Raw genomic sequence first — 115,343 nt, 5'->3', positions numbered from 1 at the left:
GAAGCCGAGCTCCTCACGCACGGCGCGCTCCAGCGCGGCCGGGTCCTTGCGCAGTGCGGCAATCTCATTGCGCAGGGCCTCGTTCTGAGCGGACAGGGTGCGGTTGCGGGCCTGCACCGACTCCACGTCCTGCCGGAGCGAGAGGTAGCGGCGGAAGCCCTTCGCGTCCACGACGGACACGAGGCTCAGGGCCGCAGCCAGCCCTACCGCCACCAACAGGAACTTTCGCCTCGCCGTCATGAACGCGGAGGACCGTACCAGTGGCCCCCTGCCCCGCAAGATTTCCGCTCCAGGCCTGTAGCAATGCCGGGGAACTAACTACTCGGGCTGGGCCAGGAGCTTCTCCACGGCCTTCGCCATATCGGCGTGGGATTCCACGCCATGCCAGCCGGCCACGGCCCGGCCACGGCGGTCCAACAGCACGGTGGTGGGCAGGCCCTGGATGGCCCCGAAGGCGCTGTGGCCTTCAATCATCGCCTGGTTCGCGACCAGCACCGGGTAGCGCAGCGCATAGTGGTCCGCGAAGGGGGCCAGGACCTTCTCCCCTTCCAGGTCCATGCCCACCGCTACCACCTGGAAGCCCCGGGGGCCGTAGTCCTTCTGGAGCGCCTCCAGCGTGGGCATCTCCGCCAGGCACGGGAAGCACCACGTCGCGAAGAACGAGACGAGCACCACCTTCCCGTCCAGCGCGCGCACGTCATGCGGCGTGGGCCCTACCGACGGCAGCGCCAGCGCGTTGAGGAAGGCATACCCCGCGTCCACCGGCCGAGTGCCCCGGCAGCCGGCCAGCGCCACCAGCGCCACGACGGCACCCCGTAGCAGCACGCGGGACATGGCGATCAGGCCTCCGAGGCGGCCGGCCCGGCCCGCTGACAGTCACGACACAGGCCGTACAGCTCCATCTTGTGCGACGTCACCTTGAAGCCGTGCTTGCGGGCCACGGCGTCCTGGAGCGCCTCGATGCGCTCGTTCTCGAACTCGATGATGGTGCCGCAGCGCGTACAGACCAGGTGGTCATGGTGGTCGCGCCCCGCGGCCGCCTCGTAGCGCGTCTGCCCGTCCCCGAAGTTGCGCGCGTGGGCCAGGCCACACTCGCTGAGCAGCTTCATGGTCCGGTACACGGTGGCGACGGACACCTTGGTATCCTGTTCACGCACCTTGTTCCACAGCTCCTCCACCGACAGGTGGCCTCCCACCGCGAAGAACGTGTCGATGATGAGGCTGCGCTGCCGCGTGCTCTTCAGGCCGTGCTGGGCCATGTAGCGGGCAAGCACCTCGTCCTTGTCCGGGTCGTCGTGGTGATGGCTGTGACTGTTGCTCATGTAAAAAATCCTTCAAAGTCGCCGCGGGTCCGCGCCATGCCTCGGGCGCACTTGGGTGGAGGCCCGCGCTGCCTCGCCCTCCGCTCTTGTTGTAACCAATTCGGCCAACTCTCGCGACCCGGCCATTTCCCAACAAAGGCGCCCCGCCGGAGAAGAAAACGTCACCGGCAGGTGTTGGCCTCCGGACGCGGCGGGCCTGATACTCCCGTCCCATCCTCCCCGCAACGCCTGGCGTGCGGCCCTGGGGAGGGCCTCCCCTCCCGTCCGCTCGTCCCCGCGACTTGCACTCGCCGTAGGCTGTTTAGATTGGAATCGGACTGGCTCATTGACACCTGTCTGTGGGCGAAGATAGAGGCATCCGCCCTCGTAAACGAGCATTTTTCCGCGACATTCATGAACAGTCCCTGGCAGAGAAGACGACAGCCCGACGACGTCCCCACCCCCGTGGCGGTTGCCGTCTCGGACTTCTGCCGGCGCGCGAAGGCACCCGCCCCGGCACCCGAGGTCCGCGAGGCGCTGGCCCTCCTGGCCGAGGCTGATGATTTCCGCGTCCGTGCACTGACGGACGGCGAACCCGAGGCGTCCCCTCTGGGGCCCTTCGCCGTCGTCGACATCCTCAACGGCACCCAGGCCTCCGTGGCCGCGCAGCGTCAAGCGTGCGGCTTCTACGAGGTCGCCCGCGAGCTGGCGCACGTGCGCGAGCAGAAGACGCCACCGCCCGCGCCGGCTCCCGCCGAGCCCCCCTCACCTTCGCCCCGCCGCCCGCCGCGGACGCGTCCGCCGGAAAGAAGGGCGGCAAGGCCGCGAAGGAGGACTTGGAGGCCACCGTCAAGGAGCGCATCGCCCCGCGAAAGCGCGCCCCCACGGAGGACACCCTGGGCTCGCCCGCCGACTTCGCCGAGGAGCCCGCCCTCTCGCGCAGGGACCTGCCGCGCCCCCGGGGCCGCTTCACCCGCGTGGAGGCGCCGCGCGCGTCCTTCATGGAGCTGACGCGCCTGACCGGCAAGCCCGTCGTGGAGGCCGCCATGGAGGCCGCCGACCACCGCTTCGCGCTGCTGCGGGCCCTGTCCCAGCGCTTCAATGGCGCGCGGGGCGAGCTGACGCAGGTGGATCTGGAGAACGTGCTCCGGGACCACGGGCTGATGGATGCGATGGTGGAGAAGGAGCGCCGCCGGTGCTGGACGGCTTCACCACCCAGCGGGGCGCCGCCGGCCGCGTGGCCTGGGCCCTGGGCCTGAGCCCGTCGGAGCTGCAGCGGCTGGTCTCCGTGCTGTCGCTGACGGAGGACGTGGAGGCCCTGCGCGAGCGCTTCCGCCGCGAGGCCCTGGCCACGCCCCACCTGACGCACCGGCTGGACCTGCTCGGGCGCGAGAAGTACCTGACCGACCTGGGCATCCAGAAGAAGTTCGCCGACACGCTCCGCAAGGAACTGGAGCGGCTCGTCGGCGACGTCCTGCACGATGCCGGAGACCTGCACGAACTGGCGGATGCCGTTGCCCGCAAGCACGGCGCCCCGTCCGAGCTCGTCTTCCGCGCCTTCGAGCGATTGGGACTGGCGGATGGACTGCGCAAGCAGTTGCTGGCCGGCTCCCGCTGACTCAACACCCTGACGAGGCACTGAGAACCATGCCCATCTACGAGTACTCCTGCCAGAGCTGTGGAAAGATGATCGACGTGCTGCAGAAGATCTCCGACCCCGCCCCTGCCACGTGCAGCGCGTGCGGCGCCGAGGGGTCGATGACCAAGGTCGTCAGCCGCTCGAGCTTCGTCCTCAAGGGCGGGGGCTGGTACTCCGACCTGTACAGCTCCACCAAGAAGGACGGCGGCAGCTCCTCGTCGAGCAGCAGCGCCTCCTCGTCGTCGAGCGCGTCCTCGCCGGCCAGCAGCGCGCCCAGCACGCCCGCTCCGGCCCCCGCGCCGGCGGCCTCGGCCGACAAGAAGTAGCCCCCGGCCCGCGCCCACCCGGGCCGGGCCCGCCGAAAATTCGCTCCGGGCATGGGAGCGGCGCACACTCACGCCCCGTGCCCTTCCCCCCTCCAAGCGTCCTCCCCGTCACTGCGCGCTGTGTGGCCATCCAGAGCTGACGGACACCCGCGGGCTCGGCCGTTTCCTGCTCGTCGCGGATCCTCATGGCCGCGGCCCCATCTGCCCGCCCCAGCGCGGATGCCGCGGCGGCAAGCGCGAGACGATGGAGCCATCCCCGCTGACGCAGCCAGCCCGGTGAGCTAATCAGGACACCTGCCGCGCCCTGTCCCCGCGGAGGTGCCATGCCGCTCGCCTCATTCCGAATCCTGTCCCTGTCCCTGCTGACCGTGCTTGGCGCGGGCTGTGCGTCCCAGACGCGCATGCCGCCCGAGGCGCGGGCCTCCCTCAACCAGACGCTCTCCGGCCCGGAGGCGGAGCAGTACCTCCGCGTCTCCAGCAACGTCACGCCGCTCTTCGGTGACGCCTCCAAGCGCCTGCTGACGCCCTACGCCCCCGAGGACGTCCGGCTCCTCGACGACACGAAGGGCGCCCCCATCAACCCGGGCGCCGTGGAGCGCGTGCTCCCCGCCGGGACGAAGCTGCGCATCACCCGCGTGGAGTTCCCCACCTCCTGGGTCATCACCGAGCGCGTCCTCTACAGCCCGCGCGCCTGGCCCTGGGTGTACCTCACGGAAGCCGGCGCACCCGCCAACGCGCCGCCGCTCATCCTGGTGATGCCGCCCAACCTGGACCGTCCGGAGGACTTCCGCACGGAGCTGGAGAAGTACCTGTCCGCGAGGGACCTGAAGCCCACGCTGGACGCGCTGCCGCCCGCGGTGCAGGAGGCCGTACGTGAGAAGCGACTGGTGGCCAACATGTCCATGGACGCGGCCCGCATGGCCTGGGGCCCGCCGGAGACGGTGCGGCGCTCCCTGGAAGGCACGTCCAGACTCGAGGAGTGGATCTACCCCGGAGGCCGCCGCCGCGCCTTCTTCACGGACGGACGCCTCGCGCGCGCCGAGGAGGGCGGCAACCCGGTCGTCCCCTGAGCGGACTTCGGCGAGCGCCGGCTAACGACGGCGGCGCTTGCCACCACCCCGGCCGCCACCACCGGACTTACGCGCGGCCTGGGCCTCTCCCGGGCGCGTCAGCCGGGGCAGGTCGCCGGCCATCACCGGCCAGAAATCACCCTTCTGCAGCTCGGCCACCAGTTCGGCCTGCGTCTGCACCGGCCGCTTGAAGAGCGTGGCGCCCCGGCCGACCTCGTCGAGCGACCCCCGGGCGTCACTGCCACCCACACAGGGGAGCTTCAGCGCTGCGGCTGCCTCCACGGCCAGGTCGTTGGACGTCTGCTTCACCCGGGCGTTGTAGCCCTCCACGGCGCTCAGCACGCCGAGGGAGCGGATGAAGTCCATGGCCGGATTCTGCGAGTCCCGGTCATAGGGCCGCGCGGCGACGATGGCGGCGCCCAGGGCCTTCACCTTGGGAAGACACTCGGCGGCGCTCCACGGCTTCTCGCGGTTGCTGCCCCACATCTGCACCGGCTCCGGGGCCAGCTCCGGCTTCGGGAAGAAGCACAGGTACTGTCCACGATCCGTCACCAGCTCCAGCCCGACGAAGACCTTGAGCTTCGACTTCGCGCCAATCTCGAAGAGCTCGTCGCAGCCGTCCTGGGTGTTCGTCTCGGTGAAGGCCACACCGTCCAGGCCGAACAAGGCGGCCCGCTCCAGCACGGCGCGAGGGTCCAGCTCGCAACCCTTGGACAGGTGGGAATGGGCGTGCATGTCGATGAGCATGGGCGCTGCTCCCTAACAGGCTCCCCCGAGCCCTGTCGAGCCTGCAACGCCCTGCCCGCGGCTCAGGCGAACGCGTAGGACTGGAAGGTACCCTGGGTGGCCTGGGTGTTCTTCTCCTCATAGGTGCGGATGAGGTACCCCATCAGCATCAGCGAGGACGTGTTCTCCAGCACCCGGGACGGGTCCTTGGAGATGAGGTTCGCACTGTAATTGAGGAAGAACTGGGCCAGCTCTTCACCTGCCTCCTTGACGATGAGCGCATTCAGCGCGGAGGGCTCCATCGTCCGGATGGTGTTGATGAAGTCTACGGCCAGGTCCTTCTTGGTCTTCATGTCCACGGGCCTTCCCCCTTCCCCACTCCGCCACCACTCGCGGCCCTCTGCCACGAGCGCCCCACGCAATCCGGTGCGACTCGAGCAACATAGGCACGGGCGGGAGACTGCAAACCCCCAGGCATGGACGATCAACATCCCCACAACAGGGAAGCCGGGTTTTTGACACCCCGGAACGACGCGTGCGATAACTTCCTATTGTCCTGAATCAGCACCGCACAAGGAGTGGCAGGCGATGTTCACGGGCGTGAAGGTCTTCTCCGCCACCAAGGCGAAGGAGCGCGAGGAGCTGGGTGAGAACGTCACCCGCTGGCTGAAGAGCAACTCCGACCTGGAGATTGTGGACCGGGTCGTGTGTCAGTCGTCCGACAACGAATTCCACTGCTACACGCTCGTGCTTTTCTACAAGCACGGCAAGAGCGAGCAGGCGGCCCCTCAGTCCTGAGTGGGATGCGCCGGCGGAAGGGGGACGGCCCACCCCTCCACCGGAACATCCCCACCCTGTTACTCCTGGTGGGGCACGTAGACAGCGACACCGCGCGGCGGGACGACCAGCACCGTCTCCGTGCCGGCAAGCTGCAGCGTCTGCCCGGAGAAGATGTCCACGTAGGTGCCGCTGCTCGCGGCCAGGCCTCCCATCAACTCCAACACCAGTGAGCGCTCCACGGCGCTCCGGTTGATGGCCACCAGAGCCCCCTTCCCGTCCGGCAGATCACGTTGGAACACGTAGAGGTCGTCCTCCACGCGCAGGGTCCGCCGCGCGCCCGTCTGCAGCGCCTCGTGCGCCCGGCGCGCCTGCCCCAGCTTCCGCACGAAGTCGAGCAAGTCCCGCTCCTGCGGCGCAAGCGCGCTGCCGAAGCGCATGAAGCGGCGGTTGTCCGGATCAGCCGCGCCCGGCAGGCCGACTTCATCGCCGTAATACACCAGCGGCACGCCCGGCTGCGTCAGCACGAAGGCGAAGGCGTACTTCATCTTCTCGAAGGCGGCCGGATCCGTCACCACCGTGGACGGGCGGTTGGGACCGAAGGGATCACTCCCTTCCCCGTGCAGTTGCCCCGCGGCCTGGGAGATGAAGCGCGCCACGTCGTGGTTGCCCAGGAAGGGCGAATTGAGCGTTCCCGGCACATAGGCCTCCTCGTTGGCGCGCACGGCGTCGTCCACACGCTGCAAGCCCTTGCCGTCCGCGAAGGCCTCGCGCACGGGCCAGTACAGGGGGAAGTCGAACTGGCCGTCCAGCTCTTGCGGGCTGATGTAACGGGCAATCTGTGAGCGCCCATCCGTGAAAACGTACGTCTCGCCCACCAGGTAGAACTCGGTGCCCGTCATCGCGGTGATGTCATTCAGCTTCCCGCGGATGGTGCGCCCGGCCACCTGCTCCATGTGCTTCACCGCGTCCATGCGGAAGCCGTCGAAGTCCGCCTGCTCCAGCCACCAGAGCGTGTCCGCGGCAAACTGGTCCACGAAGTCCGACGAGCGCCAGTTGAAATCCGGCAGGTAGTCCGTGAACTTGCAGGTGAGGCGCTTGGCTTCCCAGTCGCAGTCCTGCGTGCCACACACGCAACTGGCGGCGGTGTTGAACCAGCCGTCCCGCGCGTGGTTCGCCCAATATGGGTGCTCCTCGTGGACATGGTTGAGCACCAGGTCGGCGATGACGCGGATGCCCCGCTTGTGCGCGGCCGCCGTGAGCGCGCGCAACTCCTCCAGCGAGCCGAAGCGGTGCTGCGTCTCGCGGGGCTTCGACGGCCAGTAGCCGTGATAGCCGGTGTAGTACTTGCCGCCGGTGCCGACGAAGCGCCCCTCGGGATTCTGATCCACGGGGGAGATCCACAGCGTGCGGATGCCCAGCGCGTCGAAGTACCCCTCCTCCAGCTTCTGGGTGATGCCCGCGAAGTCCCCGCCAAGATAGTTGGCGATAGGGTCCACGTCCGCCACCGGCGCGTCGTTCTCCAGCCGACCATTGTGGAAGCGGTCCGTGAAGGCGAAGTACATCAGCCCCGAGTCCCAGCGGAAGCGCTCCGGCTCCACCCAGAACGGCAGGTAGAGCGACTCCGCCTCGCGGCCCTGGCGGTCCTTGGCCACCACCTTCACGTGGTGCTTGCCCTGCTCCAGGCCCTGCACGTTCAGGCGGAAGCGGCCGGTGGCGGCGTCATAGGCGTCCGGCCGGGGCGTGCCGTCCAGCGACAGCACCATGCCATCGACCGCCGGGCCAGCCTTGTCCGTCCCATCGAGGAAGGAGACGGCCACGTCCAGCGAGCCCTCGGGCGTTACCGTGAAGCGGTTCAGCTCCAGCACGGGCTGGCGGCAGTCCGGGACGATGACGCGCGAATACTCCTCCGCGCGAACCCAGCGCGAGTACGGGTTCTCCGGATCCATCTCCTGCTTGTCGCCCACCACGAAACGGTAGCCGTAGGCGCGCGGCTCCAGCCCTTCCAGGCGGAGCGTGAACACGCCGTCACCCCGGTCGGTCATGGGCTGAGCCGGGGAGGCGAAGTTGTTCCATTCCCCCACGACCTGAACGGTGCCCGCCACGGACCGCTGCGGTGCGTAGGTCAACGTCACGTCGCAGGTCCGGACTGGGATGGAGTCAGACTCACCACATGCGGCTGCCATCAGCAGCGCAGGGAGCGTCAGGCGTCGAGGAAGGCGGAAACGCTTCATGCGAGCCCCCTTGTACGGGAGGCTCGCTCGCTTTTCCAAGCCCCCGGCGGGGAGCCGGGTGATTCAATGCGTCGAATCGTGGACGCCCGACCTAGCGGGCTTCGTATTCCTGCAGAATGCGCAGGACGGTGCTCGCGAGCGGATGGTCCGACGGGGCCAGCTCCAGGAAGCGGTGGTAGTTGCGAGCCCCCTCGTCGATTCGCCCCAGCTTCACCTCCACGGCCCCCAGCAGCAGGTAGCACTCGGCGTTGCCGGGCTCGAGCCGGGCGCACTCGCGGGCGGCGTTCCGCGCGTCGGTGTACTTCCCCTCACGCTGGAGGGCCCGCCCGGCGGTGAGCACCCGGTGCGCGGGCCCCACCGTCACCGGCGACACCGCCAGGGCGTTGCCCGGCTCGCCCAGCAACACCGCATGGGCCTGCCGCGTCTGTCCTCGAGCGCCCGTGCCAGCCGCGTGAACGACCTTGCCGCTCCGCGATCCGGAGACCGGACGCGCCACGCTGGAACGCCCGGCCGCGACCTCGACTGCGTCAACCGGCGTGTCGGCGCTTCCCGACACCTCATCGTCATCCGCGTTCTCGACCATGGCCTCGGAGGCCCGCGAAGGCCCCTCCTCCGCGGCCGGGGGTTTCGAGGGCGCGGCCATGGGTGGGGCGGCAGACAACGCGGGCGGAATGATCCGCTGCGCCTCGGGCGGCCCGAGCGCGCGCGCCTCTTCCTTGGCGGCAGCCAGCACGTCGGAGCCCACCCGCGTCACCGCCACCCCGGCGAGCACCGCGGCCACCACCAGGCCGACACCGGCCACCCACTGGGAGCTGCTGCTGCCTTCGGCGAACAGGCCCACCCGCGTCGCACGCGGCGCGGGAGCCTCCTTCTCCGCGTCGTCCACCTCGACGGGTCCGCTCTCCTCGGTGCGGTCGTCCGGCTCCAGGCCCAGCGCTGGCACACCGTGCTGCGTGGGCGCGGGCAGCGGGGGCGCCTCGCGCCAGATGGACATCTCCTCCGAGAAGGAGGCCGGCACCCGGGCATCCATCCCGAGCGCCTCCAGGTCCGGGCGGTACAGCTCCCGCAGCAGGTACCCCACGGACATGGGCGAAAAGCGCGGGGTGGTCGAGTAGAGGAACCCGGCCAGGGCATCCCCGAGCGCATGGGCGGACTCGAAACGGGAATCCTTCTGGAGCGCGAGCGCCTGCTGGATGATGGCGTCCAGCGCCACCGGGACGTCGGACCGTACCTGTCGCGGCGAGGGCAGCGGCTGGCCGCTGTTCAACCGCCGCAACACCGTGTGGACCTGGCCCTCCAGCGGCAGCCGGCCGCAGAGCATCTGGAACAGCACCACGCCGGTGGCCCAGACGTCCGTGCGGGCATCCACCGCCTCCCCCCGCGCCTGCTCCGGCGAGAAGAACAGGTACTTCCCCTTCACCACGCCGGGCTCGGTGTTGAAGCTGCGCAGGGAGCGCGCCTTCGCGATGCCGAAATCGACGATTTTGACCTGCCCCTCGTAGCCGATGAGGACGTTGTCGGGGGAGATGTCGCGATGGACGATGCCCAGCGGCTCGCCCTTCTCGTCACTGCGAGTATGGGCGTAGTGCAGGCCGCGGCACATCTCCATGGCGATGAAGACGGCAATGGGCACCGGCAGGGCGTGGAAGCCGGAGCGCAGCGCCCGCTTCAGGATGCGGTTCAGCGGATGGCCTTCCACCAGCTCCATGGCCAGGAAGTACTGCCCGTCCACCTTCCCGAAGTCGAAGACCTGGGCAATGGCCCCGTGCGACAGCGTGGCGGAGATGCGCGCCTCGCTGATGAACATGGACACGAACGCTTCGTCGTTGGCGTACTCCGGGAGCACCTTCTTGATGAGCACGGACTTGGTGACGCCCGCCGCGCCCCGGAGCCGGGCGCGCCACGTCTCCGCCATGCCGCCCTGGCCGACCCGCTCTTGAAGTTCATACCGGCCGAATCGTTCTCGTGGCGCACTTGCCATCGCGGGTGACACCCCCTTTCAAACTTTACCGTATTACCCGGGAATGCGGAGGCAAACCCCTGCAAAGCGGCTGTGATATCGTCCGCGCCGTGGCGAGTCTGGGAGATGAGGACGGGGACGACGAGTTGGTCCGCACCGATGCGTTGCCGGCCATTCGTGTCCAACGGGTACGTACCCGGTTGGTGGTGTTGTCGGGTCCGGACGCTGGCCGCGACTGGCCGCTGATGCCGGGACGCTATCGCGTGGGGTCGGGCCGGGATGCGGACATCCTCCTGTCGGACCGGGCGGTGTCGCGCCAGCACCTCATCCTCGAGGTGAACGAGAGTGGCGTGCGCGCGGTGGACCCGGGCTCGCGCAATGGATCCTATTGCGAAGGCATGCGCTTCCAGGAGCTGGAGGTGCGCACGGGCGCGGTCCTCAAGCTGGGCACCACCGAGCTGAAGCTGATGCCGGAGAGCGAGCGGCCCCGGGCGCGCCCCCTGTCCGCGCGCAGCGCCTTCGGCTCACTGGTGGGAAACAGCCGCCGCATGCGGGAGCTCTTCACGCTGCTGGAGCGGCTGTCGGCGGGTGAGTCGGACGTGCTCATCCAGGGTGAGACGGGCACGGGCAAGGAGCTGTGCGCGGAGGCCATCCACACGCACAGCCCGCGGGCCCGGGGGCCTTTCGTCATCGCCGACCTGGCGGGCATCGCCCCCTCGCTGCTGGAGAGCGAGCTCTTCGGACACGTGAAAGGCGCCTTCACGGGCGCGCACTCCGACCGCGCGGGCGCCTTCGAGCGCGCCCACGGCGGCACGCTCTTCCTGGACGAAGTCGGCGAACTGCCGCTGGAAGTCCAACCCCGCCTGCTGCGCGCGCTGGAGCGCCGACAGGTGAAGCGCGTGGGCTCCAACGACTACCGCACCTTCGACGTGCGCGTCGTCGCGGCCACGCACCAGGACCTGGAGGGCTCGGTGCAGGCCGGGCGCTTCCGTGGTGACCTCTTCCACCGGCTCGCGGTGCTCCGCGTCGGCCTTCCGCCGCTGCGGGAGCGACTGGAAGACGTGCCGCTGCTCGTCGATACGGTGCTGCAGCGGATGGGGCGTCCGCCCAGCGCGCTGTCGGACCAGACGCGCGCCCTGCTCGCCCAGTACCCGTGGCCGGGCAACGTGCGCGAGCTGCGCAACGTGGTGGACCGGGTGGTGAACCTGGGCGACGAGGCCCTGCCGGACATCCCGGACCTGCCTTCCCCCCCGAGGACCCCACCACCCTGCCGCCGCCTTCGGACGACCCGGAGAGCACGCGCCCCATCTCCCTGGACCTCCCCTTCAAGGAAGCCAAGGACCGCATCATCGAAGGCTTCGAGCGCGACTACCTGCGCGCCCTCATCGACCGCTGCGAGGGCAACGTGTCCCGCGCGGCCCGTGAGGCGGGCATCGACCGCGTGTACCTGCGCAAGCTGCTGCGCAAGCACGGCCTGGACACGTCACCGGCGTAAGTGGGTGTGGGCCTCCAGGCCCCCTGCTTTCGCGGCGACATCTGCAGGGTCGCGTGGCCGGATGTTTCCGGGCCGGGTCATTACGTGTCGAACGGCCCGGTATTCCAGCGGGCCCTATTCTGGGACGTGCCGACCATGACGATTCGCTCGCGCCTACGCTCGACCCTGTTGGCCCTGCTACCCATCGCCCTGCTCCCGCTGATGGCGTGTGGTGGCAACGAGGGCAAGGTCACCCTGCTTCTGACCGACGCACCAGGAGACGACATCCGCACCGCTGTCGTCACCATCTCCGAAATCTATCTGCAAGGCGGCGACGGCGAAGGTGGCCGCGTGGTGCTGCGTGATACCCCCGCCACCGTGAGCTTGCTGGAGCTCGCCAACTCCACGTCCGAACTGGTGTCTGACGCGGTGGTCCCCAATGGCGACTACTCCGAGCTCCGCTTCGTCATCACCGGTGGCTACATCGAGGTGGCGAATGCGGACGGCGCGTCGACCGTGTTCGCGTCGTCAGCCGACTACGCCGGCCTGCCCGCGGGCACGCAGGTGGACGGCCAGCTTCACATGCCCAGCTTCGGCACGTCCGGGCTGAAGGTGAAGTTCTCTGAGAAGCTGACCATCGAAGGCGAGCAGAAGGTGCTGCTCGTGGACTTCGACGTCGGCCAGAGCTTTGGCAAGGAAGCCGGCAACGCGGGCAAGTGGGTGATGCATCCGGTCATCAAGGCCGCCGAGGTGACGGCCTCCGGCAGCATCCGCGTGACGGCGGACACGGCCCCGACGGTGACGCTGCCCGTGGTGGACGGCCACCAGGTGACGCTGGGCGACTTCAACGCGGTGATGACGAACGAGGCGGGCAGCAGTGAGCGGCTGGCGCTGACCGACGAGGACGGCGACGGCACCTACGAGGCGGTCTTCAAGTTCCTCATCCCGGGCACCTTCACGGTGCACCTCGAGCCGCCCTCCTACGTCAGCGCCTCCACCGCGCCCGACCAGCCGGTGACGGTGGAAGTGGGTTCGGGCCGCGACGTGGCGAATCACTTCACGATTACGGGTGCGACCCAGCAGTAGCGCGGGCGCGACCTGCACACGGTTACGTGGGGACTGGCGCGGGGTCGGTTCCCAGGGCGAGGCGTCGGGGCAAGTATCCCGACGCCTCGTTTTTTTCTGTGTCACCCAGGCACCGAGTGCACGCCCCCCGGCCCCGACGCAGACCACGCCGCGTCGACGGCCGTTCAGTAGACGACGAGCGCCTGCGGCGCGTGGTAGCTGACGATGGTCAGCACCGGGATGCGCGGCGCTTCGTCATCGGTCTCCGCGCCGCCCGACGTGAGGCGGACACCGTCGAAGCGCGCGAGGATGACGTAGTCGCGCCGGGTCTCCAGGAACGGGTCGGCGCTCGCCAGACGACCGAGTGCCTCGCGGCCCGTCTCGTCGGAGATGTTCTCCACGAAGCGCCGCGTGGTGTTGCGGCCGGAGCGCTCGGACGTGCTCACCGTGCCCCCGACCCGCCCTGGCCCCGTGAGCACGGACTGCCCGGCCAGGTCACCCGAGTACGAGGTGACGGAGTCGATGCGCTCGCCATGGCCCACGACCTCGTCCGTCTGGACGGAGCTGAGGGCCTGCTCCACCAGCCACACCGTGGAGCGCTCACCTTCCGAGCGCTGGTCCGCGACCTGCGCGCGCAGCAGCACGTAGCGGCCCTTGTACGTGTCCGGCCGGTCCATGGCGGAGGCCAACGAGAAGATGGGGATCTGCTTCTCCTGAAGGTAGCGCAGCTCGCCCGTCACGCTGCCACCGCGCTGGGCCACGACGCGGGCAATGAGCTTCGCGCCTTCGGGACGCACGCTCAGGTCCTGCGCCCAGGCGCGGCCCAACAGCGCGTTGAGCTGGGTGAAGGGCGTGTGCTCGATGCAGGCCTTCAGGCCATCCCACGCCTCATCCCGCGAAGCGCCCTGGAGGCGCCGAGCGGCGGCTTCACACACGGCCGGGTTGGCGTACCGGGCGGCGAACGCCTTGGGGTCCGAGGTGGGACTGGGCGCGGGCGGCTCCGGCGGAGGCCTGGCGACGAACACCTCCTCCTTCGGATGAGGCGCGTCCTCCGACCACGTCACGTGGGAATGCGAGGCGCCGCAGCCGGCGGCGAACGTGCCCATCAGGGCCCAGGAGGACAGCTTCCAGGAAGGACGGCGCATGGGCGGAACTCCTAGAGGGAAGCGGAGCCAGGGCTGGCGGAGCGGTTACGCTGCTGGACGGTGGGCGCGGGGTGCGCTCCGGGGCGGGGCAGCGGCAGCACGACGGCGCACGCATCCGCGCACCTGTCACTCAGGCACGCCTGCGTCTGGGGCGCGGTGGCCTGCTGGGCGACCTCGGCATAGCAGCGGTCCGCGGTGCCCGGGCAGTTGGCGCGGGCGGCGCACTCGCAGCACGGCGAGGCCACCGTGGCCATGAACTGCACCTCTTGAAGGACGTTGGCCAGCGCGCGGTAGCAGGAGCGAGCGCCGGGAGCAAAGCGGCCCTTGGCGTCCACCACGAACGACGTGCCTTCCAGTCCGCACTGGTCCACGGCGGTGATGTAGCGCCGCTCACAAAGCGCGGTGAGCGTCGCGTCCGGGCGGCCCTCACGGATGTTGCCCACCGCCTCCGTGCACAGCGCGCGGGCCACGTCCTGGAGGATCTTCTTGTTGGACGCGTCCTGCGAGTCGCTGGGCGCGCCCGCGGACAGGTCCGCCTCGAACACGCATTCCTTCCCAGCACGCAGGGTGTCCACGGTGCAGGACCACGCGGTGGGGGACTCATCCGCGACAGGGGGCGCCGCGAGCGCTTCAGGCGGAATCGCTGGCGCGCTGGAGTCCGGCGCCGAGCCCAACAGGAAAAGGGAGACGAGGATCGCCTTCATGGACATGGCAGGTTAGGACGGCGCCTCGCCGGGCACAAACCGTCCCGCCACAACTGTTCCGCGAACCGTGGCGTGCTCCCCTTCCCTACCTCCTCCGCGCCGAACCGACGTCCACCTCCGAACGAAGCGGAGGCCTCGGAGCCCTGGAGCATCCGCCTCGGGGCACGCATGATGGCGCCGGTTTCCTTGCAAGGGGTGGATGGTGGGACGTGCGGACGACGCGGCGTGGCGGCCATATGAAGACGGGGGCTCCATCGGGTGGATGGGGACCCAGGGCGGCACCATCGCGCGGGATGAGGACTTCGGCGGCCTGGCGCGGCTCACCTACGAGTTGGATGACACCCGCTCCTTCCACGCCATCGCCTGCTCCGTCACCGGTTGGCTCCTCTACCACCGCTTCTTCGACAACGCGGCGGCGGCCACCGCCGCCTTCGAGGAGATGAAGCCCGCCTTGGAGGCGCTCCTCACGCAGCTTCCCGAAGGAGGGCCAACGTCTCCCGCGAACACCCGCCTCGCGGGGCCTCTGCTGGCGGCCTTCACCGTCCGTCATGGATAGAGAATCCAGAGCGAAATGACCTGGCCCGCGAGCGCCATCGGGCGTTAGTGACGGGCCCGCCATGGCCTCCCAGCGCATCCACGAAGAAGACAGCTTCGAGAACGAAACCTTCGCCGACCTGAACCTCCAGGAGACGGACCTGGGCGGGAAGGAGTTCTACCGCTGCACGTTCCGCAACTGCACCCTGCAGGAGAGCCGCTGGACGAGGACTCGGATGGAGTCCTGCGTCTTCACCGGTTGCGACCTCACGCGAGCCCGGTTCACGGAGACGTCCCTGCGCGACGTGCGCTTCGAAAGCTCCAAGCTGATGGGCATCGACTGGACGGACGTGGGCACCTTCCCCGAAGTCACCTTCGACGGCTCCAACCTGCGCTACTGCACCTTCGCGGGGCTCAGCCTGCGGAAGACGGCGTTCCTGCGCTGCACGGCGCTGGAGATGAACTTCATCGACACGGACCTGTCCGAGTCGGACTTCAGCGATTCGGATATCACCGGCAGCAACTTCCGCGGCTGCACGCTCACGAAGGCGGACTTCGGAACCGCGCAGGGCGTGTTCATCGACCCCGCGCGCAACCGGGTGAAGGCCACGCGCATCCCCGTGGAGGCCGCTGTGAACTTCGTCCAGACGCTCGGGCTCGTGGTGTCCGGCTACGGTGAGGGCCCGAAGGCGAAGACGGAGCGCAAGAAGGGCCGTTCCTGACCGACCGGCATGGGGGCTAGGCGTGGGGGCGCAGGATCTCCAACAACGCCCCCAGCTTCTCCAACGCGAGCCGCGCACGGGTCTTCACCGTGCCCAAGGGGTCTCCGGTGCGCTCGGCAATCTCCCGCTGGGAGAGGCCCTCGAAGTAGGCAAGCTCCACCACCGCCCGCTGGTCCGGAGGAAGCTGGGCCAGCGCCGCCATCACGCGAGCACGTGCCTCCCCTGGCTGACCGCTTCGTCCGGCGCGGCGGGCGCGGCGCTGACCGGAGGCTCCTGCTGCACGGCCCCCTCCACCACGCGGGCCGCCGTTCCCTGCGCCCGCAGCCGGTCGATGGCGCGCGTGCGCACAATCGTCGTCACCCAGGCCTCCAGGCCGCCGCGTTCTGGATTGAACTCTCGGGCGCGCCGCCAGACCTCCAGGAAGGTCTCCTGCAACACCTCTTCCGCGTCAGCGTGGGTCGGTAGCAACCGCAACGCGATGGCGAAACACCGTCCGCCGCAGCGCGCGTAGACGTCGCGCATGGCCTGCGGGTTTCCCATGGCGATCTGCCGGAGGAGGGCCCGGTCCAGCGCTGGGTCGCTTGCTCGGGGCACAGCGGAGGAAGGAGGCGCCATGTTCGTCCCGGATAGCTCAAACGGCAGGGCAGTTCCCAGCTTCAAGTATCGGCAGGCGGGCACCCGGGCGCGCCGTGCCTTCCAGGGTGGGCAGTGCCCGCCCCCATCCTTAACGTTGACGAGCCAACGCGGCTGGCACGGAAGGCGTCCAGCATCGACAACAGCCGCGATTCGCCGCGAGGCAATCACAACCCAAGACCTATAAGGGCCGCCAGCCACCATGACTGAACGACTCGGAAGCGTATTCATCGAGGGAGTCAGCCCCGAGCTGGACGCGGGACGTCACGCCGTGAAGCGCGTCGTGGGAGAGCGGTGCACCGTCAAGGCCGATGTCTTCAAGGAAGGCCATGACGTCCTCGTCGCCGTCGTCCGCTGGCGCCAGGTGACGCCCAGGGCGCAGCAGACCGACTGGGAGGAAGTGCCCATGCGCTTCCTCGGCAATGACCGGTGGGAAGGCGAATTCCCCCTGACGCGGAACGGCCGCTACGAGTACACGATTGAGGCCTGGCCAGACCTCTTCCGGACCTGGACCTCCGAGCTGAAGCGCAAGGTCGACGCGGGCCGCGACGTGCGCAGCGAGTTGCTGGAAGGCGCCGCCTTGCTGGAAGGCGCCGCCGCCCGTGCCCGTGCGGCGAAGCAGCCGGACGACGCGCGCGTGCTGGACGAAGCGGCCGTCCGGCTGCGACAGCCCCTCCCCGGACCTCCTCGCCGTGGCCCTGGCCCCCGAGCTGGCCGACGTGGCCTCGACCCATCCGGACCGCTCACTGGCTCGCCGCTACGACAAGGTGTTGGAGGTCTTCGCGGACCGGGAGAAGGCCCGCTTCAGCGCGTGGTACGAATTCTTCCCGCGTTCGGCGAAGCGCGACGGCGTCACCCACGCCACGTTCCGCGACGCGGAAGGCTGGCTGCCGTATATCCAGCAGCTCGGCTTCGACACCGTCTACCTCCCGCCCATCCACCCCATTGGCCGCACGGCGCGCAAGGGCAAGAACAACAGCCTCACCGCGGCGCCTGACGACGTGGGCAGCCCCTGGGCCATTGGCGCCTCGGAAGGCGGCCACAAGGCCGTGCACCCGAAGCTGGGGACGCTGGAGGACTTCCGGCACTTCGTGGAGACGGCGCAGGCCCACGGCATCGAGGTGGCGCTGGACCTGGCCTTCCAGTGCTCGCCGGACCATCCGTACGTGAAGGAGCATCCGGAGTGGTTCCAGCACCGGCCGGACGGCACCATCAAGACGGCGGAGAACCCGCCCAAGCGCTACGAGGACATCGTCAACTTCGACTGGATGGGCCCCGCGCGTGAGTCGCTCTGGGCGGAGCTGGAATCCGTCGTCCTCCACTGGGTGAAGCAAGGGGTGAACACGTTCCGCGTGGACAACCCGCACACCAAGCCCACGCAATTCTGGGCCTGGCTCATCCGACGCGTGCAGGAAGCCCATCCCCAGGTCCTCTTCCTGTCCGAGGCCTTCACCCGTCCCAAGGTGATGAAGGCCCTGGGCAAGGTGGGCTTCACCCAGTCGTACACCTACTTCACCTGGCGCAACTTCAAGGGCGAGATCCAGGAGTACCTGGAGGAAATCACCCAGCCGCCGGTGTCCGACTACTTCCGCGGCAACCTCTGGCCCAATACGCCGGACATCCTCCCGGAGTTCCTCCAGAACGCGGGGCCCGGTGCCTTCCGTCTGCGCGCAGCGCTGGCCGGTACGCTCTCCTCCGTGTGGGGCATGTACTGCGGCTACGAGCTGTGCGAAGGCCGCCCCATCCCGGGCAAGGAGGAGTACACCGATTCGGAGAAGTACCAACTGGTCGCGTGGGACCTGGACCGGCCCGGCAACATCCGGGATTGGATTGCGCGCCTCAACGCCGCGCGCCGCACGCACCCGGCGCTGCACCAGTACGGGACGCTGCGCTTCTTCTCGTCGAACAACGACCGAGTCCTCTTCTACGGCAAGCGCACGCCAGACGGCGGCAGCACGGTGCTGATGGCGGTGAGCCTGGACCCGTATGCCGCCCAGGAGGCGCTGCTGCACGTGCCACTGGAGTGGCTGGGCGCGCGCCCTGACGAGACGTATCAGGTGCACGAGTTGATGTCGGACCAGCGCTCGCTGTGGCAGGGTCCGGACGTGCAGGTGCGCCTGACGCCCGAGCAGCCCGCGGCCCTCTGGGCCGTTCACCGGTTCCGCCGCACCGAGAACGCGTTCGACTACTACGAGTGACAACCCGAGAGGCGTAATGGACCTGGATCCCCTCTGGTACAAGAAAGCCCTTATCTACGAGCTGCACCTGCGTGCCTTCCATGACTCCAATGGCGACGGCCACGGGGACATCCCCGGTCTGATTGAGAAGCTTCCGTACCTCCAGGACCTGGGCATCAACTGCCTCTGGTTGCTGCCCCACTACCCTTCGCCGCTGCGCGATGACGGCTACGACATCGCGGACTTCTACGGCGTCCACCCGGACTACGGCACGCTCGCGGACTTCCAGCGGCTGGTGGATGAGGCGCACAAGCGCGACATCCGCGTCATCACCGAGCTGGTGGTGAACCACACCAGTGACCAGCACCCCTGGTTCCAGGAAGCGCGCAGCGACCCCAACAGCCCCAAGCGCAACTGGTACGTCTGGAGCGACACCGACGAGCAGTACAAGGGCGCGCGCATCATCTTCCTGGACACGGAGCGCTCCAACTGGACGTGGGATCCGGTGGCCAAGCAGTACTTCTGGCACCGCTTCTTCAGCCACCAGCCGGACCTCAACTACGACAACCCCGAAGTGCAGGAAGCCATGCTGGACGTCATGCGCTTCTGGCTCAACATGGGCGTGGACGGGTTCCGCTGCGACGCCGTGCCCTACCTCTTCGAGCGCGAAGGCACCAACTGCGAGAACCTCCCGGAGACGCACGCCTTCCTCAAGCGCCTGCGGAAGACCATCGACTCCGAATACAAGGGGAAGATGCTGCTGGCGGAGGCGAACCAGTGGCCCGCCGACGTGCGCGTGTACTTCGGCGACGGCGACGAGTTCCACATGGGCTTCCACTTCCCGGTGATGCCCCGCCTCTACATGGCGGTGCGCCGCGAGGACCGCACGCCCATCGTCGAAATCATGCAGCAGACGCCGGACATTCCGGACAACTGCCAGTGGGCCATCTTCCTGCGCAACCATGACGAGCTGACGCTGGAGATGGTGACGGACGAGGACCGGGACTACATGTACCGGGAATACGCCACCGACCCACGCATGCGCATCAACCTGGGCATTCGCCGCCGGCTGGCGCCGCTGATGGACAACGGCCGCCGGCGCATCGAGCTGATGCACAGCCTGCTCTTCACCCTGCCCGGCACGCCCGTCCTCTATTACGGCGACGAGATTGGCATGGGCGACAACATCTACCTCGGCGACCGCAACGGCGTGCGCACGCCCATGCAATGGACGGGAGACCGCAACGCGGGCTTCAGCCGCGCGGACTACGCACGCCTGTACGCGCCCGTCATCGCCGACCCGGTGTACGGTTATCAGTCCATCAACGTGGAAGCCCAGGAGCGGGTGAAGTCCAGCCTCCTGCACTGGGTGAAGCGGATGATTCGCATCCGCCAGCGCTACCCCGTCTTCTCGCTGGGGAACCTGCGTTTCCTCCAGACGGACAATCGCAAGGTGCTGGCCTTCATCCGTGAATGGGAGGGCCAGACGGTTCTGGTGGTGTGCAACCTATCGCGCTTCGCCCAGCCCGCGGTGCTCGACATGCGTGAGTGGGAGGGCGCCGTGCCGGTGGAGCTGATTGGAGAAACCCCCTTCCCGCGGGTGAGTGAGCTTCCATATCAGCTCTCCATGGGCCCCTTCATGTTCCTGTGGTTCCGGCTGGACAGGTCCCAGCAGGTGAGGAGCCTCGAATGACGACCCTCGACTTGACCAAGCTCCCTGAGTACCTCAAGCACCAGCGCTGGTTCAGCGGCAAGGCCTGGCCCATCAAGCACGTCACGGTGATGGACCACGCCGCCGTCGAATCGGGCGGCTGCTCCTTCAGCCTCGCCGTGGTGGAGGTCATCTACGAACTGGGCAGCCCGGAGCGCTACCTGCTGCCCGTCCATCCCTCCACCGAAGGCGTGCGAGACGCGCTGGAGAGCGACGAATGCCTGCGCGGCCTCTTCGACCTCATCCGAACCGGAGGCCAGGTGGCGTCCGCGTCCGGCCGCGTGCAAGGCGAATGGATTGGCGGGCAGGACGGCTTGCTCGCGCTCCCCGCGTCACCGGAGGTGCGGCGGCTGCAGGTGGAGCAGAGCAACACCTCGGTGGTGCTGGGTGAGCAGGTCATCCTGAAGATCATCCGCAAGCTGGAAGCCGGCGTGAACCCGGAGCATGAGGTGGGCCGCTTCCTCGCGACCAAGACGTCGTTCCGCGCCACGCCTACGCTGTTGGGCGCGCTGCATCTGGAAGGGGCGGCGGGCGCGACGCTCGCGGTGGCCCACCGCTTCGTGCCGGATGCGACGGACGGCTGGAAGTACACGCTGGACCGGCTGCGCCAGGAGCGCGCCGTGGGTCCGCGCTTCCAGTCGGAGATGCGCGACCTGGGCTCGCGTCTGGGCGAGCTCCACCTGGCGTTCGCCTCAGCGACCGACGAAGACCCGGCCTTCACGCCGGAGCCACTGTTGCAAGAGGACCTCCAGCGCTGGAGCGCCTCCATCGTCGGGGAGCTGGGCGTGACGCTGGCGGACGCCAGCCGGCAGAACCCGGAGTTGGAGAACCGGCGCGAGGACCTCATCGAGCACGCGAAGCGCCTGGCGCAGGTGCCGCCCTCCGGCCAGAAGATTCGCATCCACGGCGACCTCCACCTGGGGCAGGTGCTGCGCGCCAACAGCCAATGGCTCATCTTCGACTTCGAAGGCGAGCCCGCGCGCTCCTTCACCGCCCGCCGGGAGAAGTACAGCGCGCTGCGCGACGTGGCGGGGATGATCCGCTCGTTCGACTACGCGGAGGCGACGGTGGCGCTGGAGGGTGGCACACCCCACGAGCGCATCACCACCATCCGCGACGCCTTCGTGGAAGGGTACCGGCAGGTGACGCGCGGCGCGCCCTTCCTGCCCGCGGACGCCGACAGCTTCGACGTGATGCTGCGTGCGTTCGAGCTGGAGAAACTCCTCTACGAAGTGCGATACGAAATGCAGAACCGGCCCGACTGGGTGCGCATCCCCCTCCAGGCCCTCTTGCGTATGGAGGCATCCAAGTGAGGAAGCCAGCCGACAAGGCCCAGGTCGACGCGGAGCTTCAGCGCGTCGTGGAGCTGAGGCATCCGGAGCCGCACTCTGTCCTGGGCATCCACCCGGATGGGGATGGCGTGGTGATTCGCGCCTTCCGCCCGGACGCCGTGGCCATCCACGTGCTGCCAGAATCCGGCGGGCGCGTCGCGATGACGCACCGGCTGGGCGGCGTCTACGAGGCCCGCATCAACGGCAAGGACCAGACGTTCAACTACTTGCTGGAGGTGGAGTACCCCGGCAAGCGCGTCTTCACGCTTCGCGACCCGTACAGCTTCCTCCCCACCCTGGGGGAGATGGACCTGTATTACGCCGGTGAAGGCCGCCACGAGCGCCTCTGGGAGCGCATGGGCGCGCACCTGCTGCACCACCACGGCGTGCGCGGCACCTCGTTCGCGGTGTGGGCCCCCACGGCAGCGGGCGTGTCCGTGGTCGGTGACTTCAACGGCTGGGACGGCCGGTTGCACTCCATGCGCCGCATGGGCTCCTCCGGCATCTGGGAGCTCTTCGTCCCCGAGGTGGGCGAAGGCACCCGGTACAAGTTCGAGATTCGCCCCGGCCAGGGCGGGCCCAACGTCCTCAAGGCGGACCCCTTCGCCTTCCGAACCGAGGTCCCCCCCGCCACGGCCTCCGTGGTGCACGACCTGGCGCGCTACACCTGGGGCGATGCAGCATGGCTGGAGCAACGCGCGCAGCGGCGGGACGTCCATCACCAGCCGTGGAGCGTGTACGAGGTCCACCTGGGCAGTTGGCGCCGGGTGGTGGAGGACGGCGACCGGCCCATGACGTACCGGGAGTTGGCCCCGGCGCTGGCCGAGTACATCAAGTTCACCGGCTTCACCCACGTCGAGCTGCTCCCCGTGGCCGAGCACCCCTACGGCGGCTCCTGGGGCTACCAGGTGGGTGGCTACTACGCTCCCACCGCGCGCTTCGGCCACCCGGATGACCTGCGCTTCTTCATCGACCAGATGCACCAGGAAGGCATCGGGGTGCTCGTGGACTGGGTGCCCGGACACTTCCCGCGCGACCTGCACGCCCTGGGACAGTTCGACGGCACGGCCCTGTATGAGCATGCGGACCCGCGCAAGGGCGCGCAGCCGGACTGGGGCACGCTGGTCTTCAACTTCGGCCGCAATGAGGTGCGCAACTTCCTCATCGCCAACGCGCTGTTCTGGATCGAGGAGTACCACATCGACGGACTGCGCGTGGACGCGGTGGCGTCGATGCTCTACCTCGACTACAGCCGCAAGCAGGGTGAGTGGATTCCCAATCGCTGGGGCGGCCGGGAGAACGAAGAGGCCATCCATTTCCTGCGCGAGCTGAACGAAACGGTCCACCGCAAGCACCCGGGCGTCGTCGTCATCGCCGAGGAGTCCACGGCCTGGCCCAAGGTGTCCGCGCCGGTGTCCGAAGGCGGGCTGGGGTTCGACTACAAGTGGAACATGGGGTGGATGCACGACACGCTGTCGTACTTCTCCAAGGACCCCATCTACCGGCAGTACCACCACAACCAGCTCACCTTCGGCCTGCTGTACGCGTTCAGCGAGCAGTTCATGCTGCCGCTGAGCCATGACGAGGTGGTGCACGGCAAGGGCAGCCTGTACGGGCGCATGCCGGGCGACCCGTGGCAGAAGCGCGCCAACCTGCGCGCCCTGTTCGCGTGGATGTGGGCGCACCCAGGCAAGAAGCTCGTCTTCATGGGCGGCGAGTTCGGCCAGCCCGCCGAGTGGAACCACGACAAGAGCCTGGACTGGCACCTGACGCACGACCCGGGGCACCACGGCATCCTTCAGCTGGTCTCGGACCTGAACCGCATCTACCGGGACATGCCCGCGCTTCACGATGCGGACGGCGAGCCCATGGGCTTCCAGTGGCTCCAGCCGGACTCGGCCGCGTACAACGTGTTCGCGTTCGTGCGGCGCGCGCGTCAGCCAGGACGACACGTGGTGTGTATCGCCAACCTGTCGCCAACGGTGCGGGAGAACTACCGCGTGGGCTTCCCGTTCCAGGGCCGCTACGTGGAGTTGCTCAACACGGACGCCGAGCAGTACGGCGGCTCCAACCTGGGCAACATGGGCCAGATTCACACCGAGCCCACGGGCTGGGATGGCCAGCCGGCTTCGGCCACCCTCACCCTGCCCCCGTTGTCCGTGTTGTGGTTCACGCCGGGCTGAGTCAATGCCTCGACACAGGGGCGTTCGCCGCAGCATCACCGCGGACTCCCCTGCCCGCCCCCAAAGACAAACATCAATCACAGACAAGACAATCGCAAACACAAATAAATACACATTGAATTCACTGGGCATCCAGTCAGCGAACGGGAACCAGCCAGGCGCTGACCGAGCAGGCCCGTCGACTCGACACATGGGGTGCCAAAAATCACTGAACATCCAGTCAGCCAAAGACGGCGATCAGCCATGCGGTGCCACTGAACGCACGGACATGTAGGCATTGCTGTTTCAGGCGGCACCCGAATCACTGAACACCCAGGCAGCTACAAGCCTCAATCCGAGCGATACGCGGCACTGAACGCGCTGCCATGTAGGCATTCACGACCAAGGCGTCAGCCTACTCACTGAACATATCACCAGTGAACAGGTCGCGATCAGAACCCCGCGCAACACTGAACACACGCCCATGTGGGCATTGGTGCAATCGAGGGCACTCGCCCCACTGAACACGTCATCAGTACATGGGGAGCGACGAGGACCCGGCGTGCCACTGAGGCCCACCTACAGCGGCACCGCGATCATGAGTCCCAAAATACCTGATAGCTCGTTCAGGTAGGCATGGCCCAACCGACCACCGCACACCCCACTGAACATCCAGACAGGCAATACATCCCGATCAGCCACGTCAGGCCCCTGCCCTGATGTTCATGTAGGAACGAAGGTCTCAGGCCGCCCTGAAAATACCTGATGGTTCGTGCATGTAGGCACTGCTCCGCCAGACCCCGACACATCGCCCGCACACCAGGCGAGCACGCGACGCCGCTTGCTCCCTCCTCCATCCGACCCCAGCCTACTTCTGGGCGATCGACTCACCAGGAGGACGGGGATGACGAAGAAGAGAATCATTGAAGGGTACGGCGGGACCAGTGAGCAGCGTCAGCGCCACCTTCAAAACGACAACTTCTCGGAGCGGGCGCCTCGAACGCCGGACGAGACGGAGGCGGTGCGCAGCACACCCGACAAGGATGGGCGCGAGATCACCATCCATCCACTGGACTCCGAGGACTCGGACGACCTGTGGCACGGCAAGCCGTGAGCCGAGCCCAGGGGCTGGGTCTCAGCGCATGAACAGGAAGTAGAGCACCGCGCTCAGGGCGATCGACACCAGGATGCTGCCGATACAGCCGAGCCGGTTCGAGAAGAAGAAGAACATACGCGCCGCCCAAGCTGTGCACTCCCAGCGAGGAGGGAAAGCGCCTCGCTGGATTTTGTCCGAGGGCTTACGGAACGCCCTCGTGGGCTACTCGCCGCGCTTCAGCCGCTCCACGTAGGCCGCTGGCAGGCCCGCGGCCTGGGCACCGCGCACCAGCGCGTCCACGAAACGGGTGCTGACCGGACCGTCCGCCGACGCACGCCGCGGATTCGTGACGAACGCCGTGGCCTCCAGCTCCTGCCCATCCACGCGCACACGCACCGGCCGCTCCACGCACATGCTCGTCACGAAGCCTTCCTTGTGCTGGATGATGGGCCAGTCCTGGCCGCGAATCTCGAACAGACGGCCGTACACCTTCTGGCCCGCGGAATCCGTCAGCCCCGCGACGCGCCCACCCCACCAGCGCGACGGGAAGTCATAGACCAGATCCACATCCACGGCCTCGGCCAGCCGCCCCTCGGGCAGTTCGAAGAAGTCGTAGCTGTGCTGGGACCGCCACTCCTCGAACGCGGCGCGGTCCAGGATGGTCGAGTACGCGAAGTACAGGCGCGTGGCCGACGGGTCCGCGCCCGCACGCGCCTTCATCACCTGATCATAGTGCGAATCCATGTCCGCCCCTTTGGCTGAGACTACTTCGAGCCCCGGCGCGCCCCGGTGGCCTCGTCCCGGAAGACGGACAGCACACCGGACACATCCAGCCGGGACGTCTTGATGAACAGCCGCAGCGCGCGCTCCACGTGCTCGGCCAGCGTGGCCATCTTCTCCAGTCGCTGAAGCCGGTCCGGGGGCAGCCCCGACTGGGTCTCCGCCAGCCGCCGGGCCTCCGCCAGGTCGGCGCGGATGCGCGCGACGAAGCCCGCCTCGCGCTCCTCGATGACGTGCGTCACCATCCGGACCAGGTCGTTCTCCGCGCCGTAACGCCAGACGGTGTCCTGGGGCAGGCGCACGCGCTGGATAACGCCCCAGCGCTCCAGGTCGCGCAGCAGCATGGAGACCCCGCCCTTGGACAGGTCCAGCTCGCGCTCGATTTCTCCCGCCGTCAGGGGCTCACCGCGCAGGTACAGCAGGGCCCAGACCCGCCCCTGGTTGCGCTTGAACCCCCAGAACTCAATGACATTGCCCACCGCGTCCACCGCGATGGCTTCCCAGGGCGCCAGCCGGCCATCCGCTGGCGGCGCCTCCGAGGCAGGGCTCCCGGGTCCCCCCGTCCACAGGTAGCCTTTCATGCAGCGCGCCCCTGGACTTGTTCGGCGATGCCGGCCGACAGCTTCCGCGCCCAGCTCACCAGCTCCGCGCCCGCGGGCTCCTTGGCGAAGTGGCCCAGCTTGTCGAGCGCCGCCTCGATTTCGACGTTCATCCGCGCCATGGAGGCATCCACGGCGCCCGTGGCCTCGATGGCCGCGCCAATCTCCTTCGTGCGATCGGGCGTGATCGCCGAGAACGCCCACGCGTCCTTCAGCTTGCGCCGCAGCGACTCATCCTTGGCCACCGCCAGAAGGATGGGCATGGACGGCGTGCGCGAGTGCACGTCCGCGTAACGCGGCTTGCCCACGTCCGTGCCCAGGATGTCGCGAATGTCGTCGGCAATCTGGAACGCCACGCCCAGGTGACGCCCGAAGCCGTCAAAACGTTCCACCGCCTCGGGGTGCTCCGCCAGCGTCGCCGCCGCGTTGCCACACCAGCCGAACAGCGAGCCCGTCTTGCCCTCGGCGATGAAGCGCAGCCGGTTGAGCGGCAGGTCCAGGTCGCCGCGAGCCTCTACCTCCGCGATGGCGGCGCGGGTCATCTCGGAGACGACCGACAGCGCGCTGCGCGTCAGCCGCGCGTCCAGTTGGGACAGCTGGTACAGGCCCGTGGACAGGATGAGGTCACCGCTCATCACCGCGACGATGTTGCCCCAACGCGCGTTCACCGTGGGCCGGCCCCGGCGGAACATGCCCGCGTCCACCACGTCGTCGTGCAGCAGGCTGGCGGAATGGATGAGCTCCGCGGCCACGGCTACGTCCACCAGCCGCTCCGCCGGAACGCCCACCGCGCCGCCGAACAGCCGCGCCAGCATGGGGCGCGCGCGCTTGCTGCCGCTGCCCAGGCACAGGTGGCGGGCCGCCTCCATCAGCGTGTCGCCCTTCACGTCCGGACCGGCATCGCCATCCACCAGGGTGCTGCCAAGCCGCTGCTCCACCGCCCCCAGAAAATCCGTCAGCTCCCGAGCCAGATCCATAGTGCGCCGTCTCCTCGTCCGTTCATATAGTTCAAGACCGCTTGAACTGCACCTGATTCCAGCGCTGCCCAGCAGCCAGGCGCGAACGGGTGCCGGAGCATGTGGGACAGCCGCGCCGCTCCCGCCTGGAGAGCGGCCGAGCACCCTGGGGCCCACCGGGGGTGGATTGAGAGGGCCCAGCGGAGCGTGCGACAGAGAGCGGACCTGTGACCCGCGCAGCCTCCCGTCGCCCGCTCCTCCGCAGCTTCAGCTTCGCCTCCCTTGCTTCCGCGGTTCCGCTGTTCCGCCCCGGCGCGTCCCTGCCCGGCTCGACGGCGCCGCTCCTGGGGGCACCGCCCGCGGATGGGCCCGGACCGATGGTCCGCCCCCATCAGGGACGGTTGCGCCGAACGCTGGGCGTCTCCGTGGTGGAGGGCATGTTCTCGGAGGTCTTCACCGCGTGCGCGGGCGCGACGGTGCTCACCGCCTGGGCCATCGCGCTGAAGCTGGGGCCCTTCCTCGTCGGCGTGATGACGGCCCTGCCCTTCTTCGCGCAGTTCGTGCAGTTCCCCGCGGCCTGGCTGACGGGCCTCTTCGGCCACCGGCGCGTGGCCCTCACCGCGGTGTGCCTGTCCCGCGTGGTGATGTTCCCCCTGGCGGTGCTGCCCTGGCTGGGTCTGCCCTTCGAATCCCAGCAGCGCCTGCTGTTGACGGTGGCCGGCGTCTCCGCCGCGTTGAGCGTGGTGGGCAACAACGCCTGGGTGGCGTGGATGGGGGAACTGGTGCCCCGCGCCGTCCGGGGTCGCTTCTTCGGACGCCGCACCGCGCTCACCACGTTGGCGGGCACGCTGGCCTCCTCGGCGCGGGCCTCCTGATGGACCGGCTGCGCCCCGCGGACGGCGTGGGCGTGGCCCTGCCGCTGCTCGCGTTGGGGGCGTGCGTCATGGGCATCGTCACCACCCTGTTCATGGCCTCGCAGCACGACCCGGCGCCCCCGGGCACCACCCCGCCCCTGGAGCTCAAGGGCGCGCTGGTCCCTTTCAAGGATGGCAACGCGCGCCGGGTGCTCACCTACCAGGTGGCCTGGAACGCGGCGGTGGGGGTGTCCGCGCCCTTCTTCGCGCTGCACAGCCTCCAGAACCTCGAGATGACCTTCGTCATCATGGCGCTGCATGCCGCATCGGTGGCGGGCGTGCGCATGCTGGCGGCGCCACTCTGGGGCCGCGCGATTGACCGCTGCGGCGCCCAGCCCGTTTTGATGGCGTGCTCACTGGGCATCGCCGCCATCCCCGCCCTGTGGCTGCTGCCCTCCGCGGGGACGCTGTGGCCCCTGCTCTTCGACGTGCTCCTCGCCGGGGCGCTGTGGAGCGGCCACGGTCTGGCCATCTTCGAGCTGCCCCTGACGGTCGCCCCCGAAAGAACCGCCCCTTCTACCGGCGGCCTTCGCCACCGCGGGCGGCCTGGCCTATACCGCCGCGGCCGCGCTGGGGGCGCCATCGCCGCCGCCCTGCCCACCCAGTTCACCCTGGGCGGCCACGTCTGGGTGAACCTGCACGTGCTCTTCGTGCTGTCCTCGGTGGCCCGCCTGGGCGCGGCCCTGTTGACGGCGCGCATCCCCGAGCCCGGCGCCCACCCCGTGCGCTCCGTGAGAGCGCTGCTGTCGCGCCTGCTCCCGCGGCCAATTCCTGCTCACCGCGCAGCGTTGGATGATTGACATTCAAAAGACGCAACAGCGTCATTGCTTGTCATACTGCGGGACTGTGCAATTCCATTGCACACAACCGCAGAATTCCAGATTAGCTGGTGATTTGCTATTTTCACTCAAAGTGTGATTTCTGCCGCTCCAGCACCGTAGCTCCCAGAGGAGCGCGGTCAACCCGCAGTGCAGGAGCACGACATGTCCTCAGGTCCTTACCGAAGGCGCCTTTTTCATGCGGTGTTTCTCGTGGGAACCCTCTCGGGTTCCGCTGCAATGGCAGTCCATTCAGAGGAAGGCGTTCGTAATTACGATGCGCGTGATGCCTACAACGCGCAGGCACGGTTTGGCATCTCGTCTGCCCAGACGTCCAGCCAGGCCGCGCTGCGGCAGGCCGTGCCGGAACTGATGGTGGAGTTCGACGAGTCCAACGGCCTGGTGCGCTCGCTCACCAATCCGGTGGGTGCGCTCTCCGGTCCGCGCAGCGGGGACCCGATGGCCATTGGCCTGGACTTCGTGCAGAAGCACCGGGACGCGCTCGGGCTGGGGCTCAACGACCTGGCGAACCTCGAGGTGACGGACCGCGTCTATTCGAAGGTGAGCGGCATCACCAACCTGTACCTGCGCCAGACGTACCGGGGCCTGCCCGTCTACAACGGCCAGCTCCAGATCAACGTGGACCGCGACGGCCGCGTGCTCAGCGTGCACAGCGACTTCCTCCCGGCCCTGGAGTCCTCGCTCGCTGGCACCACGCCGCGCCTGAGCGCCGCGGACGCGGTGGTGGGCGTGGCGAAGCACCTGGGCGTCCGCCTCTCCGCGGCGCCGCAGTCCCTGAAGGCCGAGCCCGGCGCGCGTCAGCGCACGCGCGTGGCGGTGGAGGGCCTGTCCACCGAGCCCATCGACGCGGAGCTGGCGGTGCTGCCGGTCCGCCGTGGCGAGGCCCGGCTGGTGTGGCGCTTCCAGGTCCACACCCTGGACAACGACCACGCCTACGACGTCACGGTGGACGCGTCCACGGGCGAGGTCTGGACCCGCTTCGACTGGGTGGCGGCGGATGATGCCTACCGCGTCTATCCCCTGCCGGTGGAGAGCCCCAACCACACCACGCCGCTGCCGCCATCGGATGGGCGTGTGCTGGTCTCCAACCCCGCCAACACCACGGCGTCGCCCTACGGCTGGCACGATACGAACGGCGCGGCCGGCGCGGAGTACACCACCCTCCGCGGCAACAACGTCCACGCCTACGAGGACACCAACAACGATGGCCTGCCGCCCGCCGTGCAGCCCAACTGCACCGCGCTCATCCACTGCGACTTCCCCATCACCCTCACGAGCGCGCCGTCCACGTACATCCCCGCGGCCGTCACCAACCTGTTCTACTGGAACAACATCATCCACGACGTCCAGTACCAGTACGGCTTCGATGAGGCGTCCGGTAACTTCCAGGTCAACAACTACGGCCGGGGCGGCATCGGCAACGACGACGTCCGCGCGGAGGCGCAGGACGGCGGCGGCATGAACAACGCCAACTTCATGACCCCGCCGGATGGCCAGCGGCCGCGCATGCAGATGTACCGCTGGAACACGGTGACGCCGAACAAGGACGGAGACCTGGACGCCGGCATCATCGTCCACGAGTACGGCCACGGCATCTCCAACCGCCTCGTGGGCGGACCCAGCAACGTGTCCTGCTTGTCGAACCGCCAGCAGCCGGGCGAAGGCATCAGCGACTTCCTGTCGCTCTTCTACACCGCGAAGGCGACGGACACCGGCGCGCAGGGCCGCGGCGTGGGCACCTACGCCCTGAACCAGCCCACCACGGGCGTGGGCATCCGTCCCCAGCGCTACAGCACCAGCAGCGCCGTCAACACCTGGACCTACGCCAGCATCAACGGCATGGCGGTTCCGCACGGCGTGGGTGCCGTGTTCGCCCAGGGCATGTGGGAGGCCTACTGGGCCCTGGTCAACCACCACGGCTTCAGCGCCAACCTGTACGACGCCACGGGCACCGCGGGTAACCAGCGCATGATGCTGTACTTCACCCAGGGCCTGAAGAACACGCCGTGCAGCCCCACCTTCACCCAGGTGCGTGACGGCATCATCACCGCGGCCACCACGCTGCACGGTGGCGAGGACGTCTGCCGCCTGTGGACGGCCTTCGCCGCGTTCGGCCTGGGCACCAACGCCGTGTCCAGCGGCTCCAGCGGCACGACGCCCACCAACGGCTTCGCGGTGCCCGCCGCCTGCGCTGCCTTCAGCGCGACGGCAGCCAAGCTCTAGTCGTACCCCACCGGGCCGGAGCTCCCTCGTGGGCTCCGGCCTGGTCCCAGGCGCGCATGGCAGGCGCCGCGTCTTGAGGTATCACCCTCAGGATGCGCACGCCTACCGCCTTGAGCCTGCTCCTGCTCGGCCTGTCCCCGCTGACCTGGGCATGCAAGAGCGAGCCCCCACCGGCCTATGTCCGGCTCCAGGGGACCGCGCCCACCGTCGCGGACGTGCCGCCCTCCCGCGCCTTGCTCATCGTGTTCTGGGCGTCGTGGTGTCCGCCCTGCAGGCAGGAGACACCCCAGCTCGTCGCCCTGGCCCAAGCGCCCCCCGAGGACCTCCAGGTCGTCGTCTTCAGCCATGACGAGACGCCCCAGGCGGTGGAGTCCTTCTTCAAGGGGCCTCCCCCGCGCCGCTCCACCTGCGCCTCGACGTGGACAAACGCGCCGGTGACGCGTTCGGCGTGGACCAGCTCCCCGTCAGCGTCCTCCTGGTCGACGGCCGCCGGTCGCCCGCTTCTCGGGCCCGCGGGACTGGGATGCCGGCGCGATGCGCCGTCTGCTGGAGCGCCTGATACGCGAACCCCCACCCTCAGCGCCGCGCCCGCTGGATTGACACCGCCAAGCCCCATTTAATAAGCCGGTCCCGGATGCAGTCCCTCCTGCGATTTCTCGCCGTGCTCCTCGTCCTGATGACGGGCGGCGTCTTCCAGACGCTGGCCCTGGCGTCGGACGTGCACGACGAATGCGCGGAAGAGGCATCCGACGAGTGCGAGGACTGCTCGCCCAACTGCGTGCTGTGTGTGTGCTGCCCGCTGAGAGCCGCCCCTGCCCCCACGTCGCCCAACGCGCGTCTCATCCCGCCGCCCCGGCCGCTGCCCATCCCCTCGCGCGTGGATGAGCCCACGCTCTCCGGCGTGGGAACAGACATCTTCCAGCCGCCCAGAGCCTGACACCGCCCTTCACGGGAGACGTGTGTCTTGCGAGCGCCGTGGCCGACGTGCGCGAACGTCCTCCCGCTCCGCCCAAGCCCTGTCCAACCTTCCCGCGCGCCTTCGCGCGGGCCACCACCGCCGTGGGCACGCGCCCCGGCAGGAGCGCCTCACATGCACTCGCTGCGTACGCTGTCCGTCGTCCTGTCCCTGTTCGCCGCCCCCGTCCTGGCCGACGAGAGCAAGCCCGCCCAGCCGCCCCAGACGGCCGGGTCCGAGAAGCCGCGCTGCGAGCACGGCGTCCAGAAGAGCCTCTGTGCCCGCTGCAACCCGAAGCTGGCTCCCGTCTTCAAGGCCAAGGGTGACTGGTGCCCCGAACACGCGCGGCCCGAATCCCAGTGCGTCATCTGCAACCCGGAGCTCTCCAAGAAGGGCGTGAAGTAGATGCGTGCCTCCCGAGTCGGCCCCAGCGTCCTGGCGGTGCTGCTGGCACTGAGCGCCGCCAGTTGCAGCCAACAAGCGAGTCCCCCCACGGCGAAGGCGCCTTCACCGCCGCCAGCCGCCTCGGGAGGCACGTCCACCCCGTCCGAGGTCGCGCTCTGTGAGCACCGCGTCCCCGCGGAGCTGTGCACCCGGTGCAACCCCGACCTCATCGACGTCTTCAAGGACCAGGACGACTGGTGCGGTGAGCACGGCGTCCCCGAATCCCAGTGCTTCCAATGCAACCCGGGCCTCACCTTCACCACGCGCGACACCGCCCCCAAGGATTGGTGCAAGGAGCACGCGGTCCCCGAATCCCGCTGCACCCAATGCAACCCGTCGCTGGTCGCGAAGTTCATCGAGGCCGGTGACTACTGCCGGGAGCACGGCTTCCCGGAGTCCGTCTGCCCGTACTGCCACCCGGAGTTGGTGAAGGCCGCGGGCGCCCAGCCCCCCACCTTCCCCGAGCCGGGCACACGCGTCCGCCTCGCGTCCGGCGAGACGGCCCGCGAGGCTGGCATCCAGACACGTCGCGCGGTGAAGCGGCCCTTTGCCCGGACCCTGGACGTCGTCGGGCAGCTCGACTTCAACCAGAACCGGCTGGCGCAGCTGTCCGCCCGCAGCGAGGCGCTGATAACGGACGTCCGCGTGGACGTCGGCGACGAGGTGAAGGCGGGCCAGCCACTGGTGCTCGTCACCTCGGGGGCCGTGGGCGCGGACCAGGGACGGCTGTCGGCGGCACAGACGCGGCTGACGGTGGCGCGCTCGGCGCTCGAGCGCGAGCAGCAGTTGGCCACGAGCGGAATCCGCGCACGAAAACACGTGGAGACCGCCCAGGCGGAGGTCGCGGCGGCCGAGGCCGAGCGCAATGCCGCCCGCGCGGCGCTCTCCGCCGCGGGCGCCAACGGCCAGGGCCCGCAGGGGACCTATGCGCTGTCGGCCCCCTTCGCGGGGACGGTGGTGGCGCGAGACGCCGTCGCCGGACGCCATGCATCCGCTGGACAGCCGCTCATCCAGGTGGCGGACCTGAGCACCATGTGGGCCCTGTTGGAGATTCCGGAGGCGGACGCGTTCCAGGTTCGCGCGGGACAGCGCGTCACCCTCACCTTCGAAAGCATGCCCGGACAGACGCGTGACGCCACGCTCACCCGCGTGGGCGCGTCGGTGGACCGGACCTCCCGCACGGTGCGCGCCCGGGTCGAACTGCCCAACCCCGACGGCGCCCTCAAGGCCGGACTCTTCCTCAGGGCCCGGGTGCAGGTCGCCCCGGAGCATGAGGCGGTGCTGGTTCCCCACGCGGCCATCCAACGCGCGGAAGGCCAGACGCTGGTCTTCGTGCGCAAGCAACCGGGGCTCTACGAGCCCGTCGCGGTGGAGCTGGGCGCCAGCACGCGCGAGGAGGTGGAAATCGTCAAGGGCCTCTCGGCGGGGGTGGAGGTCGTCACCACCGGCGCCTTCCTGCTCAAGACGGAGATTCTCAAGGACGCCATCGGCGCGGGCTGCTGCGAGACGGCGGGAGGCGAGTAGCCGCCATGCTCACCCGGCTCATCGAATGGTCGTTGTCCCACCGCTGGGCCGTCCTCCTGGGAACGGGGGCCCTCGTCATTTCGGGCCTGCTCGCCTTCCGGGCGCTGCCCATCGACGCCATCCCGGACACGACGCCCACGCAAGTGCAGGTCAACACCGTCGCACCGGCGCTCACGCCCAACGAAGTGGAGCGCCAGCTCACCGTCCCCGTGGAGCAGGCGCTCGCGGGCCTGCCTCGCGTCAGCGAGCTGCGCTCCATCTCCAAGTTCGGCCTCTCCCAGGTCACCCTCCAGTTCGAAGACGGAACCGACCTGTGGTTCGCGCGGCAGCAGGTATCCGAACGGCTGAGCCGGGTGCAGCTACCCGCGGGCATCGCGCCCCCGACGCTCGGGCCCGTCGCCACCGGCCTGGGCGAGGTCTTCCACTATCTCGTCAAGAGCCGGACGAAGAGCCTCGAGGCGCTGCGCACCTTGCACGACTGGGTCATCGCGCCCCAGCTGCGCAGCGTGCCGGGCGTGGCGGAGGTGAATGCCTGGGGCGGCGAGGAGAAGCAGTGGCACGTCATCGTCGAACCCCGCCGCCTGCAGCAGTTCAACCTGTCCCTCGGAGACATCTACCGGGCGCTGGAGGAGAACAACGCCAACGTCGGGGGCGGCGTGCTCGAGCGGGGCGGCACGGCGACGCTCGTGCTCGGGGTGGGAGTGCTCGCGGACGGCAACGCCATCGAGGACGTGGTCATCGCGGCGCACCACGGCGTCCCCGTGCGAATCCGGGACGTGGCGCGCGTCGAGGTGGGCCATGAAATCCGGCGCGGCGCCACCACCGCGGATGGCGAGGGCGAGGCCGTGCTGGGCCTGGGCTTCATGCTGGTAGGCGAGAACTCCCACACGGTGACGAAGGCGCTCGCCCAGCGGCTGGAGGACATCCAGCGGACGCTGCCGGAGGACGTGCGCGTGGAGCCCGTCTATGAGCGCACCGAGCTGGTGGACCACGTGCTGCGCACCGTCCGGACCAACCTGCTGGAAGGCGCGTTGCTCGTCATCGCGGTGCTCTTCATCTTCCTGGGCAACTGGCGCGCCGGCCTCATCGTGGCGGCGGCCATTCCGCTGTCGCTCCTGTTCGCCTTCAACGCGATGCTGCGCTTCGGCATCGCCGGCACGCTCATGTCGCTGGGCGCCATCGACTTCGGGCTCGTCGTCGACTCCTCCGTCATCATGGTGGAGAACGCGGAGCGGCGACTCTCCGAGGCCCGGGACGGACGCTCCCTGCTGGAGGTGGTGCGGGATGCCGCCGTCGAGGTCCGCAAGCCCACGCTCTTCGGCGAGCTCATCATCATGGTGGTCTACCTGCCCATCCTCGCCCTCGAAGGCGTGGAGGGGAAGTTGTTCCGCCCCATGGCCCTCACGGTCATCTTCGCGCTCCTGGGCAGTGCGCTGCTCTCCATGACGCTGATGCCGGTGCTGGCCTCCTTCGCACTGAAGCGAGGCGGCGGCCCTCACCATGAGCCACGGCTCATGCGCTGGCTCCAACGAATCTACCGGCCCGTCCTCGAATGGGCGCTGGCCCACGCGCGGGTCACCCTGACCGCCGCCGCGCTCCTCATCGTGGGAGCCACCCTCGCCGCCACGCGCCTTGGCAGCGAGTTCGTCCCCCGCCTGTCCGAAGGCACGCTCGTCATCAACACCGTGCGGCTGGCGGAGGTCTCCCTCTCCGAATCCATCCGCTATGGCAGCCAGATCGAGCGGGTGCTGCTGTCCCGGTTCCCAGACGAGGTGCGACGCGTCTGGACCCGGACCGGCACCGCGGAGGTGGCCACGGACCCCATGGGCGTCGAGCTGTCCGACGTCTTCATCACCCTCGAGCCCCGGGAGCAGTGGAAGCGGGCCACCACCCAGGAGGAGCTGGTGATCGAGATGAAGGCCGAACTGGCGGACCTCCCAGGCATGCGCATGGCCTTCCTCCAGCCCATTGAAATGCGCGTCAACGAGATGATCGCGGGCGTGCGAAGCGACGTCGGCATCAAGCTCTTCGGGGATGACCTCGACGTGCTCAAGGCCAAGGCCCGTGAGTTGGAGCCCCTGGTGAAGGCGATTCCCGGTGCCGCCGACGTCACCGTGGAGCAGGTGACGGGCCAGCCCGTGCTGGAAGTCACGGTGGACCGGGCGGCGGTGGCCCGTTACGGGATTCCCGCCCGCTCCGTCCTCGACGTCGTGGAAGCAGTGGGCACGCGCATCGTCGGGGAAGTGCGCGAAGGCGAGCGGCGCTTCGACCTGGCCGTGCGCCTCTCCGAGGAGAACCGCGAGGAGCCCACGCGGCTCGCCACCATCCCCGTGGCCGCGCCCGGCGGCGAGCGCGTCCCTCTGGGACGGCTGACGACCATGAAGGAGACGTCCGGCCCCACCACCATCCAGCGCGAGTGGGGCAAGCGGCGGCTGGTGGTCCAGGCCAACGTGCGAGAACGCGACCTCGGCGGCTTCGTCGCGGAGGTCCGCCGCACACTCGATGAGAAGCTGGAGCTACCCGCGGGCTACTACATCCGCTACGGCGGACAGTTCGAACACCTCGAACGCGCACAGACGCGCCTGCTCATCGTGGTGCCGGTCGCGCTGGCACTCATCTTCCTGCTGCTCTACCTCACCTATCAGCGCGTCCTGGACGCCGTGCGCATCTTCGCGGGCGTCCCCTTCGCGCTCGTGGGCGGCGTGCTCGCGCTTCTGCTGCGAGGACTGCCCTTCTCCATCTCCGCCGCCGTGGGCTTCATCGCCCTGTCCGGCGTCTCGGTCCTGGGGGACATGGTGCTCGTCTCACGGGTTCGCGCCTTGCTGGAGCAAGGTCAGGCCCTGGGTGAAGCCATCCGTCATGCGGCCGTGTCCCGGCTGCGGCCCGTGCTGATGACCGCCGCGGTGGCCGCCATCGGCTTCGTGCCCATGGCGCTCAACACCGGCGTCGGCGCGGAGGTCCAGCGGCCCCTGGCCACCGTCGTCATTGGAGGCGTCCTGTCGTCCACCCTGCTCACCCTCGTGGTGCTCCCAGTCCTCTACTCGGTCTTCGGCGCCGGGAAGGACACGCCCATGACGAGGACTCCGTGATGCGCAATGGCCTGTTTTCCGGACTCGCTCTACCCTGAGGGCATGTGCCGGAACATCAAGCCCCTGTTCAACTTCGCGCCTCCCGCCACCGATGCCGACATCCGCGCGGCGGCGCTTCAGTTCGTCCGCAAGATTGCCGGGACACGGACGCCGTCGAAGCAGAACACCGACGCCTTCGAGGTCGCCGTCGAGGAGATCTTCCAGAGCTCGAAGCGCATGCTCGACGAGCTGGTGGCCACCACGCCGCCCAAGGACAGGGCCCGCTTCGAGGCCATGAAGCGCCTGCGCTACAAGAAGGCGGAGTCCCGCTGACGGAGGTGACTCGCCGTCCTCCGGGGCCGTGCTTACCCTTCCGCGCAGCAGCCTCCTGAAGACGGGGTGGATGTGACGCGGAAGGCCAGAACCACGAAGCCACGGCAGCGGATGTCAGCGGGGAGACGCTCCGACACGGCCCTGCTCATCATCGACGTCATCAACGACCTGGACTTCCCCGGCGGGGAGAAGGTCCTCCCGTGGGCCCTGCGCATGGTGGAACGCCTGGGCCCCTTCGCGGCCAGGATGCGGCGGGCCGGCGTCCCCGTCATCTACGTCAACGACAACTTCGGGTACTGGCGCAGCAACTTCCGCGACACCTACGCCCATTGCACCCGCAAAGGGAGCCGGGGCCGGAACGTCGCCCGGGCCCTCAAGCCGGAGCCGGATGACTACTTCATCCTCAAGCCCAAGCACTCGGCCTTCTTCGCCACCTCCCTGGTGCCCTTGCTGGAGCATCTGGGAACGCGGAAGCTCATCCTCGCGGGGTTGGCCACCAACCTGTGCATCTTCTTCAGCGCCCATGACGCACACATGCACGAATACCAGCTCACGGTGCTGAGCGACTGCTGCGCGGCGGAGAGCGACGACGACCATGACCTGGCGCTCTCCCAGCTCCAGCGCTTCCTCCATGTGCGCGTCTGCCGGAGCGACGAGGTGCATCTGAGCGCGAAGCGGCGCCGCGTCTCAGCGAAGCGCCCCCACGCCACGAAACACGCGTCACGGAAGAAGGCCGCTCCGTCCGTGTCGTAACGGTCGAAGAAGCTCACCGCTTCTCCAGCGGCGCCGTCAGACGTCGTAGGCGCGGACGACCTGGGAGACGCGCTCGGAGAGCATCTTCAAGGACATGGCGGAGTCACTGGTCGTGGAGATGCGGGACACGGTGTCCGTCATCAGGGTGTTCAGCTCGTTGACCGCGGTGAAGATCTGCTCGATTCCCGTGGCCTGCTGGCTGACCGTCCGCGCGATCTGCCGCGCCGCCGCGGTGCTGTCCTCGACGATGGCGGTGAGCTCCTTCAGCGTCTCGCCGGACGTGCGGACCTGCGTCAACCCCGCCTCCATGCGCTCGGTGCCTTCGACGGTGATCTCCACCGTGCCGATGATGGCCTGATTGATGTCCTGGAGGATGCGCCGCACCTGGTTGGTGGCGCGGATGGACTGGTCCGCCAGCGCGCGAATCTCCTTCGCCACCACGACGAAGCCCTTGCCGTGCTCCCCGGACCGCGCCGCCTCGATGGCGGCGTTGACGGCCAGCAGGTGGGACTGGTCCGCCAGGTCCTTCACCGTCTCGGTGATGCCGCTGATCTGCCTGGTCCGCTCGCCCAGGGAGGTGATGCGCGCGGCGATCTCCGCCACCTGGTTGCGCACCTCCTCCATGCCGTCGATGCTCGCCGAGACGGCCTCTTCGCCGGTGCGGCTCAGCTGCTCGGCGCGCTCGGCCACCTGAATGACGGACTCCGCGGAGCCCGACGCCAGCATCGCCGTCTGGCGAATCTCCTGCGCCGTCACCTGCGTCTCCTGCAGCGCGGCCGCGTGACGCGTCACCATCTCATTCTGCTGATCCGCCGACTCCGTTAGCCCCGACACCGAGTCACTCAGCAGCTCCGTGGAGGACTGGAGCTGATGCAGCAGCTCCTTCAGCTTGCCCACCAGCATGCCCACGGCCCGCGCGAGCTGCCCCACCTCGTCATCCGAGTCGATGCGAATCGTCTGCCGCAGGTCGCCGCGCTCGGCGATATGGCGGACCGCGGAGGAGAGCTGGTTCAGGGGCGACACGATGGCGCGGCTGACCAGGAAGGCCGCCGCGGTGAAGACGAGCAGCGCGACCAGCACGGTGATGCCCACGTTCGCCAGCGCCCCCTCCACGAGCCCCCGCGCATGGGTGCGGTCGAAGCCCACGTGGACCCAGCCAGCGTCACCGGCACCGGCGCCACCAGGTCCTGCAGCTCCGTGTCCCCATCACGCAGGACGAGCCCTCCTCGGAGGACCTCAACTGCTCGCGGGCATCCCGTAGCATCTGGGCCTTCTCACCGGCCACGCCCACCAGCGTCCCACCCGCGTCGAACGCGGCGACGTAGGCCGCCCCACCATGCCGAGCCACGGCATCCAGCGTCTGCTGGACCTCGTCGTGCGCGCTCCGCTTCATTCCGTCCGCCACCGCGGCGGCGAGCACCGTAGGCAGCGCGCCGCTCAGCTCCCGCCCCTGCGCCTCGAAGGCCTCCTGGAGCCGAGGCACGGTGTAGCCCTGGGTGAGAAGGACGAACAGGAGCGCCACGACGATGGGCGCCAGGGTGATTTTATGGGTGAGTGAGAGTCGCATCCGGCCGTGCCCGATTCGGGCTCAAAACGGGAAATGATGCTCCATCTGACAATCCAGACGCGTCGCATTGTGGGCGCCAGCGTGCGGGGGTGCAATCCCTCGGGAACCCCTTACGCCGCGGACACAGGCCACTGCTTTCCCAGCGCAAATTCACGCCGGGCATGGACTTCACCCACCACAGCTCGGCATTGAAACCCGAGTCAGAACGTGGCCCCGAACCGCAAGAGGTCCAGGTTCAGGTCCACGATGAACTTGTCTTTCCAGCCACGTGCCGGCTCCCGAGCAAAGAGCCACCCCGGGTCGACCCGCCTGCGCTGCTGGTTCCAGCTATAGCCCACGCCAACGCCGATCACCGGAGCCAGGAAAGAACGCGAGCGGCGGGACGTCTTCCGGTACCCTACGTCGAACCCGAGAGAGACCTGTCCGCCCGTCTCCATCCTCGTGCCCTCCGCCGTGACTGGGATCTCCGTCCCACGCACGGTCTGATGCGTCACCATGCCACTCAGCTTGGGCTGGATGAAGAAGCCATCGCCTCGCTCGCCCGGCCAGGGCGTCCACGCCAGGCCCACCGTGGCCCGAAGGGCTTGCAGGGTGCCGCAACGGGGCACGGCGTCTCCGTGGATGTTGGTGCAGTTCGTGCGAGCCAGCATGGGCCGGAGTTCGAAGACGCCATCCGTTGTCTCCGTCAAGGGCACGTTCACGCCCACCGGCAGCGCGACATTGAGGCCCACGCCCAGGATGGGCCCCACCAGAAGCAGGCCCCAATCCATGAAGGAGGCCGTCCAGATGGCCAGCCCGGCGCGCTCCGCGCGAGGGGCCTGCGGCACCGACGCTGCCTCCACGCCTTCAGCCTTCCCCGTGCCTGCGAACAGAAGCACCGCTACGAGGACCGTTCGAATCATGCCCGGCCGCACTGCATGTCTCATACCCAACGACAGACATCTCAATGCATCGTCGGGAGACCTTGAAAACGGGCCGAAGCATGACAAAGCAGTCATACGCGACCGCCGAATGATCGGGACGTGGTTGTCAGGGTCCCGACTGACGCCGGGTGACGTCAGGGCCTCGGCGATACATCAAGGCGCGTCGCCAGCGACAGCAGCGGTCTGCACCGTGCTCCACCACGCCGTATCCACCCGCTCCCGCGTCGGCTCCACGGGGCGACCCAGGACGGGCGTGAGCAGACTCACGCCCCGCTCGCGCGCCCCGGCAGCCAGCTCGTTCGCGGGCGCATCCCAGGCGTGCAGCGCCAGGTTGAACGTCCCCCAGTGGATGGGCAGCAACGTGCGCCCCCGCACCATCTCATGCGCCTTCAGCGCCTGCTGCGGCCCCAGGTGGATGCTTCCCCAAGATGGATGAAAGGCGCCCACCTCGAACATGGTGACGTCGAACGGACCGAAGCGGCGCCCCACCTCCGCGAACTCCTCCGTCAGCCCCGTGTCCCCGCTGAAGAAGACCCGATGCTGCGAGCCCAGCAGCGTCCACGACGTCCAGGACGTGCTGTTGCGGTCCGTCAGGCCCCGGCCGGAGAAGTGCTGCGCCGGCGTGGCCACCATGCGCAGGCGGCCCTCCCCCTCCCCCAGCGACACCTCCTGCCACCAGTCCAGCTCCACCACGCGCTCCGCCGGAACGCCCCACTTCTCCAGGTGCGCCCCCACGCCCAGCGGCGCGTAGAACTTCACCTGGCGCGGCACCAGCGCCCGGATGGTGGGCATGTCCAGGTGGTCGTAGTGGTCATGCGAGAGCAGCACCGCGTCCACATCCGGCAGCGCGTCCAGCGGAAGCGGAGGCGGATGGAACCGCTTGGGCCCAGCAATGGTGGACGGCGACGCGCGCTCGCCCCAGATGGGGTCTGTGAGGATGCGGAAGCCGTCAATCTCCACCAGCAGCGTGGAGTGGCCCAGCCACGTCACGCGCAGGCCGCTCTCCGGCGGCTTCGCCAGCGCCGAGGCCACATCCCGTTCCATGGGCAGCGCGGACGGCGGCGTACGCTGCTGGGTGCCGAAGAGCATCTCCTTCAACGTGCCCCAGTCCGGCCCATTCTGCGGCAGCCTGGCACCAGCGGTGTTGATGAAGATGCCGGCCTGGTAGCGCGACGATGCCTTCATCCGCTCCAGGCGCGCCCCATCTGCCCGCGCCCCGAAAGACTGGAGGCCGTCCGTCGTCGTCCACGTGAGGAGGGCACCCACGCCCACGCCCAGCCCCATCACGCCCAGGGCATACCGCCACAGGCCCCGCCGCTTCGGACGACCTCCACCCAGGAACGCATCGCGCATGACCCCACGTGTAGCGCTGCCTTCAAGGCAGCGCCTGGGAAATCAGCACCGAAGGGCCACCTACCGGCCGCTGGTGACCTTCAAGCCCACGATGGAGGTGAGGAGCAACACCAGGAAGAAGATGCGCGCGGGCGTGGCCGGCTCATTGAAGAGCACGATGCCCATGATGGCCGCGCCCACGGCGCCAATGCCGACCCAAACACCATAGGCCGTGCCAATGGGCAGGTTCTTCGTGGCGATCCCCAGGAGCACCATGCTGGCGACGATGGCACCGCCCGTGAGGACGCTTGGTACCAGCCGGGTGAAGCCCTCGGTGTACTTGAGGCCGATGGCCCAGCCGACCTCGAGCAACCCCGCGATGACGAGTAGAATCCAGGACATGACGTACGACTCCCGTTGTCGCGTCGTCTTGTCCTGACCGGGTACGGCGCGCCTCGTCCGGGCCAGACACCCTCACGATGAGGCCGCTGGCGCCCCCCTCTATAAAGCCACGCGATTCCCGTTTCAACCCGGCCGGACAATGCCACCGCCCCAAGTGGGGTGCCCGGCGGTGGGACACAGGCACGCTTGGGAGGGCTCGCGGAGACGCCTTGCCGTCTCGCCTTGAACCAGTCTGTCCGCGGCCCCAGCTTCCTGGCGGAACAACCCCGTCTGTTGGAGGCGCTCCACATGAAACGAATCCAGGCACTGGTCGTCACGGGCGCGTTGTGCGGAGGCACGGCGCTGGCCAAGGACAAGTCCGACATGCGCGGGCTCACCGTCACCGTGGGCGGCGGCGTGGAGGGCTACAGCGGTGGGCTGGCCCCCGAATCGATCCGGGCGCGGCGTACGGCGCCACGGCCACGCTCAAACCGTCCACCGTGCTGGGCATCGAGCTGGGCTACACCGGCGCCATCAACAAGCTCGACCGGCGCGGCCTGGAGGACCTGGCGCGAAACCCGGACATCGTCCGCAACGGAGGTCAGGCCGTGGCCACCATCGGCCTGACGGCGAGCCCCGTGCAGCCGTACCTCCTCGGCGGCCTCGGCATGAACTGGTACAACGTCCGCCGCGGCGCGGAAGCGCTGGGCTACCGGGACGACACCGCCGGCGCCGTGCCGCTGGGCGCGGGGCTGCGCTTCTACACCGGCTCCTTCACCGCGGACCTGCGGGCCAACTACAACCTCCTCTTCAACCAGGAGCTGGTCCCCACGCTGCCGCCCGCGGAGAACCAGCCCCTGACAGAGGTCACGTTCGCGGGAGGCTCCAGCTACAACGCCACGCTGAACGTCGGCGCCACGTTCTGAGCGCATCGGCATGACCGGGCCCGGAGCCCTCCGGGCCCGCGTCACCTCAAGCCATCGTGGATGAACTTGAGGACGGAGATGAACTGCCGGTCCATCACCAGCAACATGACCAGTGGCGCCAGCGCCGCCCCCACCACGGCCAGCAAGGCCATCTTGTCCCAGAGCAACAGGCGCATCCTCCGCGACAGCGTGAAGGCCGTGCCGATGTCCGCCAGCGAGGACATCTCCGGCGCCCCCAGCAGCTCCGGCTCCGGTCCGCCCCGAAACCACTTGTGTTCGAACTGCCGCGAGTGCCTGGCCGCGACCTTCGAGAAGTCCTCGTCACCGATCCGCTTCGCCCGCACGAGCTGGGGCACGAAGAAGCTCATCGGCGCGAACACCAGCACCACCGCGCCGGCCGCGATGACCACCAGCGGAATCACGTAGGCCGCGGGGTTGGCCGACAGGTCCTTGGGCTCCACCCGGGACGTGTATGCCGCCACCACCACGGCCAGGGAGAACACCACGGGCGAAAAGCTGGCCTGGCAGACAGGCAGGAACCCGAGCCCGCCCATCATGTCCGGATGTGTCGGAACCAGGGTCAACGGCAGACGTGACACCCGCAGCAGGAAGGCGCTCCACATGACGCCACGCCAGATCCACCGGAGCGCCAGGAAACGGAACAGGGGTTGGCTCACGGCGAGGTTCCACCACCCCGCCATGGAGAACCCGTCGCCGCTGAGGGTCCACGACCGGGAGGCGTCGGCCGGGGTGATGAACGTGAGGGCATACGCCAGGATGAGCAGCAGCGCCTCCACGATATAGCTGTCCCGCCAGCGCATGGCGCGCCGGGCATCCGCTTCGAACGTCTGGAGGCCATCCGTCGCCACCAGGTTCGAATTGAGGAACTGGCGGACCGCGAAAGCCAGGCGGCCGTCGATGTAGGGCTCCGCGGCGAGGAGCACGGGCAGCGCCACCAGCAACTGCGCATGGACCTGAAGTTCCCTGAACAGGGAGCCCACGGTCGGCCCACCCGAAGGCAGCGTGAAGAGCAGCAGGGGCAACCAGCCGATCGCCGAGAAGGCCAGCGCCCGTAACACGGGGTCATGACGCTTGCGCGGCCCCCGCCGGAGCCGGCGCTCGGTCTCGAAGAGCGGCCCGCCCTTCACCAGGGAGAATTCGGCAATCGTCGAGTGCGGGTCCATGAGGGCGCCGCCTCCACGGTGGGGCTGCGTCCAGGACCCCACAAGCGCCCCCAGGCCGGGCGACGACCGGCGGGCGCAGGCGCGGACACGAGGCCTACCCTTGAGGGCCGGATTGTTCCGTGCCGCGTGGCCCCCACGTTTGCTGCCGGGGCACGGCGCGCCCCTCCGTTCTCGCAGGGAAGGAGGCACGCACATGAGCATCGACGTCATCGACGAAGTCCCGGCCCAGGGCGGCCGGCCCCTCGAGGACGGCGCGGGGCAGGAAGCCCGCTCGCTGCCGGGCATGGTCTACATCCCCGGTGGGACGTTCTGGATGGGCTCGGACCATCACTATCCGGAGGAGCGGCCGACGCACCAGGTGACGGTGACGGACTTCTGGATGGACAGCCAGCTGGTGACGAACGCGGACTTCGCGCGCTTCGTGGAGGCCACCGGCTACGTCACCGTGGCCGAGCGCCCCTTGAACCCCGACGACTTTCCCGGCGCGAATCCAGCGCTGCTCGTCCCGGGCTCGCTCGTCTTCAAGAAGACGCTCGCTCGCGTGGACCTGCGCGACCTGACGCAGTGGTGGTTCTATACGGCGGGCGCCTGCTGGAAGCACCCCGAAGGCGCGGGCAGCACCTGGCAGGGGCGCGAACAATACCCGGTGGTGCACGTCTGCTTCGAGGACGCGCTCGCCTATGCGCACTGGGCGGGCAAGACGCTGCCCACCGAGGCGGAATGGGAGTACGCCGCGCGCGGAGGCCTGGACCGGAAGGTCTACGTCTGGGGCGACGAGTTCGCGCCGGGTGGCAAGCTGATGGCCAACACCTGGCAGGGGGAGTTCCCCTGGCAGAACCTGAACACGGATGGCTTCGAGGGCACGTCCCCGGTGGGCAGCTTCCCACCGAACGCCTACGGCCTCTTCGACATGGCTGGCAACGTGTGGGAGTGGACCTCGGACTGGTACCAGGAGCGGCACGAGGCGAACGGCGGAAAGCCCTGCTGCATCCCCGTCAATCCTCGGGGCCCTGCCACGTCGGATCGCAGCCTGGACCCGTGCCTGCCGAAGGTGAAGATTCCCCGGCGCGTCCTCAAGGGCGGCAGCCACCTGTGCGCGCCGAACTACTGCCTGCGCTACCGCCCGGCGGCGCGCTCACCGCAGGCCGTGGACAGCGGCACGTCGCACATCGGGTTCCGCTGCGTCGTCCGCCCCTGAGCCGCAAGCTGGCATTTCCAGAGAAGGTCTTGCGACGTTGTCGCGGCGCTTCCACTCACCGCGTCTCCATCCCTATCGTGTCCCCCGCCTCCAACGCCACAGGGACCGATGAAACAGAAAATCACAGGCTTCCACCTCGACCGGGAAGACCACTGGGTGGCTGACCTCGAGTGTGGCCACCGGCAGCACATGCGCCATGACCCGCCCTGGACGGTGCGCCCCTGGGTCCTCACCGAGGACGGGAGGCGCAGCCGCCTCGGTGTCGAGCTCGATTGCAAGCGTTGTGACGAAGCAGGGCACGCGGTCGCCGAGGCGGTTCGCGAAGCGCTGCGGACGGTGGCCCTGCGGGCCTATGACGACGGCGGCCTGAGCGGGCTCTGCGCCGAAGGCCGATGGGAGCTTGCCCTGGACGCGCTCGGCGCGGCCGACCTGCGCCCTGTCATCCGGCGCGCGCTCGCCCCGGAGCGCGGGGAGAAAGCCCTCGTGAGCGCCCGGATGATTCTCCGCCCCCTCCTCCCTGACGACGCCAGCGCCATTCAGCGCCTGGCAGGTGACCGCGAGGTGGCGGCGAACGCGGCGGGAATCCCACATCCATTCGAGGACGGCATGGCGGAAGCCTGGATTGCCTCGCTGGATGCACGTTCCCACGTCTTCGCGCTCAGCCATTCCGAGTCTGGCGAGTTCATGGGCCTGGCCGGGCTGGTGGAGGCCGACGCGGAGCGCCCTCGCACAGCCGAGCTCTCATACTGGCTCGGCCGCGCGTACTGGGGACAGGGCTTTGGCACGGAGGCAGCCCAGACCCTGGTCCGCTACGGCTTCGAAACGCTCGGACTGGAATCCCTCCATGCCAGCTGCTTCTCCCGCAACCCCGGCTCCCGGCGTGTGCTGGAGAAGGCCGGCTTTCGCCACGCTGGCCACCAGGCGCGCGCGCTCCGCCATCTGGGGCAGGACGAGGACCTCGATCGCTTCATCCAGGAGCGGAGCCGCTCGCACCCATGAGCGGATTGCTCCTGGTGGGCAGCATGTGCCCCACCCGCGCTCAATCCGCCGCAGCGTCCAGCTCCGCGACGACACGGCGGACCTGACTCGCGCGCCCCTTCTCGGTACGCGCTGTCATCACCTTGAGGATGAGTCCGTACCGCCGCGTCTTGCCAAGCGCCTCGAACACCCGCGCGGCACGCGGGCTCGCAGCCAGCGCTACAGTCAAGTCCTCCGGCACCGTGGCGTTCTTCTGGGACGCGTAGGCCGCGTCCCAGCGCCCATCGGCCTTGGCGGCCTCGACCTCGGCGAGCCCCGAGGGCCGCATCCTGCCCGCGCGTAGCAGCGCCTCGACCTTCCTCACATTCACACAGGACCAGCGGCTGCGCGGCCGGCGCGGGACGTACTTCTGCAGATAGAAGCGCGCGTCGAGCGACCTCCGTTGCCCCGAAATCCATCCAAAGCAGAGCCCGACGTCGACCGCCTCGTCATCGGTGAGTGACGGGATGTCCGTCCCATTCTTCGCCAGCTTCAACCAGACACCAGCAGGAGCATCGGCATGCGTCTGGAGCCAGGCCTCGAACTCCGCCGCGTTCCGGAACGAAATCACCGGCGCGCCCCCACGCACCTCCCGCCTAACGCTGGCCACAGGCACCTCCCAGGACGTCCAGGTAGTGACGCTTGAACATGATGCCCAGCAGCTCCGCGTACCAGCGCGTTGCCGCTCGAAGGTCATCCGCCCAGAGGTTGAAGGTGCTCAATCCGCGCAAGGTGTTCATGGGGCTCTCTCGTGTCCTGGCCGCGCCCGTTCGCGACCCAGTGACCATGGCCCCAGAACGTGACAGAATGAGTCACGTTTGAAGCGCGAGCCCGTCACCGACCGCCTGGACCGTGTCCTGGGCCTCCTCGCCTCCCGGCCGTCCTGGACGGCCCCGGAGCTGGCGGAGGAGCTCGGCGTCTGCGTGCGTACCGTTCGACGGGATTTGTCCCGGCTTTCCGCCCGCGGGGTCCCCATCGAGTCAGACGCAGGCCGAGGCGGCGGTATTCGGGTACCGCCCCGGACGGGGCTCGGACGCGTGCAGCTCAGCGCCCAGGAGCTGCTCGACCTCCTGCTCGCCCTGGCGCTCGCTGAGCGACTCGAGTCCCCGCTCCTGCTCTCGACACTCAAGAGCCTGCGTCAAAAGCTCGCCGCCTCGTTCCCACCGGAGGAGCGCGCACGCGTCGGCAAGCTGCGCCGTCGCATCCTCGTCGGCCCCACTTCACGGAACGTCACCGCGACCTGGAAGCCTCCCCGAGCGGCGGTGCTACGTCCCCTCCAGGAGTCCTTCTTCGAGCAGCGCGCCCTGGAGTTGACGTACCGCTCGAACGACGTGCGCACGGTGCGCATCGTGGAGCCGCACTACCTGCTGCTGAGCTGGCCCGCGTGGTACCTGCTCGTCTGGGACCACTTGCGCGGAGCGGTGCGCATGCTCCGCGTCGACCGCATCGAATCCGCGAGCGTCCAGGCAGCGACGTTCCAGGTGCGGGACTCGAAGTCGATGCTCGCCACCCTCGGCGACATCTTCGCGGCGCTCTGACGCCAACCGCTTGGAAGCCAAAAATCGCAGCATGCGGCAATGACTCGCGGACCTACGTCTCGCGTCATTGTCCATGTCAGAGACAGACAGCAAAATGCCGCCGCTGCTCTGTCTCGTCGTGCCATCCCCCAAGGAAAAGTCCGAATGACACCCTCGAAGCCACGGCCCAACTGGGTCGCGAGGCCGCCACGCGCCCACGCGCTGGCGCTGCTCGCGGCCGTCTTGCTCACGCTGCCCACCGCCGCGCGCGCCCAGCCGACGTACACGCTGTTCGCCCCCTCCTCTACCCCCGCCGTCCCCTCTGTCACCAATGACTTCGCCCCGGTGGAGTTGGGCGTGAAGTTCCAGTCCGACATCGAGGGAGACATCCTCGGCATCCGCTTCTACAAGGGCCCCGCCAACACCGGCACCCACGTGGGAAGTCTCTGGAGCGCCGCTGGCGCGCGCCTCGCCTTCGCCACCTTCACTTCCGAGACAACCACCGGGTGGCAGGAGGTGATGTTCGCCACGCCCGTGCGCATCAGCGCCAACACCACGTACATCGCCTCGTACCACGCGCCCGGCGGCGCCTACGGCTTCACCAGCGCGGGACTGGCCTCGGCCGTGGACGCCCCTCCCCTCCATGCGCTCGCGGGCGCCACCAGCGGCGGCAACGGCGTCTTCACCTACGGCGCCGCGGGCTCCTTCCCCAACACCAGCTTCGGCGACTCCAACTACTGGGTGGACGTCGTCTTCCGCCCGGCTGAGCCCGTCACCCTGTGGCCTGCCACCGCCACTCCCGCCGTCGCCTCCGTCACCAATGACTCCGCCCCCGTGGAGCTGGGTGTGAAGTTCAAGACGAACGTGAGCGGCAACGTGCTGGGCGTGCGCTTCTACAAGGGCGCCGCCAACACCGGCACCCACGTGGGAAGCCTCTGGAGCGCCAACGGGCAGCGCCTGGCCTTCGCCACCTTCACCTCCGAGACGGCCACCGGCTGGCAGGAGGTGACGTTCTCCACCCCTGTCGCCATCGCCGCCAACACCACCTACGTCGCCTCGTACCACGCCCCCGCCGGCGCCTACGCCTTCGACAACGGTGGCCTCGCCAGCGGTCAGGACACCCCGCCCCTCTTCGCGCTGCCCGGCAGCACCAGCGGCGGCAACGGCGTCTTCACCTACGGCGCCGCGGGCTCCTTCCCCATCAACAGCTTCGGCAACTCCAATTACTGGGTGGACGTCGTCTTCCAGGCCACCGGCGCACCGCCCCCGACACAGCCCCCGGACAACACCTTCCGCATCTTCGCCCCCACCACCACGCCCGGTACCGCCACTACCCCTGACACCGCCGCCATCGAAGTGGGCGTGAAGTTCCGCTCGGACGTGGACGGCCAGGTGACGGGCGTCCGCTTCTACAAGGGCAGCGGCAACAACGGCACCCACGTGGGCAATCTGTGGAGCGCCACGGGCCAGCCGCTCGCCTCCGCCACCTTCACCAACGAGACGGCCGTCGGCTGGCAGGAGGTGACATTCTCCTCTCCCGTCGCCATCACCGCCGGCACCACCTACGTGGCGTCGTACTTCGCGCCGCTCGGCGGCTACTCGTTCGACAGCAACGGCCTGGCCACCGGAGTAGACGCCCCTCCGCTGCACGCCCTGCCCGGCGCCACCACCTCGGGCGGCAACGGCGTCTTCGCCTACGCCTCCGCGTCCACGTTCCCCAACGGCAGCCACCAGAACTCCAACTACTGGGTGGACGTCGTCTTCGAGCCCTACGGACCGCCGCCCCGTCCGGGCGTCCACGGCGCGGGACCCGTGCTGGTGGCCACCGCTCCCGGCAACCCCTTCACCGACTACCTGCGCGAAATCCTGGAGGCCGAGGGCATCGCCGCCTTCGCCACCACCGATGCCGGCAACCTGGGCGTCTCCGTCTCCCTCGATGACTACAAGGTGCTGGTGCTCGGCGAGCAGACGCTGAGCGCGGCCCAGGTGACGCTCATCACCGACTGGGTCACCGCCGGCGGCAGCCTCATCGCCCTGCGGCCCGCGGCGAACCTCCAGTCGCTGCTCGGACTCAATGCCTCTCAGGGCACGCAGGCCAATGGCTACATCCTGGTCAACGACACCCAGGCCCCGGGCACGGGCATCACCGCGGAGACGATGCAGTACCACGGGCTCGCGGACAAGCGCACCGTCGCCACTGGTACGCGCACCGTCGCCACGCTCTACTCGGATGCCACCACCGCGACGACGTTCACCGCCGTCAGCCAGCGCACCGTGGGCAGCGGCACCGCCACCGCCTTCATGTATGACCTGGCGAAGTCCGTCATCTACACACGACAGGGCAACCCGGCCTGGCAGGGGCAGAACCGGGACGGCTCCTCCATTGGCCCGGGCGCGCGCGCCAACGACATGTTCTACGGCAACGCGTCCTTCGACCCGCAGCCGGACTGGGTGAACCTGGCCAAGGTCCAGATTCCCCAGGCGGACGAGCAGCAGCGCCTGCTCGCCAACGTGCTGCACCAGACGAGCACCACGCCGCTGCCGCGCCTCTGGTACTTCCCCAACGCCAAGAAGGCTGTCGTGGTGATGACGGGCGACGGACACCCGGGTGGCGCCACCACCCAGCGCTGGAACCAGTACCTCGCGGACAGCGCCACCGGATGCAGCGTGGACGACTGGGAGTGCATCCGAGGCACCGTCTACGACTACGTGGGCGGACTGAGCGCCACCCAGGCCAACACCTACGTGGCCCAGGGCTTCGAGTACGCCCTGCACATCAACACCGGCTGCGCGGACTACACGGCCAACACGCTGGACCCGAACTTCTTCACCCCGCAGCTCGCCAGCTTCGCGTCCGCCTTCCCCGCCGTCCCCGCGCCCGTCACCAACCGCACGCACTGCATCGCGTTCAGCGATTGGTCCACCCAGCCCAAGGTGTCGCGCCTGCACGGCATCCGCCTGGACACCAACTACTATTACTGGCCCGACTACTGGGTGCAGGACCGCCCGGGCATGTTCACTGGCTCCGGCCTGGCCATGCGCTTCGCGGACCTGGACGGCACTCCGCTGGACGTCTACCAGCTCGCCACGCAGATGACGGACGAGTCCGGCCAGTCCTACCCGCTGCACATCGACACGCTGCTGGGCAACGCGCTGGGCCCCAAGGGCTACTACGGCGCCTTCAACGCCAACATGCACGTCGACTCGCAGCCGTCAGCCGGCTCCTCCGGCTCGGCCGCCATCATCGCGTCCGCCAAGCGTGACGGCGTGCCGGTCATCACCGCGAAGCAACTGCTGGAGTGGCTCGATGCCCGCGAGGCCACCCAGGTGTCCACCGTGGCCTTCACCGGCACGGTGCTCACCTTCAACCTCACGAGCCCCGCGCGCAACCTGTCCCTCATGGTGCCCACCCGCACCTCAACGGGCCGCACGCTGCTGTCCGTCACCCGCGCGGGCTCCGCCGTAACCACGGTGACGCGCACCATCAAGGGCGTGGACTTCGCATTCATCGACGGCGCGCTGGCCGGCACCTACACCGCCACCTACAACTGAGTCACTCGCGCCTCCCAAGGCGCGTCATCCTCCGGGGCCCGACGCGGTGCATTCGCGTCGGGCCCGTTTCATTTCACCACCGATGAAACCTGAGAGGTCCTGCCTGTGACGTGTTGCGACGGCACTTCTAGCCGCTGCCCCTTGTGCGGGAGGAGCTTGTCCACCATGCCCCTGAGGGATCGCTTGATGCCGCCCACCGTGTCCGCGTCCCCTTCCAGGAGCACCGCTGCGAAGTCCCTCCCGGGGGCCCTCGTCCCAGCCGTACCCGACGAGGCGGGAAGACGTGCGCCGCGCCGCCACGGCATGTCCGTGCCGCGCGCGCGGTGCGCAGGTTCTCTGCGTGCCCCTGCCTCGGGCACGCACCTGAACGGGAGAGGAACCACCATGCGCTCGACGGACGCCACCCAACGCACCCTCTCGCGGCTCTCGCGCAAGCGGCCCGCCGCCCATCCGCTCCCAGGTCCGCAGGGCGGTGACGTCGCCGTGGACGTCCAAGGGTTGGAGGCAGCGCTGCGCCGCTCCGTGGAGGGCGAGGTCCGCTTCGACAATGGGAGCCGTGCGCTCTACGCCACGGACGCCTCCAACTACCGGCAGGTCCCCCTAGGGGTCGTCGTCCCCCGCAGCCTCGACGACGTCCTCGCCACCGTGCGTGCCTCCCGCGAATACGACGCCCCCTTGCTGTCACGCGGCGGAGGCACGAGCCTCGCCGGCCAGTGCTGCAACGTGGCCATCGTCATCGACTGGACGAAGTACCTGGGCCGGGTGCTGGAGGTGGATCCCGGCACGAAGACGGCCCGCGTTCAGCCCGGCACCATCCTGGACCACCTGCGCGACACGGCCGAGCAGTACCACCTCACCTTCGGCCCAGATCCCGCCACGCACAACCACTGCACCCTCGGCGGCATGCTGGGCAATAACTCGTGCGGCGCTCATGCCCAGATGGCCGGCCCCGTCTCGCACAACGTGCGGGCGCTGGACGTACTCACTCACGACGGCCTGCGTCTGAAGGTGGGCCCCACCAGCGACGCGGAGCTGGAAGCCCTCATCCGGGCCGGCGGCCGGCGCGGGGACATCTACCGCAAGCTGCGCGAGCTGAGAGACAGGTACGCGGGGGAGATTCGCCGCCGCTACCCGCCGATTCCGAGGCGCATCTCTGGCTACAACCTCGACGCGCTGCTGCCCGAACACGGCTTCGACGTGGCGCGCGCCCTGGTGGGCACCGAGGGCACGTGCGTCACCATCCTGGAGGCGACGTTGAAGCTCGTGCCCAGCCCGCCGCACCGGGTGGTGGTGATGCTCGGCTATCCGGACATTTACATCGCTGGAGACCACGCCCATGAGCTCGCCGAGCGCTTCCACCCGCTCGCGCTGGAGGGGCTGGATGACGAACTCATCCACAACGTCGTCCTGAAGGGCCGCACCAGCCAGATGGAGTCCCTCCATCCCATGAGCTCGCACGCCGAGTTCCTCGACATCCTCCCACAGGGCCAGGGCTACCTCATGCTGGAGCTCGGCGGCGACACGCGGGAGGAGGCACTCGAGCGGGCGCGCGAGATGATGGAGGCGCTGCGCAAGGGCCGCGGCGCTCCCGTGGACATGCGGTTGTATTCGGACAGGGAACACATCGAGCACGCGTGGAAGGTTCGCGAGGCGGGCCTGGGCGCCACCGCGCGTGTGCCCGGCAAGCCAGACACCTGTCCCGGATGGGAGGACTCGGCCGTGCCTCCAGCGAAGCTGGGGGCCTACCTGCGCGCCCTGCGCAAGCTGTACGACAAGTATGGATATGACGCTTCGCTCTATGGCCACTTCGGCCAGGCGTGCGTCCATACGCGCATCGACTTCGACCTCACTTCAGCCAGAGGCATCCAGCAGTACCGCGCCTTCATCGAGGAAGCGGTGGACCTCTGCGTGTCCATGGGGGGCTCGATGTCCGGCGAGCACGGCGATGGCCAGTCACGCGCCGAGTTCCTCCCGCGCATGTTTGGCCCGGAGCTGGTGCAGGCCTTCCGCGAGTTCAAGAGCATCTGGGATCCGCAGGGGAAGATGAACCCGGGCAAGGTGGTGGACCCGAACCCCATCGACCAGGAGTTGCGCCTGGGCCGGGACTTCCGGGCGCGCACCTGGAAGCCGCGGACGCACTTCAAGTACCCGGACGACGACGGCCTTCTGTACCGGGCTACCGAGCGCTGCGTGGGCGTGGGCAAGTGCCGGCGGGACGACGGCGGCACCATGTGCCCCAGCTACATGGTGACGAAGGAGGAGAAGCACACCACGCGCGGCCGCGCTCACCTGCTCTTCGAGATGCTCCAGGGCGAGGTCATCAAGAACGGCTGGCGCGACGACAAGGTGAAGGAGTCACTGGAGCTGTGCCTGGCGTGCAAGGGCTGCAAGGGCGACTGCCCGGTGCAGGTGGATCTGGCGACGTACAAGGCGGAGTTCCTGTCGCACTACTACCAGGGGCACCTGCGCCCGCGGCCCGCCTACGCCATGGGCCTCATCATGCTCTGGGCCCGCGCAGCCATGCGGGCCCCTCGACTGGTGAATGTCCTCACCGGTTTCCCACCGACCCGAATGCTGCTCCAGCGGCTGGCCGGCATGTCGACGCAGCGGAAGATGCCGCGCTTCGCGCCGGAGTCCTTCCAGCGATGGGTGGCGCGCCGGCCGGTGTCGAACCAGCAAGGCCACCAGCGGGTGATGCTGTGGCCGGACACCTTCAACAACCACTTCTTTCCGGAGACGGCGGCCGCGGCGCTGGACGTGCTGGAGGACGCGGGCTTCGAGGTGGTGGTTCCCCAGGGGTTCCTGTGCTGCGGCCGGCCGCTCTACGACTTCGGCATGCTGACGACGGCGAAGGGGATGCTGCGGCGCACGCTGGAGAGCCTCCGCCGGGAGATTGAAGCGGGCGTGCCGCTGGTGGGTCTGGAGCCGAGCTGCGTGTCCGTCTTTCGAGATGAGCTGCGCAACCTCTTCCCGGATTGGGAGCTCGCCACACAGCTCCGCCGTCAGACGTTCCTCTTCAGCGAGTTCCTCGCCCGGTACGCGAAGGACGTGCCCCTGCCCCACATGGCGAAGAAGGCGGTGGTGCACGGCCACTGCCATCACAAGTCGCTCTTCCAGATGACAGACGAGAAGGCCGTGCTCGACAAGCTGGGGCTGGATTACGAAATCCCGGAGACGGGCTGCTGCGGCATGGCGGGCTCGTTCGGCTTTGAGGCCGGAGAGAAGTTCACGGTCTCCCAGCAGGTGGGCGAGCGCGTGCTGCTGCCCAAGGTCCGCGCCACGCCTCGGGACGCGCTCGTCATCGCCGACGGCTTCAGTTGCCGGGAGCAGATTGCGCAGAACACGAACCGCCGGGCGCTGCACATCGCGCAGGTGGTGCAGATGGCCAAGGCGTACGGGAACACGGGCCCCTCGGGCGATTTCCCCGAGCGTGGCTGGGTGACGAAGGGGCTGGGGCGGCCGCCGCTTCGGCGCCCGCGCACCGCGGCGGTGCTGGGGGGCCTGCTGCTCCTGGGCTTGCGGCGGCTGCGTACCTCGCGCGCCCGTCCGGCACCACGGCGCCGTCTGAGCCGTGTCTACAGCGGGTAGAGGGCGTCGAGCAGCACGCCCAGGATGATGTGCCTCAGGACGGGGCACCCACCTCGTAGCGGGCCGCATCCGCCCGCTTCAACTCCAGCCCCAGGCCCGGACGCGACAGGTCCGGCGCGAGCGTCCCATGCCTGACCGAAGCCACGCCGTCGAAGAGCATCCGCTCCAAACGTGCGTGGTCGTGAAAATACTCGATGTGCACCAGCCGCCGCGCCGCGCACGCCACATGGGCATGGAGCGCGGGGGCGCAGTGGGCAGAGAGAGGCACGTCGAACGCGTCGCACAGCGCGTCTGCCTGAAGGAACCCGCTGATGCCCAGGCAGCGCGTGGCGTCCGCCTGGAGAACATCCACCGCGCCCGCCTCCAGCATGCGCCGGAAGTAGAGGCCGCTGTCCCCATACTCGCCCGCCGCCACGGCCATGCCGGCGGGGACGCGAGCACGCAGGCGGTGGAGCCCCTCCAGGTCATCACTGGAGACGGGCTCTTCGAACCAGGAGACACCGTGCGCCGCGAAGCGCTCCGCGAGCGAGAGGGCCTGCGGCACCGTGTATGCACCGTTGGCATCCACGAAGAGCTCCGCGCGTGGCCCAATGGCGCGCCGCGCGGCCTCCACCCGGGCTGGGTCCTCCTCGGGGTGGCTGCCCACCTTCATCTTCACCCGTGGAATCCCCTGCTCCACCCAGCCGGCGAGCTGCGCCTGGAGCCGCTCGATGGAGTACGAGGTAAAGCCCCCGCTGCCGTAGACAGGTGCCGCATCCCTCGCGGCGCCCAGCAACCGCACCAGCGGCAGGTCCAGCAAGCGCGCCTTCGTGTCCCACAACGCCACGTCCACCGCGGAGAGCGCCATGGACACCAGTCCCGGCCTCCCCCTGTTGCGGACCTCTCTCAGCAATGAGCGCATCCGCGCCGGCACGTCCATCACGTCGTGTCCCTCAAGCGCCCGGGTGAGCGAGCGGCGGATGAGGCTCGCCGCCGACGCGTCCGCGTACGTGTAGCCGAGCCCGCGCGTGCCTCCCGCCGTCAGCTCCACCACCACGAGCGTCGTGCTGTCCCACTCGATGGTGCCGTCCGCCTCCTGCGCGTCCGTTGGGACCTCGTAAGCAAGAACCTCGCAGCGCTCGATGGGCACCGCCTCGCTGAGCCTCTGGACCATGGCCTCTCCCCGCGCATCAGCCCCTCCCCCCCCATCACCTCGAGAGAGTTCTTGCCCGCTCCGGCTGCCCTGGGGATGTCTGGGTGAGCGCTCCCACGCCAACCGGAGGGGGCGCGCGTGGGCAGCTTTCCAACATGAAGCCTAGTGACTGGCATGGCCTCTGGGTGCCGGACCTGCGTAAGTTGCTGGTCCTCCGCTTGTCCAGCAGCCAGTGCAATGGCCCTCATCGTGCGCCGTAGGGCGAACACACGCCCCCGAGGTCCCCCCGTGTCCGCCCTTATCGAGGATGTCCGCTTCTCTCTCCGGCTCTTGCTGAAGAACCGTGGGTTCACGCTGGTCTGTCTCCTGACGCTGGCCCTGGCCATCGGGGCGAACACGGCCATCTTCAGCGTGGTGAACGGGGTGCTGCTGCGGCCGCTGCCGTACCCGGAGCCAGACCGGCTGATGCAGGTGGTGCGAGTCACCAAGGACCACGGGCGGTCGGCGTCGCAGTCCATCGCGGGATACGTGTGGATGTCCGCGGAGGGGTCGCCCTTCTCGCGCGTCACGGCATACGAGGTGCTGCCTTCGGGCTTCAGCGCCGTGGGCGACGGCATGCCGGAGCGATTGCCGGGCATGCGCGTGACGGCGGGCTTCTTCGAGACCTTCGGCGTGAGGCCGAGGCTGGGACGCGGCTTCCTGCCGGAGGAGGACGTGGTGGGCGGGCCTCGCGTGGTCGTCCTCAGCGAGAGCCTGTGGCGGCGGCGCTTCGGCGGCGCGCCGGACGTGGTGGGCCGCTCCGTCGTCCTCAATGACGAGTCCTATACGGTGGTGGGCGTGGCGCCCGCGTCGTTCGCGTATCCCACGGGCGTGCACCTGTGGACGCCGCTCCAGCTCGACCTCACGGACCGGACCAACTCCCACTTCCTCTTCGTCACCGGCAGGCTGCGCCCGGGCGTCTCGGCCGACGGCGCGGCGGCGGCGCTGGAGACATTGGGGGGACGCGTGCGCGCGGAGAACCCGGCCCTGCTTGATGAGGGCCAGGAGTTCGCCCCGGTGGACCTGCGGGCGTTCCTCGCGGGCGACACGCGGTTGGCGCTCTGGGTGCTGATGGGCGCGGTGAGCCTGGTGTTGCTCATCGCATGTGTCAACCTGGCCAACCTCCAGCTCGCGCGGGCGGCGGCGCGCAACCGCGAACTGGTGGTGCGGGCGGCGTTGGGCGCGGCGCCGGGGCGGCTCGCGCGGCAGATGCTCACGGAGAGCCTCTTGCTCTCCGTGGCCGGCGGAGGCTCGGGGTGCTGTTGGCGATGGCGGTGTTGCCCGGGTTGTTATCGCTGGCGCCGGACACCTCGGCGCTGCTGCCCGGGGACGGAGGGCTCGCGGGCGCGCAGGTGGGCATTGATGGCACGGTGTTGGGCTTCACGCTGGCCGCGTCGCTCCTCACGGGCCTGTTGTTCGGGCTGTTGCCCGCGTGGCAAGCGTCGCGCACGGACCTCCAGATGGCGCTCCGCGAGGGCAGCCAGCGGGCGACCCTGGGCCCGGGGGCGGGCGCACGCGCGCGTTCCTGGTGGTGGGTCAGGTGGCGTTGGCGGTGATGTTGCTGGTGGGCGCGGCGCTGCTCATCCGCGGGTTCTCCGCGCTGCAGAGCGTGCAGCCGGGCTTCGACCCGCACGGCGTCCACGTGCTGCGGCTGTCGCTCCCGGAGGGACGCTACGGCACGTTGCAGGCACTGGAGCGCTTCGAGACGCAGGTGGTGGAGCGCGTGCGGGCGTTGCCTGGCGTGGAGGCGGTCGGGTTCGCCACGTCGCTGCCCATGGACAGGGGCCCCAGCATGTCGTTCGCCATCGAGGGCAAGTACACGGGGGATGACAACGGCCCCGGCGCGGGCTGGGGGCAGTACCGCCCGGTGACGCCGGACTACTTCGGTGTGATGCGCATTCGCCTCGTCCGCGGGCGGCTGCTGGCGGAGAACGACGTGGCGGGCTCGGAGCCGGTGGTGGTCATCAACGAGACGGCGGCGCGCAGGTTCTGGCCGGGCGAGGACCCCTCGGCCAGCGCATCCGGGTGGCGCATTCGGTGCCGTCCCTCCGGGACGTGGTGCCCCGCGTCGTGGTGGGCGTGGTGCGGGACGTGCGCGAGGACGGCCTGAATGACGATCCTCCCCCGCTGCTGTACCTGCCGCCGGGACAGATGTCGCAGGGCGTCGCGTCGATGGTCGTGCGGATGATTCCGCAGAACCTGCTGGTGCGCGCCAGGGGCGGCCACGCGGACGTCGTAACGGCCGTCCAGCGCGAGGTGTGGGCGGTGGACGCGCAGCAACCGGTGATGGAGACGCTGAAGCTGGAGGACCACGTCGCGCGCTCGCTCGGCTCCGAGCGCTTCAACATGATGTTGCTGGGGATGATGGCGGCGCTGGCGCTCGCGCTGGCCGCAGTGGGCATCTACGGCGTGTTGTCCTATCTGGTGAGCCAGCGGACACGGGAGATGGGCGTGCGACTGGCGCTCGGCGCTACGCAGGGCGATGTGGTGAGGCTGGTGCTCCGACAGGGCCTGGGCTCGGTGGCGGGCGGGGTGGTGCTGGGGTGCGCGGGCGCGCTGGCGCTGACGCGGGTGGTGTCCGGCTTCGTCCACGGCGTCAGCGCCCTGGACCCGCTGTCCTTCGTCGCCGCGCCGCTGGTGCTGCTGGGCGTGGGACTGGTGGCCACCTGGGTGCCCGCGCTGCGTGCCTCGCGCGTGGACCCCATCATCGCGCTCAAGTACGACTGAGGCAGGCGGGCCCGTGCCGCACATCGAACGTCCTGGAGACTTCCTCAGTCGTCCGAGCGCAGCGCCTCGTGCAGCGGCACGCGGGTGACGCGGCGCGCGGGCAGCCAACTGGCCAGCAACGCCACTGCGGCGAGCAGCGCGGGCACGGCCGCGAAGGTGACGACGTCGAACGCGCTCACGCCATACAGGACACTGGACAGGCTGCGCGCGAACACGGCGGCGCCGACGAGCCCCAGGAGGACGCCGGCCACGGCCATCCGAAGCCCCTGCCCCACCACGCGCCACACCAGATAGTGCCCGGTCGCGCCCAACGCCATGCGGATACCCAGCTCGCGCGTCCGCTGACTGACCGAATAGGACAACACGCCGTAGAGCCCCACGCCCGCGAGCACCAGCCCCAGCACCGCCAGGGCCACCAGCAGCGAACCCAGCACCTTCGTGTGACCCAGGCTGGCGTCCACGACCGATTCCAGGGAGCGCACGGGGACTCTCGGGAGCTCGGGGGCCACGGCGCGAAGCTGCTCGCGCAGCACCGGGGCCAGCGCGACAGCGTCCTGCGAGGCACGCACGGTGAGCAGCATGTGCAGTCCCCAGAGCTGTCCCATGGGGACAAAGGCCTCGCTGACCGGGGGCGCATCCAGGCTGTTGTGCTGGACATCCCCCACCACGCCCACGACTTCGCGGAAGGCCTCACCGTCGAGCACCAGTTGCACGCGCTGCCCCACCGCGCTCCGCCCGGGGAAGTAGCGCCGGGCGAACGTCTCGTTCACCACGACCACCGGCGCGGTGCCCGGCCCATCCCAGGCCTCGATAGTGCGCCCTTCCTTCAGCGGGATGCCCAGGGTGTTGAAGTAGCCGTCGCTGGTGGTGCGGAAGTGGACCAACTCCCGGGAGTCCGCCTGTGATGCCACCTCGCCCGGAAGCAGCACCGGCGCCAGGCCATTGCGTCCCCACAGGGGCACCGTGCTGGACATGCCCGCGGACGTCACGCCTGGAAGCGCGCGCACCCGCTCCAACACGCTGGAGAAGAGGGCCCGTTGGACGGCCTCGTCCCGGTACTTCGCCGACGGAAGGGAGAGGTCCACCACGGTGACGCCCTGGGGATTGAAGCCCAGCGGCACCACGCTCAAGGCATGGACGGTGCGAAGCATCAGGCCCGCGCCCACCAGCGGAATCAGTGCCAGGGCCACCTGCGCGACCACCAGCGCCACGCGCCCGCCTTCGCCCCGCGTGGCCCCTGCGCCGCCTCGCAGCCCGCCCAGCGCGCCCCGCGCATCCGCGCGCGACACCCGCAGCGCGGGGACCAGGCCAAAGAGGAGGCTGGTCACCACCGAGAGAACCAGCGCGATGCCCAGGACATGCGGCTGCAGACGGAGCGCCTCGGCATCCACGAACTGAGGCGGCATGAGCGCGCGCAGCAGATCCATGCCCCACATCGCCAGGACCAGTCCGGCGGCGCCACCCACGAGCGCCAACATCCCGCTCTCCACCAGGAACTGCCGCACCAGCCGCCCTCGGCCCGCGCCCAGGGCGGCGCGCACTGACACCTCACGCTCCCGCGCGGAAGCCCGCGCCAGCAACAGGTTGGCCACGTTGGCGCAGGCCACCAGCAGCACCAACGCCACGACGCCGGCCAGGAGCCACAGCCGCTCCTGGGAACCCTCCACCACCTGGGTGTGCAAGGGCACCAGCCGCACCCCAGCGGGCTCCTCCGTGAAGCCCGGCTCGCGCACCAGCGCGGCGCCCAGGGCCGTCATCTCCGTGCGTGCCTGCTCCGCGGACACGCCTTCGCGCAGGCGCCCCACCACCCGCAGCCACACCCCTCCGGCCGACTCATCCGCGGCCAGGACCAACGGCTTCCACGCCTCCACATCCGGTGCGAAGCGGAATCCCGCGGGCAACACCCCCACCACCGTGTGGAGCTGGTCATCCACCATCAACGTCTGTCCCACCACGTCCGGGCGGCCACCGAAGCGCCGCTGCCACAGCGCATGCGACAGGAGAAGGCCATTGGCGTCCCTGTCCGCGCGGAAGTCCTGTCCGAGCAAGGGCCGCACGCCCAGGAGCGAGAACAAGCCCGCTGTTGCCCGCCCCGCGCGCACCCGCTCCAGTTCGCCGTCACCCGCCAAGGTGATGTCGCGGATCGACAGCCCCTCCAGTCCCTGGAACGCAAACGCACGCTCGCGCCAGGCCTGGAGCGACTGCAACGACACGCCCAGCCGCTCGCGCTGGGGCGTCGACTGGTACAGCGTCACCAACTGCTCCGGCGCCCGGTACGGCAACGGCCGGAGCAGCACCTGGTACACCGCGCTGAAGACGGCGGTGGTGGCGCCAATGGCCAGCGCCAGCGTGGTGATGATGACCAGCGTGAATGCGGCCTCGCGCCGCATGCGACGCAGGGACAATCGAACGTCCTGAAGAAGCTGGGACATGAAGACCAGACTCCACTGCAACTCCAACGCCATCAAACGTCGCGCCCGACAGGGCCCTTCGCACACCCGGCCGGGACGGGATTCGCGTTCGCCTGTGGCACGCGAAATCCCATCATCGGACACGAGCCCGGTCCGCTCCCAACGCGGCCAAAAGAAGCGTGGCGCCGCGGTGGAACCCGATGCGTGACAGCCCGACCGGGCGGCCATTGCAATATGCGTTACCCGCAATCCCTTACTTCCCTTCTTGACACCCCTGACGCTGCGTGGCACATATCTGCGCCACTTCAATAATGAAAATCATTATCATTATCCACTTATGAGCCCAACGAGCGGGCGCAGGCATCCAGAAGGAGGAACAGGGACATGGGAACGCCCACCCGGGTGGCACTCGTCACAGGTGCCGCACAAGGTATTGGCGCGGCAGTGGCACGTGCGCTGGCGGGCGAAGCCCTCATCGCCGCGGTCGACACCAACGCGGACGGCCTGAGCGCCCTGGTGGCCGAGCTCCGGCAGAAGCATCAACACGCGGTGGCCTACCCGGCCAGCGTGAGTGATGTCGCCGCCGTCGACGCCGTGGTGGAGCGCATCGAGCGGGAGTTGGGCCCCATCGAAGTGCTGGCCAACGTGGCGGGCGTCCTGCGCACGGGCCCCATCCTGTCCTACAGCGACGAGGACTGGGCGTTCACCTTCTCCGTCAACACGCTGGGCGTGTTCCAGGTGTCCCGCGCCGTGGCCCGGCGCATGGTGCCCCGGCGAAGCGGTGTCATCGTCACCGTGGGCTCCAACGCCGCCGCCGTGCCCCGCACGCAGATGGCCGCGTACGCCGCCTCCAAGGCCGCCTCCAGCATGTTCACCAAGTGCCTGGGCCTGGAGCTGGCCCCACACGGCATCCGCTGCAACGTCGTGTCCCCCGGCTCCACGGACACCGCCATGCAGCGCGCGCTCTGGGCGGATGACTCCGGCGCGCAGGCGGTGATTGCCGGCTCGCCCGAGGCCTATCGCCTGGGCATCCCCCTGCAACGCATCGCCACCCCCGAGGACATCGCCAACGCGGTGCGGTTCCTCGTCTCGGACGCGGCACGCCACATCACCCTGCACGACCTCCGCGTCGACGGGGGCGCGACGCTCGATGCCTGACCCCGCCCTCGCGCGGCCGCCCAGGCCCACGCCCCTCAAGAAGTTGAGAATGATTACTAGGATCCACTTCACAACCTGCCACCAAGGCGCCGCCATGTGGCGCCCTGTGCATGACGCCCGCTGAGCCGAAGGAACAGGAACACCCCATGGGACCGCAGACACTCGCCGCGCAGTTGCTCGAGAGCTACGAGGCTGGCTCTTCGTTCTTCTTCGCCACGCCGCGCCGCACGCTGCTGGCGCGCGGCACCTTCGCCACCGTGCCGCACCAGGGCGGCGCGGATGCCCTGGCGCGGCTCCCCGAGCGCGTGACGGCGGTGCTGAATGACGCGCGCCAGGCCGACCACGACATCCCCGTGGCGGTGGGCGCGGTGCCCTTCGACGGCTCGGTGCCCGCACAGCTCGTGGTGCCGCTGACGCTCCAACGCGCCGGACCGCTGGTGTTCGACAAAGACGTCCCGGTGCAGCGGCCGTTCAGCGCCAGCTACACCGTCCAGCCGGTGCCGGAACCCGCCGCGTACCTGAACGGCGTCGCGCAGGCGCTGAAGCTGATGCAGAGCGGGCCGCTCCAGAAGGTGGTGCTGTCACGTTCGTTGCACCTCAACGCCGCCGCCCCCATCGACCTGCGGCAGCTGCTGCGCAACCTCGCGCAGCGCAACCCTTCGGGCTACACCTTCGCCGCCGACCTCCCCCAGCAGGATGGGACCAGCGGCGCGGAACTGCGCACGCTCATTGGCGCCAGCCCCGAGCTGCTCGTGTCCCGCTCCGGGTTCCAGGTGGTCGCCAATCCCCTGGCCGGCTCCGCGGCCCGCAGCGCGGATCCGCTGGAGGACCAGGAGCGCGCCGCCGCGCTGCTGAAGTCGCCCAAGGACCTGCACGAGCACGCGGTGGTCATCGACGCCGTCGCGGAGGCGCTGCGGCCGTACTGCAAGACGCTGAACGTGCCCGCCGGTCCGTCGCTCGTGAACACCGCCACCATGTGGCACCTGTCCAGCCGCATCACCGGTGAGCTGGCCGACCCCTCCATCTCCTCGCTGACGCTGGCGGCGGCCATGCACCCGACACCCGCGGTGTGCGGCTACCCCACGCGGCTGGCGCACGAGGCGATTGGCTCCATCGAGCCCTTCGAGCGCGGCTACTACACCGGCACGGTGGGCTGGTGCGACGCCACGGGTGACGGGCAGTGGGCGGTGACCATCCGCTGCGCGGAGGCCAGTGAGCGCACCCTGCGCATCTTCGCGGGCGCGGGCATCGTGGTGGGCTCCACGCCCGAGTCCGAGCTGGCGGAGACCGAGGCCAAGTTCCGCACCATGCTCCACGCCATGGGCCTGGGCCACGGTGCCGGGGTGCAGTCATGACGTCCCCCGTCCTCCCTGGCTGCCCCACGGCCGGAGGCCTACGCCGCCCGCTACCGCGAGGCTGGCTACTGGCGCGGCGAGACGTTCGGCCAGCTCCTCCACGAGCGCGCCCAGCGTCACGGCGAGCGGACCGCGCTGGTGGCCGGAGAGCGCCGCCTCACCTACGCCGACCTGGACGCCCGCGTCAGCCAGCTGGCCGCCGGCTTCCATGCCCTGGGCATCCAGGCCCAGGACCGCGTGGTGGTGCAGCTGCCCAACGTGGCCGAGTTCTTCGAGGTCGTCTTCGCCCTCTTCCGCCTGGGCGCGCTGCCGGTGTTCGCGCTTCCCGCGCACCGCGCTTCGGAGATTGGCTACTTCTGCGCCTTCACGGAGGCGGTGGCCTACGTCATCGCGGACAAGCAGGCCGGGTTCGACTACCGCACCCTGGCTGAGCAGGTGCGCGGCACCTGCCCGACGCTGAAGCACGTCATCGTCGCCGGTGACGCAGGCCCCTTCACGGCGCTGAGCAGCCTGTACGCCGCGCCCACGGCGCTGCCGCCGGGGCCCGCGCCCAGCGACGTGGCCTTCTTCCAGCTCTCCGGCGGAAGCACGGGCGTGCCCAAGCTCATCCCGCGCACGCACGACGACTACATCTACAGCCTGCGCGGCAGCGTGGACATCTGCCAGCTCGACGAGACGAGCGTGTACCTGTGCGCGCTGCCCGCGGCGCACAACTTTCCGCTCAGCTCGCCGGGCGTGCTGGGCACCTTCTACGCGAGCGGCACGGCGGTGCTGGCGCCCAACCCCAGCCCGGACACGGTGTTCCCGCTCATCGAGCGCGAGCGCGTCACCATCACCGCGGTGGTGCCACCGCTGGCCATGGTCTGGATGGACGCGGCCAAGACGCGCCGGCATCAGCTCGCCAGCCTGCGGGTGCTTCAGGTCGGTGGCGCGCGCCTCAGCACCGAGGCGGCCATGCGGGTGAAGCCCACGCTGGGCTGCACGCTCCAACAGGTGTTCGGCATGGCCGAGGGCCTGGTCAACTACACGCGCCTGGATGACCCCGAGGACGTCATCGTCAGCACCCAGGGCCGGCCCATCTCCCCGGACGACGAGCTCCGGGTGGTGGACGAGGACGGCGAAGACGTGGCGCCGGGTGAGACGGGCCAGCTGCTGACGCGCGGGCCGTACACCATCCGCGGCTACTACAAGGCGGAGGCCCACAACGCGAAGGCCTTCACCGACGACGGCTTCTATCACACCGGTGACGTGGTCCGCGTGACGCCCCAGGGCTACCTGGTGGTGGAGGGCCGCGCCAAGGATCAGATCAACCGGGGCGGCGACAAGGTCGCGGCCGAGGAGGTGGAGAACCACCTGCTGGCCCACCCCGACGTGCACGACGCCGCGGTGGTCGCCGTTCCGGACGCGTTCCTGGGCGAGCGCACCTGCGCCTTCGTCATCGCGCGCGGCACGCCGCCGGCGCCCCATGTCCTCACGGCCTTCCTGCGCCAGCGTGGTCTGGCCGCCTTCAAGATTCCCGACCGGGTCGAGTTCGTCGAGGCGTTCCCCAAGACGGGCGTCGGCAAGGTCAGCAAGAAGGCGCTGCGCGACGTGCTCGCCGGCGCTCCCTCCCCCACTCCGGTTTCGCGCGCGACGCGCTGAAAGGAACTCCCCATGGCGCTCCCCGCCATCGCTCCCTATCCCATGCCCGGCGCCACCGACCTGCCGAAGAACAAGGTCTCCTGGACGCCGGACCCGAGCCGCGCCGTGCTGCTCATCCACGACATGCAGCGCTACTTCGTGGAGGCCTTCACGCAGGGCCAGTCGCCCGTGACGGAGCTGGTCGCCAACATCCAGCGGCTGCGGCAGCACTGCACGGCGCTGGGCATCCCCGTCGTGTACTCGGCCCAACCGGGTGGTCAGACGCCCGAGCAGCGCGGCCTGCTGCTGGACTTCTGGGGCGGCGGCATCAACGGCGGACCGGATCAGAAGCGCATCATCGACGCACTGACGCCCGCCGAAGGCGACATCCAGCTCACCAAGTGGCGCTACAGCGCGTTCCGCAAGACGGACCTGATGGACCAGATGAAGAAGCTGGGCCGCGATCAAATCCTCATCTCCGGTATCTACGCGCACATCGGCTGCCTGCAGACGGCCAGCGACGCCTTCATGAGCGACGTGCGGCCCTTCCTCATCGCCGACGCGCTGGGTGACTTCTCCCTGGCGCACCACCAGCTCGCGTTGAGCTACGCGGCCCAGCTGTGCGCCGTCACCACCACCACACAGCAGGTGCTCGACGCGCTGGGCCCCGTCTCCACGTCCAGCACACTCACCCGCGAGCAGGTGCGCGCGGAAGTGGCGGAGCTGCTCCAGGAGTCGCCGGAGGCGCTGGGGGACGACGACAACCTGCTCGAGCGCGGAATGGACTCCATCCGGTTGATGACGCTGGTGGAGAAGTGGCGGGCCGCTGGCGCGGAGACCACCTTCGTGGAGCTGGCCGAACGGCCGACGCTCGCCGACTGGTTCACGCTGCTCTCCCTGGGCAACACGCCCGCTTCCCGGAACGCCGCGTAGCTCCGCGGTGCGCGAGTCACCTCGCGCCCCTGACGCATGAACACACGGGAGTCCCTGGCGATGGGCGAAACACACGAAGCAGGTTGGCCGCTGTCCGCGGCCCAACATGGAATCTGGGTCGGCCAGCAGTTCGACCTCACGAGCGCCGTCTACAACGCGGGTGAGTGCATCGAGATCCGCGGGCCGCTCGTCGTGGAGCACTTCGAGTCCGCCTTGCGTCATGCCATTGACGAGGCGGAGGCGCTCCACGCGCGCTTCGCCCCCGGTGCCTCCGGCCCCGTGCAGTTCGTGCAGCCCCCCGCGTCGTGGCAGCTGCACGTCGCCGACATCAGCCACACGCCTGATCCCTGGGCCGCGGCCCAGTCCTGGATGCATGAGGACCTGACGCGCACGGTGGACCTGGGCCAGGGCCCGCTGTTCGCGGAGGCGTTGTTCAAGGCGGCGCCGGACCGTTACTTCTGGTTCCAGCGAGCCCACCACATCGCCCTGGACGGCTTCGGCTTCTCGTTGGTGGCTCGCCGCGTGGCGGACCTCTACACGGCCCGGGTGACGGGCAAGCCCGCCACGAACGGGTTCGGCTCGCTCCGCGCCGTCCTCGATGAGGACGCCGCCTACCAGGGGGCGCGCAGCACGCCGCGGACCGCGCCTTCTGGGTGGAGCGCTTCTCCCATGGCCCTACGCCCGTGGCGCTCGCGGAGCCCGCGCCAATGACGCCGCGATTCGTGCGCCAGACGCGGCACCTGTCGCCCGCGGACCTGGAGCGGATGCAAGCCGCCGCGAAGCAGGCCGGGCTCACGTGGCCGGACCTGGTGCTCGCGGCGACGGCGGCCTGGCTGCACCAGCACACCGGTGCGCCCGAAGTCGTGCTGGGTCTGCCGGTGATGACCCGCCTGGGCTCGGCCGCCATCCGCGTGCCGTGCATGGCCATGAACATCGTGCCGCTGCGCGTCCCGGTACGTCCGGACGCCGGCTTGTTCGCCATGGCCCGAGACGTGGCCGCGGAGCTGCGCGCCATGAGGCCGCACCTGCGCTACCGCTACGAGCAGCTTCGCCGCGACTTGAAGCGCGTGGGCGGCCAGCGGCGGCTCTTCGGCCCCGTGGTCAACATCATGCCGTTCGACTACGCCCTGCGCTTCGCGGGGATGCCGGCCTTCGCCCACAACCTCTCCGCGGGCCCCGTCGAGGACCTGTCCATCGGCATGTACGCTCGCTCCGATGGCAGCGGACTGCGCGTGGACTTCGACGCGAACCCCGCCTGCTACAGCCCCGACGTCCTGGACACCCACCAACGTGGCTTCCTCCAGTTGTTGGAGTCACTGGTGGCCTCGCCCGAGCAGCCCGTGCGCGCGGCGCCTGCCCCCGCGCGGCCCTCCGTCGTGGATGGCGGGCCCCTGCCGATTCCGCAACGGCCCGTGCTGGAGCTCATCAAGGAGCAGGCCCGTGCGCGGCCGGATGCCATCGCCGTGGAGCATGGCGAGCACCGCCTCACCTACGCGGCGCTGCTCCAGTCCGCCCAGGCGCTCGCGGAGCGGCTGCGGGCCGACGGCGCGCGGCCCGACACGCTCGTGGCCGTCTCCCTGCCCCGGAGCATCGACGCCATCGTGGCCACGCTGGGTGTCCTCTTCTCAGGCGCGGGATACCTCCCCGTGGACCCCTTCGGTCCCGAATCCCGGACGAAGGCCATCCTGGATGACGCCGCGCCGCGACTGACGGTGAGCAGCGCCGTGAAGGACCTCACGGCCGGCATGCCTCCGCAGGCGCCCGGGCAGCTCGCGGTGCACCGGCGCGCCGGCTCGGAGCTGCCGGTCACGGCGCCCCAGTCGGGCGGGCCGCTGGCGTACGTCATCTACACCTCCGGCTCCACCGGCCAGCCCAACGGCGTGCAGATTGACCACGACGCCCTGGCCCACTTCGTGGCGGGCGCGACGTTCCGCTACGAGGTGACGCCCGAAGACCGGGTGCTGCAGTTCGCGCCGCTGCACTTCGATGCCAGCGTGGAGGAGATCTTCGTCTCCCTGTGCGCCGGCGCCACGCTGGTGCTGCGCACGGACGAGATGCTCCAGTCGGTGCCCCGGCTGCTCGAGGCCTGCGCCACCCACGGCATCACCCTGCTGGACCTGCCCACGGCCTTCTGGCACGAGCTGGCCTACAGCGTGTCCACGGGCGCGGCCCGGCTGCCGCCCTCGCTGCGCACCGTCATCATCGGCGGTGAGGCCGCCTTGCCCGAGCGCGTCGCCCGCTGGCGCGCCTCCGCTGGTCCCCAGATCCGGCTGCTCAACACCTACGGCCCCACCGAGGCCACCGTGGTGGCCACCGTCGCCACACTCAGCGGCGGTCCCGACGTGACGCCCGCCGGGGAAGACGTGCCCATCGGACGCCCCCTGCCCGGCGTGCGCGCGGTGATTGCCGACGCACAGGGCCGCATCCTCCCCACGGGTGAGGAAGGCGAGCTCCACCTGCTGGGCGGCGCGCTCGCCCGGGGCTACCTGGGCCGCGAGGCGCTGACGGCCACGCGCTTCATCACGCTCGACGCCCTGCCGGGAAGCCCCCGCGCCTACCGCACGGGGGACAAGGTCCGGCTGCGCGAGGACGGCCAGATTGTCTTCGTGGGCCGCGTCGACGACGAGTTCAAGATCAGCGGCCACCGCATCGACCCGTCCGAGGTCGAAACGGCGCTGCTCGGCCACCCGGGCGTGCGCGACGCGGCCGTCGTAGGCCGGTGCTCCCCAGCGGCTCGCGCCGGCTTTGCGCGCACGTCGTCACCACGCAGCCCGCGCCCACCGTGGCGGAGCTGCGGCAGCACCTGCTGGGCGGCCTGCCCGCCCCCATGGTGCCCGGTACCTTCGTGTTCACGGAGCGGCTGCCACGCACCAGCACCGGCAAGCTGGACCGCGCCGAGCTGCGCCGCCTGCTGCCCACCGAAGAGGCCGCGACCACGACAGCGGGAACCACGGCCCTGGAGCGCGTGGTGCTGAAGGTCTGGGAAGAGGTGCTGGGCGTGACGACGACGTCCGCGCAGGATGACTTCTTCGACCTGGGCGGCCAGTCGCTCCAGAGCATCCAGGTCGCCAACCGGCTCGGCATCGAGCTGGGCCGTGAGATTCCCGTCGCCACCGTTTTCCGCTACCCGACGGCGGCCGGACTGGCCCAGGCGCTGGAGCAAGGCACCGACGGCGCCTCCGCCGCCGGGGGCCTCACCGAGAGCATGCTCGCCGACGCCGTGCTGTCCGAGGACGTCGTCCCCAAGCTCACGGTGGATTCCGCCGAGCCCCCGCGGCTGCGTCAGGTCGTCCTCACCGGAGCCACCGGCTTCGTCGGGGCGCACCTGCTCCACCAGCTCCTGCGCCAGACGGACGCGCGCGTGGTGTGCCTGGTCCGCGCTCGCGACGAGGCGCACGCCCTGGAGCGCATCCAGGCCGCGCTGGCGTCCCAGCAGCTCTCCCCCGAACACCTGACGGAACGCGTGGTGGCGCTGCCCTCGGACCTCACCCAGCCCTGGCTGGGCCTGAGCCAGGCGCGCTTCCACGGGCTGGCCTCGGAGTGTGACACCGTCATCCACAACGCCGCCGTGGTCAGCGTGGTGCGTGAATACGGCAGCCTCCAGGCCGTGAATGTGCGCGGCACCCGCGAGCTGCTGCGCCTGGCCGCCGCGGTCCGCGCCAAGCCCTTCCACTACGTCTCCACCCTGGCCGTGGCGCCGCAGACGGACCTCAGCCCCGACGTGCCGGAGTCCTTCGTGCCCGCGCACCCGGGCCTGCGCGACGGCTACCAGCAGAGCAAGTGGATCGCCGAGCGGCTCGTCGAACAGGCCGGAGCGCGTGGCCTCCCCGTGGCCGTGTACCGACTGGGCCGCGTGGTGGGTGCGCCCGACAGCGCCATCGTCAACCCACAGGACCTGGTGTGGCGCATCCTGCTGGCGGGAATCCCCGTGGGCGCGCTGCCCCAGCTCGACGTCGCCGAGGTGTGGACGCCCGTGGACTACGTGGCGGGAGCCATCGTCCGCATGGCGCGCGACGCCCGCCCGCCCACGGTGTTCAACCTGTGTCCCACGCCCGAGGTGAAGCTCCGTGAGCTGTTCGCCTGGGTCCGTGACTACGGCTACCCCGTGGAGCACTGCCCCGTGGGTGAGTGGCGCAACCGCGTGGCCGAGCGCGCCGGGACCGGGGAGAACCAATCCACGCTCGCCTTTTTCGACCTGCGCTCGGGCACGGACGTGCCCGCGTTTGGCCTGGGCCCCATCCGCTGTGAGCGGGTCCATCAAGCGCTCGAGGGAACGGGCATCACCTGTCCGCCCACGGACCGTGCGCTGCTGTACCGATACCTCGACTACTGCATTGCGCGGGGCCTGCTGCCGCCCGTGCCCGCAACCCGCCTTCCAACCGAAACGGCACTCCCGTGACGAACCCCACCTGGACGCCACACTCCTGGCGGCACAAGCCCGTCAAGTACATGCCGGAGGACTATCCGGACGCGCAGGCCCTGGCCCAGACCGAGGCCGAGCTGTCCCGCCTGCCTCCGCTCGTCTTCGCGGACGAGACGCGCCGGCTCACCGCCCGGCTCGCCAAGGTCGCTGAAGGCAAGGCCATCCTGCTGCAAGGGGGCGACTGCGCGGAGAGCTTCAAGGAGTTCACCACCGACAACATCCGGGACACCTACCGGCTGCTGTTGCAGATGGCCATGGTGCTGACCTTCGCCGGCAACCGGCCGGTGGTGAAGGTGGGCCGCATCGCCGGGCAGTTCGCCAAGCCGCGCTCCAGCCCCATGGAGACGCTGGGCGGCGTCACCCTGCCCAGCTACCGCGGGGACATCATCAACGGTATGGAGTTCGACGCCCAGGCGCGAACGCCAGACCCGCGCCGGCTGCTCAAGGCCTATCACCAGTCCTCCGCCACGCTGAACCTGCTGCGAGCCTTCGCCCAACGCGGCTACGAGGAGCTCGCCGAACCCCAGCGCTGGCCCCAGGGCGGCATCAACCGCTTGCTGGCGGACCGCATCCTCGAATCCCTGTCGTTCATGCGGGCGCTGGGGGTCAGCCCGGAGCCTCGCAGCAGCTCCAATGCCATCGACTTCTTCACCAGCCACGAAGCCCTGCTCCTCAACGTGGAGGAGGCCATGACGCGCGCCGAGCCCGACGGCAGCGGCTGGTACGACGCGTCCGCGCACATGCTGTGGATTGGCGAGCGCACCCGCCAGCTCGACGGTGGCCACGTGGAGTTCATGCGCGGCATCCAGAACCCCATTGGCATCAAGTGTGGCCCCACCATGGAGCCCGACGAACTGCTCCGGCTGATGGACCTCCTCAATCCCCAGGGCATCCCGGGCCGCATCACCCTCATCGGGCGGTTTGGCGCGGACCTGGTCGCGGAACGGCTGCCCCGGCTCATGGCCGCCACCCGCCGGGACGGGCGCCCGGTCATCTGGTCCATCGACCCGATGCACGGCAACACCCACAAGGCCGGCAATGGCTACAAGACGCGCTCCTTCGACCGCATCCTCACGGAGGTGTGTGGCTTCATGGACGCCGCCGCCGCGGAAGGCGTCCACCCGGGGGGCCTGCACCTGGAGATGACCGGGCAGAACGTCACCGAATGCCTGGGCGGCCCCCAGCCCGTGACGGAAGACGACCTCTCCAGCCGCTACCACACCCACTGCGATCCGCGCCTCAACGCGGACCAGGCCCTTCAGTTGGCCTTCCTCGTCGCCGAATCCATGCCGTCCCTTCGCACGCACGAAGCCCGTGCGGCCTGAATCGCTGGAGCCTTTCGTGACCGCCTCGTTCACACCGCGACAGGAGCGTCTGCTCATCCTGCTGCTGGCGGGCGTGCAGTTCACCCACTTGCTGGACTTCATGATCGTCCTGCCGCTGGGTCCGGAGTTCATGCGGCTGTTCAGTCTGTCAGCCGCGCAGTTCGGAACGTTGGTGTCCTCCTACACGTTGGCCTCCGCCGCCATGGGCGTGCTGGGGCTCGCGTGGGTCGACAGGTTTGGCCGCAGAAGCACGTTGCTGGTCATCCTGGGGGGGTTCATCACAGCCACGCTGGCCTGCGGCGCGGCGCAGAGCCACGCGTGGCTGCTGGTGGCCCGGAGCATCGCTGGAGGATGCGCGGGCCTCATGGGCGCGGTCATCATGTCCATCATCGCGGACACCATCCCCGGTGAGCGCCGGGGCCAGGCCATTGGCACGGTGATGTCATCGCTCGGGTTGTCCGCGGTGGCGGGCGTTCCCCTGAGCCTGGGCATGGCCAACATGCTCGGCTGGCGCGCACCCTTCTGGGCCATTGGCCTCCTTGGGGCGCTCCTGTGGTTCGGGCTGCTCGCCGTGCTTCCGCGGCTGGATGCACATGTCACCCCGGACTCGGGGCGTCAGGCGCCTTCCGTCACGGCGCTCTTCACGCCGGGCTTCGCGCTGGGCTGGCTGCTGACGTTCAGCGTCGCCTTCTCCAGCTTCTTGCTGATTCCGTACCTGAGCGCGTTCATGGTCGGGAACCTCGGGCTGAAGCAGACCGACCTGCCCTGGGTGTACCTCGCTGGCGGCGCCGCCGCTGCTCGCGGCGCGTCAGGTGGGCCGCTGGGTGGACCGGTTTGGCCCCGCCCGGGTGCTCGGGCTGCTGCTGGTGGGCACCATGGTGCCGCACCTGGGCTTCACGCACCTTCCCGCCACTCCGCTGCCGGTGGTGATGGGCGCCTTCGTCCTCTTCATGTCCCTGACGTCCACGCGGCCCATCCCCACCATCGCGTTGATCTCCGCGAAGGTGCCGCCACCGCTGCGCGGGCGGTACATGGCCATGAACATGACCGCCAGTGACGGCGCCTCCGGGCTCGCGGCGTGGGCCAGCGGCCTGATGCTGGCCACCACGCCTGGCGGTGAGCTGGTGGGCTTCGGGCTGGCCGGATGGCTCGCCGTGGGCGTCACCACCATCTCGCTCTTCATCCTCTGGACCTTTGGCCGTGGCGCCGTCCCGCTCAACGCGGCGCCCACGCCTCGGTGAATCGCAGTCTCCGTCTCGACACACAGAAGGAAACGTCCATGGACACTCCCGTCAAGAAGCACCCTTCCCTGCCGCGTCCCATCCAGGGCGAGCTGAAGCTCGACCGCTCCAACCAGCTCCTCGCCGAGGCGCGGCGGCTGGTCCCCGGCGTCACGCAGTCCATGATGAAGCGCCCGGAGATGTTCGCGCTCGGCGCCTTCCCCGTGTTCCTGGCCAAGGGCAAGGGGGCGCTGGTGGAGGACGTGGACGGCCAGGAGTACATCGACTTCATCGGCGGCCTGGGCGCCAACATGCTGGGCCACAATGACCCGGCCGTCGTGAACGCCATCCGGGAGCACCTGGAGGAAGGTGTCCTCCACTCGCTGCCCACGCCGGTGGAGGTCTCCGCCGCCCAGACGCTGGTGGACCTCATCCCCGGCGCGGAGATGGCGCGCTTCTTCAAGACGGGCGCGGATGCCACGTCCGCCGCCGTGCGCCTGGCGCGCCACATCACCGGCAAGCAGAAGATCATCACCGTCGGCTACAACGGCTGGCACGACCACTTCATGTTCGACACGCCGGGCGTCCCGGCCGCGCTGGCGGCGCTGACCCTCCGGATGCCGCTCTTCACGCCCCCGGACGAGCCGGCCCTGCTGGCCACCATCGAGAAGAACGCCAGCGAGCTCGCCCTGGTGCTGCTGTCGGTGCCCTACAACCGGCCCCTCACCCCGGCCTTCCTGCAGCAGGTGCGCGCCACGTGCACCGCGAACAACGTCCTGTTCGCCCTGGACGAGGTCGTCACCGGCTTCCGGCTCGCCGTGGGCGGCGCCCAGGAGTTCTTCGACGTCCGCGCGGACTTCGTCACGCTGTCCAAGAGCATCGCTGGCGGCATGCCGCTGTCGGCCATCGCCGGTCCGGCGAAGCACCTGAGCCGCCTGAGCGAGCTCCAGGTGTCCACCACCTTCGGCGGTGAGCTGCTGTCGCTGTACGTGTGCGAGGCGGTGCTGAAGGGCTACCGGGATGGCGCCTACATCCAGCACCTGGCCCGCCTGGGCCGCAAGCTGCGCGAGGGCGTCAACGCCCAGGCGGAGGCCGCGGGCTCGTCGTTGCGCGTGATTGGCTACGACGCGATTCCCTTCTTCCTGTTCGCCAAGGACCCGGCGGAGCACGCGAAGCAGATGCAGCCCTTCCAGGCGGGCATGGCCCGCCGGGGCATCCTGCTGCGCCGCGACGTCACCTTCCTCAGCACGGCGCACACGGAGGAGCAGATTGACTACGCCATCGAGATGACGGGCGAAGTCCTCCGCTCCCTCGCGAAGCCGGCGGCGGCCTAGCCCTTCGCGTCGTGGTGGTCCGAGGTGCCGCGCTTCCAATAGCCCGTCACCCGGACCCAGCTCTTGTTGGCGCCACGCTCGTTGATGAGGTGGTCCTTGATGGGGCGCACGGTGTGCGCCTCACCCGCCACCCAGGCGAAGTAGTCTCCCGCGGGGAATTCCAGCCCGCGGATGGCCTGCTGCAGCACGTCCGAGTGCCCCGCCTCCACGCCGTTGCGGTGCAGCCACGTCACCGTCGCGTTGGCGCGGGTGGTGAAGTGCTGCTCTTCGGACGCGTCCGGGACTTCGCAGAACACGATGGCGCGCGTCCCCTCCGGCAGCTCCTCCAGGATGCGGCCAATGGCCGGCAGCGCTGACTGATCGCCCGCGAGCAGGTACCAACTGAAGTCCTGCGCCACGAACGTGGAGCCGCGCGGCCCACCCACGGCCAGCAGGTCACCCACCTGCGCCTTGCTCGCCCACGTCGTCGCGGGCCCCGTGCCGTGCACCACGAAGTCGATGTCCAGCTCGCCTGCCGCGGCGTCATAGCGGCGCGGCGTGTAGTCACGCGCGTCCGGCTTGCGCTCGCCTTCCTTCAGCACCAACCCCGTGGGCGTCACCGTGGGGATGACAGGCATGCGCTTGCCCTCCTCCGGGAACAGCAGCTTCACGTGGTCGTCCGCGCCGGGGCTGTAGAAGCCCTCCAGGTCCTCGCCCGCAAGGGTGATGCGGACCATCTGCGGCGTCACCCGCGTCACCCGCTTCACCTCCAAGAGGCGGAACTTCACGGGGAACGGTCCCCGCCGATAGACACGCTCAGTCGTCGTCGTCACGAATGCTCCAGTTATCGATATTGACTATCATTTTCGATACCATGAAGCCCCCAGGCGGGCAACGAATGAAGGAGCCCCGCGGTGGCCGCCGCTCAGCGAACGGCCAGCCGCGGGGACGTCTGGCATGTGGGTTGACAAAGCTTGCTCACATGCCAGCAAGCAACCTCAGCCGCAGGTCAGGGTCCACCGGCAGTTGTTGGACAGACATTCCCGGGCGCTGCCGCAGATGGCGCCCTTGGCCTTCTTGTTCTGACACTTGCCGGCGTTGAGCCCCCAGCCGCAGTACTGGGTGCTGGCGCAGTCGCTGTCGGTGGAGCAGGTGGAGCTGGTCGGATACTGGGCCGCGCGGGTCTCCTTCGGCACATAGGCCGCCACACCGCTGGTGTCGATGTTCGCCGCGCTGTCCGCCATGCCGGTGCGCGTACCGGTGGCCCGCTCCCACATCCGGATGAACGTCTCGGACGAGCCCTCCAGGCCCGTGGTGTTGACGCCGAGCTGCTTCAGGTCACGCACCACGTCCGGCAGCAGGCCCACGTGAGCCAGGCCGTAGTTGTCGAAGTCCGTGCCCAGCGGCGGCGGGCCAGCGGTGAGCTGCTGCTGGGCCTGGAACGCCGCCTCCGCGGCGAAGCCGGCCGAGCAGGCGCCGTGGGGGCCGAACCGCGGGCGGGTCTGCTGGATGAAGCCGTTGAGGTCCGCGCCGAAGCCCATGTTCACCTTGAGGCCCAGACGGCCGAACTCGTAGGCCTGCGCCAGCGAGCGCGTGGAGCCCTGGCAGTTGTTGGCGACCGGCGTGCGGGTGTAGTCGCGCGTCTCGTCGTGCGCGGTGCGCAGGCCGAACATGCCGCCCGTCTGGCGCAGGTAGCGGATGACGGACGCGGGCGTCGTCTTCTCGTTGGCGGCGAGCCCCGGGTGCATCACCTCACGGAAATGACCGTGGGAGATGTACATGGGGTAGTAGTTGCGGCTCTGGGCGATGGCGAACGTGTCGTCCACGGAGCGCTCGGACATGTGCGCCACGTCGACGAGCATGCCCTTGTTCATCATCTCCGCGACCAGCGCCCGGCCCTCGGACGTCAGGCCCTTGGTGTTCTTGCAGTTGGCGTCCACGTCGAAGCCCAGCGTGAAGCCGTTGCCCGTGAGGCCGCAGTCGGTGTCCACGTGGCAGTTCTCCAGGAACTGCGAGACCTGGAAGATGGCGTTGTGGGGCGCCGCGCCGCCGAAGCGGTTGTCCAGTTGGTGCACCGGCTGGATGGAGCGCACGCCCAGCGAGTAGACGCGATTGAGCTCGGACTGCCAGTTCTTGGTGCCGAACAGCTTGCTCGACTCGATGGAGAGCACCATGGCCAGCTTGCCGGAGGCGATGATCTGCCGCGCGTGCGCCGGCGATAGCGCGATCTCCGCCCACGGCGTGCGAGCGTCGAAGTCACGCGCCATCTGCAACTGCACGTCCACGTCCACCATCTCGTCACAGGGACGCTTGATGTTCTGGTACGGCAGCGCCTTGCAGAGGAACTCGTTGCTCACCAGGGAGATGGTGACCAGGGACATGCCGCCCTGATGCGCCTGCTGCAGCCAGCCCTCCCAGGCCTGCTGATGCGCGATGGTGTCCCAGCGCGGCCACTGCGTGGGCACGCTCATCCGGCCCAGGTGGAGACCGGTGTCGCCCTCCGTCCCTTCGATCTCGCCGATGATCTCCGACGCCACCGCGCCGCCCACCCCGAACATCTGCGACAGCACCGGCACGCCGCTCAGGTTGATTCCGCCCGCGTTGGGGCACACGTTGAGCATGGAGCCCAGGTCCATGCGAACGCGCGCGTGGTCGCTCTCCGGAAAGCCACCGTCACAGCTCACCAGGGAGCCGGTGTGCTTGCCGTGGAACCAACCACCGCCGAACGCCTCCTCGGCGAACATGTGGTGGTGCATCTCCGCGAAGCCAGGAACCGAGACGGGCTGTGCGACTTCGCCCGTCGCGGACTCCTCGACAGGCAAATCTTCATCCGTGGGTTGGCACCCCTGGCTCAGCGCCATGACGGACATGAGGGAGAGGGACAGGAAACGCCGTGGGGCTGCTCCGATACATCGCTGCATACAGTGCACCTTTCCGGTACCGCGGGGAGGTGCACTCGAAGTACCAGGAGCGTGTCCTGTTTTTCAATTATTTCAACTTTTTCTTGGGAAGTGAAACAGACAGGCGTCACACGGTGAGTCGGTGTGAAGCGTCACGTTACAAACGGCGTTCAGGACCCATGGGCAGGTGGGGCAAGCCCCCACCATCCACAGATTGACGCTCCAAGATGGTCTCGACCTCACGGAGCTGCTGATGACGATGTCCTGGCGTGCGACCCCGGTGCTGCTGACCCTTCTGGCTGCCTGTGAGCCGCCACCGGTGGACGACACGCTCCCGTCATCCAATGAAGCGCCCGCGCGGCGGCCCGCGGACCACCGAATGTGGGAGCCCTGTGGGACCAGCGTGCGCAGGCTCGCGGACATCCACCCCGGCCCCCAGGAGGCAGCCATCCATGAACGCCTCCACGGGGATGGCTTGCTCTTCTTCACCGCGAATGACGGTCAACACGGCGCCGAGCTTTGGACGAGCAGCGGCACGCAGGGCGAAGGAACCCGGCTGCTCCGGGACATCGCGCCGGGACCGGAGGGCTCCAACCCCACCGACCTCACACGCGTGGGAGACCGGCTCTTCTTCATCGCGGACGATGGGGTGAATGGCCGCGCCCTGTGGACCAGCGACGGCACGTCCGAAGGTACGTCCCTGGTGAAGCGCGTGCTTCCCATTGGCGCCGGACTGGGAGAGGGGCAGACGCTGGTCGCGTACCAGGGCCGGCTCTACTTCTCCGCCGCCGCGCCGGGTGGCGCGCACGGCAACGAGCTGTGGACCAGCGATGGCACGGACGCGGGCACCCATGAGGTCGCGGACCTCGTCCCTGGCGAGGACAGTTCCTTCCCTCGCCGCTTCGCCGTTCACGACGGCTCTCTCTACTTCGTCATCAGCGTGGGCGAAGAGAACTGGCTCGTGCGAAGTGAAGGCGGCGCGGCCTTCACGCCCCTCCTCAAGGTCTTCGAGGACACGGTCATCTTCCGCATGAAGTCCGTGGGCGGAAGGCTCTTCTTCCTGGTGGACCCCGACGAAGGCGAGGCCACGCTCTACGTCACTGATGGCACGGCGGCGGGCACACGCCGCCTGCGCTTCTTTCCGGGCCGGTATCCGCACGATCTGGTGGCGTTCCAGGGCCGGCTCTATTTCAGCGCGGGCTCGGACGCGCCGGAGGGCGAGGAACTGTGGGTCAGCGACGGCACGGTGTCCGGCACGCGGCGGGTGAAGGACCTCCGGCCCGGAGCAGAGGGCTCGGCGCCGGCGTTCCTGGCCGTGCTTGGAGATCACCTCTACTTCGCGGCGGATGACGGCCGGCACGGCCGCGAGCTGTGGGTGAGCGATGGCACGTCGAAAGGAACGAAGCTCTTCGCGGACCTGGTGCCCGGGACGGAGGGCGCATCTCCTACCGAGGTGACTGCCTTCCAGGGCTGGCTCTTCTTCGGCGCGACGACGGGGCATGGCGCGGAGCCCTGGGTGAGCAACGGCACTGTATCCGGCACCCAGAAGCTCGACGCGGGGACAGCGCGAGACCCACGCGCCTTCATCCGCTCCGGCTGGGACGTGTTCTTCACCGCCGAGGACGAAGCCAGCGGGCGCGAGCTCTACGCCCTGCCCTTCCGCCCCTCCAGCGAGTGCAATCAGATGAAACCCTAAGCCCACACGGAGATGGCGTTCGCCCCCGTCTGGCTTTGGTGAACAGGTCACGGAGCTGTGGGTCAGCGACGGCACCTCCGTGGGAACCCGCCTGGTGAAGGACATCCTCCCGGGCACGGAAGCGGCGTTGCCGCGGCATCTGACTGCCGCGGCGGGCATCCTCATCACCTGCGGCAGGTGGGCGTCTACGGGGACGACTTCAGCGCCATCGTCTCCGCGATCACGTCAACCGCTGGCGCCCTGAGGATGGAGTGGTGGTCACCGGAGAGTTCGTGCACCTCCACCCCTCCTGCCGCCAGCGCGCCCCAGCCGCCATCCGCGCCCGTGGGTACGTGCGTCTCGCTCGCGCGCAGCAGCGTGACGCGGCCACCGTAGCGTCCCGGTTGATAATCCCAGAGGGCGCGGAGGTTGCTCTCGTAGACACGGTACAGCGCGTGGAGTTGTTCGGAGCCAACGCCCTGAGCCAGAACGCCGGTGCGCCGCCCCAGCTCCAACAGGCGGCCCAGCAGTGTAGCCTCGTCCGCGGGATGCGCATCCGCCATCAACTCCGAGACGGGCAGGCCCAGGAGCTGGCCCGTGAACTCCACGAACCGGGCGGCAATCCACTCCGCGCCCACAGGTTCCGCTGTCCGCTGATCGAAGGCATAGGCGTCGATGAGCGTCACCTGCTCCACCTGCTCCCCCTGCTGCTCCAACTGCCGCGCCATTTCGAAGGCCACCACACCTCCCAAGGACCACCCCGCCAGCCGGTATGGCCCGCTGGCCTGGACGCCGCGCATGGCCTCCACATAGGTGGAGGCCATCGCCTCCACGGTCGCCAGCGGCGCCCGCTCGCCTTCGAGGCCCGGGGCCTGGAACGCGTAGAACGGTTGGTCCGGCCCCAGGCGCCGCGACAGTTCCAGGTACGGCAGGACGTTGCCGCTGACTGGGTGGACGCAGAAGACGGGCCGCTGCGAACCGCCATTCTGAATCGGCACCAGCGGGGACACGTGCCCGGGTGTCTGCCGGAGCCGAGAAGCCAGCTCCGCCAGCGTCCCCGCCTGGAACAGTGAAACCACGGGCAGGCTGCGTCCCAGGCGCTCGCGGATGAGCGACACCATCCGCATGGCCAGGAGCGAGTGCCCTCCCAGCTCGAAGAAGTCGGAGTGGATGCCAATGGGGCCGGTGCCCAGCAACTCCTCCCAGATGCGCGTGAGCAGGAGCTCCAGCGCATCCCGAGGCGCCACATAGGCCCGCGTCGACTCCGGACGGAGTGCGTCCGGAGCCGGGAGCGCCTTTCGGTCCACCTTGCCGTTGGGCGTCAGCGGCAGCGAGGCCAGCACCATCACCGCCGAGGGCACCATGAAGTCCGGCAGCCCTTCCTTCACGAAGCGCCGAAGCGCCGTGGCATCGGGCACCCTGTCCGGCTGCGGCACGATGTACGCCACCAGGCGCCGTCCTTCGCTCCCGTCGTCGCGCACGAGCACCACGGCCTCGCGCACGTCTGGATGCCTACGCAACACGGCCTCGATTTCGCCCAGCTCGATTCGGAAGCCACGCACCTTCACCTGCTGGTCGATTCGGCCCAGGTACTGCAGCACGCCGTCCGGCAACCACCGCACGCGATCTCCGGTGCGGTACAGCCGCGCTCCGGGCCGCGGACTGAACGCGTCGGGAACGAAGCGTTCGGCGGTCAACTCGGGCCGGTCGACATACCCTCGGGCAAGCCCAGCCCCGCCCAGGTACAGCTCGCCCGCCACGCCCTGAGGCACGGGTTGACCGAGCGCATCCAGCACGTACGCGCGAGTCCCCTCAATCGGCCGCCCCACGGTGGGCTCCCGCGTGGCGCCGCGAGGGGCCATGGTCCAGGTCGAGTACGTCGTGTCCTCGGTGGGGCCGTAGAGGTTGAGTACGCGCTGCACACCGGGTGCGGACTGGTGGATGGCTTCCACCAGGGATTGGGCCAGCGGTTCTCCCGCCAGGTTCACCGTGCGCACCGAGTCCGGCACGGCATGGGCGCGCACCAACTCCGCCATCGCGGAGGGCACCGTGTTGACGAGCGTCACCCGCCGGGCCCCCGGGAGCGACGGCAACTCCAAGGCATTGCGAGCGATGACCACGGCCCCGCCACGGATGAGCGGCGCGAACATCTCGAACACGGACAGGTCGAAGTTCAGCGACGTGGAGGCGAGGACCCCCACCAGCTCGTCCGATGAGAAGGCCCGCGTCGTCCAGCGCAGGAAGGCCACGGCGCTGCGATGCGCCAGGGCCACGCCCTTCGGCCGGCCCGTGCTGCCCGACGTGAACAGCACGTAGGCCAGATGGTCCGGAGCGGACCTGGGCACCGGCGCAGCCTCGGCTTCCGCCACGAACCCATTCGCATCATCGAGCGCCAACCGGGCCACGTCCCCGTGGGGCAGCGCGTCGAGCAGCGCGCGCTGGCCCACCAGGACGCGAGGCTGGGAGTCCTCGATCATGAAGGCCAGCCGCTGACTCGGGTATGCCGGGTCCAACGGGACGTACGCGCCACCCGCCTTGAGGATGCCGAGCACCGCGATCAGCAGGTCCGCATTGCGCTCCGCACAGAGGCCCACGCGGACCTCCGGCCCGACGCCCAGCGTGCGGAGCTTCCGCGCCAGCCGGTCCGACCGCTGCATGAGCTCGCGGTACGTGAGCACTTCGTCACCAGCCACCACCGCCACGGCGTCGGGAGTGGCAGCCGCCTGCCGTTCGACCAGGGCGTGGATGCTCGCCTCCTCGACGTCGCCGGAGCCGGTGTCATTCCACTCCACCAGCAACCGCCGCTGTTCATCCGCGCCCAACAAGGGCAGCGCGTACACGGACCGGTCCGGCTCCGTCACGGCACCTTCAAGCAGCGTCTTCAGGTGGGCCACAAGTCGCGCTGCAGTCGCGGGCTCGAAGAGGACGGTGCTGTACTCCAGTCCACCGGAGAAGCCGTCCTTGCCTTCCACGAAGCCGAGCGAGAGGTCGAACCGCGACACCCGGTGCTCCACGGCGACGTGCTTCATCCCCGTGCCGGCCTGCGCGTCCCCCCCAGCATCTGGTGTGCTGTCGAAGGTGAGCATGACCTGGAACAGCGGCGAATGACTGAGGCTGCGCTCCGGACGCAGCGCCTCGACGAGCTTCTCGAAAGGCACGTCCTGGTGCGCGTAGGCGCCAAGCGTGACCTCCCGCACCCGAGCCAGCAGCTCACGGAAGGACGGGCTCCCCTCCAGCCGGGTTCTGAGCACCAGCGTGTTCACGAAGAAGCCGATGAGCCCCTCCGTCTCCGCGCGAGTGCGTCCGGCGATGGGCGAACCGACACTCACGTCGTCCTGCCCTGAGTAACGCGCCAGCACGGCCTGGAACGCCGCCAGCAGCACCATGAACGGCGTGACGCCTTCACGGCGGGCGAGTGCATGCACCGCCTCGGACAGCTCACGGCCCAACGCAAAGGGCACGTACGCCCCTTCCAGGGACTGAACTGCCGGACGCGGCCTGTCCGTGGGCAGCTCCAGCAACCGGGGCGCGCCATCCAGGCGCTGCTTCCAGTAGCCGAGCTGCGCGTCCAGGACGTCCCCCTGGAGCCACTCGCGCTGCCAGACCGCGTAGTCCGCGTACTGAAGCGGCAGCTCCGGCAGGTGCGACGGTTGCCCCTGGGAGAAGGACGCATAGAGCTCGGTCAGCTCGCGAACCAGGAGCCCCATGGACCAACCGTCCGAGACGATGTGGTGCATCACCAGCACCAACACATGGTCCTGCTCCGACAGCGCGAGCAAGGCGATCCGCAGCAGCGGACCGCTTTCCAGGTCGAACGGGCGCTGTGACGCCTCTTGCGCGATCCGCTGCGCCTCCTCTTCCCTCCGCGCCGCTGGCAGCGAGCGCAGGTCCACGATGTCGAGCCGCGCGCCGCCCCGTGGGTCGATAACCTGTATTGGCGAACCGCCCTCGGTCCGGAACGTGGTGCGCAGCGCCTCGTGACGATGGACCAGTGCGTCGAAGCTCTGCTTCAGCGCGGGAATGTTCAAGGCGCCCGTCAACCGCACCGACGCCGGGACGTTGTAGACGGTGCTGTCAGGCTCCAGCTGCGCGAGGAACCACAAGCGCTGCTGGGCGAATGACAGGGGAAGCGCCCTGTCGCGAGGAACCCGTACCAACGGTGGTGGCTGCGCGCCACCATCTGTTTTCGAAGTGTGGTCCAGCCGCTGGGCGAGCTTCTCCACTGTGGGACACTCGAAGATGTCTCGAAGGGGGAGCTCTACTTGGAGTTCCTCCCGCACACGCGACACCAACTGCGTTGCCAGCAAAGAGTGTCCGCCCAGTTCGAAGAAGTCTCCGTCGAGCCCGACCCGCTCGACCTTCAGGACATCGACGAAGATTGCGGCCAACGTCTTTTCGGTCGCAGTTCGAGGCGCCACATATTTCTCGCTCGCCGTGCCCTCTGTGTCCGGCGCGGGCAGTGCCTTGCGGTCCACCTTGCCGTTCGGCGTCAGCGGCAGCGACTCCAGCACCACGTACGCTGACGGCACCATGTACTCCGGTAGTCGCTGCTTCACGTGGCTCCGCAGTGCGCTGGACTCCAGTTCCGCGCCCTCTTGCGCCGTCACGTAGGCCACCAACCGCTTGCCTTCGCCTCCATCCTCCCGCGCCACCACCACGGCTTCGTTAACACCGCCGTGCTGGGCCAGCGCGGCTTCCACTTCACCCAGCTCGATGCGGTAACCGCGCACCTTCACCTGCGTGTCCGCTCGGCCCAGGAACTCCAACGTCCCGTTCCCCAGCCACCGCACCACATCCCCCGTGCGGTACAGCCGCTCTCCCTCACCGAATGGGCTTGGTACGAAGCGCTCCGCCGTCAGCTCCGGGCGTCCCACGTACCCCACTGCCAGCCCGTCTCCGCCCACGTACAGCTCACCCGGCACCCCCACCGGCACTGGACGCATCGCCCCGTCCAGCACGTAGGCCACCGTGTTCTTCACCGGGCGGCCGATGGACACCGAGGCACCTACCTCCTCCGGCCTCTCCATTCGGTACGTGCTGGAGAACGTTGTGTTCTCCGTCGGGCCGTACCCGTTGATGAGCAGGCCACCTGCCGCCAGTCGTTCCTTCACGCGCAACGCCGGCAAGGCGTCGCCACCCGCGAGCAACTGGCGGACACTGGCCAGCGCCTTCGGCTGCCGCGCTTGCATTTGCTCGAAGAGCGCCGCTGTCAGCCATAGTGACGTCACGCCTGACGACTCCAGCTTCCGGCCCAATTCTTCCAGCGACGGCGTTCCCGCCGGGTACACCACCAACTTCGCGCCGTGCAGCAGCGCGCCCCACAGCTCCAGCGTCGATGCATCGAAGGAGATGGGCGCCAGTTGCAGCCACACCTCCTCAGGCCCGAAGTGCGCGAAGTCCGTCCCCAGCACCAGGCGTGACACCGCTCGGTGCGGTACGCCCACGCCCTTCGGCTTCCCCGTGCTCCCTGACGTGAACATCACGTACGCCAGGTTTCCACCGCCCACGTTGGCAGTCGGCGCGGTTTGCGGATGCTGGGCAATCAGCGTGTCCCACTCCGTGTCCACGCACACCACCAGCTCGCCACCCGCGGCCACCTCGTCCGCCAGCTTCTCCTGCGCCACCAGCACCGGGACGCCAGCCTCCGCCTTCATCCACGCCAGTCGCTCCAGCGGGTAGCTGGCATCCAGCGGCACGTACACGCCCCCTGCCTTCAGGATGCCCAGCACGCTCACCACCAGCTCCAGTGAGCGCTCCACGCACAACCCCACCCGCACCTCGGGCCCAACGCCCATGCCCTTCAGGTGGTGCGCCAGCTGGTTGGCACGTCGGTTCAACTCCGCGTACGTCAACCGCCGGTCCTCGTACTCCACCGCCACTGCGTCCGGCGTCCGCTGAACCTGCGCCTCGAAGAGGGCACTCAGGCTGGCATCGCGCGGATACGTCGAAGCCGTCCCGCGCCACTCCTTCACCAGCCGCTGCCGCTCCTCACTCCCCATCAGCGGCAGCTCGGCCAGCCGCGTCTCCGGCTCAGCGACGGCGGCCTCCAACAGCACCCTCAGATGCCCTAGCAGCCGCTCCATCGTCTCGGCGTCGAACAGGTCGCTGTTGAACTCCAACGCGCCCGTCAGTCCACCTGCGCTCGACGCTCCCAAGCCGAGCGTCAAGTCGAACTTCGACGTCTTCCCAGTCGACTCCGCTGCCTCCAACTTCAATCCAGGCAGGCTTACCGCGCCTCCCGGAGTGTTCTGCAGCACCAACATCACCTGGAACAGCGGGCTGCGGCTCAGGTCCCGCTCGGGCTGCAGCTCCTCCACCAGCCTCTCGAATGGCACGTCCTGGTGCGCGTACGCACCCAGCGTCACTTCGCGCACCTGCGTCAGCAACTCACGGAAGCTGGGATTGCCATCCAGCCGTGTCCGCAGCACGAGCGTGTTCACGAAGAAGCCAATCAACGCCTCCGTCTCGGCTCGCGTGCGATTGGCGATGGGGGAGCCTACAGAGATGTCGTCCTGGCGCGCATGGCGCGACAGCACCACCTGGAAGGCCGCCAGCAGCACCATGAAGGGCGTCGCGTTCTCCCGCTGCGCCAGCCCCTTCACGCCCTCCCATAGATCCTTCGGCCACTCCAGCCCTCTCGTATCCCCTCGGTACGTCTGGACCGCCGGCCTCACCTTGTCCGTCGGCAACTCCAGCGCCGCTGGCGCACCCGCTAGCTGCTTCCTCCAGTACCCCAGCTGCTCTTCCAGCACCTCGCCCTTCAGCCACCCTCGCTGCCACACCGCGTAGTCCGCGTACTGCACCTCCAGCTCCGCCAGCGGTGACTCGCGCCCCTGCGAGTACGCCTCGTACAGAGCCACCAACTCCCTCACCAGCACGCCCATCGACCAGCCGTCCGACACGATGTGGTGCATCACCAGCACCAGCACGTGCGCTTCTTCCCCCTCCTTCAGCAGCGTCGCCCTCAGCAGCGGGCCCGTCTCCAGGTTGAACGGACGAAGTGTTTGAAGTTCCGTTCGACGCTGGACCTCCAAGGTCTTCTCCGTGCCCTGGAGTGCACTCAGGTCCACGAACTCCAACGCGCCCCTTCCTGCGGGAGAGATGACCTGGGTGGGAACGCCTGCCTCGGAACGGAAGGTCGTGCGCAGCGCCTCATGACGGAGAACCAGTGAATGGAAGCTCCGTTCCAGCGCTGCAACATCAAGGGCCCCCGAGAGCTTTACTGCCACGGGTACGTTGTAGAAGGCACTGTCGGGGTCAAGTTGGTGGAGGAACCACAGCCGTTGCTGCGCGAACGACAGAGGAAGCGCGCCGTCGCGTGAGGCGCGAACCAGCGGAGGGCCTCTCAACCCAGCAGCGACTCCCGAGGCACTCTCCAGCCACCTCGCCAGTGTCTCAACCGACCGGGACTCGAAAACTGTCCTGAGTGGTAGTTCAACCAGGAAGGCCTCGCGCACGCGCGACACCAACTGCGTGGCCAGCAGCGAGTGGCCACCCAGCTCGAAGAAGTCTTCGTCGATGCTGACGCGCTCGACGTTCAGCACCTCGGCGAAGATGGACGCCAGCTTCTCCTCAGTCGCCGTGCGAGGCGCCTCGAAGTGCGCTGCCTTCGAGCCTTGTGCCTCTGGAGCGGGCAGTGCCTTGCGGTCCACCTTTCCGTTCGGCGTCAGCGGCAGTGACTCCAGCACCACGTACGCTGACGGCACCATGTACTCCGGTAGCCGCTGCTTCACGTGGCTCCGCAGTGCGCTGGACTCCAGTTCCACGCCCTCTTGCGCCGTCACGTAGGCCACCAACCGCTTGCCTTCGCCCCCATCCTCCCGCGCCACCACCACGGCTTCGTTGACGCCACTGTGTTGGGCCAGCACCGCTTCCACTTCACCCAACTCGATGCGGTAGCCGCGCACCTTCACCTGCGTGTCCGCTCGGCCCAGGAACTCCAGCGTCCCGTTCCCCAGCCACCGCACCACGTCCCCCGTGCGGTACAGCCGCTCTCCTTCGCCGTACGGATTCGGTACGAAGCGCTCCGCCGTCAACTCTGGGCGTCCCACGTAACCCACTGCCAGCCCGTCTCCGCCCACGTACAGCTCACCCGGCACCCCCACCGGCACTGGACGCATCGCCCCGTCCAGCACGTAGGCCACCGTGTTCTTCACCGGGCGGCCAATGGGCACCGAGGCACCTACTTCCTCTGGCCTCCCCATTCGGTACGTGCTGGAGAATGTCGTGTTCTCCGTCGGACCGTACCCGTTGATGAGCACACCGCCCGCTTCCAGCCGCTCCTTCACGCGGGACACCGGCAGCGCGTCACCACCTGCCAGCAGCTGACGGACGCTGGCCAGCGCCTTCGGCTGCCGTGCCTGCATCTGCTCGAAGAGCGCCGCTGTCAGCCATAGCGACGTCACGCCTGAAGGCTCCAGCTTCCGGCCCAGCTCCTCCAACGTCGGTGTCCCCGCCGGGTACACCACCAGCTTCGCGCCGTGCAGCAGCGCGCCCCACACTTCCAACGTCGATGCGTCGAAGGAGATGGGCGCCAGTTGCAGCCACACCTCCTCAGGCCCGAAGTGCGCGAAGTCCGTCCCCAGCACGAGGCGAGACACCGCTCGATGCGGTACGCCCACTCCCTTTGGCCTCCCCGTACTCCCTGACGTGAACATCACGTACGCCAGGTTGCCTCCACCCACATGGGCGCTCAGCGTGGTAGCCGGCTGCATGGAGATCTGCGTGTCCCACTCCGTGTCCACGCACACCCTGGACTTGGTGTCATCGAGCCCCATGGACTCGAGCAGCTTCTGCTGTCCCACCAGCAGCGTGACGCCTGCTTCTTGCTTCATCCATGTCAGGCGCTCCAGCGGATAGCTGGCATCCAAAGGCACGTAAACGCCTCCCGCCTTCAGGATGCCCAGCACGCTCACCACCAACTCCAGCGAGCGCTCCACGCACAACCCCACCCGCACCTCGGGCCCCACGCCCATGCTTCTCAGGTGGTGTGCCAGCTGGTTGGAGCGTCGGTTCAGCTCCGCGTACGTCAGCCGCCGGTCTTCATACTCGACCGCCACCGCGTCCGGCGTCCGCTGCGCCTGTGCGTCGAACAACTGCGCCAACGATGCTTCTCGTGGGTAATGCGCAGTCGCCCCGCTCCACGCATTCACCAGTCGCTGCTGCTCTTCACGTCCCATCAGCGGCAGCTCGGCCAGCCGCGTCTCAGGCCGAGCGACGGCTGCATCCAACAACACCCGCAGATGCTCCAGCAGCCGCTCCATCGTCTCGGCTTCAAACAGATCGCTGTTGAACTCGAGGCCTCCAGAAAGGCCCTCATCCGTCTCACTCAACCCGAGCGTCAAATCGAACTTCGACGTCTTCGCAGACGACTCGGCTGCCTCCAGCTTCAGCCCTGGCAGGCTCACCGCCCCTCCCGGCGCGTTCTGCAGCACCAACATCACCTGGAACAGCGGGCTGCGGCTCATGTCCCGCTCCGGCTGCAGCTCCTCCACCAACCGCTCGAAGGGCACTTCCTGGTGCGCGTACGCGCCCAACGTCACTTCACGTACCTGCGCCAGCAGCTCCCGGAAACTCAATGCCGCAGACACCTTCGTCCGCAGCACCAGCGTATTGACGAAGAAGCCAATCAGCCCCTCCGTCTCAGCCCTCGTCCGGTTCGCTATCGCCGTCCCGACGCACACGTCTTCCTGCCTCGCGTACCTCGACAGCACCACCTGGAAGGCCGCCAGCAGCACCATGAAGGGCGTCGCGTTCTCCCGCTGCGCCAGCCCCTTCACGCCCTCCCACAGCTCCTTCGGCCACTCCAACCCTCTCGTATCCCCTCGGTACGTCTGGACCGCCGGCCTCACCTTGTCCGTCGGCAACTCCAGCGCCGCTGGCGCACCCGCTAGCTGCTTCCTCCAGTACCCCAGCTGCTCTTCCAGCACCTCACCCTTCAGCCACCCTCGCTGCCACACCGCGTAGTCCGCGTACTGCACCTCCAGCTCCGCCAGCGGTGACTCGCGCCCCTTCGAGTACGCCTCGTACAGGGATACCAGCTCCCTCACCAGCACGCCCATCGACCAGCCGTCCGACACGATGTGGTGCATCACCAGCACCAGCACGTGCGCTTCCTCTCCCTCCTTCAGCAGCGTCGCCCTCAGCAATGGGCCCGTCTCCAGATTGAACGGGCGAAGCGCCTCTCGCTCCACGAGGCGTTTTGTCTCCAACCCTCCTTCACCGTCGTCCGAAGCTCCGCGCGCCAATACTTCCAACCGGGTCGATGCAGTGTCGGAGACAATCTGGACAGGCATCCCGTCCTGAGCACGGAAGGTGGTTCGCAACGATTCATGTCGGCGGACCAACTCATCGAAGCTACGGCGCAACGCTGCAATGTCGAGGACGCCTGTGAGCCTCACTGCGACTGGCACGTTGTAGAAGGCGCTGCCAGGCTCCAGTTGATCGAGGAACCACAGTCGCTGCTGAGCGAACGATAGCGGCAATGCCCCCTGGCGCGGTGCCCGCATCAGTGGTGGCGCCTGGGGCATCAAGCCCCCCACCTGTGCGTGTCCTAGCCGGAGGGCCAGTTTCTCCACCGTCGGAGATTCGAAGACGTCCCTCAGGGGGAGTTCCACCTGAAAGGACTCGCGGACGCGCGAGACCAGCTGCGTGGCCAGCAGCGAGTGGCCACCCAGCTCGAAGAAGTCTTCGTCGACGCTGACTCGCTCGACGTTCAGCACCTCGGCGAAGATGGACGCCAGCTTCTCCTCAGTCACCGTGCGAGGCGCCTCGAAGTGCGCAGCCTTCGAGCCTTGTGCCTCTGGAACAGGCAGCGCCTTGCTGTCCACCTTTCCGTTCGGCGTCAGCGGCAACGACTCCAGCACCACATACGCCGACGGCACCATGTACTCCGGTAGCCTCTGCTTCACGTGACTTCGCAGTGCACCCGTGTCCAGCGAGGCAGCCTCCCGTGCCGTCACGTAGGCCACCAACCGCTTGCCTTCGCCCCCATCCTCCCGCGCCACCACCACGGCTTCGTTGACGCCACCGTACTGGGCCAGCGCTGCTTCCACTTCACCCAGCTCGATGCGGTAACCCCGCACCTTCACCTGCGTGTCCGCTCGGCCCAGGAACTCCAACGTCCCGTTCCCCAGCCACCGCACCACATCCCCCGTGCGGTACAGCCGCTCTCCTTCGCCGAATGGGCTTGGTACGAAGCGCTCCGCCGTCAGCTCCGGGCGTCCCACGTAGCCCACTGCCAACCCGTCTCCGCCCACGTACAGCTCACCCGGCACCCCCACCGGCACCGGGCGCATCCCCACGTCCAGCACGTAGGCCACCGTGTTCTTCACCGGCCGGCCAATGGGCACCGAGGCACCTACTTCCTCCGGCCTCTCCATTCGGTACGTGCTGGAGAACGTCGTGTTCTCCGTCGGGCCGTACCCGTTGATGAGCACACCGCCCGCATCCAACCGCTCCTTCACGCGCAACACCGGCAGCGCGTCGCCGCCCGCCAGCAACTGGCGGACGCGGGCCAGGGCCTTCGGCTGCCTCGCCTGCATCTGCTCGAAGAGCGCCGCTGTCAGCCACAGCGACGTCACGCCTGACGACTCCAGCTTGCCGCCCAGTTCCTCTAGTGACGGCGTCCCAGCTGGGTACAACACCAGCTTCGCGCCGTGCAGCAGTGCGCCCCATACCTCCAGCGTCGATGCATCGAAGGAGATAGGCGCCAGTTGCAACCACACCTCTTCGGGCCCGAAGTGCGCGAAGTCCGTCCCCAGCACCAAGCGAGACACCGCTCGATGCGGTACGCCCACGCCCTTCGGCTTCCCCGTGCTCCCTGACGTGAACATCACGTACGCCAGGTTGCCCCCACCCACATGCGTGCTCGGTGCGACCTCCGGTTGCAGGGCAATTTGCGTGTCCCACTCCGTGTCCACGCACACCACCAGCTCGCCACCCGCGGCCACCTCATCCGCGAGCTTCTCCTGCGCCACCAGCACCGCGACGCCCGCCTCTTGCTTCATCCACGCCAGTCGCTCTAGCGGGTAGCTGGCATCCAAAGGCACGTACACGCCCCCTGCCTTCAGGATGCCCAGCACGCTCACCACCAACTCCAGTGAGCGCTCCACGCACAACCCCACCCGCACCTCGGGCCCCACACCCATGCTTCTCAGGTGGTGTGCCAACTGGTTGGAGCGCCGGTTCAACTCCGCGTACGTCAACCGCCGGTCCTCGTACTCCACCGCCACTGCGTCCGGCGTCCGCTGCGCCTGCTGCTCGAAGAGGACACTCAGGCTGGCATCGCGTGGGTACGTGGAAGCCGTCCCGCGCCACTCCTTCACCAACCGTTGCTGCTCCTCACCGCCCATCAGCGGCAGCTCGGCCAGCCGCGTCTCCGGCTCAGCGACGGCGGCCTCCAACAGCACCCTCAAGTGTCCGAGCATCCGGTCCATCGTCCCGGCCTCGAACAGGTCGCTGTTGTAGTTGACCATGGCCATGACGCCGTCCTTCACCTCCTCCATCACCAGAGACAGGTCGAACTTCGACGTCCGCCCCTCCGACTCCACACCGGAGAGCCTCAAGCCATCTCCGAGCCTCACCTCCGTCACGGGCGTGTTCTGCAGCGTCAGCGTCACCTGGAACAGCGGACTGCGACTCAGGTCACGCTCGGGCTGAAGCTCCTCCACCAGCTTTTCGAACGGCACGTCCTGGTGCGCATACGCACCCAGCGTCACCTCTCGCACCTGAGCGAGCAGCTCACGGAAGCTCGATTCCGGAGACACCTTCGTCCGCAGCACCAGCATGTTCGTGAAGAAGCCGATCAGCCCTTCCGTCTCACCTTGCGTGCGCCCTGCGATGGGCGACCCCACGCACACGTCGTCTTGTCTCGCGTAGCGGGCCAGCACCACCTGGAAGGCCGCCAGCAGCACCATGAACGGCGTTGCTCCTTCGCGCTGTGCCAGGGCCTTCACCCGCTCCCACAAGGCCAGGGGCCAGGACTGGTCGAGATGTGCTCCTCGGAAGCTCTGCGCCGCGGGCCGCGGTTTATCCGTCGGCAGCTCCAGCGATTGGGGTGCCCCCTTCAGCTGCCGCTTCCAGTATGCGAGTTGCGACTCCAGCACCTCGCCCTTCAGCCACTCCCGCTGCCACAGCGCGTAGTCCGGGTACTGCACTGCCAGTTCCGGTAGCGGTGAGGGACGCCCCTGCAAGAACGCCTCGTAGAGTGCAGTTACATCCCGCACGAGGACGCCCATGGACCACCCATCAGACACGATGTGGTGTGTCACGAGGATCAGCACGTGCTCCTGCTCGGACAGCTTCAGGAGCGTCACGCGCAGCAACGGGCCACGTTCGAGATCGAACCGCTGGTGAGCCTCCTGTTCGACCAGACGAGTGACTTCCGCCGTGCGCGCGGCCTCCGCCGATGACTCCAGCCCCATGCTTCGGAAGGCCAGCACCGGCTCGGCTGTGATGATTTGAACGGGTTTTCCATCGCGAGTGCTGAACGTCGTCCGCAGCGACTCGTGGCGCCGCACGAGCTCCACGAAGCTCCGCTCGAGCACCTCGGCATGGAGCAGCCCCTCGACCCGAAGGACGGCCGGCACATTGTAGGAGGCGCTCCCTCGCTCCATCTGGTCCAGGAGCCATAGCCGCTGCTGCGCGAACGACGGAGGCAACACCCAGCTCCCATCCGCTCGTGGCGTCAGGGGCGGAGCGGTGATCGACGCTCCCGTACGAATTGCTTGGTCTACCCGCTCGGACAGGAGCGACAGCGTGGGAGCCTCGAACAATTCACGGAGCGGGAGCTCGATTCGGAACGTGCTCCGAATCCGCGACACCATCTGTGTTGCCAACAATGAGTGGCCCCCCAGCTCGAAGAAATTGTCCTTCGAACCCACCCGCTCCACACCCAGCACCTGCGAGAAGATCCCAGCGAGCAGTTCCTCTGTGGGAGTGCGCGGCGCCACATAATCGGAACCAGGCGTGCCAAGCATCGCCACAGGAGCAGGCAGCGCCTTGCGGTCCACCTTGCCGTTGGGCGTCAGCGGCAGCGACTCCAGCACCACGTACGCCGACGGCACCATGTACTCCGGTAGCCGCTGCTTCATGTGACTTCTTAGCGCGCTTGCCTCCAGGCTCGTGCCCGTGCGCGCTGTCACATACGCCACCAGTCGCTTGCCTTCGTTCCAGTCCTCGCGTGCCACCACCACGGCTTCGTTGACACCACCGTGCTGGGCCAGTACCGCTTCCACTTCGCCCAACTCGATGCGGTACCCACGCACCTTCACCTGAGTGTCAGCGCGGCCCAGGAACTCCAACGTCCCGTTCCCCAGCCACCGCACCACGTCCCCCGTGCGGTACAGCCGATCTCCCTCACCGAATGGGCTTGGTACGAAGCGCTCCGCCGTCAGCTCCGGGCGCCCCACGTACCCCACTGCCAACCCGTCTCCGCCCACGTACAGCTCACCCGGCACGCCCACAGGCACCGGGCTCATCCCCACGTCCAGCACGTAGGCCACCGTGTTCTTCACCGGCTGGCCAATGGACACCGAGGCACCTACCTCCTCCGGCCTCTCCATCCGATACGTGCTGGAGAACGTTGTGTTCTCCGTCGGGCCGTACCCGTTGATGAGCACACCGCCCGCTGCCAGCCGCTCCTTCACACGGGACACCGGCAGCGCGTCGCCACCCGCCAGCAATTGGCGGACGCTGGCCAGCGCCTTCGGCTGCCTCGCCTGCATCTGCTCGAAGAGCGCCGCTGTCAGCCATAGCGACGTCACGCCTGACGACTCCAGCTTGCCGCCCAGTTCCTCCAACGACGGCGTCCCAGCCGGGTACACCACCAGCTTCGCGCCGTGCAGCAGCGCGCCCCATACCTCCAGCGTCGATGCGTCGAAGGAGATGGGCGCTAGTTGCAGCCACACCTCCTCAGGCCCGAAGTGCGCGAAGTCCGTCCCCAGCACCAGGCGTGACACGGCTCTGTGCGGCACGCCTACGCCCTTTGGCTTCCCCGTGCTTCCTGACGTGAACATCACGTACGCCAGATGCCCACCGGCCACACTGGAACGCAGGTTGCTTTCTGGCTGATGAGCAATCTGAGCGCCCCACTCCGTATCCACGCACACACTGGACTCGGTGTCGGAGAGCATCATGGACTCGAGCAACTTCTGCTGCCCCACCAGCAGCGTGACACTCGCCTCCTGCTTCATCCAAGTCAGCCGCTCCAGCGGGTAGCTGGCATCCAGCGGAACGTACACACCTCCCGCCTTCAGGATGCCCAGCACGCTCACCACCAACTCCAGCGAGCGCTCCACGCACAAGCCCACCCGCACCTCAGGCCCCACCCCCATGCTCCTCAGGTGGTGTGCCAACTGGTTGGATCGCCGGTTCAGCTCCGCGTACGTCAACCGACGGTCTTCATACTCGACCGCCACCGCGTCCGGCGTCCGCTGTGCTTGTTCCTCGAAGAGGACACTCAGGCTGGCATCGCGTGGGTACGTGGAAGCCGTCCCGCGCCACTCCTTCACCAGCCGATACTGCTCCTCACGGCCCATCAGCGGCAGCTCAGCCAGCGGCAGCTCTGGGGCGCTCACAGCAGTCTCCAGGAGCACCCGCAAGTGCCCCAAGAGCCGCTCCATCGTCTCGGCTTCAAACAGATCGCTGTTGAACTCGATCGCGCCCGACACCCCTCCCGCGCTCGACTCTCCCAAGCCCAGCGTCACGTCGAACTTCGACGTCTTCCCGGACGACTCGGCCGCCTCCAGCTTCAGCCCCGGCAGGCTCACCGCTCCTCCCGGTGCGTTCTGCAGCACCAACATCACCTGGAACAGCGGGCTGCGGCTCAAGTCCCGCTCCGGCTGCAGCTCCTCCACCAACCGCTCGAAGGGTACTTCCTGGTGCGCGTACGCGCCCAACGTCACTTCACGCACCTGCGCCAGCAGCTCACGGAAACTCGATGACGCAGACACCTTCGTCCGCAGCACCAGCGTATTGACGAAGAAGCCAATCAGCCCCTCCGTCTCGGCCCTCGTCCGGTTCGCTATCGCCGTCCCGACGCACACGTCTTCCTGCCTCGCGTACCTCGACAGCACCACCTGAAAGGCCGCCAGCAGCACCATGAAGGGCGTCGCGTTCTCCCGCTGCGCCAGCCCCTTCACGCCCTCCCACAGCTCCTTCGGCCACTCCAGCCCTCTCGTATCCCCTCGGTACGTCTGGACCGCCGGCCTCACCTTGTCCGTCGGCAACTCCAGCGCCGCTGGCGCACCCGCTAGCTGCTTCCTCCAGTACCCCAGCTGCTCTTCCAGCACCTCACCCTTCAGCCACCCTCGCTGCCACACCGCGTAGTCCGCGTACTGCACCTCCAGCTCCGCCAGCGGTGACTCGCGCCCCTGCGAGTACGCCTCGTACAGAGCCACCAACTCCCTCACCAGCACGCCCATCGACCAGCCGTCCGACACGATGTGGTGCATCACCAGCACCAGCACGTGCGCTTCTTCCCCCTCCTTCAGCAGCGTCGCCCTCAGCAGCGGGCCCGTCTCCAGGTTGAACGGGCGCTGAATCTCCTCTTCGATCCAGCGCCGCACCCTGGATTCGCGCTCCGCTTCCGGTTCGCTGAAGTCGAGCTGCTGGAAAGGCTGAAGCAGATCCGTTGCGATGACCTGCACAGGTTCACCGCCACTGACACGGAACGTCGTGCGCAATGACTCGTGCCGCCGCACGAGTTCACTGAAGCTGGCCTCCAACGCGGTCGTTTGCAGACGCCCAGTCAACTTCACCACGGAGGGGACGTTGTAGAACGGACTGCCTGGCTCCAACTGGTCGAGGAACCACAGCCGCTGCTGCGCGAATGACAGCGGTAGCGCATCGCTCCGAGAAACGCGCGTCAGGGGTGGTGCTCGAACCGCCGCCGCTGTCGTCCCGCGGGATGAGTCAATCCGTTCGGCCAGCCTCCCCACTGTGGAGGTTTCGAAGATGTCTCGCAGCGGGAGCTCTACCTGGAGTTCTTCCCTCACTCGCGACACCAACTGCGTTGCCAGCAGCGAGTGTCCGCCCAACTCGAAGAAGTCTTCGTCGATGCTGACGCGCTCGACGTTCAGCACCTCGGCGAAGATGGACGCCAGCTTCTCCTCAGTCGCCGTGCGAGGCGCCTCGAACTGTGCCGTCTTCGGCCCCTGGGCATCCGGGGCGGGCAGCGCCTTGCGGTCCACCTTTCCGTTCGGCGTCAGCGGCAACGACTCCAGCACCACATACACCGACGGCACCATGTACTCGGGCAGTCGCTGCTTCACGTGGCTTCGCAGTGCCCCCGTGTCCAGCGAGGCACCTTCCTGCGCCGTCGCGTAGGCCACCAACCGCTTGCCTTCGCCTCCATCCTCCCGCGCCACCACCACGACTTCGTTGACGCCACTGTGCTGGGCCAGCGCCGCTTCCACTTCGCCCAGCTCAATTCGGTAGCCACGCACCTTCACCTGCGTGTCCGCTCGGCCCAGGAACTCCAATGTCCCGTTCCCCAGCCACCGCACCACATCCCCCGTGCGGTACAGCCGCTCTCCTTCGCCGTACGGGCTCGGTACGAAGCGCTCCGCCGTCAGCTCCGGGCGTCCCACGTACCCCACTGCCAACCCGTCTCCGCCCACGTACAGCTCACCCGGCACGCCCACAGGCACTGGACGCATCCCCGCGTCCAGCACGTAGGCCACCGTGTTCTTCACCGGCCGGCCGATGGACACCGAGGCACCTACTTCCTCTGGCCTCTCCATTCGGTACGTGCTGGAGAATGTCGTGTTCTCCGTCGGGCCGTACCCGTTGATGAGCACACCGCCCGCTTCCAGCCGCTCCTTCACGCGCAACACCGGCAGCGCGTCGCCGCCCGCCAGCAACTGGCGGACGCGGGCCAGGGCCTTCGGCTGCCTCGCCTGCATCTGCTCGAAGAGCGCCGCTGTCAGCCACAGCGACGTCACGCCTGACGACTCCAGCTTGCCGCCCAGTTCCTCTAGTGACGGCGTCCCAGCCGGGTACAACACCAGCTTCGCGCCGTGCAGCAGTGCGCCCCATACCTCCAGCGTCGATGCATCGAAGGAGATAGGCGCCAGTTGCAACCACACCTCTTCGGGCCCGAAGTGCGCGAAGTCCGTCCCCAGCACCAAGCGAGACACCGCTCGATGCGGTACGCCCACGCCCTTCGGCTTCCCCGTGCTCCCTGACGTGAACATCACGTACGCCAGGTTCCCACCGCCCACGTTGGTACTCGGCGTGGTCGCCGGCTGCATGGAGATCTGCGTGTCCCACTCCGTATCCACGCACACCACCAGATCGCCACCCGCAGCCACCTCGTCCGCCAGCTTCTCCTGCGCCACCAGCACCGCGACGCCCGCCTCTTGCATCATCCACGCCAGTCGCTCTAGCGGGTAGCTGGCATCCAAAGGCACGTACACGCCCCCCGCCTTCAGGATGCCCAGCACGCTCACCACCAGCTCCAGCGAGCGCTCTACGCACAGCCCCACCCGTACCTCGGGCCCAACGCCCATCCCCTTCAGGTGGTGCGCCAGCTGGTTCGCACGGCGGTTCAACTCCGCGTACGTCAGCCGCTGGCCTTCGTACTCCACCGCCACTGCGTCCGGCGTCCGCTGAACCTGCGCCTCGAAGAGGGCACTCAGGCTGGCTTCGCGCGGGTACTCCGACGCCGTCCCGCTCCATTCCTTCACCAGTCGATGCAGCTCCTCACTGCCCATCAGCGGCAGCTCGGCCAGCCGCGTTGCCGGCCCTGCGATGGCCGCCTCCAGCAGGGTTCGCAGATGGTGGAGCAGCCGGCGCACCGTCTCTGCTTCGAACAGCTCGGTGTTGTAGTTCGCCGCCACCACCACGCCGCCCGGCACTTCCTCCACCACCAGGGAGAGGTCGAACTTCGACGTCCGCCCCTCCGAGTCCACGCCAGACAGCGTGAGGCCGTCCCCGAGCTTCACCTCCGTCACGGGCGTGTTCTGCAGCGTCAGCGTCACCTGGAACAGCGGACTGCGGCTCAGGTCACGCTCGGGCTGAAGCTCCTCCACCAGCTTCTCGAACGGCACGTCCTGGTGCGCATACGCACCGAGCGTCACCTCCCGCACCTGAGCGAGCAGCTCACGGAAGCTCGATTCCGGAGACACCTTCGTCCGCAGCACCAGCATGTTCGCGAAGAAGCCGATCAGCCCCTCCGTCTCACCTTGCGCGCGCCCCGCGATGGGAGCCCCCACGCACACGTCTTCCTGCCCTGCGTACCTGGACAGCACTGCCTGGTACGCAGCCAGCAACACCATGAACGGCGTCACACCTTCACGGCGCCCGAGCGCCTCTATGTCGCGCCAGAGCGCCTTCGGCCACACCTCGTGCCGCAAAGCTCCGCCATACGTCTGAACGGTGGGCCTCGCCTTGTCGGTCGGCAGCTCCAGTGCCGCGGGCGCCCCTTCCAGACGTTGCTTCCAGTACCCGAGCTGTGCCTCCAGCACCTCGCCCTTCAGCCACTCCCGCTGCCACACCGCGTAGTCCGGATACTGCACTGCCAGTTCCGGCAGGGGAGATGGACGGCCCTGGGAGAACGCCTCGTACAGCGCCGCGACCTCTCGCACGAGGACACCCATGGACCAGCCGTCGGACACGATGTGGTGCATCATCAGCACCAACACGTGCTCCCGCTCTCCGAGCCGAAGCAGCAGGGTCCGCAGCAAGGGTCCCTTGGCCAGGTCGAACGGTCGAAGCGCCTCGACGTCCGCTCGGCGCTGTGCCTCATGCTCCGGTTCGAGGAGCCCGCTCAGGTCCTCGACCGTGAACACCACCTGTCCTACAGGCGCGATGACCTGCACGGGCGTCCCACCGTCGGCGCGGAAGGTCGTCCGCAAGGACTCATGGCGACGAACCAGCGCGTCGAAGCTGCGTTCCAGTGCGGCCACGTCGAGCGGCCCCGACACCTTCACCACCGCCGGCACGTTGTAGAAGGCACTCCCCGGCGCGAGCTGCTCCAGGAACCACAAGCGCTGCTGCGCGAACGACAGCGGCAGGACGCTCGTCAGTCCCGCCCGAGGCTTCAACGGAGGCGCAGCGAAGCCCGCTCCGGCGCGGACCCAACGGTCCACCCGTTCGGCGAGCGCGGCCACCGTGGGTGCCTCGAAGAGGTCTCTCAGGGGCAGCTCGATACCGAAGGCTCCACGGATGCGGGAGATGGCCTGTGTCGCCAGCAACGAGTGCCCTCCCAGCTCGAAGAAGCCACTGTGGATCCCCACACGGTCGAGCCCCAGCACCTCGGAGAACAGCCCCGCCACCCGTTCTTCAGTAGCCGTGCGTGGCGCGGCGAAAGCCTCGGCATCCACGGACTGGAAGTCCGGCGCCGGCAGCGCCTTGCGGTCCACCTTGCCGTTGGGCGTCAGCGGCAGCGCCTCCAGCACGACCAGGGCCTGCGGAACCATGTAGTCAGGCAGCGTCTGGCCCACGAAGTCACGAAGTGCGTCGGCCTCCAGTGTGTCGCCCGGCTTCGGCACGGCGTAGCCCACCAGACGCTTGCCATCTGTCCCGCTCTCGTGGGCCACCACGACCGACTCACGCACCGAGGGGTGCCGCTCCAGCGCCGCTTCCACCTCGCCAAGCTCCACGCGGTAGCCGCGGACCTTGAGCTGGTCATCCATGCGGCCCAGGAACTCCACCCGGCCATCCTCGAGCAGCCGTGCCCGGTCTCCCGTCCGGTACATCCGCGCACCCGGCTCGTCCGCGTACGCGTCCGGCACGAAGCGCTCGGCCGTCAGGTCCACCCGGCCCAGGTAGCCGCGGCCCACGGTCCTTCCACCAATGCACAGCTCGCCCGGAATGCCCACGGGCACCGGGCGCAGGTACGCATCCAGCACGTAGACGCGCGCGTTGGGAATGGGCCGCCCAAGCGGCACCGACGCCGACGCACGCCCCTGAGGCCCACGCTCCACCTGGAGCGTGAGCACACCCACGGTCGTCTCGGAGGGTCCGTAGTGGTTGAACACCACCAGGTCCGGCGACAGTTCGTGCACCCGGTCCACCAGCGCCCAGTCCGAGACATCACCGCCCAACACCAGACGCTGACGCGGCAACACCCGCTCGGGCTTCCCGGAGGCCAGGAGCGCCTGCAAGTGAGCGGGGACGATCTTCAGGCAGTCCACGGCCTCGCGCTCGAAGAGCGCGGCCAGGGCGGACGGGTCCGACGCGCATTCACGAGACACGAGCTGCAACGCGCCGCCTTGGCAGAGCGTGGGGAAGACAGCGGTGTGGCCCAGGTCCGCCGCCAGTGTGGACACGGAAGCAAACGAAGCGCCTTCCGGAAGGTCCAGCCGGCGCGAGACGCCTTCTACGTAATGAACCAGTTGCCGGTGCTCGATGGCCACGCCCTTCGGCCGCCCCGTGGAGCCAGAGGTGAAGATGACGTAGGCAAGGTTCTCCGGCGCCGCCGAGGGCTCCGGGTTGCGCTCGCTCCGTTCCAATAGAGAAGACGCGTCCGCATCCAGACGGACCACCCTGCCCGCGTCCCAGCGCAGGACCTCCGCCAGGGCCGCCTGCGTGACCAGCACCTGGGCACCCGCGTCCGCGAGCACACTTCGGATGCGCTCGACGGGGAATGTGACGTCCAGCGGCACATAGGCACCACCCGCCTTGAGAATGCCCCACAGGCCCACCACCGCACTGGCGGAGCGGTCCAGGTACAAGCCCACCGGAACATCCGGACCGACGCCCAGCGAACGCAGGTGGTGCGCCAGTTGATTGGCCCGCCGGTTCAGCGCCTCGTAGGTCAGCCGCGAGTCTTCGGCGACGACCGCGAGCGCTTCAGGCGTCTTCGCGGCCTGAGCCTCGAAGAGGGCCTGGATGGTGTTGGGGACAAATTCGCTGCGGGTGTCGTTCCACTCCACGAGCAACCGGCGCTGCTCCACTGCGCCCAGTAACGGCAGCTCGCCCAACCGAGCATCCGGCGTCTGGACCGCGGCCTCCAGCAACACGCGCAGATGGCCCGTCAGCCGGTCCATCGTCACGGGCTCGAAGAGGTCGCTGTTGTAGACGGCGCTGACCGACAACCCCTGCGGCGTCTCGGTCAGCTCCAGGGTGAGGTCGAACTTCGACGAGCGCGAGTCACCATCCATCCCCGCCAGCGTCAGGCCCGGCAGGTGTAGCTCCACGGTCGGCGTGTTCTGCAGGATGAACATCACCTGGAAGAGCGGACTGCGGCTCAAGTCGCGATCCGGCTTGAGTTCCTCCACCAGTCGCTCGAAAGGGATGTCCTGATGCGCATACGCGCCGAGCGTCCGTTCGCGAACCTGAGCCAACAGCTCCCGGAACGTGGGGTTCCCAGCGAGTCGAGCACGAAGGACGAGCGTATTGACGAAGAAGCCAATCAGCCCCTCCGTCTCGGCCCGGGTGCGGTTGGCGATGGGCGAGCCCACGCAGAGGTCATCCTGGCCCGAGTAGCGCGACAGCAGCGTCTGGAACGCCGCGAGCAGCACCATGAACAGCGTGGCGCCTTCACGATGCGCGAGCATCTTGACCGACTCCCACAGGTCACGCGGCCACTGCACATCCCGGCTGGCGCCGCGGAAGGTCTGCACCGCGGGGCGCGGCTTGTCCGTGGGCAGTTCCAGTGCCTGCGAGGCCCCCTGGAGCTGCTCCTTCCACCAGGCGAGCTGTGACTCCAGGACCTCTCCCTGGAGCCACTCGCGCTGCCATACCGCGTAGTCCGCATACTGGAGCGGCAGCTCCGGCAGCGGTGACGACAGGCCCTGCGAGCACGCCGCATACAACGCGGCGACCTCGCGGACGAGCACGCCCATGGACCAGCCGTCCGACACGATGTGGTGCATCACCAGCACCAGCACGTGCTCCTGCTCGGACAGCTTCAGCAATACCGTTCGCAGCAGCGCGCCACGCGTCAGGTTGAACGGATGCGCTGCCTCTTGGGCAATCAGGCGTTGGACTTCCGAGGCCCGTTCCCCCTCGGACAGGTCGCGCAGGTCCACCACTCGCAGATGGATCTCTGATTCCTCGGCGATGACCTGAGCCGGCTCACCACCGCGGCTCTGGAAGGTCGTGCGCAGCGACTCATGCCGAAGCACCAGCGCCTTGAAGGCTTGCTCCAGCGCGTCCACCTGCACCGTCCCCGTCAGCTTCACTGCGATAGGGATGTTGTAGGACGAGCTGCCCGGCTCCAACTGGTCGAGGAACCACAGTCGCTGCTGCGCGAACGACAGGGGCAGCGACCCGGTTCGCTCAATTCGCGTCGGCGGCGGCACATGAAGCACCTGCGTGCCGTTCGGTTCCGTCTCGATCCGCTGCGCGAGCTTCTCTACCGTGGGCGCCTCAAAGACGTCCCGTAGAGGCAGCTCGACGTGGAAGGCTTCTCGGACTCGCGAGACCAGCTGCGTGGCCAGTAGCGAGTGGCCACCCAGCTCGAAGAAGTCTTCGTCGATGCTGACTTGTTTGACGTTCAGCACGTCGGCGAAGATGGACGCCAGCTTCTCCTCAGTCACCGTGCGAGGCGCCTCGAAGTGCGCTGCCTTCGAGCCTTGTGCCTCTGGAGCGGGCAGCGCCTTGCGGTCCACCTTTCCGTTCGGCGTCAGCGGCAACGACTCCAGCACCACGTACGCTGACGGCACCATGTACTCGGGCAGCCGCTGTTTCACGTGGCTTCGCAGTGCCCCCGTGTCCAGCGAGGCACCTTCCTGCGCCGTCACGTAGGCCACCAACCGCTTGCCTTCGCCCCCATCCTCCCGCGCCACCACCACGACTTCGTTGACGCCACCGTACTGGGCCAGCGCGGCTTCCACTTCACCCAGCTCGATGCGGTAACCCCGCACCTTCACCTGCGTGTCCGCTCGGCCCAGGAACTCCAACGTCCCGTTCCCCAGCCACCGCACCACGTCCCCCGTGCGGTACAGTCGCTCTCCCTCACCGAATGGGCTTGGTACGAAGCGCTCCGCCGTCAGCTCCGGGCGCCCCACGTACCCCACTGCCAACCCGTCTCCGCCCACGTACAGCTCACCCGGCACGCCCACAGGCACCGGGCGCATCCCCACGTCCAGCACGTAGACCACCGTGTTCTTCACTGGGCGGCCAATTGACACCGAGGCACCTACCTCCTCCGGCCTCTCCATCCGATACGTGCTGGAGAACGTTGTGTTCTCCGTCGGGCCGTACCCGTTGATGAGCACACCGCCCGCTGCCAGCCGCTCCTTCACACGGGACACCGGCAGCGCGTCGCCACCCGCCAGCAATTGGCGGACGCTGGCCAGCGCCTTCGGCTGCCTCGCCTGCATCTGCTCGAAGAGCGCCGCCGTCAGCCATAGCGACGTCACGCCTGACGACTCCAGCTTGCCGCCCAGTTCCTCTAGTGACGGCGTCCCCGCCGGGTACACCACCAGCTTCGCGCCGTGCAGCAGCGCGCCCCATACCTCCAGCGTCGATGCGTCGAAGGAGATGGGCGCCAGTTGCAGCCACACCTCATCAGGCCCGAAGTGCGCGAAGTCCGTCCCCAGCACCAAGCGAGACACCGCTCGATGCGGTACGCCCACTCCCTTTGGCCTCCCCGTGCTCCCTGACGTGAACATCACGTACGCCAGGTTTCCACCGCCCACGTTGGCACTCGGCGTGGTTTGCGGCTGATGGGCAATTTGCGTGTCCCACTCCGTGTCCACACACACCACCAGTTCGCCCCCCGCGGCCACCTCGTCCGCCAGATGCTCCTGCGCCACCAGCACTGCGACGTCGGCCTCCGCCTTCATCCACGCCAGTCGCTCCAGCGGGTAGCTGGCATCCAGCGGCACGTACACGCCCCCTGCCTTCAGGATGCCCAGCACGCTCACCACCAACTCCAGCGAGCGCTCCACGCACAAGCCCACCCGCACCTCGGGCCCCACGCCCATGGCCCTCAGGTGGTGCGCCAGCTGGTTGGCACGGCGATTCAACTCCCCGTACGTCAGTCGCCGGTCCTCGTACTCCACCACCACCGCGTCCGGCGTCCGCTGCGCCTGCTGCTCGAAGAGAGCACTCAGGCTGGCATCCCGCGGATACGTCGAAGCCGCCCCGCGCCACTCCTTCACCAACCGCTGCTGCTCCTCACTCCCCATCAGCGGCAAGTCGAGAAGCCGCGTCTCTGGAGCGCTCACAGCGGCTTCCAGAAACACTCGTAGGTGCCCCAGCAACCGTTCCATCGTCGTGGCTTCAAACAGGTCGCTGTTGTAGTTCACCGCCACGGAGAACCCGTGCGGTACCTCTTCCGCGAGCAGCGACAAATCGAACTTCGAGGTCTGCTCCTCGGCGTCGACGCCCGTCAGCGTCAGCTCCCGCAGTTGGACCTCGGAGAAAGGCGTGTTCTGCAGCGTCAGCGTCACCTGGAACAACGGGCCGCGGCTCAGGTCACGCTCGGGCTGGAGTTCCTCCACCAGCTTCTCGAACGGCACATCCTGGTGCGCATACGCACCCAGCGTCACCTCCCGCACCTGAGCGAGCAGCTCGCGGAAGCTCGACACAGGGGAGACCTTCGTCCGCAGCACCAACGTGTTGACGAAGAAGCCAATCAACCCCTCCGTCTCTTCACGCGTGCGGCCCGCGATAGGCGAGCCCACGCTCACGTCATCCTGGCCCGAGTAGCGCGACAGCAGCGTCTGGAAGGCCGCGAGCAGCACCATGAACGGTGTCGCGCCCTCTCTCTGCCCGAGCGCCTTCACCGCGGCCCATAGCTCGGAGGGCCAGAGCGCCTCCTGCATGCTCCCGCGGAACGTCTGCATCACCGGGCGGGGCTTGTCCGTGGGCAGCGCCAACGCACTCGGCGCCCCAGCGAGCTGCTGTCGCCAGTATCCGAGCTGCGCCTCCAACACGTCCTCTGCCAGCCATTGGTGCTGCCAGACAGCGTAATCGCCGTACTGAATCGGAAGGTCCGGCAACGAGGAGCGCTGTCCCTGGGACAGCGGCTCGTAGAGCGCGGCCACCTCGCGCACGAGGATGCCCATGGACCATTCGTCCGACACGATGTGGTGCATCACCAGCACCAGCACGTGCTCCCGCTCCCGCAGCTGTAGCAACGTGGCTCGCAGCAATGGCCCCTTCTTCAGGTCGAAGGGCCGCTGGGCCTCCTCTTCAGCCCAGCGCTTCGCAGCGGCATCGCGCTCGGTGTCATCCAGCGCTTCCAGGGACACCACAGCGAAGGCGAGCGTCGGCTCGGCCGAGATGACCTGCACCGGGGTCCCACCCTGGGCCCGGAAGGTCGTCCGCAGGGCCTCATGGCGACGCACCAGTTCCTCGAAGCTCCACTCCAGCGCGCTCGGGTCCAGCGGGCCGGTCAACTTCACCACCGCGGACACGTTGTAGAACGCACTTCCTGGCTGGAGTTGATCCAGGAACCAAAGCCGCTGCTGCGCGAACGACAAGGGGAGCTCACGTGCGCGAGGCACCGCCGAGCTCCGAAGCATCGGCATCTCGGCCCCAGACTGCTTCGCCTGATCGATGCGACGCGCCAGCTCCGCGACCGTGGGCGCCTCGAACAACTCACGCAGCGCGAGCTCCACCCGGAAGGCCGAACGCACCCGCGAGACGAGCTGTGTCGCGAGGAGCGAGTGGCCCCCCAGCTCGAAGAATCCGTCGTGGATGCCCACGCGCTCCACGCCCAGCACCCTGCTGAAGAAGCCGCACAGCAGCTCTTCCGTCGGGGTGCGGGGTGCGACGTACTGTCGCTCGCTGACGTCCATGTCGGGCGCGGGCAGCGCCTTGCGGTCCACCTTTCCGCTGGGGAGCAGCGGCAGCGATTCCAGGACCACGAACCACGAGGGCACCATGGCCGGAGGCAGGCGCTCCACCAGGAAGGCGCGCAGCACTATGACATCCACCGCTCCTGACGTATCGCCTGGCACCACGTAGGCCACGAGCCGCGTCTCATTCGAAACGTCCTTCCGTGACACCACCACTGCGACGTGGATGGCCGGGTGCTCCGCAAGCACCGCCTCCACTTCGCCGGGTTCGACGCGGTGCCCCCGCACCTTCACCTGCGTGTCCACACGGCCCAGGAACTCCAGCGAGCCCCCCGAGCGCCACCGCACCATGTCCCCCGTGCGGTAGAGCCGGGCACCCGGTGTACGTCCCAAGGCGTCCGGCACGAAACGCTCCGCCGTCAGGTCTGGCCGGCCCACGTACCCACGAGCCAGACCATCTCCACCGACGAAGAGCTCACCCGGGACGCCCACGGGGACCGGCTGGCCCTGTGTATCCAGGACGTAGGCCTGGGTGTTCGCGATGGGTCGGCCAATGGGCGCGAAGGGGCCTTCGCCCAGGTCGCCTCCCAGCCAGGCCGTGGCATCGACCGTGGTCTCGGTCGGTCCGTACGCATTGATGATGAGCGTGGACGGCAACCGCTCCCGAGCCTGATGAACGAGCTCCACCGGCAACGCCTCGCCCCCGGATAGCAGAACCCTCAGGCCCGCGGCTCGCGCCACACCTTCGTGCGCCAACAGGACGCGAAGCTGCGACGGAACCAACTGGAGCACCGTGACCTGCTGGCGTTCCAACGCTGCCAGCAGCACCTCGGTGTCGCTCTCCGCATCAGGCGGTGCGATGACCAGCCGAGCACCAGAGACCAGCGTGGCCAGCAGCTCGGGCACCGAGGCGTCGAAGCCAGCAGAGGCCTTCTGCAACACCCGGTCTCCCACACCCAGCTTCAACGCGGCGATGAACCACGCCGTGTGTCGCGCCAATGCGCGGTGGGAGACGAGCACGCCCTTCGGACGTCCCGTGGACCCCGAGGTGAAGAGGACGTAGGCGGCGTTGTCCGCCACCGCGCTCGCATCCCAAGTCCCAGCGGCGACTGAACCAAGGTCATCCTCGAGCAACACCACAGGCATCGAGGTCGCGGGCGCCAGGTCTCGCACCGCCCGCTGGGTGAGGAGTACCGCGGGCGCCGCGTCCTCCAGGATGCGCGTCAGCCGCTCACGGGGAGCGTCCGGCTCCAGCGGCACCCAGGCACCACCGGCCTCCAGGATGGCGAGCAGTCCCACCACCAACTCCGGCGATCGGCGCGCCAAGAGGCCCACCCGGACCTCGGGGCCCACTCCCAAGCGCCGCAAATGCGCCGCCAACAAGCGGCTCCGCGCCATCAGCTCCGCGAACGTGAGCTGCCCACCCTCCCAAGCGAGCGCCACCGTTTCCGAAATGCGCGTCGCCAGGTCCGCCAACTGCACGTGCACGGGCGTATCGCGTGGATACTCCGCTGTCGTGTCGTTCCACTCCACCAGGAGCTGGTGCCGCTCTCGAGGAGAGAGCAGCGGCAGCTCGGACAATCGGCGGTCCGGGGAGGCCACGGCCGCCTCCAACAGCGTGAGCCAGTGCGCGGCCATTCGCTGGACGGTGGCCGGCTCGAAGAGGTCCGCGTTGTACTCGAAGACGCCGGAGAAGCCGTCCGGCAGGTCCTCCAACGCCAGCGTCAGGAAGAACTTCGCGGCGCCGATCTCCGTGTCCATCGCGCTCATCGAGAGCCCGGGCACGAGCGCCGCCGGCACCGGCGTGTTCTGCAGGGAGAACATCACCTGGAACAGCGGCGAGTGGCTGAGCGTGCGTTCCGGCTGGAGCTCTTCCACGAGCTGCTCGAATGGAACGTCCTGATGCGCGTAGGCACCCAGTGCCGCGTCCTTCACCTCGCGAAGCAGCGTGAGGAACGGCTTCTCAGCGGACGCGCGTGCCCGCAACGCCAGGGTGTTGACGAAAAAGCCGATGAGCCCTTCTGTCTCCGCGCGGTTACGCCCGGCGACGGGCGTTCCCACCACCAGGTCGTCCTGCCCCGAGTACCGGGATAGCAACACCTGGAAGCCCGCCAGCAGCACCATGAACGGCGTTGCACCATGCCGCTGCGCCAGTGCCTTCACGCCTGAGGACAACGCCGGTGGGATGCTCACTGGGAGATTCGCGCCTCGGAAGGTCTGAACCGCGGGCAGCGGCCTGTCCGTGGGAATCGAGAGGACGTGAGGGGCTCCTTCGAGCTGCTGGCGCCACCAATCCAGTTGCCGCTGAAGCGCGCCACTCTCCAGCCAGGCGCGCTGCCACGCGGAGAAGTCACCGTACTGCACGTCCAGTTCAGGCAGCGGCGACGGCTGTCCTTCGCGGAAGGCCCCGTAGAGCGCCGCGAGTTCCCGGACGATGACGCCCATGGACCACCCGTCCGAGACGATGTGGTGCATGTTCGCCAGGAGCACATGCTCCGCCTCGGAGCGCTTCAACAATCGCGTGCGCAACAACGGCCCACAGGCGAGGTCGAATCCGCGAAGGGATTCCTCACGCAGCAAATGCTGGACCTCCGCCTCGGCCGCCTCGGACGAGAGCGACGACAGGTCCACCACCGGTAGTGCATTCACCGCCTGGTGGGAGACGATCTGTACGGGCGTCCCGCCCTCGGAGCGGAACGTCGTTCGCAGGACTTCGTGGCGCCGCACCAACTCACGAAGCGCGCGCTCCAGTGCATCGACTCGCAGGGCGCCCGAAAGCTGGATGGCCAAGGGGATGTTGTAGACGGAGCTCCCTGGCTCCAGCTGTTCGAGGAACCACAGTCGCTGCTGAGCGAACGATAGCGGCAGTGCCCCCAACCGAGGGATCCGCTTCAGGGGCGGTGCGTGAAGGGATGAAGTCCCCGCCTGCACTTCCTCCAGCCGGAGAGCGAGCTTCTCCACCGTCGGAGATTCGAAGACGTCCCTCAGGGGGAGTTCCACCTGGAAGAACTCGCGGACGCGCGACACCAACTGCGTGGCCAGCAGCGAGTGGCCACCCAACTCGAAGAAGTCCCCCTCCAGTCCGACGCGCTCGACGTTGAGTACCTCAGTGAAGATGGACGCCAGCTTCTGCTCGGTCGCTGTGCGAGGCGCCTCGAAGTGCGCAGCCTTCGGCCCCTGGGCATCCGGGGCGGGCAGCGCCTTGCGGTCCACCTTCCCGTTCGGCGTCAGCGGCAGCGACTCCAGCACCACGTACGCTGACGGCACCATGTACTCGGGCAGTCGCTGCTTCACGTGGCTCCGCAGCGCGCTGGACTCCAGTTCCGCGCCCTCTTGCGCCGTCACGTAGGCCACCAACCGCTTGCCTTCGCCTCCATCCTCCCGCGCCACCACCACGGCTTCGTTGACACCACTGTGCTGGGCCAGCACCGCTTCCACTTCACCCAGCTCAATTCGATAGCCACGCACCTTCACCTGCGTGTCCGCTCGGCCCAGGAACTCCAGCGTCCCGTTCCCCAGCCACCGCACCACGTCCCCCGTGCGGTACAGCCGCTCTCCTTCGCCGTACGGATTCGGTACGAAGCGCTCCGCCGTCAACTCTGGGCGTCCCACGTAACCCACTGCCAGCCCGTCTCCGCCCACGTACAGCTCACCCGGCACCCCCACCGGCACTGGACGCATCGCCCCGTCCAGCACGTAGGCCACCGTGTTCTTCACCGGGCGGCCAATGGGCACCGAGGCACCTACTTCCTCTGGCCTCTCCATCCGGTACGTGCTGGAGAATGTCGTGTTCTCCGTCGGGCCGTACCCGTTGATGAGCACACCGCCCGCTTCCAGCCGCTCCTTCACGCGCAACACCGGCAAGGCGTCACCACCTGCCAGCAACTGACGGACACTGGCCAGCGCCTTCGGCTGCCTCGCCTGCATCTGCTCGAAGAGCGCCGCTGTCAGCCACAGCGACGTCACGCCTGACGACTCCAGCTTCCGGCCCAGTTCTTCCAGCGACGGCGTCCCCGCCGGGTACACCACCAGCTTCGCGCCGTGCAGCAGCGCGCCCCATACCTCCAGCGTCGATGCGTCGAAGGAGATGGGCGCCAGTTGCAGCCACACCTCCTCAGGCCCGAAGTGCGCGAAGTCCGTCCCCAGCACCAGTCGTGACACTGCTCTGTGCGGCACGCCTACGCCCTTCGGCTTCCCCGTGCTCCCTGACGTGAACATCACGTACGCCAGGTTGCCCCCACCCACATGCGTGCTCGGTGCGAACTCCGGTTGCAGGGCAATTTGCGTGTCCCACTCCGTGTCCACGCACACCACCAGCTCGCCACCCGCGGCCACCTCGTCCGCCAGCTTTTCCTGCGCCACCAGCACTGCGACGTCGGCCTCCGCCTTCATCCACGCCAGTCGCTCTAGCGGGTAGCTGGCATCCAGCGGCACGTACACGCCCCCTGCCTTCAGGATGCCCAGCACGCTCACCACCAGCTCCAGCGAGCGCTCTACGCACAACCCCACCCGCACCTCGGGCCCAACGCCCATGCCCTTCAGGTGGTGCGCCAACTGGTTGGCACGGCGATTCAACTCCCCGTACCTCAGTCGCCGGTCCTCGAACTCCACCGCCACCGCGTCCGGCGTCCGCTGTGCTTGTTCCTCGAAGAGGACACTCAGGCTGGCATCGCGTGGGTACGTGGAAGCCGTCCCACGCCACTCCTCCACCAGCCGGTGCCGCTCGTCACTCCCCATCAACGGCAGCTCGGCCAGCCGCGTCTCCGGCTCAGCGACAGCGGCCTCCAACAGCACCCTCAGATGTCCGAGCATCCGGTCCATCGTCCCGGCCTCGAACAGGTCGCTGTTGTAGTTGACCATCGCCACGACGCCGTCCGGCACCTCCTCCACAACCAGTGACAGATCGAACTTCGACGTCTTCTCCTCCGCCGCCAGTCCCTTGAGGGTAATGCCCCTCAGCTGGACTTCGGCGGCAGGGGTGTTCTGAAGTGTCAGCGTCACCTGGAACAACGGGCTGCGGCTCAGGTCACGCTCGGGCTGGAGTTCCTCCACCAGCTTCTCGAATGACACGTCCTGGTGCGCATAGGCGCCCAGGGTCACCTCACGGACCTGCCTCAGCAGCGCGCGGAAGCTCAGCGCGGGCGACAGCTTCGACCGCAGGACCAGCGTGTTGACGAAGAACCCAATCAGCCCCTCCGTCTCCGAGTGCGAACGCCCTGCGATGGGAGCCCCCACGCTCACGTCGTCCTGGCCCGAGTAGCGCGACAGCACTGTCTGGAACGCGGCCAGCAACACCATGAAGGGCGTCGCGCCTTCGCGTCGGCCGAGCGACTCCACCTCACGCCACAGCGCCTTCGGCCACAGGACCTGAAGGTTCGCGCCCTGGAACGTCTGCGTCGCGGGGCGCGGTTTGTCCGTGGGGAGCTCCAACGCTCGCGGCGTCCCAGCAAGTTGCGTCCGCCAGTACGCGAGCTGCGACTCCAGCACCTGCCCCTTGAACCAATCGCGCTGCCAAATCGCGAAGTCCGCGTACTGCACGGGCAGCTCGGGCAGCTGTGCCGGCCGCCCCTGGGACAATGCCTCGTAGAGCGCGGCCACCTCCCGCACGAGGATGCCCATGGACCAGTAGTCCGACACGATGTGGTGCATCACCAGCACCAGCACGTGCTCCTGTTCGGACAACTTGAGCAGCACCGTACGCAGCAAGGGCCCCTGCTCCAGTTGGAACGGCCGGCCCACTTCCGCCTCGGTCCGTGCCTTCGCCGAGGCCTCGCGTTCGCTCTCTGGCAACACGGACAGGTCCACCACCTCCAGCGGGACCTGCATCTCCGCGGAGATGACCTGCACCGGCGAGCCACCTTCGACGCGGAACGTGGTGCGCAGCGCCTCATGCCGGCGGATCAACGCCTCGAAGCTCCGTGCCAGCGCACCGACGTCCAACGCCCCCGTCACGCGCACAGGCGCCCAGAGGTTGTAGGACGTATTCGCCGGGTCGAGCTGCGCCAGGAACCACAGCCGCTGCTGCGCGAATGACAATGGAGGCGTTCCGCCGCGCTCCATCCGCTTCAGCGGAGGCGCCGGAATGCCCGCGGTCGCCACCGCCCTGGAAATCCGTTCCGCGAGCGCCGCCACCGTGGCCGACTCGAAGACGTCGCGCAGCGGCAGGTCCACTCGGAAGGCTTCACGGACCCGCGCGACCAGTTGCATTGCCAGCAGCGAGTGTCCGCCCACCTCGAAGAAGTTGTCGTGCAGCCCCACCGTCTCCAGGCGCAGCACCTCCGCCCAGAAGCCCGCGAGCATCTGCACCACGGGCGTGCGAGGCGCGACGTGCGCCTCTTTTCGAGCGTCCCGTACCGCCTCCGGCGCTGGCAGCGCCTTGCGGTCCACCTTCCCGTTCGGAAGCAGCGGAAGCCGCTCCAGCACCACCACCGCCTGCGGCACCATGAATCGCGGCAGGCGCGACTCCAGACCCGCACGCACCTCACCGCCCTCCAGCACACGCCCATCGCGGGGCACCACGTAGGCCACCAGTCGCTTGTCGCCCGGTGCGTCCTCGCGCACCACGACCAGCGCCTCGCGCACGCCCGGTTGCCCGAGTAGCGCCGACTCCACCTCACCGGGCTCGATGCGATGACCGCGCACCTTCACCTGCGAGTCACCTCGGCCCAGGTACTCCAGTACGCCATCCCGCCGCCATCGCGCCTTGTCGCCGGTGCGGTACAGGCGCGCCCCGTCCCCCTTGGGCGCGGGGACAAACCGCTCCGCGGTCAGCTCCGGCCGGCCGAGATACCCGCGTGCCACACCTTCACCACCGACGTACAGCTCGCCCACCACGCCCGCGGGGACTGGCTCCAGCTCCCCGTCGAGGACGTAGATGCGGACATTCGACAGCGGCCGGCCAATGGCCACCTCGCGCCCGGAGTCCTCGGTGTCGGTGGTCAGGTCCACGGCCGTGGCCACCGCTGTCACTTCGGTGAGGCCGTACGTGTTCAGCAGAGGCACCGCGCGGCCCACGCGTTGCCGCCACTGCGACACCCGCGCGGGGACGGCGCGCTCACCACCGATAACCACCCACTTCAGCCCCGAGGGCAGGCGCGCCTTGCCTTCATCCAGGCGCGCCGTCACTTCATGCCAGAAGGCCGTGGGCAGGTTGAGCTGGGTGATGCCGGCCGCTTCACACCGGGCCAGGAAGACCTCCGGGACGTCCAGCATCTCGGGCGTGCGCAGCACCAGCGTGCCGCCGCACGTGAGGCACGGATAGATCTCCTCCGCGCTGGTATCCCAGCTGATGGACGCGAACTGGAGCACCCGGTCGCCCGGCTCCACCGGGCAAACCTGCCACTCCGCGCGAATGAAGCTCACCAGTGAGCGGTGTTGCACCACCACGCCCTTCGGCCGGCCCGTGGAGCCCGACGTGTAGAGCACGTACGCCGCGGCTTCTGGTGGAACGACGGCGGTCGGCGCGGACGCCATCCCCGCTGCGTCCGGCGTGAGCGGCGCTACGTCCAACCAGACCCGCCCTGGTGCCTCGCCCAGCTTCTCGCGGTACTGCCGCCGTGCCACGACCACGCGAGCACCGCTGTCCTCCAGCATGTAGCCCAACCGCTCCGCTGGGTACTCCGGGTCCAGCGGCACGTAGGCGCCCCCGCCTTGAGCACCCCCAGCAACGCCGCCAGCAACTCGACCGAGCGTTCCACGCACACTGCCACCCGGGACTCCAAGCCCACGCCGAGCGCTCGCAAGTGTGCCGCCACGTGGTTCGCCCGCGCGTTCAGCTCGCGATACGTCACGGACTCGCCGCCGGACACCACGGCAGTGGCGTCCGGTGTCCGCGCGACCTGCGCTTCGAACAATGCATGGGCGCAGGCGTCCGGAGGCAGGGGCTCGTTCGCGCCGTTCCACGTCTCCAGCAAGCGGTGCCGCTCCTCGACCGGGAGCATCACCAGCGCCTCCACGGGCCGGTCGGGTGACGTCACCGCCGCGTCGAGCAGCGTCTCCAGATGGCCCAGCAGTCCCTCGATGGTGGCCGCGTCGTACAACTCCGCGTTGTACAGGGCCGTCAGCGCAAGGCCCTCAGGGCCTCGGGACATCATCAGGGTCAGGTCCACGTCGGTGCTCGATACATCCGCGTCGAGCACGCGCACGTCGAGCCCTTGCACCTCGCGAAGCGGTGGCGGCGCGTCAATTTCCCCCAAGAGCACCTGGAACATCGGTGCGTACATCGGGTCCTGCTCCACGCCCAGTGCACTCAGCAGCGGTTCGAAAGGAACATGCGCGTTCGCGAAGGCCTCCTCCATGTCCGCCTTCGCGCGGCGCAGGAGCTCACGGTAGCCCGGCCGGCCGGAGAGGTCCGCTCGCAGGACCAGCGGCTCGGCGAAGAGGCCCACCAGCCCTTTCGTCTCCTGCCTGCCCCGGTTCGTGTGCGAGGCGCCAACGAGCAGGTCCTTCTGCCCGGTGTAACGAGAAAGCAGGACCTGGAGCCCCGCCAGCACGGCCATGAACAACGTGGCGCCTTCGGCCTGCGCCAGCGACTCGAGGCGTTCCACGCATGACACGGGCAACAAGGCCCTGCGCCGAGCAGCCCGTCCGGTGGCGGAGCGCCGCGGGCGATCCGTGGGCAGCTCCAGCTCATGCGGCGCGCCCTCCAACCGCTTACGCCAGAGTTCCAGGTGCGCGTCGAGCGCGTCACCGCGAAGCTTGCCCCGCTGCCAGGACGCGTAGTCCCCATATTGGAGCGGCAACACAGGCAGCGGCGACGGCAGGCCCTGGGCGAAGGCGTCATAGAGCGCCACCATCTCTTGGGTGAGCACGCCCATGGACCCATGGTCGGAGATGAGGTGGTGCACCACCACCAGGAGCACATGGCGCTCCGGCGCCACGCGCAGCAATACCCCGCGAGCCAGTGGACCGCGGGACAGGTCGAACGGTGTTTCCAGCTCAAGCTGGATGCGCTGCCGCACGGCGGCTTCGCGCGCCACCTCGGGGACGTCTTCCAGTCCTTCCACCGTGAACGGCATGCGTGCCTGGGGATCGACGAACTGCACCGGTGT

At 68.6% G+C, this 115,343-nt stretch carries 62 protein-coding genes, 8 pseudogenes and 1 riboswitch (2 of these 71 cut by a window edge); of the genes and pseudogenes, 43 read left to right on the top strand and 27 right to left on the bottom strand.

Annotated features, from left to right (window positions below):
* From QEG98_RS19485 to QEG98_RS19475, 3 genes are all read right to left on the bottom strand, one after another.
* On the bottom strand, positions 1-240 hold the 5' portion of the coding sequence (locus QEG98_RS19485) for a septum formation initiator family protein (protein WP_316567682.1). 42 nt of this gene lie to the left of the window's left edge; only the first 240 of its 282 coding nucleotides appear in the window; the start codon lies at positions 238-240; the stop codon falls past the left edge of the window.
* A gap of 78 nt (positions 241-318) precedes the next feature.
* Entirely contained in the window at positions 319-834 is a 516-nt protein-coding gene (locus QEG98_RS19480; protein ID WP_011553720.1) for a TlpA family protein disulfide reductase, read from the bottom strand.
* Positions 835-839: 5 nt separating this feature from the next.
* The gene (locus QEG98_RS19475) at positions 840-1,322 is read right to left on the bottom strand and encodes a Fur family transcriptional regulator (protein ID WP_186817827.1); all 483 of its coding nucleotides are present in this window, start codon (positions 1,320-1,322) and stop codon (positions 840-842) included.
* Positions 1,323-1,978: 656 nt separating this feature from the next.
* On the opposite strand from QEG98_RS19475, the gene QEG98_RS19470 reads away from it, so the two are divergent.
* The 4 genes from QEG98_RS19470 (at position 1,979) to QEG98_RS19455 (ending at position 4,336) form a co-directional block, all read left to right on the top strand.
* On the top strand, positions 1,979-2,560 hold the full coding sequence (locus QEG98_RS19470; protein ID WP_316567681.1) for a hypothetical protein: 582 nt from the start codon (positions 1,979-1,981) through the stop codon (positions 2,558-2,560).
* Entirely contained in the window at positions 2,497-2,919 is a 423-nt protein-coding gene (locus QEG98_RS19465; protein ID WP_316567680.1) for a hypothetical protein, read from the top strand. The genes QEG98_RS19470 and QEG98_RS19465 overlap by 64 nt, the downstream gene beginning before the upstream one ends.
* Positions 2,920-2,948: 29 nt before the next feature.
* Positions 2,949-3,266 carry a zinc ribbon domain-containing protein gene (locus QEG98_RS19460; protein WP_316567679.1) on the top strand — a complete coding sequence of 106 codons (318 nt, stop codon included), beginning with the start codon at positions 2,949-2,951 and terminating at the stop codon, positions 3,264-3,266.
* 323 nt (positions 3,267-3,589) lie between these two features.
* Positions 3,590-4,336: a hypothetical protein gene (locus tag QEG98_RS19455; RefSeq protein WP_316567678.1), complete on the top strand. Its 747-nt coding sequence runs from the start codon at positions 3,590-3,592 to the stop codon at positions 4,334-4,336.
* 21 nt (positions 4,337-4,357) lie between these two features.
* Here the strand turns inward: QEG98_RS19455 and QEG98_RS19450 are convergent, their stop codons facing one another.
* Positions 4,358-5,083: a PHP domain-containing protein gene (locus tag QEG98_RS19450; protein WP_316567677.1), complete on the bottom strand. Its 726-nt coding sequence runs from the start codon at positions 5,081-5,083 to the stop codon at positions 4,358-4,360.
* Between the two features lie 62 nt (positions 5,084-5,145).
* A complete protein-coding gene (locus QEG98_RS19445) occupies positions 5,146-5,421 on the bottom strand; it encodes a hypothetical protein (protein WP_090492493.1) in 276 nt (91 codons plus the stop codon).
* A 229-nt stretch (positions 5,422-5,650) separates the two neighbouring features.
* Between QEG98_RS19445 and QEG98_RS19440 the strand changes: the two genes are divergently transcribed.
* Positions 5,651-5,860 (top strand): hypothetical protein, encoded by a 210-nt coding sequence (locus QEG98_RS19440; RefSeq protein WP_011553713.1) that lies wholly within the window; start codon positions 5,651-5,653, stop codon positions 5,858-5,860.
* A 59-nt stretch (positions 5,861-5,919) separates the two neighbouring features.
* On the opposite strand, the gene QEG98_RS19435 is transcribed toward QEG98_RS19440, so the two are convergent.
* Together QEG98_RS19435 and QEG98_RS19430 are read right to left on the bottom strand one after the other, a co-directional pair.
* Positions 5,920-7,974: an alpha-amylase family glycosyl hydrolase gene (locus QEG98_RS19435; RefSeq protein ID WP_316567676.1), complete on the bottom strand. Its 2,055-nt coding sequence runs from the start codon at positions 7,972-7,974 to the stop codon at positions 5,920-5,922.
* A 190-nt stretch (positions 7,975-8,164) separates the two neighbouring features.
* Positions 8,165-10,054, bottom strand: coding sequence for a serine/threonine-protein kinase (locus QEG98_RS19430; protein WP_316567675.1), 1,890 nt, complete (start codon positions 10,052-10,054; stop codon positions 8,165-8,167).
* Between the two features lie 89 nt (positions 10,055-10,143).
* Between QEG98_RS19430 and QEG98_RS19425 the strand changes: the two are divergent.
* Both QEG98_RS19425 and QEG98_RS19420 read left to right on the top strand, forming a co-directional pair.
* Positions 10,144-11,528, top strand: a pseudogene (locus QEG98_RS19425) (sigma 54-interacting transcriptional regulator).
* 135 nt (positions 11,529-11,663) lie between these two features.
* The gene (locus QEG98_RS19420) at positions 11,664-12,593 is read left to right on the top strand and encodes a DUF4382 domain-containing protein (protein ID WP_316567674.1); all 930 of its coding nucleotides are present in this window, start codon (positions 11,664-11,666) and stop codon (positions 12,591-12,593) included.
* Between the two features lie 164 nt (positions 12,594-12,757).
* Here QEG98_RS19420 and QEG98_RS19415 read toward each other — a convergent pair whose 3' ends face one another.
* Together QEG98_RS19415 and QEG98_RS19410 are read right to left on the bottom strand one after the other, a co-directional pair.
* A complete protein-coding gene (locus QEG98_RS19415; RefSeq protein ID WP_316567673.1) occupies positions 12,758-13,717 on the bottom strand; it encodes a hypothetical protein in 960 nt (319 codons plus the stop codon).
* A gap of 11 nt (positions 13,718-13,728) precedes the next feature.
* Positions 13,729-14,427 carry a hypothetical protein gene (locus QEG98_RS19410; protein ID WP_316567672.1) on the bottom strand — a complete coding sequence of 233 codons (699 nt, stop codon included), beginning with the start codon at positions 14,425-14,427 and terminating at the stop codon, positions 13,729-13,731.
* Between the two features lie 193 nt (positions 14,428-14,620).
* Here QEG98_RS19410 and QEG98_RS19405 point away from each other — a divergent pair, with 193 nt between their 5' ends.
* Positions 14,621-14,977, top strand: coding sequence for a hypothetical protein (locus QEG98_RS19405; RefSeq protein ID WP_011553706.1), 357 nt, complete (start codon positions 14,621-14,623; stop codon positions 14,975-14,977).
* A gap of 61 nt (positions 14,978-15,038) precedes the next feature.
* Positions 15,039-15,677, top strand: a complete 639-nt coding sequence (locus QEG98_RS19400; protein ID WP_316567671.1) for a pentapeptide repeat-containing protein — start codon at positions 15,039-15,041, stop codon at positions 15,675-15,677.
* Positions 15,678-15,693: 16 nt separating this feature from the next.
* Here QEG98_RS19400 and QEG98_RS41970 read toward each other — a convergent pair.
* Positions 15,694-16,292: pseudogene (locus QEG98_RS41970) on the bottom strand (sigma-70 family RNA polymerase sigma factor).
* A 220-nt stretch (positions 16,293-16,512) separates the two neighbouring features.
* Between QEG98_RS41970 and QEG98_RS19385 the strand changes: the two are divergent.
* The 5 genes and pseudogenes from QEG98_RS19385 to QEG98_RS19365 all read left to right on the top strand — a co-directional run bounded on the left by QEG98_RS19385 (position 16,513) and on the right by QEG98_RS19365 (position 24,805).
* Positions 16,513-18,508 (top strand): annotated as a pseudogene (locus tag QEG98_RS19385) (alpha-1,4-glucan--maltose-1-phosphate maltosyltransferase).
* Between the two features lie 16 nt (positions 18,509-18,524).
* Positions 18,525-20,180 (top strand): maltose alpha-D-glucosyltransferase, encoded by a 1,656-nt coding sequence (gene treS / locus QEG98_RS19380; RefSeq protein WP_316567669.1) that lies wholly within the window; start codon positions 18,525-18,527, stop codon positions 20,178-20,180.
* Entirely contained in the window at positions 20,177-21,511 is a 1,335-nt protein-coding gene (locus tag QEG98_RS19375; protein ID WP_316567668.1) for a phosphotransferase, read from the top strand. Before treS ends, QEG98_RS19375 begins: the two co-directional genes overlap by 4 nt.
* Positions 21,508-23,712 carry a 1,4-alpha-glucan branching protein GlgB gene (gene glgB / locus QEG98_RS19370; RefSeq protein ID WP_316567667.1) on the top strand — a complete coding sequence of 735 codons (2,205 nt, stop codon included), beginning with the start codon at positions 21,508-21,510 and terminating at the stop codon, positions 23,710-23,712. Before QEG98_RS19375 ends, glgB begins: the two co-directional genes overlap by 4 nt.
* Positions 23,713-24,595: 883 nt before the next feature.
* Complete coding sequence (locus QEG98_RS19365; RefSeq protein WP_090492464.1) at positions 24,596-24,805, top strand: hypothetical protein; 210 nt, start codon at positions 24,596-24,598, stop codon at positions 24,803-24,805.
* A 204-nt stretch (positions 24,806-25,009) separates the two neighbouring features.
* Here the strand turns inward: QEG98_RS19365 and QEG98_RS19360 are convergent, their stop codons facing one another.
* The 3 genes from QEG98_RS19360 to QEG98_RS19350 are packed head-to-tail and all read right to left on the bottom strand — an operon-like array spanning position 25,010 to position 27,143.
* Positions 25,010-25,531 carry a gamma-glutamylcyclotransferase gene (locus QEG98_RS19360; protein WP_090492462.1) on the bottom strand — a complete coding sequence of 174 codons (522 nt, stop codon included), beginning with the start codon at positions 25,529-25,531 and terminating at the stop codon, positions 25,010-25,012.
* Positions 25,532-25,551: 20 nt separating this feature from the next.
* On the bottom strand, positions 25,552-26,148 hold the full coding sequence (locus QEG98_RS19355; RefSeq protein WP_011553697.1) for a GbsR/MarR family transcriptional regulator: 597 nt from the start codon (positions 26,146-26,148) through the stop codon (positions 25,552-25,554).
* A complete protein-coding gene (locus QEG98_RS19350) occupies positions 26,145-27,143 on the bottom strand; it encodes a polyprenyl synthetase family protein (protein WP_090492460.1) in 999 nt (332 codons plus the stop codon). Before QEG98_RS19350 ends, QEG98_RS19355 begins: the two co-directional genes overlap by 4 nt.
* Before the next feature lie 206 nt (positions 27,144-27,349).
* On the opposite strand from QEG98_RS19350, the pseudogene QEG98_RS41965 reads away from it, so the two are divergent.
* The 9 genes and pseudogenes from QEG98_RS41965 (at position 27,350) to QEG98_RS19300 (ending at position 38,175) form a co-directional block, all read left to right on the top strand.
* Positions 27,350-28,836 (top strand): annotated as a pseudogene (locus tag QEG98_RS41965) (MFS transporter).
* A 258-nt stretch (positions 28,837-29,094) separates the two neighbouring features.
* Positions 29,095-31,098, top strand: coding sequence for a M36 family metallopeptidase (locus QEG98_RS19335; RefSeq protein ID WP_316567664.1), 2,004 nt, complete (start codon positions 29,095-29,097; stop codon positions 31,096-31,098).
* A gap of 110 nt (positions 31,099-31,208) precedes the next feature.
* Positions 31,209-31,718 carry a TlpA disulfide reductase family protein gene (locus QEG98_RS19330; RefSeq protein ID WP_316567663.1) on the top strand — a complete coding sequence of 170 codons (510 nt, stop codon included), beginning with the start codon at positions 31,209-31,211 and terminating at the stop codon, positions 31,716-31,718.
* 14 nt (positions 31,719-31,732) lie between these two features.
* Entirely contained in the window at positions 31,733-32,035 is a 303-nt protein-coding gene (locus QEG98_RS19325; protein WP_316567662.1) for a hypothetical protein, read from the top strand.
* A 153-nt stretch (positions 32,036-32,188) separates the two neighbouring features.
* Complete coding sequence (locus QEG98_RS19320) at positions 32,189-32,458, top strand: hypothetical protein (protein ID WP_316567661.1); 270 nt, start codon at positions 32,189-32,191, stop codon at positions 32,456-32,458.
* Positions 32,459-34,021, top strand: coding sequence for an efflux RND transporter periplasmic adaptor subunit (locus QEG98_RS19315; RefSeq protein ID WP_316567660.1), 1,563 nt, complete (start codon positions 32,459-32,461; stop codon positions 34,019-34,021).
* A gap of 5 nt (positions 34,022-34,026) precedes the next feature.
* On the top strand, positions 34,027-37,110 hold the full coding sequence (locus QEG98_RS19310; RefSeq protein ID WP_316567659.1) for a CusA/CzcA family heavy metal efflux RND transporter: 3,084 nt from the start codon (positions 34,027-34,029) through the stop codon (positions 37,108-37,110).
* Between the two features lie 42 nt (positions 37,111-37,152).
* Positions 37,153-37,422: a DUF2277 domain-containing protein gene (locus QEG98_RS19305; protein WP_316567924.1), complete on the top strand. Its 270-nt coding sequence runs from the start codon at positions 37,153-37,155 to the stop codon at positions 37,420-37,422.
* A 111-nt stretch (positions 37,423-37,533) separates the two neighbouring features.
* Entirely contained in the window at positions 37,534-38,175 is a 642-nt protein-coding gene (locus tag QEG98_RS19300; protein ID WP_316567658.1) for an isochorismatase family cysteine hydrolase, read from the top strand.
* Between the two features lie 36 nt (positions 38,176-38,211).
* On the opposite strand, the gene QEG98_RS19295 is transcribed toward QEG98_RS19300, so the two are convergent.
* The 5 genes from QEG98_RS19295 to sugE form a co-directional block, all read right to left on the bottom strand.
* Positions 38,212-39,321 carry a methyl-accepting chemotaxis protein gene (locus QEG98_RS19295; protein WP_316567657.1) on the bottom strand — a complete coding sequence of 370 codons (1,110 nt, stop codon included), beginning with the start codon at positions 39,319-39,321 and terminating at the stop codon, positions 38,212-38,214.
* Between the two features lie 16 nt (positions 39,322-39,337).
* Positions 39,338-39,742: a hypothetical protein gene (locus QEG98_RS19290; protein ID WP_316567656.1), complete on the bottom strand. Its 405-nt coding sequence runs from the start codon at positions 39,740-39,742 to the stop codon at positions 39,338-39,340.
* A 200-nt stretch (positions 39,743-39,942) separates the two neighbouring features.
* Positions 39,943-40,644 carry a hypothetical protein gene (locus tag QEG98_RS19285; RefSeq protein ID WP_316567655.1) on the bottom strand — a complete coding sequence of 234 codons (702 nt, stop codon included), beginning with the start codon at positions 40,642-40,644 and terminating at the stop codon, positions 39,943-39,945.
* A 174-nt stretch (positions 40,645-40,818) separates the two neighbouring features.
* Entirely contained in the window at positions 40,819-42,018 is a 1,200-nt protein-coding gene (locus QEG98_RS19280) for an MBL fold metallo-hydrolase (protein ID WP_316567654.1), read from the bottom strand.
* A gap of 60 nt (positions 42,019-42,078) precedes the next feature.
* Positions 42,079-42,399 carry a quaternary ammonium compound efflux SMR transporter SugE gene (sugE, locus tag QEG98_RS19275; RefSeq protein ID WP_316567653.1) on the bottom strand — a complete coding sequence of 107 codons (321 nt, stop codon included), beginning with the start codon at positions 42,397-42,399 and terminating at the stop codon, positions 42,079-42,081.
* Between the two features lie 17 nt (positions 42,400-42,416).
* A riboswitch (guanidine-III (ykkC-III) riboswitch) is annotated at positions 42,417-42,487 on the bottom strand.
* Positions 42,488-42,878: 391 nt separating this feature from the next.
* On the opposite strand from sugE, the gene QEG98_RS19270 reads away from it, so the two are divergent.
* Positions 42,879-43,304 (top strand): hypothetical protein, encoded by a 426-nt coding sequence (locus QEG98_RS19270; RefSeq protein WP_316567652.1) that lies wholly within the window; start codon positions 42,879-42,881, stop codon positions 43,302-43,304.
* 41 nt (positions 43,305-43,345) lie between these two features.
* Here the strand turns inward: QEG98_RS19270 and QEG98_RS19265 are convergent, their stop codons facing one another.
* Positions 43,346-44,488: a hypothetical protein gene (locus QEG98_RS19265; protein WP_316567651.1), complete on the bottom strand. Its 1,143-nt coding sequence runs from the start codon at positions 44,486-44,488 to the stop codon at positions 43,346-43,348.
* Between the two features lie 193 nt (positions 44,489-44,681).
* On the opposite strand from QEG98_RS19265, the gene QEG98_RS19260 reads away from it, so the two are divergent.
* Together QEG98_RS19260 and QEG98_RS19255 are read left to right on the top strand one after the other, a co-directional pair.
* The gene (locus QEG98_RS19260; protein ID WP_316567650.1) at positions 44,682-45,686 is read left to right on the top strand and encodes a formylglycine-generating enzyme family protein; all 1,005 of its coding nucleotides are present in this window, start codon (positions 44,682-44,684) and stop codon (positions 45,684-45,686) included.
* Positions 45,687-45,842: 156 nt separating this feature from the next.
* Entirely contained in the window at positions 45,843-46,685 is an 843-nt protein-coding gene (locus QEG98_RS19255) for a GNAT family N-acetyltransferase (protein WP_316567649.1), read from the top strand.
* A 40-nt stretch (positions 46,686-46,725) separates the two neighbouring features.
* Here QEG98_RS19255 and QEG98_RS19250 read toward each other — a convergent pair whose 3' ends face one another.
* Both QEG98_RS19250 and QEG98_RS19245 read right to left on the bottom strand, forming a co-directional pair.
* On the bottom strand, positions 46,726-47,274 hold the full coding sequence (locus QEG98_RS19250; protein ID WP_316567648.1) for a YdeI/OmpD-associated family protein: 549 nt from the start codon (positions 47,272-47,274) through the stop codon (positions 46,726-46,728).
* 25 nt (positions 47,275-47,299) lie between these two features.
* Positions 47,300-47,443: a hypothetical protein gene (locus tag QEG98_RS19245; RefSeq protein ID WP_316567647.1), complete on the bottom strand. Its 144-nt coding sequence runs from the start codon at positions 47,441-47,443 to the stop codon at positions 47,300-47,302.
* A gap of 78 nt (positions 47,444-47,521) precedes the next feature.
* Between QEG98_RS19245 and QEG98_RS19240 the strand changes: the two genes are divergently transcribed.
* From QEG98_RS19240 to QEG98_RS19230, 3 genes are all read left to right on the top strand, one after another.
* The gene (locus QEG98_RS19240) at positions 47,522-48,241 is read left to right on the top strand and encodes a helix-turn-helix transcriptional regulator (protein ID WP_140862796.1); all 720 of its coding nucleotides are present in this window, start codon (positions 47,522-47,524) and stop codon (positions 48,239-48,241) included.
* A 144-nt stretch (positions 48,242-48,385) separates the two neighbouring features.
* Positions 48,386-51,772: a DUF4082 domain-containing protein gene (locus QEG98_RS19235; RefSeq protein ID WP_316567646.1), complete on the top strand. Its 3,387-nt coding sequence runs from the start codon at positions 48,386-48,388 to the stop codon at positions 51,770-51,772.
* 384 nt (positions 51,773-52,156) lie between these two features.
* The gene (locus QEG98_RS19230; protein ID WP_316567645.1) at positions 52,157-55,360 is read left to right on the top strand and encodes an FAD-binding and (Fe-S)-binding domain-containing protein; all 3,204 of its coding nucleotides are present in this window, start codon (positions 52,157-52,159) and stop codon (positions 55,358-55,360) included.
* Positions 55,361-55,394: 34 nt separating this feature from the next.
* Here QEG98_RS19230 and QEG98_RS19225 read toward each other — a convergent pair whose 3' ends face one another.
* Entirely contained in the window at positions 55,395-56,513 is a 1,119-nt protein-coding gene (locus QEG98_RS19225) for an enolase C-terminal domain-like protein (protein WP_316567644.1), read from the bottom strand.
* 153 nt (positions 56,514-56,666) lie between these two features.
* Here QEG98_RS19225 and QEG98_RS19220 point away from each other — a divergent pair.
* From QEG98_RS19220 to QEG98_RS19205, 4 genes and pseudogenes are all read left to right on the top strand, one after another.
* Positions 56,667-57,728, top strand: a pseudogene (locus tag QEG98_RS19220) (ABC transporter permease); the annotation flags it as partial.
* A gap of 59 nt (positions 57,729-57,787) precedes the next feature.
* Positions 57,788-58,087: a hypothetical protein gene (locus QEG98_RS19215; RefSeq protein ID WP_316568098.1), complete on the top strand. Its 300-nt coding sequence runs from the start codon at positions 57,788-57,790 to the stop codon at positions 58,085-58,087.
* The gene (locus QEG98_RS19210; protein WP_316567643.1) at positions 58,072-58,641 is read left to right on the top strand and encodes an ABC transporter permease; all 570 of its coding nucleotides are present in this window, start codon (positions 58,072-58,074) and stop codon (positions 58,639-58,641) included. The genes QEG98_RS19215 and QEG98_RS19210 overlap by 16 nt, the downstream gene beginning before the upstream one ends.
* The gene (locus QEG98_RS19205; protein ID WP_316567642.1) at positions 58,587-59,258 is read left to right on the top strand and encodes an FtsX-like permease family protein; all 672 of its coding nucleotides are present in this window, start codon (positions 58,587-58,589) and stop codon (positions 59,256-59,258) included. The genes QEG98_RS19210 and QEG98_RS19205 overlap by 55 nt, the downstream gene beginning before the upstream one ends.
* 44 nt (positions 59,259-59,302) lie before the next feature.
* Here QEG98_RS19205 and QEG98_RS19200 read toward each other — a convergent pair whose 3' ends face one another.
* Positions 59,303-61,690 carry an ABC transporter permease gene (locus tag QEG98_RS19200; RefSeq protein ID WP_316567641.1) on the bottom strand — a complete coding sequence of 796 codons (2,388 nt, stop codon included), beginning with the start codon at positions 61,688-61,690 and terminating at the stop codon, positions 59,303-59,305.
* Between the two features lie 363 nt (positions 61,691-62,053).
* Between QEG98_RS19200 and QEG98_RS19195 the strand changes: the two genes are divergently transcribed.
* The 9 genes and pseudogenes from QEG98_RS19195 to mxcL all read left to right on the top strand — a co-directional run bounded on the left by QEG98_RS19195 (position 62,054) and on the right by mxcL (position 75,037).
* On the top strand, positions 62,054-62,827 hold the full coding sequence (locus QEG98_RS19195; RefSeq protein WP_011553665.1) for a 2,3-dihydro-2,3-dihydroxybenzoate dehydrogenase: 774 nt from the start codon (positions 62,054-62,056) through the stop codon (positions 62,825-62,827).
* Between the two features lie 110 nt (positions 62,828-62,937).
* Positions 62,938-64,182 carry an isochorismate synthase DhbC gene (gene dhbC, locus QEG98_RS19190; RefSeq protein ID WP_316567640.1) on the top strand — a complete coding sequence of 415 codons (1,245 nt, stop codon included), beginning with the start codon at positions 62,938-62,940 and terminating at the stop codon, positions 64,180-64,182.
* A 15-nt stretch (positions 64,183-64,197) separates the two neighbouring features.
* Positions 64,198-65,823, top strand: a complete 1,626-nt coding sequence (locus QEG98_RS19185; protein ID WP_316567923.1) for a (2,3-dihydroxybenzoyl)adenylate synthase — start codon at positions 64,198-64,200, stop codon at positions 65,821-65,823.
* Between the two features lie 12 nt (positions 65,824-65,835).
* Positions 65,836-66,735 carry an isochorismatase family protein gene (locus tag QEG98_RS19180; protein WP_316567639.1) on the top strand — a complete coding sequence of 300 codons (900 nt, stop codon included), beginning with the start codon at positions 65,836-65,838 and terminating at the stop codon, positions 66,733-66,735.
* Positions 66,736-66,795: 60 nt separating this feature from the next.
* Positions 66,796-71,134, top strand: a pseudogene (gene mxcG, locus QEG98_RS19175) (myxochelin non-ribosomal peptide synthetase MxcG).
* Between the two features lie 50 nt (positions 71,135-71,184).
* Complete coding sequence (locus tag QEG98_RS19170; RefSeq protein ID WP_410478075.1) at positions 71,185-72,483, top strand: class II 3-deoxy-7-phosphoheptulonate synthase; 1,299 nt, start codon at positions 71,185-71,187, stop codon at positions 72,481-72,483.
* 16 nt (positions 72,484-72,499) lie between these two features.
* Positions 72,500-73,540 (top strand): MFS transporter, encoded by a 1,041-nt coding sequence (locus tag QEG98_RS19165; protein WP_316567637.1) that lies wholly within the window; start codon positions 72,500-72,502, stop codon positions 73,538-73,540.
* Complete coding sequence (locus QEG98_RS19160; RefSeq protein ID WP_316567636.1) at positions 73,527-73,724, top strand: hypothetical protein; 198 nt, start codon at positions 73,527-73,529, stop codon at positions 73,722-73,724. The genes QEG98_RS19165 and QEG98_RS19160 overlap by 14 nt, the downstream gene beginning before the upstream one ends.
* A 38-nt stretch (positions 73,725-73,762) precedes the next feature.
* Positions 73,763-75,037 carry a myxochelin B biosynthesis transaminase MxcL gene (gene mxcL / locus QEG98_RS19155; RefSeq protein ID WP_316567635.1) on the top strand — a complete coding sequence of 425 codons (1,275 nt, stop codon included), beginning with the start codon at positions 73,763-73,765 and terminating at the stop codon, positions 75,035-75,037.
* On the opposite strand, the gene QEG98_RS19150 is transcribed toward mxcL, so the two are convergent.
* Both QEG98_RS19150 and QEG98_RS19145 read right to left on the bottom strand, forming a co-directional pair.
* Positions 75,034-75,849 (bottom strand): siderophore-interacting protein, encoded by an 816-nt coding sequence (locus tag QEG98_RS19150; RefSeq protein WP_011553657.1) that lies wholly within the window; start codon positions 75,847-75,849, stop codon positions 75,034-75,036. The genes mxcL and QEG98_RS19150 overlap by 4 nt on opposite strands.
* A gap of 165 nt (positions 75,850-76,014) precedes the next feature.
* Positions 76,015-77,937: a membrane dipeptidase gene (locus QEG98_RS19145; protein WP_316567634.1), complete on the bottom strand. Its 1,923-nt coding sequence runs from the start codon at positions 77,935-77,937 to the stop codon at positions 76,015-76,017.
* Positions 77,938-78,130: 193 nt separating this feature from the next.
* On the opposite strand from QEG98_RS19145, the gene QEG98_RS19140 reads away from it, so the two are divergent.
* Positions 78,131-79,612 carry an ELWxxDGT repeat protein gene (locus tag QEG98_RS19140; protein ID WP_316567633.1) on the top strand — a complete coding sequence of 494 codons (1,482 nt, stop codon included), beginning with the start codon at positions 78,131-78,133 and terminating at the stop codon, positions 79,610-79,612.
* A gap of 185 nt (positions 79,613-79,797) precedes the next feature.
* Here QEG98_RS19140 and QEG98_RS19135 read toward each other — a convergent pair.
* Positions 79,798-83,922, bottom strand: a pseudogene (locus QEG98_RS19135) (amino acid adenylation domain-containing protein); the annotation flags it as partial.
* A gap of 186 nt (positions 83,923-84,108) precedes the next feature.
* A pseudogene (locus tag QEG98_RS19130) lies at positions 84,109-115,343 on the bottom strand (non-ribosomal peptide synthetase) (its annotated part continues 282 nt past the right edge of the window); the annotation flags it as partial.

This window comes from Myxococcus sp. MxC21-1 (assembly GCF_032612255.1).
Classification (GTDB): Bacteria; Myxococcota; Myxococcia; order Myxococcales; family Myxococcaceae; genus Myxococcus; species Myxococcus virescens.
This window is presented reverse-complemented; position numbering and strand designations above follow the sequence as displayed.

Excerpts from the sequence above, each read along its gene's own strand:
- QEG98_RS19480 (WP_011553720.1), bottom strand. The coding sequence starts at position 834 with ATGTCCCGCGTGCTGCTACGGGGTGCCGTCGTGGCGCTGGTGGCGCTG.
- QEG98_RS19475 (WP_186817827.1), bottom strand. The coding sequence starts at position 1,322 with ATGAGCAACAGTCACAGCCATCACCACGACGACCCGGACAAGGACGAG.
- QEG98_RS19460 (WP_316567679.1), top strand. The coding sequence starts at position 2,949 with ATGCCCATCTACGAGTACTCCTGCCAGAGCTGTGGAAAGATGATCGAC.
- QEG98_RS19455 (WP_316567678.1), top strand. The coding sequence starts at position 3,590 with ATGCCGCTCGCCTCATTCCGAATCCTGTCCCTGTCCCTGCTGACCGTG.
- QEG98_RS19450 (WP_316567677.1), bottom strand. The coding sequence starts at position 5,083 with ATGCTCATCGACATGCACGCCCATTCCCACCTGTCCAAGGGTTGCGAG.
- QEG98_RS19440 (WP_011553713.1), top strand. The coding sequence starts at position 5,651 with ATGTTCACGGGCGTGAAGGTCTTCTCCGCCACCAAGGCGAAGGAGCGC.
- QEG98_RS19430 (WP_316567675.1), bottom strand. The coding sequence starts at position 10,054 with ATGGCAAGTGCGCCACGAGAACGATTCGGCCGGTATGAACTTCAAGAG.
- QEG98_RS19420 (WP_316567674.1), top strand. The coding sequence starts at position 11,664 with ATGACGATTCGCTCGCGCCTACGCTCGACCCTGTTGGCCCTGCTACCC.
- QEG98_RS19415 (WP_316567673.1), bottom strand. The coding sequence starts at position 13,717 with ATGCGCCGTCCTTCCTGGAAGCTGTCCTCCTGGGCCCTGATGGGCACG.
- QEG98_RS19410 (WP_316567672.1), bottom strand. The coding sequence starts at position 14,427 with ATGTCCATGAAGGCGATCCTCGTCTCCCTTTTCCTGTTGGGCTCGGCG.
- QEG98_RS19405 (WP_011553706.1), top strand. The coding sequence starts at position 14,621 with ATGGTGGGACGTGCGGACGACGCGGCGTGGCGGCCATATGAAGACGGG.
- QEG98_RS19400 (WP_316567671.1), top strand. The coding sequence starts at position 15,039 with ATGGCCTCCCAGCGCATCCACGAAGAAGACAGCTTCGAGAACGAAACC.
- treS (WP_316567669.1), top strand. The coding sequence starts at position 18,525 with ATGGACCTGGATCCCCTCTGGTACAAGAAAGCCCTTATCTACGAGCTG.
- QEG98_RS19375 (WP_316567668.1), top strand. The coding sequence starts at position 20,177 with ATGACGACCCTCGACTTGACCAAGCTCCCTGAGTACCTCAAGCACCAG.
- QEG98_RS19365 (WP_090492464.1), top strand. The coding sequence starts at position 24,596 with ATGACGAAGAAGAGAATCATTGAAGGGTACGGCGGGACCAGTGAGCAG.
- QEG98_RS19360 (WP_090492462.1), bottom strand. The coding sequence starts at position 25,531 with ATGGATTCGCACTATGATCAGGTGATGAAGGCGCGTGCGGGCGCGGAC.
- QEG98_RS19355 (WP_011553697.1), bottom strand. The coding sequence starts at position 26,148 with ATGAAAGGCTACCTGTGGACGGGGGGACCCGGGAGCCCTGCCTCGGAG.
- QEG98_RS19350 (WP_090492460.1), bottom strand. The coding sequence starts at position 27,143 with ATGGATCTGGCTCGGGAGCTGACGGATTTTCTGGGGGCGGTGGAGCAG.
- QEG98_RS19335 (WP_316567664.1), top strand. The coding sequence starts at position 29,095 with ATGGCAGTCCATTCAGAGGAAGGCGTTCGTAATTACGATGCGCGTGAT.
- QEG98_RS19325 (WP_316567662.1), top strand. The coding sequence starts at position 31,733 with ATGCAGTCCCTCCTGCGATTTCTCGCCGTGCTCCTCGTCCTGATGACG.
- QEG98_RS19320 (WP_316567661.1), top strand. The coding sequence starts at position 32,189 with ATGCACTCGCTGCGTACGCTGTCCGTCGTCCTGTCCCTGTTCGCCGCC.
- QEG98_RS19315 (WP_316567660.1), top strand. The coding sequence starts at position 32,459 with ATGCGTGCCTCCCGAGTCGGCCCCAGCGTCCTGGCGGTGCTGCTGGCA.
- QEG98_RS19310 (WP_316567659.1), top strand. The coding sequence starts at position 34,027 with ATGCTCACCCGGCTCATCGAATGGTCGTTGTCCCACCGCTGGGCCGTC.
- QEG98_RS19305 (WP_316567924.1), top strand. The coding sequence starts at position 37,153 with ATGTGCCGGAACATCAAGCCCCTGTTCAACTTCGCGCCTCCCGCCACC.
- QEG98_RS19300 (WP_316567658.1), top strand. The coding sequence starts at position 37,534 with ATGTCAGCGGGGAGACGCTCCGACACGGCCCTGCTCATCATCGACGTC.
- QEG98_RS19290 (WP_316567656.1), bottom strand. The coding sequence starts at position 39,742 with ATGCGACTCTCACTCACCCATAAAATCACCCTGGCGCCCATCGTCGTG.
- QEG98_RS19285 (WP_316567655.1), bottom strand. The coding sequence starts at position 40,644 with ATGATTCGAACGGTCCTCGTAGCGGTGCTTCTGTTCGCAGGCACGGGG.
- QEG98_RS19280 (WP_316567654.1), bottom strand. The coding sequence starts at position 42,018 with ATGCGCGATGCGTTCCTGGGTGGAGGTCGTCCGAAGCGGCGGGGCCTG.
- sugE (WP_316567653.1), bottom strand. The coding sequence starts at position 42,399 with ATGTCCTGGATTCTACTCGTCATCGCGGGGTTGCTCGAGGTCGGCTGG.
- QEG98_RS19265 (WP_316567651.1), bottom strand. The coding sequence starts at position 44,488 with ATGGACCCGCACTCGACGATTGCCGAATTCTCCCTGGTGAAGGGCGGG.
- QEG98_RS19260 (WP_316567650.1), top strand. The coding sequence starts at position 44,682 with ATGAGCATCGACGTCATCGACGAAGTCCCGGCCCAGGGCGGCCGGCCC.
- QEG98_RS19245 (WP_316567647.1), bottom strand. The coding sequence starts at position 47,443 with ATGAACACCTTGCGCGGATTGAGCACCTTCAACCTCTGGGCGGATGAC.
- QEG98_RS19235 (WP_316567646.1), top strand. The coding sequence starts at position 48,386 with ATGACACCCTCGAAGCCACGGCCCAACTGGGTCGCGAGGCCGCCACGC.
- QEG98_RS19230 (WP_316567645.1), top strand. The coding sequence starts at position 52,157 with ATGCGCTCGACGGACGCCACCCAACGCACCCTCTCGCGGCTCTCGCGC.
- QEG98_RS19225 (WP_316567644.1), bottom strand. The coding sequence starts at position 56,513 with ATGGTCCAGAGGCTCAGCGAGGCGGTGCCCATCGAGCGCTGCGAGGTT.
- QEG98_RS19200 (WP_316567641.1), bottom strand. The coding sequence starts at position 61,690 with ATGTCCCAGCTTCTTCAGGACGTTCGATTGTCCCTGCGTCGCATGCGG.
- QEG98_RS19195 (WP_011553665.1), top strand. The coding sequence starts at position 62,054 with ATGGGAACGCCCACCCGGGTGGCACTCGTCACAGGTGCCGCACAAGGT.
- dhbC (WP_316567640.1), top strand. The coding sequence starts at position 62,938 with ATGACGCCCGCTGAGCCGAAGGAACAGGAACACCCCATGGGACCGCAG.
- QEG98_RS19180 (WP_316567639.1), top strand. The coding sequence starts at position 65,836 with ATGGCGCTCCCCGCCATCGCTCCCTATCCCATGCCCGGCGCCACCGAC.
- QEG98_RS19170 (WP_410478075.1), top strand. The coding sequence starts at position 71,185 with ATGCCGGAGGACTATCCGGACGCGCAGGCCCTGGCCCAGACCGAGGCC.
- QEG98_RS19160 (WP_316567636.1), top strand. The coding sequence starts at position 73,527 with ATGACCGCCAGTGACGGCGCCTCCGGGCTCGCGGCGTGGGCCAGCGGC.
- mxcL (WP_316567635.1), top strand. The coding sequence starts at position 73,763 with ATGGACACTCCCGTCAAGAAGCACCCTTCCCTGCCGCGTCCCATCCAG.
- QEG98_RS19145 (WP_316567634.1), bottom strand. The coding sequence starts at position 77,937 with ATGCAGCGATGTATCGGAGCAGCCCCACGGCGTTTCCTGTCCCTCTCC.